We start from the raw sequence: 115,343 nt of genomic DNA on the forward strand, positions 1-115,343 counted from the left end.
CGTGCTCGTTTTCGGCCGTCTCGAACAAGGCGGCCCGCACCGGCACCGATGTGGTGACGTCGAATTCGGACGAGGCCATCGACAGCAGTCGCGTGGCGAGCTCGTTCTCGGTCACCGCGGCGGTAGCGAATCCGCCGCTGACCTCGGCCGCCGGGACAACCACTTGGTGCGGGCCGGCCTCGGATTCGGGGTAGATCGTCCGGAGGGTCTCGTGCCGGTCCACGACGTCTGCGATCGCTGCCAGCAGTGCGGCCGTGTCCAATGGTCCCGACAGGCGCACGGCGAATGGAATGTTGTAGACCGGTGAGTGTGGGTCGAACCGGTTGAGGAACCAGATGCGTTGCTGCGCATACGATAGCGGGATGTGTTCGGGTCGGGTCCGCGGAACCAGGGGTGTGTGTGCACCCGCAGCGGCCCGGGACTCGAGCCACGTCGACAGTGCCTGCACCGACGACGCCTCGAACAACACCCGCATCGGTACCCGCGCATCCATTGCTGCACCCAGCCGGGACACCACCTGCGTGGCAAGCAGCGAGTTGCCTCCCAGGGTGAAGAAGTCGTCGTCGAGCCCGACGCGCTCGCGATCGAGGACATCTGCGAACACGCCGGCAACGACCCCCTCCGCCACCGTCACCGGCGCCCGGTACTGCGGCACCGGAAACACCGGTGCCGGCAACGCCCGCCGATCCACCTTCCCACTGGCCGTCAACGGCAAACGATCCAACACCGTAATCGGTGAGGGCACCATGTAGTCGGGGAGGCGGTCCGCGACCAACGCGCGGACACGAGCCGGGTCGAGGCGGGCGCCGTCGCGGGGGACGACGTAGCCGACCAACCGGTCGCCGGTGTGGTGGTCGTGGTGGACTGTCACTGCGGCGTGGGTGATGTCGGGGTGGGTGGTGAGGGTTGCTTCGATTTCGCCGAGTTCGATGCGGTGGCCGCGGAGTTTGACTTGGAGGTCGCGGCGGCCGAGGTATTCGAGGGTGCCGTCGGGGTGCCAGCGCACGAGGTCGCCGGTGCGGTACATGCGTTCGCCGGGTGGGCCGTAGGGGTTGGCGACGAACCGTTCGGCGGTCAGTGCGGGCCGGTTGTGGTATCCGCGTGCCAGCTGGACCCCGGCCACATACAACTCGCCCACCACCGCCACCGGTACCGGATGCAAGCGGTGGTCCAGCACGTAGGCGTGGCAGTTGGTCTGCGGTGTGCCGATGGGTACCACCGACTCTTCGTGTTGGGTGCAGCGGTGGCAGATGACGCTGACGGTGGTTTCGGTGGGCCCGTACTGGTTCCACACCGTCGCAGGACCGAACTCCGCCAACCGCGCGACCGTGTTCCCGGACAGTGATTCACCGCCGAGGTAGACCACCCGCACGCCGCGGAGGACGTCGGGTGATCGGCTGGCCATCAGGGCGGTCAGTACCGTCGGCACCGACGACATGTGGGTAATCGCTTGGGTGCGGATGAGTTCGGCGAGGTAGTCGGGGTCGCGTTGGCCGTCGGGCCCTGCCAAGACCACGCATCCGCCGACCTGCAGCGGTGCGAAGAGATCGGGGGTCGATGCGTCGAAGGTCACCGCGTTGCTCTGCAGAAGACGGTCACCCAAGCCGTAGTCGAACGCAACCCACTGAGCCTCGTTGACGATCGCGCTGTGCGCCACGGTCACCCCCTTCGGCCGGCCGGTCGATCCCGAGGTGAACATCACGTAGGCCGTGTTCTGCGGGCGTAGTGGTGCATGCCGGTCCGCGTCGGTGACCGGCGCCGCGGACAGCGGTGACAGATCGATGGTGTCGAGGTGGAGGACCGGTACCGGGTCGGGCAGATCGACTTGCTCGTCGTGGGTGGTGGTCAGAATGCAGGTGGGTTGTGCCACTGCGAGTATGAAGTGTGCGCGCTCGGCCGGGTGGTGGGGGTCGATGGGCAGATAAGCTGCACCGGCGGTGAGGGTCGCGTAGACGCCGACGACGAAGTCGAGGGAGCGGCGCATCCGCAGGGCCACGATGGTTTCCGGGCCCACTCCCTGGGTGATCAGGTGTCGGGCGAGGCGATTGACGCGTGCATCGAACTCGGCGTAGGACAGTGTTCGGTTTCCGTCCACCACCGCGGGCGCGTCGGGTGTGCGCGCGACCTGCGCACCGAAGATCGACACCAGTGTGTCGGTGGTTGTCGCATGATCGGTGTGGTTCCAGTCCTCGAGGATCAGCTGTTTTTCGGTGGGGTCGAGGATGTCGATGTCGCCGACCGGGCTGCCCGCATCGGCAATGATGGCTCCGAGAAGGCGCAGGTATCGGTGCAGCAGGGCCTGGACGTATGGTTCGTCGAACAGGTCGTGGAGGTATGTCAGGCTTAGTCGGATTTGGGTGTCGACGGTGATTTTCAGGGCGAGGGGGTAGTGGGTGTTGTCGTTGGCGTTGACACCGGCGAGGGTGATGCCGTCGAGTGCGTCGGCCTGTTCGGTCAGTGTGGCCTGCTCGACGGGATACGACTCGAACACCGTCAGCGTGTCGAAGAGGGTGTCGGTTGTTCCGGCGGATTGCTGAATCTCGGTGAGCCCGAGGTAGAGGTGGTCGAGCAGGTCGGCCTGTTCACGGTGCATCCGCGTCAGCAGTTGGGTGATCGTCTCGTCCGGATCCGCCCGCACCCGGACCGGCACCGTGTTGATGAACAGCCCGATCATCGATTCCACGCCTGTGAGCTGGGGTGGCCGTCCTGACACGGTGCTGCCGAAGACCGTGTCGTCGCGGCCGGTCATCCGCATCATCAGAATTCCCCAGGCCGCCTGCATCACCGTGTTGACGGTGACATCGAGCCGGGCGGCCAACTCGGACAGGGCACGTGTCCTTTGCTCGCCGAGATCGGCGGCTACTTCACCCGCCCGCGAGGAGATCTCTCGGCCCGGGTCGGCCGGGGCGAGCAGAGTCGGGCCGTCGACACCCTCGAGCGCCGCCGCCCACGCCCGCCGCGACGCCGCCTCGTCCTGTTCGGCGCGCCACTCCAGATAACTGCGATACGGACGGGCGGGAGGCAACGCCGACGCCTCGTCGCCGGCGGCATAGAGCGCGAGCAAGTCCGTCATCAGCAGTGGCATCGACCATCCGTCGAGCAGGATGTGGTGGTTGGCGACGACCAGTTCGTACCGGTCCTCAGCTGCCGTGACCAGTGTGAACCGGATCAACGGCGGTGCGGTCATGTCGAAATGCCTGGCCTGGTCCGCGGCCAGCAGTCGCGTCAACGCGTCCGGGCGAGCGGCGTCGTCGACGTCGCGTAGATCGACCTCGCGCCACGGCACCGGCAACTTGTCGAGCACCAGTTGCACGGGTATGCCGTCGGCTCCCCCGACGAACGCCACCCGCAGATTCGGGTGCCGATCCAGTACCGCCTGCGCCGCCGCATGCAACCGTGTGGCGTCCACCCGGCCCGTCAGGGTGAACACGACCTGCATCGAGTACACGTCGACCGACGACGCGGCCAACAGCGCATGGAACAGCAGACCCGACTGCAGCGGCGTCAGGGGCCACACGTCCGTCACCGCCGGATACGCCGCTTCCCAGCGGTCGATGTCCGATTGACGTGTGGTGACCAACGGCAGGTCCGACGGTGTCAGCCCGCCGGCGTCGGGGGTCTGCGCATGGGTGGCGAGCGCGGCGAGCGCAGCGCACCATTCTCCCGCCAAGTCCTGCACCTCGGTCCGCCCGATTGCACCCGTCGGGAACGTGAACGTGGCGCCCAGCACCGGACCCTCGCTGCCGTCGGTGACGATCGCATTGATGTCGACGACGCCGTTCGCCGGCATGTCGGCATCTCCCGGAGCGGCGATGTCGCCGAGATGGCCGCACGGTGCCCACTCGGCCCCCGGCACCTCGTTCGGTGAACCACCGCCAGACACCCGGCCCAGGTAGTTGAAGCTGATCTGGCCGACCGGCAGCGACCGCAACTGCTCGGCTGTCTCGTGATTGAGGTAGCGCAGGAGCCCGTAGCCGATTCCCCTGTCCGGTATGGACCTCAGCTGCTCCTTGATCGACTTGACCACCACACCGGCCGCGGCGCCACCGGCGAAGGCCTCGTCGAGGTCGGCGGCCCCGATATCCAGACGCACCGGAAACACAGTGGTGAACCATCCCACCGTCCGAGACAGATCCGCTCCCGCGGCAATCTGCTCCTGACGGCCGTGTCCCTCGAGTTGGATCAGCGTCGAGGATTCGGAGACCTGTCGTGCGCGCCGCCACCGGCAGACGGCCAATGCCAATGCCGCCAGCAGTCCATCCTCGACGCCGCCGTGGAACAGTGTCGGCAAGGTCGTCAGGAGTGATGCCACCGCCGGCGCCGGTACGCTCACCTCGACCCGGTCGAGGGTGGATCCCACATCGATAGCCGCGTTGAACGGGCGGAGGCCCAATACCGGGTCGGGCGCCTGCAGCAGCGCCTGCCACATCGGCAACTCCGCCAGCCGCGCCGGGGCCGACGACTCCTCGACCAACGCGTGCGACCACCGACGCATCGACGTTCCGGCGGGATCCAACACCGGAGTGTGCCCAGCGGACACCTGCGCCCACGCGGAGGCCAAGTCCGGCAGGATTATCCGCCACGACACCCCGTCGATCACCAGGTGGTGCGCGACGATCAGCAACCGGCCCGGCCGCTGTGCGGTGCTGCATTCCGACCGGAAATCGAGCCACACGAACTGCACCATCACACCCGTCGTCGGCGCCAACCGCCCCAACGCCGCATCCAATTGCGCCGACGCCAACGCCGCCGCGGCTTCCTCGTCGAGATCGGCGGTGACCTCCACCCGACGAACAAGGCCGTCCACATCGATGGCATCCGACCCACCGACTTCGAGACCCCACCCACGCTCGTCGCCGACGAGTCGTGAGCGGAAAATGTCGTGGTGATCGAGCACGGCCTCGATCGTCGCCACCAACTCACCGCGCTCAATTCCGGGCGGCAACTCCACCAACATGTGTTGCGAGAATCGACCGAAGCCACCGCCCCGCTCGATCAGCGCCCGCGCGACCGGGGTCAGCGGCATCCACCCGATACCGCCGCCCGGCAACTCCTCGAGGGCCACCGGTAGTCCCGAGTCCTCGGGACGCTGCGCGACTTCAGCCAAGCCGCTAACAGTCCTGCGCTCGAAAACATCGCGTGAGGAGAACACCACGCCCCGGGCTTTCGCGCGCGACACCAACTGAATCGCGACGATGCTGTCGCCACCTAGAGCGAAGAACGACTCGTCAACCCCGACGCGGTCGAGCTCGAGGACGTCGGTGAAGACGTCGGCGATGGTCTGTTCGGTGGGGGTGACCGGTGGTCGGAACTGTCGGTTCAACGGTGCTGGTGCGGGGAGTGCTCGCCGGTCGATCTTGCCGTTGGGGGTCAGCGGTAGTCGGTCGAGGACGGTGATGGGGTCGGGCAGCATGTAGTCGGGGAGGCGGTCGGCGGCGAAGGCGCGGACCCGAGCGGGGTCGATTTGGGCGCCCGGGGTCGGCACCACGTAGGCCACCAGTTGTTCGGTGACTGGGCCCTTGTGGACTGTCACTGCGGCGTGGGTGATGTCGGGGTGGGTGGTGAGGGTTGCTTCGATTTCGGCGAGTTCGATGCGGTGGCCGCGGAGTTTGATTTGGAGGTCGCGGCGGCCGAGGAATTCGAGGGTGCCGTCGGGGTGCCAGCGCACGAGGTCGCCGGTGCGGTACATGCGTTCGCCGGGTGGGCCGTAGGGGTTGGCGACGAACCGTTCGGCGGTCAGTGCGGGTCGGTTGTGGTATCCGCGGGCGAGTTGGATCCCGGCGAGGTGTAGTTCTGCGGTCACGCCGGTGGGGACGGGGCGGAGTCGGTCGTCGAGGACGTAGGCGTGGGTGCCGCGGATCGGGCCGCCGATGGTGATGGGGCCGCCGGGGGGCAGTGGTCCGCTGCAGTTGCTCATCACGGTGGTTTCGGTGGGGCCGTAGCCGTTGAAGAAGCGGCGGGGGGTGTGGGTGGGGGAGGTGTCGGTGTGTGTGGTCCAGCGGGTGAGCAGGTCGGGGGTGCAGGCTTCGCCGGCCGAGAGGACGGTGTGCAGGGTGTGGAGGTGGGTGGGGTCGATGGTGGCCAGTGCGGCGGGTGTGATCACGGCGTGGGTGATGTGGTTGGTGTGGAGGAGGTGGGTGAGTTCGTCGCCGCCGAAGACGGTGGGTGGGGCGATGACCATGGTGGCGCCGGTTCCGGCGGCGAGGAGCAGTTCGAAGACCGAGGCGTCGAAGCTCGGTGATGCCACGGCCAGGGTGCGGGAGTGGGGGGTGGTGGTGAATCGTTCGTGTTGTTCGGCGGCGAGGTTGGCCAGCCCCTGGTGGGTGACGACGACGCCTTTGGGGGTGCCGGTGGAGCCGGAGGTGTAGAGCAGGTAGGCGGTGTTGGTGGTGTGCAGGGGTCGGAGTCGGTCGGCGTCGGTGATGGGTCCTGGATCGATGGTGTTGCAGCGGGTTTGGATGTCGGGGGTGTCGATGACGAGCCACGGCAGTGGTCCGGGCAGGGTGGTGGCGTGCTCGGTGGTGGTTAGCCCGAGTGCGGCTCGGGAGTCCGAGAGCATGTGGGTGATGCGGTCTTTCGGGTAGTTCGGGTCGATGGGGAGGAATGCGGCGCCGGTTTTGGTGGTCGCCCAGACTGCGAGGATCGCGTCGGGGGAGCGGGGGAGTGCGATGGCGACGGTGTTTTCGGTGCCGATGCCTTCGGCGATCAGGATCCGTGCGAGTTGGGAGGATGCGGTGTCGAGTTGTTCGTAGGACAGGTGGTGGTCTCGGTATATCACCGCCGGTGCGGTGCGGTCGTGTGCTGCGGCGGTGGTGAGCAGTTGTGGCAGCGTCGTTGCGGGGTGTTCGGGGCCGCCGGTGCGGTCGAGCAGGTTCCGTCGTTCGTCGGGGTCGAGGATGTCGATGTCGCCGACCGGGCTGCCCGCATCGGCAATGATGGCTCCGAGAAGGCGCAGGTATCGGTGCAGCAGGGCCTGGACGTATGGTTCGTCGAACAGGTCGTGGAGGTATGTCAGGCTTAGTCGGATTTGGGTGTCGACGGTGATTTTCAGGGCGAGGGGGTAGTGGGTGTTGTCGTTGGCGTTGACACCGGCGAGGGTGATGCCGTCGAGTGCGTCGGCCTGTTCGGTCAGTGTGGCCTGCTCGACGGGATACGACTCGAACACCGTCAGCGTGTCGAAGAGGGTGTCGGTTGTTCCGGCGGATTGCTGAATCTCGGTGAGCCCGAGGTAGAGGTGGTCGAGCAGGTCGGCCTGTTCACGGTGCATCCGCGTCAGCAGTTGGGTGATCGTCTCGTCCGGATCCGCCCGCACCCGGACCGGCACCGTGTTGATGAACAGCCCGATCATCGATTCCACGCCTGTGAGCTGGGGTGGCCGTCCTGACACGGTGCTGCCGAAGACCGTGTCGTCGCGGCCGGTCATCCGCATCATCAGAATTCCCCAGGCCGCCTGCATCACCGTGTTGACGGTGACATCGAGCCGGGCGGCCAACTCGGACAGGGCACGTGTCCTTTGCTCGCCGAGATCGGCGGCTACTTCACCCGCCCGCGAGGAGATCTCTCGGCCCGGGTCGGCCGGGGCGAGCAGAGTCGGGCCGTCGACACCCTCGAGCGCCGCCGCCCACGCCCGCCGCGACGCCGCCTCGTCCTGTTCGGCGCGCCACTCCAGATAACTGCGATACGGACGGGCGGGAGGCAACGCCGACGCCTCGTCGCCGGCGGCATAGAGCGCGAGCAAGTCCGTCATCAGCAGTGGCATCGACCATCCGTCGAGCAGGATGTGGTGGTTGGCGACGACCAGTTCGTACCGGTCCTCAGCTGCCGTGACCAGTGTGAACCGGATCAACGGCGGTGCGGTCATGTCGAAATGCCTGGCCTGGTCCGCGGCCAGCAGTCGCGTCAACGCGTCCGGGCGAGCGGCGTCGTCGACGTCGCGTAGATCGACCTCGCGCCACGGCACCGGCAACTTGTCGAGCACCAGTTGCACGGGTATGCCGTCGGCTCCCCCGACGAACGCCACCCGCAGATTCGGGTGCCGATCCAGTACCGCCTGCGCCGCCGCATGCAACCGTGTGGCGTCCACCCGGCCCGTCAGGGTGAACACGACCTGCATCGAGTACACGTCGACCGACGACGCGGCCAACAGCGCATGGAACAGCAGACCCGACTGCAGCGGCGTCAGGGGCCACACGTCCGTCACCGCCGGATACGCCGCTTCCCAGCGGTCGATGTCCGATTGACGTGTGGTGACCAACGGCAGGTCCGACGGTGTCAGCCCGCCGGCGTCGGGGGTCTGCGCATGGGTGGCGAGCGCGGCGAGCGCAGCGCACCATTCTCCCGCCAAGTCCTGCACCTCGGTCCGCCCGATTGCACCCGTCGGGAACGTGAACGTGGCGCCCAGCACCGGACCCTCGCTGCCGTCGGTGACGATCGCATTGATGTCGACGACGCCGTTCGCCGGCATGTCGGCATCTCCCGGAGCGGCGATGTCGCCGAGATGGCCGCACGGTGCCCACTCGGCCCCCGGCACCTCGTTCGGTGAACCACCGCCAGACACCCGGCCCAGGTAGTTGAAGCTGATCTGGCCGACCGGCAGCGACCGCAACTGCTCGGCTGTCTCGTGATTGAGGTAGCGCAGGAGCCCGTAGCCGATTCCCCTGTCCGGTATGGACCTCAGCTGCTCCTTGATCGACTTGACCACCACACCGGCCGCGGCGCCACCGGCGAAGGCCTCGTCGAGGTCGGCGGCCCCGATATCCAGACGCACCGGAAACACAGTGGTGAACCATCCCACCGTCCGAGACAGATCCGCTCCCGCGGCAATCTGCTCCTGACGGCCGTGTCCCTCGAGTTGGATCAGCGTCGAGGATTCGGAGACCTGTCGTGCGCGCCGCCACCGGCAGACGGCCAATGCCAATGCCGCCAGCAGTCCATCCTCGACGCCGCCGTGGAACAGTGTCGGCAAGGTCGTCAGGAGTGATGCCACCGCCGGCGCCGGTACGCTCACCTCGACCCGGTCGAGGGTGGATCCCACATCGATAGCCGCGTTGAACGGGCGGAGGCCCAATACCGGGTCGGGCGCCTGCAGCAGCGCCTGCCACATCGGCAACTCCGCCAGCCGCGCCGGGGCCGACGACTCCTCGACCAACGCGTGCGACCACCGACGCATCGACGTTCCGGCGGGATCCAACACCGGAGTGTGCCCAGCGGACACCTGCGCCCACGCGGAGGCCAAGTCCGGCAGGATTATCCGCCACGACACCCCGTCGATCACCAGGTGGTGCGCGACGATCAGCAACCGGCCCGGCCGCTGTGCGGTGCTGCATTCCGACCGGAAATCGAGCCACACGAACTGCACCATCACACCCGTCGTCGGCGCCAACCGCCCCAACGCCGCATCCAATTGCGCCGACGCCAACGCCGCCGCGGCTTCCTCGTCGAGATCGGCGGTGACCTCCACCCGACGAACAAGGCCGTCCACATCGATGGCATCCGACCCACCGACTTCGAGACCCCACCCACGCTCGTCGCCGACGAGTCGTGAGCGGAAAATGTCGTGGTGATCGAGCACGGCCTCGATCGTCGCCACCAACTCACCGCGCTCAATTCCGGGCGGCAACTCCACCAACATGTGTTGCGAGAATCGACCGAAGCCACCGCCCCGCTCGATCAGCGCCCGCGCGACCGGGGTCAGCGGCATCCACCCGATACCGCCGCCCGGCAACTCCTCGAGGGCCACCGGTAGTCCCGAGTCCTCGGGACGCTGCGCGACTTCAGCCAAGCCGCTAACAGTCCTGCGCTCGAAAACATCGCGTGAGGAGAACACCACGCCCCGGGCTTTCGCGCGCGACACCAACTGAATCGCGACGATGCTGTCGCCACCTAGAGCGAAGAACGACTCGTCAACCCCGACGCGGTCGAGCTCGAGGACGTCGGTGAAGACGTCGGCGATGGTCTGTTCGGTGGGGGTGACCGGTGGTCGGAACTGGGGCTTCAACGGTGCTGGTGCGGGGAGTGCTCGCCGGTCGATCTTGCCGTTGGGGGTCAGCGGTAGTCGGTCGAGGACGGTGATGGGGTCGGGCAGCATGTAGTCGGGGAGGCGGTCGGCGGCGAAGGCGCGGACCCGAGCGGGGTCGATTTGGGCGCCCGGGGTCGGCACCACGTAGGCCACCAGTTGTTCGGTGACTGGGCCCTTGTGGACTGTCACTGCGGCGTGGGTGATGTCGGGGTGGGTGGTGAGGGTTGCTTCGATTTCGGCGAGTTCGATGCGGTGGCCGCGGAGTTTGATTTGGAGGTCGCGGCGGCCGAGGAATTCGAGGGTGCCGTCGGGGTGCCAGCGCACGAGGTCGCCGGTGCGGTACATGCGTTCGCCGGGTGGGCCGTAGGGGTTGGCGACGAACCGTTCGGCGGTCAGTGCGGGTCGGTTGTGGTATCCGCGGGCGAGTTGGATCCCGGCGAGGTGTAGTTCTGCGGTCACGCCGGTGGGGACGGGGCGGAGTCGGTCGTCGAGGACGTAGGCGTGGGTGCCGCGGATCGGGCCGCCGATGGTGATGGGGCCGCCGGGGGGCAGTGGTCCGCTGCAGTTGCTCATCACGGTGGTTTCGGTGGGGCCGTAGCCGTTGAAGAAGCGGCGGGGGGTGTGGGTGGGGGAGGTGTCGGTGTGTGTGGTCCAGCGGGTGAGCAGGTCGGGGGTGCAGGCTTCGCCGGCCGAGAGGACGGTGTGCAGGGTGTGGAGGTGGGTGGGGTCGATGGTGGCCAGTGCGGCGGGTGTGATCACGGCGTGGGTGATGTGGTTGGTGTGGAGGAGGTGGGTGAGTTCGTCGCCGCCGAAGACGGTGGGTGGGGCGATGACCATGGTGGCGCCGGTTCCGGCGGCGAGGAGCAGTTCGAAGACCGAGGCGTCGAAGCTCGGTGATGCCACGGCCAGGGTGCGGGAGTGGGGGGTGGTGGTGAATCGTTCGTGTTGTTCGGCGGCGAGGTTGGCCAGCCCCTGGTGGGTGACGACGACGCCTTTGGGGGTGCCGGTGGAGCCGGAGGTGTAGAGCAGGTAGGCGGTGTTGGTGGTGTGCAGGGGTCGGAGTCGGTCGGTGTCGGTGATGGGTCCTGGATCGATGGTGTTGCAGCGGGTTTGGATGTCGGGGGTGTCGATGACGAGCCACGGCAGTGGTCCGGGCAGGGTGGTGGCGTGCTCGGTGGTGGTTAGCCCGAGTGCGGCTCGGGAGTCCGAGAGCATGTGGGTGATGCGGTCTTTCGGGTAGTTCGGGTCGATGGGGAGGAATGCGGCGCCGGTTTTGGTGGTCGCCCAGACTGCGAGGATCGCGTCGGGGGAGCGGGGGAGTGCGATGGCGACGGTGTTTTCGGTGCCGATGCCTTCGGCGATCAGGATCCGTGCGAGTTGGGAGGATGCGGTGTCGAGTTGTTCGTAGGACAGGTGGTGGTCTCGGTATATCACCGCCGGTGCGGTGCGGTCGTGTGCTGCGGCGGTGGTGAGCAGTTGTGGCAGCGTCGTTGCGGGGTGTTCGGGGCCGCCGGTGCGGTCGAGCAGGTTCCGTCGTTCGTCGGCGTCGAGGATGTCGAGGTCACCGACCCGACTCCCCGCATCGGCAGAAAGGAAGCGGTCGAGAAATAGGAACAAGCGGTGGTGATGACGATCGAGAACGTCGTCGTCGTACAGGCTCGGGTTGGCCTGGAAGTCGATGTGTGTGGTGGTGCCCCCCACGCTCGGGTAGATGTTGACGAAAAGATCGTCGACGAGCCCGGAGGTCAACACGTGCAGTCGGCCGAGGTGCGGGCCCAGCCGGATCTCTCGGTCGGCCGGCATGATGTTGAGAGTCGGGCCAAACGAGCGATTGCGGCTGATGTCCCTGCCGAGATCACGGCAGATGTCCTCACGGCGGTACCGCTGCCTCCGCAGCGCCCCAGTCAACTCGAGCTGTGCGGACTTGATCAGGGCTCCGATCGTCACGTCCGCGCCCACCTCGAGTTGCAACGGCACGACATTGGCCACCATGCCGCCTGACCGCCGCAGCGGTGCGGTCGTTCGGGCCGACACCGGCAGACTGAGTACGATGTCCGATCTGCCTGTCATCCGGCACAGGAAGCCGGCAAGCGCAGCGACCAGGACCGGTGCCGCACTCGAATTGTGCTTCGAGACGACCGAATCGAGCATTGAGGCTACGTCGGGTGACAAGGCCGCGCTGGCCACTCGCGGATGCGCCTCGACGGGTGCCGACCGCCCGGCCAGGCTCGCAGGCTCCGGCAGTCCCGAGGTCCGTTCCGCCCAATACCGCCGATCCGCTTCGAAGCGATCCGAGTTCCGGTAGGCAGCATCGATTTCAACGATCTGCGCGAGGTCCAGCACGTGGAGCGGCGGGGCCTCGACACCGGCACCTGCGGCCGTATACAACTCGGCAATACGCTGCATCAGCGTCATGGCGCCGTAGCCGTCGAGGGCGATGTGGTGAATGCGTGAGTACCAGTAGTAGTGCCGGTCACCGACCCGGAGTATCGCCGAGACGGCGAGCGCATCGTGGAGGAGGTCTATCGGGGTGCTGAACTCGCGGCGCATCCACTGCTGCGCGGCGACGCTCGGGTCGTCCTCCGCGCGAAAGTCGATTCGCCGGATCCCGCTGTCGGAAGAATCGTCGACCAGTTGATACAGCTCACCGTCGTGATCGACCAGGCGTAAGAACCCGGAACCGAACTCCCTCGCCGCCACGCGGCTGGTCGCCTCGAGCAAATCGATATCCAACTCGCCGAAGACCTCGACGTACTGCGCGATCGTGATCGGGAGCTCGCCGGCCAGTTGCTGGGCGAACCAGATTCCCTTTTGCGCAGCAGATAAACGGCACGCCCCCGACGGAAGGCAGGTCCCCGAGCGCATTTCAACTCCTGGAATCCGTGGCGGGACGGCATCCACGACTCTTCTCCGATCTTCTCCTTGCGTCAGGAGGTGTGCAAGGGTTGGACTCGGACCCGACCTCGGTGTGCTGGGGCCGCATGGAGGTCCGCGCGCATGTGGTGTAGGCCGCTTCTCCCGCCTGGTCGAAATGTGTTGCCACGTTGCCGAATAACTTGTTCCCTTCGAGTAGTGCGAGCACTGTCGTGTAGCGGTCGGGACGATGCTCGACGACGAGGCTGCCGCCCGCGTGCAGGAGCCGGGCCGCCGCAACAATCGTTTGCCGGGCGAGCTTCAGCCCATCTGTGCCACTGACCAAAGCCCGTCGGCAGTACTCGCCGCACTGAGAGGGAAGGTCTTCGTCGTCGGGAATGCACGGTGGACGGGCGAGGACAAGATCGGCCGTTCCGTCGAGGCCGGACAGTAGATTGGGCGTGGTGACGGCGGTTTCGTGAAGCACGATCGGGCTCTCGCCGAGGCGGATCTGACGTTCGATGTTGCGTCGAGCCACGTTCAGGGCCGTCGGATCCGCATCCACGGCGTGTACACCGGCATCGGCTCGGGCATGCGCGATTGCCAGGGCGATTGCTCCCGAACCGGTGCACAGATCCACGACCACTGGAGTCGTGACATGTGAAATATCGGCGAGGGCCTCGGCAAGTACAAGTTCGGTGTTGGCCCTGGGTGCCGGCACACCGGGGCAGACCCACACCTCTACACCGCCCAGTTCGGCCCGCGAGAGTCGTCGCCCAGCCCGATCGATGGTGTCACTCGAGGTCTGCGGACCAACGCTGTGGGCGAGGGCGGGGGACCTGCCGGCGCTGATCGTGAGGGCCCTGCGCATGGCGGCTGCCTTGACCAGGGTCTCGGTGAACTCTTCGTCGGGGTCGGATAATGCGACGATGGCGCCCCCGATCCCGAAGCTCACTGTCCCGTGCCGGGACACCATGGTTCGGATGACGATGCTGAGGTCGGCGGTGCCGTTGATGGACAGCCAGCCGAGGGCGCCCGAGTACACGCCTCGCGGCCCCTCCTCCAGCCGATCGATGATTTCCATGGTGCGTATCTTCGGTGCTCCGGTCATCGAGCCACCCGGGAAGCAGGCGCGCACACACCCGACCGCAGTCGCGTCACCGCGTAACGTCCCCCGCACCGTTGACACGAGTTGGTGGACCGGTGCGTAGGTTTCGACGTCGAACAATCGTGGTACGTGCACCGAACCGGGAGTGCAGACCCGTGAGAGATCGTTGCGCACGAGGTCGACGATCATGAGGTTCTCGGCCCGGTCTTTTTCGCTCGTCAGCAGGTCCTGGCGGAGCGCGTCGTCCGCCGCAGCGGTTGCACCCCGCGGCCGGGTGCCCTTGATCGGTTTGGACTCCACTACCCGGTCGGCGTCCACGCGCAGAAACCTCTCGGGGGAGGCGCTGAGTATGTCCGCTGCCTCGAACCTCAGGAGTGCTGCGTAGGGCACTGGAGTGATGGATCGGAGGTAGGCGAAAGTTTCGACGGGGTCTATCTCGACATCGATCTGGGCGTGGTTCGTCAAGCACACTTCGTACGTTTCGCCGACCCGAATGTTCTCCAAACAGGTACGGATCTTGTTGAGGTAGGTTTCACGGTTGTGGCGCAGCGTCATGCGCGGGTCTGCCGCCGACCGGATGAGCGGCCGCGCGGGAAGCGCATCGTCGGTCGTGACGGGCAACCGGTTGATCACCTGGGCCGTACGGCGCATCCAGTCGCGGGTTCCGGGTTCGTGGGCCTGCTCGCTGAGCGCCAGCAGGTAGCAGCTGCCGTCGACGTGGTCGATTACGACGGCGCGGTCGGCGAAGACCAGGGCCGCGTCCGGTGTGTCCGCGGAGTGTTGCGCATTGCCGTCGGCTTCGGCCTTCAACTCGTAGCCCAGGTAGCCCACGTAGCCGAGATTGAACGAGAACGGCAGGTCCGGCGATGGCGGCACAGCGCGGGTCCGCAACTGTTCGTCGAGATAGTCGAAGAATCGCACGCGTCGTTTGTCGGCCGGAACGCCGGAACGGTGCACCAGGACGGTGCCGTCCGCAACGTCGTACGTGACGTACTCGGCGCGTGGGCCAGATGCGTCGCCCATGATGGTGAAGCGGGCGTCCGACTCCACTGTGGAGCTGCCATCGAGCCAAAAACTGTTGGGGCCGTCTGCGAACAGGCGCTCATACACCGTCTGTGGGTCGACTCGCCGATCTATCCGTCGTGTTTCCACCACGTATGGCGATAAGGTCCGCGGCCGACGTCGAGGCTTCGGGGCGGATCCCTTCCGGCGAGTCGGGGTGAGGTCACGGAAGTTGGCGAGGAGTTCGTGTCCACGATCGGTGCAGACCGACTCCGGATGAAATTGCACCCCCCACAGCGGGCGCAGGCGGTGCCGTACCCCCATTAGGATCCCGTCGGATGTCCACGCAGTCGGCTCCAGCTCGTCTGGGAGATCTTCGACGGCGAGAGAGTGGTAGCGGACGACCGACAGGGGCGAGGGGAGGCCCGCGAACAATTCTCTTCCGTCGTGGAATACCTCTGAGTTGCGACCGTGCCTCGGCTCTGGTGCCAAGACGACATGTGCACCGAACAGTTGGCATAAACCCTGATAGCCGAGGCACACTCCTAGTGTCGGAAGCCCACCCTGCAGAATGGCCCGCGAGCTGATGCCGAAGTCGCGTTCGCTTGCTGGACGACCGGGCCCCGGAGAGATCACGATATTGTCGAACTCGGTCAGTTCGATCGCACGCCAGTCGACGTCGTTGCGTACCACCGTTGGCGGGCACCCGTTGACCTCGCTGAGGAAGCTGTAGAGGTTGTATGTGAAGGAGTCGTAGTTGTCGATCAACAACGTCTTGGTAAACATCGTTTGCCCGGTTCTCGGCGTGTGAGGGATGCGACACTGCGTTCTCTCTCTCTCTCGCCGGTGCATCGACTTGATGAGGTCCCTCGAACTTGTTGCAGGAGCTTTCGTCTGAGCGCGCACCACCCGTGGCACCCTCCTCCAGGACGGGGAGCTCGTGTGATTCATTGACTGGGCGCGAAACGGCCGACGTTGTGCGAATGAGGCGCCAAGCCATGAAGTCCGCCCGTGCCAGCGATGGTGCGGATGGTTTTCACCAAGACCTCTCGACGTGTCGGCCCCGTCGAGAGGCTCCGCCGACCTGAGGAAACTGACTAGCTGCGCCTGAGTGCCGGCGATGCCCGCTGGTGCATTCTTGGTGACGAGCCGGCCGAGGGGCAACTGGTTACTTGGACCGTCGATCCGGTGGGCCTGGTGGACATGATCAATCCTTAGAAGGGCTATTTAGCCTGTCTATCAGCGCAACCCGCCCAGACCCCGACACGCCGCGCGATGCGCGCACTCCACCTTAAGTCACGAAAGTCTGTGGAAACAAGGTCACCCCGTCGGCAGTGGTCCACAGAGCAGGTGGTCGGTTTATACATCGATACGTCACTTTCGCTAAATAATCACCGTCGCGGAATAGCCGTCGACAGCAGCCGCTTCTGTGCTGCCCGCGCTTCTTCGGGCTGCGCCGGAGTGGTGTCCAGCCGACGAAATAGGGGATCGAGGTGGAACCGGGCAGTGGGCGTTCTCGGGTGTCTGAGCGGGGATCTCGAGGTGTCGTCGGAGGGCCTCACGCTGCGCTGACCGTGTCCTGCCCCGCCCGCAGATATTCACAGAACGGCTCCCGCGCTTGCCGCCCGATCGGCGGCCGACCCTTGAACACCGTCCACAACACCATTCCTCCAGGAATGTTGAGTCGACCGACTGAATACGCCGTCGGGAAGACGGTCATGCTCAACGCGGCGGAGGCTCGGGCCCGCAGCCGTGATTGGCTCGTCGTGTCCGAGACCGCCACGCCCGGTCTGGGCGACCGGCTCACAGGAGAACACCTCCCGCGGTTGCTGCTCGAGCACGGCGGCAGCGGGGCGCAAAGCGCCGTCGGTCCGGGATCACTGCCGGCGGGGTAGGCGGTACCAACTGGACCACGACCGACACACCGTCTCCCTCGGCGGGGTGGCACAGGCCATCCGTGAGCCGATCGAGGGGACCGGACGCTCGATCGGCGATCAGGACTGCCAGACTGCTGCGATGCCACGAGTGGGCGCCTATTTCAGGGATGTTGTCCGCCGGGTCCAGTTGCCGTATCCGCCGGAAGATTCATTGCCAGTTTCTACCAGGGGGAATTGGACAAATCGGCAAGGGAGCGCGGGTGGCGCTCAGGTGACCCCGAACGGCGGCGCCAGGTTGACTCCCTCAGCTCACCCGCAGTGCTGACGAGCCGCTTATCGAGGACCGGCGCCGCCCGTGGTGGCGTCGCCGTCCGGACCTGCCCGTCAATCTGCTGACTCGCGGAAAGCGGCCAGCGCTTGCCGACGCGGGTGGTTCGCTGAGTTCCATGCCTTCCACCTATTGCGTCCGTCGGAGCCTGGTGCGCAGACCGTGGGTGTCCCCGTGCTGGTGACGCTGGTGCCGCCGCTGGCGGCGGGCGTGATGCACGGTGCATCACGCCTGGGCGCTGATGCTGACGATCCGTATGCGCCCTGGTGTACATCCGCTCACTTTCGATTGCAGAGATCCCTGGTCAGGCATCATTCCTACTCGAACATGCTTTCGGGAAGCCAGTCTGCGTCGAACAGTCGCGCGAGCTTCCCGAACGCCCCGAGATCGCCATCGACACTGGCTGATGTCACCATGAGCCGATTGATCATGATCCGAGCCGCGTGCTCCTCCACCGTCCCGGCGGCGAACAGGAGTGACCATGAGCAAACCTGCCCGTCGCGGTGCGCACGACCCATCGTTTGGCGTGCGGCAATTCCGGAGTAGCGAGGCTGGTGGAAGAAGCCGATGCGACGTGCCGATGAGGCGCGGGAACCGTCGACCATCAACTCGGACGCCTGCAGATTGATCGCAGATGCGGTGTTGAACACCACCACCGGGTTGTGGCCGCGCTGAAATCTCATGCGTTCCGTCTCGAGATCGCCCCCGCCGAAGATGCGTGAGACGCCAATGCCGTGCTCCTCCAGGAGGTTGGCTACCGGGTCGGCGGCCGTGGTGACCAATTCGACGGCGACGAGTACCTGGTAGCCGCGTTCGACGTGTGCGGCTACCAACTCGGCGGTCTGCGGGGCTCTCAGCATGCCTGCCTTCTGCCGGAACCGCATCAGAGCGGCACGGCCGCGGGCGGTGTCGTTCCCCTGGCGGGCGATCCTCATCGCGCTCCGGAACTCACTCCAGTCCTGGTGGTACGCAGCCCATTGGGTGGCGGTGAAGTCGAGTGGCAGGCCGTCGATCGGTGGCGGCCCCCAGGGCGCGTCGCGATGCACCATGACGGGCGGGTCGCAGTCGGTCATCCACTTCCGGACGCGGGTGACGGCCTGACGCTGCAGCCTCTGAGAATCTTTTGCTTGGTCGTTCCAGTCCCATTTCCCCTTGTCCCACCCGGGAGCCAGGGGAAGTCCATGCTCGACCAGCTTCTTACCGAGATCGGCCCACTCGCCCGGCGGGTCATCGTGCAGTTGCGCGAAAAGCGAAGACAAGTAGGTGTATTCGCCTGGGTGATGACCCGGCGTCGCCGTCACGGTGATCACGAACGGCGCCTTCTCCGGTGATGCGGAGAGGCGGTTGATACGCCGTTGGTACTGGGTGCGCTGGGCCGTGAGGTGCCTGAATTGCTGTGCCTCGTCATTGATGATGAGGGAAAAGGAGTACTTCGGTTGGCCGTTGCGTCCGAGCAACTTCTTCAGCTGGTCCGGGGAGATGATCAGCCACCGATAGCCCCCGTCGCCGAACGCAGCGAGGGCGTCGCGCCACGCGGCGATGGTGATCTGGGCCGGCCGGTCCACGGTGATGAGTACGGTGTCACCGCCCCCTGATTTCAGCGCAGCCTTCGCGCCGATGATCGCGCTGCCGGTCTTGCCTACACCGGGCTCGTCGGCCAACAAGAATCCGCGCTTGCCGTGGTGACAGGCCGTCGCGATCACCTTCGCGGCGTCCACCTGTTCTGGCCGCGGTGTCTTGTGGAAACCAGTGGCGCCCGGTTGCCGCACGCCGTTGAGGTCCTCTTCGACCCAGCGAGCGTACGAGTACGGTTTCGATGCGTAGACGGCGAGTTCGTCAGGCAATTGAGTGCCGATGTAGGCATACGCTTTGAGCGCTTTGTAGTACTTGGCGCCGGGCGCGGATGCCCGGTAAGGGACATCGAGGATCCAGATCTGCTCCCCGTGCCCCGGGGTGGGTGTCAGCGGCGCGGCGCTGGCTCGTCTGGGACTGGAGCGTCGCTGGGTGGTCTTCCGTGCAGCCATGAGCGTCGGCTATTCCCAGGGCGAATCGACTGCGGCCGGTGTGGCGGCGACGGCTGGCGCCGACGAAACGCGGGCTGTCGCAGGGGGCGCGGGGGCCGATGCAACGGCAGGTCGATGATCTACGTCGATAGTCTCCACAACCTCAGGTTCGGCCGATGGTTCCAGTTCTGTCGACTCTATATTGGTTTGCGGCGCATCCACGAAGTCTGGCGGGTCGATCTCGATCAGCAGTTTCGATGACAATCCGAGGATCATCGCCCGGTCGTAGCACAGCGCGACCGCGAACATCGCATCGAAAGACCGCCCACGCTGCGCGGGGACCCGCGGCCGCTGCCTTCATCGCGTCCGCGACGGCACACAGCGTATCCCGAGCCGGCTACCGCGTGCGCGCATCGTTGGGGTCGGTCAGGCCACACCGCGGGAGCTGCGCTCCCGCATGGGGAAATCGCGGCCGCCCGGGCCGGCACGGCCGTCACGGGCTGACGGGGTTCCGGACATCGTGGGCCGTGTCGCTGAGCATCGCTGCCGATGTGCGGCAACGGGATGATCGACGGCATATCACCGCGGTGGTGCCACAGGAGTGCCGGCGAGATTCGCGTCGAGTGTTGTTTGCTCTCGGACGGGAATCGGATCAGTCCTTGTTTGTTATGTGGGTCGGCTACCGTGGGGGTTTGTGACAGCAGGTATTCCGGTGCCGTCGGACAAGATGACGCCCAGCCCCGAGGTTGCGCTCGACTTCGCCCGGGAATGGGTGGAGTTCCTCGATCCCGACAACGCCGAGCACCTCATCGCCGCGGACATGACGTGGCTGCTCTCGCACTGGACTTGCGTGTTCGGCACCCCGGCCTGCCAGGGCATCATCGCGGGCCGTCCCGACGACGGCTGCTGCTCGCACGGCGCGTTCTTCTCCGACGAGGAGGATGTCGAGAGGTTGCACGAGTCGGTGAAGCTGCTCAGACCTGAGGACTGGCAGTTCATGAAGCAGGGTCTCGGGAAGAAGGGGTACATCGAGGAGGACGAGCTCGAGGGCGAGCCCGCGCTGCGTACCCGCCGCTACAAGGGCGCGTGCATCTTCCTCAATCGTCCCGGATTCGAGGGTGGCATCGGGTGCGCGCTGCACTCGATGGCGCTCGAGCGCGGCATCGAGCCGCTCGAGGTGAAGCCGGACGTGTGCTGGCAGCTGCCGATCCGGCGCACCCAGGAATGGGTGGAGCGACCCGACGGTGAGCAGATCCTGAAGACGACGATCACCGAGTACGACCGCCGCGGCTGGGGTGAGGGCGGCGCGGACCTGGACTGGTACTGCTCCGGCTCGCCGGACGCGCACGTCGGCGCCAAGGCGGTGTGGCAGTCGTATGCGCCGGAGCTCACGGAGTTGCTCGGTGAGGCCGCGTATCGGGAGCTGGCGCGGCTGTGTAAGCGACGCCAAGGTCTCGGCCTGGTCGCCGTGCACCCGGCGACCGCGGTCGCCGAGAAGAAGTCCCGGTAACGATGGGGCGGTCCCGGACGACGTCGACACCGGTCACTGGCCGAACCCCCCATCCGATGTGAGGGTCGGGCCTGTCGCGACGGGCGGGGGTCAGCGCGATCTGTCGGGAACGGTGCTGTGATCCGGGGCGGCCCGGACGGCGCCCCACTCCTGAAGTCGGGCGTGTGCCAGGCGCACACCCTGCTCGGTACCTGAGTACTGAATGCGTCAAAGCCGACGAGATTGAATACCGCAGCCACGGTAAGCAGTTGGGGCAGGCCTGTCCGCCGTTGCATGTGGTGTACTGCAGCGCATTCCTCGGTGTGATCCTTCTTCGGCGCGACAACACGAGTAGTGAAGTGGCAAAGTACGGTTGGCGCTTCTCGTTACCCTGAACCGCGCTCTATCTCGATTGAGAAGGCGAGGATCACGGATTGTTTGGAACGAGAAGGGCTGCGGATATCGAAGACATTGCGGGCTTGGATCCGGTTGGTGCATGCAGTACAGGAACACGACCCCCTCCGGCGGGAGGCGGTCGTGTCGTTGGGGTCAGGGTTAGGTGGTCGTGTCAGAAGGTTCCGGTTCCGGCTCTTCGATTGCGAGATTGCCGCCGTCCTCGTTGACGAAGTAGAGGACGGCCGCGCCGATGATCGGTCCGACGGCCAGAGCGGTGAACGCTGCCAGGAACGAGCCGGTGGCAGAGAAGACTGCGCCGATCGCGAGGGGAACGAGGGTGCTTGCGATCTGCCAGAAGGCGTTGGAGGCGCCGGCGGCGGTACCGGTGACCTCGCTCGAGACCAGGCGGGGAATCATCGCAACGATCAACGGCAGGTATCCGTATCCGACCAGGCCGAGGATGGGTGCCGCGATGAGGAGTGCAGGGACGTTGTCCAGTGTGCCGAAGAAGATCAGGATGACGGCGAATAGCGCGAGGTTGACGATTGCGGGCTTTCGGGCGCTGCCTACCCGGTCGCCGAGCATTCCGATGAGGGGTTTGCTGACGACCGCCACGCCCGCGAAGATGGCCACGATGTCCGGCGGTGGTGCCGGAGACTCCGTGTCCTTTGATGAGGAGGGCGTTAGACCAGGTGACGAATCCGTAGGTGCCCCAGAAGCCGCCGAACCCCGCGAGTGAGAGCAACATCAGGTCACGGTTGGTGGTCAGTGTCTTCCATGCGGAGGGGCGCTTGCCGGCGCCGGACTGGACTCGCTCACCGTGCTCGGCCATCACGTCGTCGGGACCGTCGTGTCGGTGGGGGAGACCCAGTCGACCGCGTGGGACGTGCGGCCCGGCGACCGGGTCGCGTTGGAGGAATACCTGCCGTGTCTGCGGGAGGCCTGCCCGGCGTGCCGCATGGGGGACTACCGCATGTGCCCACACACCGATCTGTTCGCGGGAAAACGGAGAGTGGGCCTTCTCTCGGCGGACGACGGGGCCGGCCTGCACGGAGGCAACGCCGAATACATGCAGCTCAGCGCCAACAGTCTCGTGTATCGCCTACCGGCGGTTCTCGGCGCGGATCTCGCGGCGTGGACGCAGCCCTTCGCCAGCGCACTCGACTGGACGGTTGACGCCGGCGGAGCCACGGAAGGCTCCACAGTCGTCGTCATCGGCCCCGGCTACCACGGCATCGCCGCGATAGCCGCTCGCAGGATAAGCTCGGGGAGGCTGTGGTTGTTGTTGATCACCGATACCGCACCGAGTGATTCGGCGATCTCGAGTCGGCCGACCGAGTCCGGCACGCCGATCACGACGATGCGGGCGGCGCCGACGGCTCGGACTCGGGGGAGAGGCCGTTGCCGCCGCCCCCCGCGTGCTGCGCAAGCGGGGCCGGCTCGTCATCGGCGGACTGGGCTCGACCCCGGTCTGCGAACTCGATCTCAAATCCCTGGTACGCGGCGCCAACACGATCGTCGGTGTTCGCGGCCGCTCCCCCGATGCGGTCACACGCAGCATCGAACTCCTCGCCGACGGGCGATCAGGCTTGGAAATCGTGCCCTCCGTCGACGTGGACCTGGACCAGGTCGACAACATGCTGGGACGGATGGCCACCGGGCAGCGGCCGGTGAGTCCGCACGTCGTCATCCGCCCGCAGCTGCGCCGTCCGACCGATCAGAAACGAGGATCATTGTCATGAGCGAGATGACACCACGCCGACTGTCCTATATGGCACGAATTATACTGGTGCCCTTAGGTGAATCGGGTCACAGACTCGTCGACCAGATGGCTGCGGCGGGGCTGACCGAGGTGCAGGTAGTCACCGAGCGCGCGCCGAATGAGGTAGCCGTGCGCGACATCAACGCCGACACCACCACCACGCGCCGTATCGACGAGTTGGCTACCGAATCGGACATGGTCATTCTCATCGGCTCGGTACTGCCCCAAGTCCCCGTCGGTTTCGCCACCACGATGGCCGAATCAGCCCGCCAGTCGGGCAACCTGCTCGCCGGCGTACTGGTCGATCAGCAGGACTGGGACAGCCAGCAAGGCGCCGAAGCGGTGGCAGTACTGAGGATGGAACTCGACATGCTGGTGTCCCTCACCCAGGTCGATCTCGCCACGGCCTTCGTCGATGTTCTCAAGGGGGGATTCCGCACCGCGGGTGCACACGCGCCAGTTCTCACGACCCCGCGGATCTGAAAATGACACAACAGACCAACCACCTCCTGGTCCGGCAACAACGACTCGAATCCGATGGCGTGTTGTCGCTGACCCTGGAACGACCGGACGGCGCCGCCCTCGGCGAATGGGAGCCCGGAGCACACATCGACATCGTGCTGCCCTCCGGGACCGTTCGGCAGTACAGCCTCTGCGGTGACCCCACCGACAAGACCGCCTACCGGATCGCCGTCCTGAGAGAAGACGAGGGACGCGGTGGGTCGAAGGAAATCCACGACAGTGTCCGGGTGGGGGATCTCCTGGCGGTGCGTGGCCCCCGCAACCACCTCGCCCTCGAGCCCGCACCCCACTACCTCCTGATCGCCGGTGGAATCGGGGTCACTCCCATTCTTTCGATGGCACGGCAACTGTCGCGGGAGAACGCCAGCTGGTCCGCACTCTACGGTGGCCGCAGCCGCGCCACGATGGCATTCGTGGAGGAGTTTTGCGGTCTCGGCGAGGTGAACGTCACTCCCTCAGACGAATCCGGAAACCTCGACCTGGCAGCCGCCCTGGCCAACGTTCCGTCCGGCACCGCCGTGTACTGCTGCGGCCCCGAAGGCCCACTGCAAGAGGTGAAGTCGGTGTGCGGTCCGGTGCTCGGTGACGAGGTGATTCATTTCGAACGGTTCGGCGCTCCCGTCGTGGGGGCGGACCCTGCCGCGGCAGCCGGAGTCTCGGACAGGCAGTCGCCCAACGAATTCGACGTCGAACTGCGCCGTACCGGCTGCACGTTGAAGGTGCCCGCCGACCGCACCCTGCTCGAAGTCGTCCTCGAAGCGAACCCGGACATCCTGTACTCCTGCGAGGACGGCTTCTGCGGGTCCTGCGAAACCCGCGTTCTCGACGGCATTCCCGAACATCACGATTCGATCCTCTCTCAGGCAGATCGTGAGAAGGGCGAGACGATGATGATCTGCGTCGGACGTTCCCGCACACCCACACTGGTACTCGACGCTTGACGTCGAAGGAACCGCGGCGAGGTGAGGGCCGTGGAGTGTGGCGGTGGTGTGGGTGACGGTGAGGGCGGTCAGGGGGCGGAGGCGGGCACGATCCGGGCGTTGGTGGGTCCAAGGGGAGGTCCCGGCAGATGGATTCGGCGAGCGCCCCGTCGGGGCTGTCGGCGAACTCGAAGCCGTCCCCGACACTCTGATCGACTACCTTCGGGGCCCGGGATCGCCCGGCGCTACGTGCTGATCGGCTGGGACGCCCCCGGGAACTGGTGTGCTCGACAGCTGGGCCGCACCCCCCGAGCGACACAGTCTGCTCACCCCCGCCGGTGCCAACGTGGTCGAGTCGCGGCCAACAGGGCTGACGGCACAGGTTCCCTCACTTCGTCACCGAACCACACCGTGACCACCCCGCACGCCTTCCCCCTGGAGCCCACACCGATCCATGTCCGGCAAGGTCCTCGATGGCCTGCGCGTCCGTCTCACACTGACCCGTCCGCCGCTGGAAGAGGGGAATGGGGACTGGTCTTACGGTCTTACCCGAGCCTGTTGATTCTCACCCACGGCTGGCGGTGGACGTTCTGGCACTGGTCGATGGTGATCGACCCGCTCACCGACCCGACCGTGTTCGGTGGTGACCTCGCCCGCTCGATGAACGTGGGACAACAAACTCCGCAGCAGATCAGGGCTGACGTCGGTGAGGCGATCGATCAGGATTTGGTGCAAGTGGATAGTGTGGACATCGGCCATCGCGTGGTCCTTCCTCGAGTGACTTTGGTAGGTCTTACGAGGAGCTACGCGATGCTGCCTTCATTGGGTTACGACACGATGGTCAGATCCGACTCCGTTTCCTACACCATCTTCATGGAGCAACCAGTGTTGCGAAATGGGACACGAGTCACCTCATCCGTACTTCTACCCTTCTCAGGTGCGCACTCCATGTGCATAGTCGGAGCCGTTTCATGTCCCATCCCCCCGCTTGAGGAGTAACCATGGCCTTGTTCGCAGTGATCTGGTCGTATACCACCGAAGCCTCGGTCAAAGAGGCCGCGCATGCCGAACACCTGATTTTCGTCAAGGATGCCGCTGCCCGAGGCGTGCTGCAGGAGGCCGGCGCCTGGGCCGACGGCGCCGGAGCCCTACTGGTGTTCCAAGCGGTCAGCGAAGACGCCTTGCGTTCCCTGCTTGCGGAGGATCCTTACGTCAAGCAGGGCGTCGTCGTAGAGCAGCACATTTACCAATGGAATCCAGTCATCGGCCCTCTCGTCGGCATCTAACGACACTGCGGCACGCTCAGTCCCTGGTGGCTCGTGGTTGAAGTATCTTTACGCTCTGCCATGGTAAGAACTTGGTTGGCGGTGTTGGTTCAGACGAACGGCGCACAGCGGGCGTTCCATCCGTTGATGGCGCGGATCTTGGTGGTCAGGCCCCTTCACGGAGCCGAAGGACCGCGGTGGATGGCCTGCTGTTCGAATCTTCTGAACCACACTGCCAACCCCGTAGCCGTCTCGCTCAACAAATGACGTCGGGACCGGGGCGACGGTCAGGTCGTGAGTGGAGCTCGGGTGTGCCGGCGAGATCGCTCGTCTATGCCGTGGAGCCCGATTCGGCCATTCACCGGAATCAGTGTGGAACTCTGTGACCGCTCAATTTATTTGTATTGTTGGACAGGTCTATTCGGCGCCGGTCAAAGCCGCCGACTCCAAAATCGGGCGGCGAGATCGACCATCTATGCTGCCCACCTCCTCGATCTCGCCAGGTTTCGTCGCGGCTCTACTTCGCTCGGCAAAAGAGTGTTGAGTGCAGGTTGTTTGGGGACAAGTGACCGATTGCCCAAGTTACTTTGACTACCGTCGCTCTACTGCACTGAGCACGGAAAGTCCGACATCGGCCCGCCCGCGGTGAAACTACAGACTACAGAGTAGTCGAGAAGATTTTCGTACTGGCACGCCTGCCGCGTTGCGCGGACGGGTGATTCGGCAATTCTAGTCCGCGCCGGGTGGTGAACTTCCAACCATTTCTGCGCCTACACAGATCGGGGAACAAAGATGTCCATAAACGTGGACCACCCAGCGTTGCCGTCAATCGCTGACGGGAGAACGTTGTACGTCGCAGGTCGATGGAGTACCACCACCGACACTTTCGAGCGTGTAGATCCCTCCGATCTCCGCCGCGTGACGGGAATCTACACTTCGGCGACTCCCGGCAATGTCGAGAGTGCGTATGCGGCCGCCGGCCGTGCTCAACCAGCGTGGTCCGAGACGACAGCGATTGAGCGGTCGGACTTTCTTCGTTCTGCCGCTGACCTCTTGGAAAGCCGCGTTCACGACGCTGCCCTGACGATCACCGCGGACATGGGGAAGGCGATCCGCGACGCACGCGCCGAGGTTCTGCGAAGTGTCGCCATTCTCCGCTACTACGCCGGTGAGATCCTGCAGCCCAGTGGAGAGACGTACCCCAGTGCTGATCCACACACGATGCTGATGACGGTAGAGGAGCCGCTCGGCGTCGTCTGTGCAATCACACCGTGGAACTTTCCCTTCGCGCTTCCGGCATGGAAAATCGCGGCGGCAATAGGTTTCGGGAACGCAGTTGTCTGGAAGCCTGCAGAACCGGCCTGCGGATCCGCAGTGTTTCTGACGCGGATCCTCGCAGAAGCCGGGTTGCCCGCGGGGGTCCTCAATCTGGTGACGGGCAGCGGTAGAAAGCTTTCGGCGGCACTCACCGGGAACGCGCGACTCGCAGCCTTGACATTCACCGGTTCGGGTGCAGTCGGGTCGCGACTACGTCAGGCTGTCGCCGATCGTAATGTCAAGGTCCAGCTCGAGCTGGGTGGCAAGAACCCGTCCATTGTTCTCGCCGACGCCGATGTCGAGGATGCAGCGCTACAGATCGTGAAGAGCGCGATGCTCCACACGGGACAACGCTGCACAGCGACGAGCCGGGTGTACGTGGACCGCGCCGTCGCTCCCAGACTACGAGAACTGCTGGTGAAGTACGCTGACGCGCTCGTCGTCGGAGATCCGTACGACGAAGCCACCGACATCGGGCCCCTTGCCTCGGTGGAGCAACGTGACACGGTGGCCGGATACCTGCGACTCGCCCGCGAAGAGAACGCCGAGTTCCTTACGGGTAGGGAGTTCGATTCCGACACTTGCTATATCGCACCAACAGTCCTGGCCGGGGTGTCGGAGACGAGCAGGCTCGTCAGGGAGGAGGTCTTCGGGCCAGTCGTGACCGTGCAGGAGGTCGATGGATTCGACGGTGCGCTGAAGGCCGCGAACGACACGGACTACGGCCTGTCCTCTGGAGTGTTCACTAGAGACATCGCGACGGCGATGACCTTCATCCGGCGCACACAATCGGGGTTGGTGCATGTCAATCGGGAGACGAGCAGTGTCGAGCCACATGTGCCGTTCGGTGGCCTCAAAGGCTCGAGCAGCATGAGCAGAGAACAGGGCAAGGCCGCACGTACTTTCTTCACAACCACCAAGACTGCGTATGTCCGCTGGACCTAGAAGCTGCACCGGACGAGCTTTCCCGCAATCAGCTCTTCACTTTCTGCGGCACAGAGCGCAATCGACAAACCCCGAAGTAGCCCTTGGCATCAAGAGGAGGCCAACATGAGCACTGCCGCACCAGCAGTGACCGAAGTACTCGACGTTCTCGTTGTAGGAGCCGGATTCGCCGGGCTGTACCAGCTCGAAAATCTTCGGAGTCGAGGCTATTCGGTGAAAGTAGTCGAGGCAGGTGAGGGTCTGGGCGGAATCTGGCACTGGAACCGCTACCCGGGTGCCCGAGTGGACAGCGAAGGTCCCATCTACCAGTTCACGCGCCCCGACCTATGGGATGAATTCGCGTTCTCCGAGCTCTATCCCGGAGGTGACGAACTGCGCCGCTACTTCAAGTACGTCGACGCGAAGCTCGATCTGAGCAAGGACATCTACTACAACACCCGAATCATTTCCGCCGAGTTCGACGATACGGCGAACACTTGGACCGTGACCGCAGAGAACGGAAGCAGTTTCGTCTGCAAGTACTTCGTTCTGTGCACCGGATTCGCGGCAAAGCCGATCTTCCCGAAGCTCCCGGGAATGGACAGCTTCACAGGGATCAACCACCACACCGGTCTGTGGCCCGAAGGCGGAATCGAATTCGCAGGAAAGCGAATCGCCATCATCGGTACCGGCGCCAGCGGTGTGCAGGTCGCTCAGGAGGCGTCGAAGAAGGCCGCACAGCTGACCGTCTTCCAGCGCACCCCCGTTCAGGCGCTCCCGATGCGACAGCGCCAGCTCACCGACGAGGACAACGCGAAGATCAAGTTCGATCTGGCGGACAGATTCAGTCGTCGTTCGGCGTCATTCTCCGGCTTCGACTTCGACTTCATACCCAAGTCAGCCCTCGGGGTGAGCGATGAGGAGCGAATCACCACTTATGAGCGACTGTGGGAGTGCGGTTTCGAGTTCTGGCTCGGAACCTACCAAGACGTCTTCGTCGATGATGACGCAAACGACACGGCCTACGAGTTCTGGCGTGACCGGACGCGTGCCCGGATCAAGGACCCGGTCATCGCCGAGAAGCTGGCGCCGACGAAGAAGGCGTACCCCTTCGGCGTGAAGCGTCCCTCGCTGGAGCAGACGTACTACGACATCTTCAACCAGGACAACGTGCGCGTCGTCGATCTGCACGAGGACCCGATCGAGACGATCACGCCCACCGGGCTGAAGACCACATCGGAACAGCACGAGTTCGACATCATCGTCTATGCAACGGGATTCGACGCCGTCACCGGTGGCCTGACCGCCATGGACATTCGCGGCACCGACGGTACATTGCTCCGGGACAAGTGGTCGAATGGTGTGCGGGCAAACCTCGGGGTCGCAACGGCAGGATTCCCCAACCTGCTGTTCCTCTACGGACCACTGAGCCCGTCGGGCTTCTGCAACGGGCCCAGCTGCGCCGAGATCCAAGGTGACCTCATCGTCAATACCATCGACTACATGCGGGACAACGGATTGAACCGTATCGAGTCCGAGGCGGACGCGGATGCTGCCTGGTCCGATCACGTCGCCGAGCTGACGGCCGAGGCGCTCTACGACAAAGCCGACTCCTGGTACATGGGTGCCAACGTCCCGGGTAAGCCGCGGCAGTTGCTGAACTACCCCGGTGGTCTTCCCCTCTACCTGGCCAAGTGGGACGAGACCGTGTGTGCGGGATACAAGGGCTTCACGCTTTCCTGAGCAGTCAATTTGCCTCCCTCGAGTGGTGATGAAAGTGAACAACACATGTCCGTGAGCAAAGAATCCCTGTTCCTCAACGACCTGTACGCTTCGTGGCTTACCCGGTCCGAAGGAATGGACCTCGCCAGTCAGCGAGATATGTTCGAAGAGTGGCATCTTCCGACCATCGAACCCATCGACGTCACCTATGAGGAAGTGACAGCCAACGGTGTGCCGGCAACGTGGGCGAAGCCTTTGGGGGCCGCCGAGGACCGCGTGATCGTCTTCACCCACGGTGGCGGGTTCGTGACAGGTTCACGGTTCTCACACCGCAAGCTCGCGGCACACCTCGCCAAACTGGCGGGTGTTCACGCCCTGATCGTGGACTATCGGCTCGCGCCGGAGCACAAGCACCCGGCCCAACTCGAAGACTGCATGGCCGTCCACAAGTGGCTCCGCACGCAAGGTTACAAGGCGGAGTACACGGCGACTGTCGGCGACTCGGCGGGTGCCAACCTCGCGATCTCGACAGCGTTCGAACTCGCGAGCTCGGAACTTCCCACTCCTGCTGCCGTCGTCACGCTTTCGCCGTGGCTGGATATGGAGATCAAGGGGTTGACGGTCGAATCGAACGACGCGGTCGACGTATTGGCCAAGAGGGCGGTTCTGGAAATGATGCGGGAGATGTTTCTCTCAGAACCCGCAGATGCAACGGACCCGCGGGCGAACCCACTGCTCAACGACTTCACCGATTTCCCTCCGGTGTACGTATCGGTCGGAGGCTATGAGACGCTGTTGGACGACTCACGTCGCTTGGCCGAATTGATCGAGAAGGTGAGTGGCGAGGTCGTGCTCGACGTGGTCGATGAGCAACAGCATGTATTTCACTTCAACGCGGGGCGGGCACCCGAGGCGGATCAAGCGTTGAGCCGGATTGCCCAATGGCTGCGACTCAAGTTGGGCCTTGCCTGAAGTCCGCCCGCGCCGTGTGCGTATGAACGCGAAGGTTCTCGGCGGCAAGAGGTGAAGGTGTTCGTCGGCGGCGGTCTACACGGGTCTGGACCGCCGCCGACGAGTTCGTTCGCGTGCCGGTCGGGTACCAGTCGAACGATCGATCCGCAGTGAAGTTAGAGGAGATACACCCATGGATAGTCCAGTCCTCGTCCAACGCGACGGGTTCATCGAGACATGGACGATTAATCGACCGGCGCAGAGCAATCCTATTTCCGGGATGGAGGTGGTCGACGCATTGGTCGCCTGCGTCGAGGCGGTCAATGCCGACTACGGTGTGCGAGCTGTCATCGTCACCGGTGCCGGTTCGACGTTTTCCGCCGGCGGCAACGTCAAGGACATGGCGAATCGTCGCGGATTGTTCGGGGGGAAGCCTCACGAACAGCGGGATGGCTACAGAGCTGGGATACAAAGGATTCCGCGGATCATGTACAACTGCGACGTACCTCTCATCGCAGCAGTGAACGGTCCTGCAATCGGTGCCGGATGCGACCTCGCCCTCATGTGCGACCTTCGCATTGCCAGCAGTAAGGCCTTCTTTGCAGAGAGCTTCGTCAAGCTGGGAATCATCCCGGGTGACGGTGGCGCGTGGCTGCTGCCCAAGGCCGTCGGGATGGCGCGGGCGGCAGAGATGATCTTGACGGGCGACCGCGTCGACGCGGTCAAGGCACTCGAGTGGGGATTGGTCTCCAGTGTCGTTGCGCCGGACAAGCTGCTCGACGAAGCTCGCGCGCTCGCCGGCCGGGTGGCCGCCAATCCGCCACACTCGGTACGGATGGCCAAGAGGCTCCTCCGCGAGGGACAGCACCAAAGCCTGGACAGTCTCCTCGAATTATCCGCTGCCATGCAGGCGCTGGTTCAGCAGACGACCGATCACACGGAGGCAGTCAACGCCTTCATGGAGAAGAGAACTGCCGCCTTCACCGGCGAGTGACGTGCCCGAGAAACCGAAGAACTCCGTGGATGCGAATTGGATGCTTCCACGGAGTTCTTTTTTCTTGTCTGCTCGCGAAACTGGTGCCCCTTCTGGTGGCGCCTGGGCACTTCAGCGGGTGATGAGGCCCCAGATATTCTCGCAACCTGCTTCGAGAGCGGCGGTAGTCAAGGTGTCGTCCCAGTAGTGGACGGATCCGAATTCCGAGCGCCACGCCAGGGCGGGATTGGTGAATTCGTGCAGCCTGTGCTCGCGGGTGGTGCCGATCGCACCGTGCACCTGGTGGGCGTTACGGACGACGACCGATGCCGCGTGTCCAGCACACGACCGGGCGACGGCAATGAGGAGTTCGAGGTTCTCACTCGACCACTGCGTGCGGACCGCTTCCGTCAATGCAGCTTCGGTCACTGTTCGGGCGAGGGAAGCTTCCGCTGCCATGTCAGCCACCAGGTTCTGCACGGCTTGAAATCTGGCCAGTGGGCGTCCGAATTGCACTCGCTCGGTGGTGTGGGCGACGGAGAGATGGAGGATGCGGTCGAGGGCGGCACACACCTGCAGCGCTCGGATGAGGGCGCCCCGCAGAAAAAGTTGTCGGATCACCGAGTCCGACACTGGGGTCCCCGACAATGCGGTCGTGTCGGCGGAAACGATGGCGCGGGGTTCGTCGGCGAGGTTGGGGCGGGAGGTGATGTCGAAAAGTGTTGTCTCGAGGCCGGCGACGACGTACGTGTCGTTCTTCCGCCAGACCGTGACGATCTTGTCTGCCTGGGACGCCCACGGCACGCCGCGGGCGACGCCTTTCTCGTCTAGTACGCATGCGGTGAGGCGTGCATTGTCGATCGGTAGGCCGGCTTCCTCGAGGAGCCAACCGGCGAGCAGGTCGTGTTCGGCGAGAGGAATCCGGACCCCGTGCGACACCGCGGCGCGCAAGAGTTCCGCGGCCTCGTACCAGCCTGCGCCGCTGCCGCCGGTCTCTTCGCGGCCGGTCAGCCGGACAAGACCCAGTTCGTCGAGTTGTGCCCAGAGGGAGGGATCGCACGTGGCCATCCCGTTCTCGGGCCCGTTTCGTTCCCGGTGAGCGGAAAAGACCGCGGACATCATGTCGGTGAGGTCCGCGTCGACCGTGGTTGGTGCGTGCATCAGCGCATTCCCAATCCCCGCGCGATCACGCCGCGCAGAACTTCGTTGGTGCCGCCCCGCAGAGTAAATCCCGGGCGTTGGACGATGGCGTCCTCGAGCATCGAGGTGTAATGAGTAGCCGAAGATTCATCGGTGAGGAGGTCGGCAAAGTCGGCTATGTCGCCTTCGGTGGACGTCCCGAGGACCTTGACCACGGCTGCGGCGGTGTCGGCGGGCTCGTGGCGCTCGAGTGCGCCCGCCACTGCGGTCGACATCTGGTGCAGACCGGCGATCCGTCCGAAATACCGGCCCAGATTCGAATGCCGCGGCAAGGTTCCCTGCTTCATCTGTTCGGCGGTCTTCGCGAGCAGGACGAACGTCGACAGGAATCGCTCCGGGCCGCTGCGTTCGAAGCTGAGTTCCGAGGTGACCTGCTGCCACCCGTTGTCGATGGTGCCGAAGACCATCTCGTCCTCGACGAGGACCTCGTCGAGGAGGACCTCGTTGAAGTGGTGCTGCCCGTTCATCGACACGATCGGCCGGATGTCGACTCCGGGGGCGTGCAGATCGACGATGAACTGGCTGAGGCCATCGTGTCGATGTGCCGGATCGAGTTGGGCGGTGCGAGCAAGGCAGATGAACGCGTCAGCGCGATGAGCACCTGAGGTCCAGACCTTGGCTCCGGTAATAGACCACCCTCCGTCCACTCGGGTGGCCTTTGTGCGCACACTGGCCAAGTCGGATCCGGAATCCGGCTCGCTCATACCGATACCGAAATAGCATTCTCCGCGCGTGATCGCCGGCAAGAACTTGTGCTTCTGGACCTCGGTGCCGTACTTCAGCAGCGACGGGACGATCTGCCGGTCGGCGATCCAGTGGGCGGCGACGGGGGCGCCAGCGGCGAGCAGCTCTTCGGTGACGACGAACCGTTCGAGGTGGCGGCGATCGTGGCCGCCGTACTCGGCCGGCACGGTCATGCCCAGCCATCCGCGGGCGGCCAATGCACGTGTGAAGTCTTCGTCCCAGCCAGTCAACCACGAGTCGATCTGTCGGCCGATCTTGCCTTCGCTGAGCTGCTCGGCAAGAAACTCACGGACTTCGGTCCGCAAGTCGTCCATGGCGTGTGGGTCACTGGAGACCGGGGGCACCAATCTGAGGTTGGTCATGATGTTTCTTCCATTCAGGAGGAGGTGGCCTGAGGCGACGTCGCCGTCACGACGGATGTATCGGCCAGCGCATGGACGCGGTCGGCGGAGTAACCGAGATCTTCGAGGATCGTGAAGGTGTCCTCTCCAAGCAAGGGAGCGTGTCGGCTGAACGAAATCGGTGTGCGCGACATCGCGAACGGAGTGCGGGTGGCGTAATACTTGCCTTCGGTAGGATGTTCACGCTTGGTGATCAATCCCTGGTCGAGGACGTAGGCGTTCTCGTGTGCGTGTGCGTGTGCGTGGGCGAGATCGAGTAGGTCGGACGCGGGAATTCCCTGTGTCTGACACAAGTCCAACCATTCCCGCGTGGTCCGGCTCGGGACGGCCTCACGGATCGCCGAGAGAAGTTCGCCCATGTGGGTGTGGCGGTCGTTCACCGAGGCGTAGCGGGGGTTGTTCACCAGATCGGCGCGGCCGGCGATGATGAAGAAGTCGTTCCAGTTCTTCGCCGAGTTCGGCATGATGCAGATCCAGCCGTCCGCCGTCTGGTGCGGGACTCGTTCCGGTGTCAGCACGCGCGCCCATCCGAAGTTCACCGAAGTGCTCGACGAGATTGAAGCCGATCATCGCGTCGACCATCGGCACGTCGACCTCCCGGCCGAGGCCGGTGTGATTCTTCTCCATCGCGGCGGCGAGGACGGCGATGACGATGTAGAGCCCGACGACCTTGTCGGCGATGACGTATGGGGCATAACGAGGGTCTCCGAGAGTCGCTCGTAGGTGATGCCCAACTTCTGCCGGGAGCGCGGCCGTAGATTCGTCACCAACACATCCGCGTTGCGCACCAGGTCGTCGAGGATCTCACGGCCCTCCGCGGCGGCGAGGTCGATCGCGTTGCTGCGCTTGTTGCGCTGAAGGTTGAGTGTCAGAGCGCTCATACCTTCATGGCGGCGGGCACCTATATCTCGGCTCATGTCACTTTCGAGGCTCTCGACCTTGATGACGTCTGCGCCCATGTCGGCGAGGGTTGCGGTGGCGAAGGGGCCCATGATCACGGTCGTCAGATCGATGACGCGCAGACCATGAAGAGCGCCGGGTGTGAGTTCCACTGAAACCTCTTTCACTGCGACAGGAAGCACTTCAAGGACTATGTCAGCCTGAGCGGTTTTCCGCAATAAAGGAGTATTTTCCAGATATAAGTAAGATAGAGTAGGTGGTGACCACTCGGATGGAGCAGTGCCCGTAGGGAGAATGTGCCGTGATGCAATCAGATGACGCCCTGAATGTTCGAGGCCGCAGTCGCCATCGAACCGTGGACCGCATTGCTGCGATTCTCGAGCTCGTAGCCCGATCCCGCACCGGACTCACCTTGAGTGGGATGGCCAAAGAGCTTGACGCGCCGATCAGCTCGACGCAAGGTCTCGTCAACGGCCTCGTTGCGACGGGTTATCTCGAGGAGCACGAGCGACGGTACTCGCTCGGCAGTGCCCCGTATCTACTCAACCGCCTCGCAGGGCGGCAGCCCGTCTCGACGGTCACGCACGCCGACCTCGAAGACGTCCACGCGAGTTCCGGCTTGACGACCGTGCTGTCGATCGCCGTCGGTCCGAACATCTTCTACGTCGACTACTGCTCTTCCGACCCACGGTTCGCGTACCTCGCCGAGAATTACGTGAGGCGATCGCTCATCCGTACCTCCGGCGGCTGGATACTGCTTGCCGGGATGGAGAAGCGTGACCTCTGGGCGTACATCCAAACTCTGCCCGACGAGGATCGCGACACTGTCGAGCGGTTCTTCGCTGCCCTACCGGAGATCGAACAGACCGGAATCTGCGCCTCCCCCAACGAGTCGACCGACGGCGACGGTGTCTCGATCGCGGTTCGTGAGAACGGCAAGACCGTCGCCGCCGTCGGTGTCATCGCACCACACACCGTGATCACGAAGGAGCGCGACAGGCTGGTCGCCCTCTTGGAGCAAGGTGCCCGGAGTTGGTCCGATCGCAGCGTACGACCGTAATGCAGCCGACCCGGGACACCGTGGTCAGCCGGCGAACTGCTTGCCGAGGAATTCGACGACGGCACCGTGCAGTTCAGCGCTGCGCGGAATGGCGCCGGTCATCCAGTACACGGCATGGACAAGGCCTTCGTACAGTTCGACCTGCACGGGGACGTCCTGGTCGGCCAGCCTCCGGCCGTAGTCCACGCCCTCGTCCCGAGTGACCTCGTATTCGTTGAGCAACAGCAGGGTGGAGGGAAGCCCCGCCAAATCCGCGGCCTTGGCCGGGGAGGCGTAGGGATTCTCGGCGTCTTCCGGGGTGGCCAGATACTGCTCCCAGAACCAGTCGATGGCTGCCGTGGTGACCAAGTACCCCTCGGCGTTCTCCTCGCGCGACGGGAATCGTGCCGTGCCGTCGATGACCGGATAGATCAATACCTGAGCGCGCAGTGCCGGGGCGCCGGTGTCGCGTGCCCGGAGGGCTGTGACCGCGGCCAGGTTGCCTCCGGCGCTGTCACCCATGACGGCTACGCGCGTGCCGTCGCCACCGAAGTCGGCTGCGTGCTCGACCACCCAGTTCAGTGCCGCGAACGCATCTTCGGGTGCGGCAGGAAACTTGTGTTCGGGAGCCAGCCGGTAACTCACTGCAGCCACGATGACTTTCGCATCGGCGGCGAGCGCGCGACATGGCTGCTCGGTGACGTCGAGGCTGCCGGCGACCCAGCCACCGCCGTGGATGTACACCACGATCGGCAGAGGTGTTTCGGACTCCGGGATGTATAGACGCACTGCCTGGTCGCCACCGGGGCCGGGGTAGACCGTGTCGACGACACGAGCGACGTCCGCCTTCGGTGCCTGGAGGCCGCTGAAGGACTCGACGACCCCACGGACTTCAGCAATGCTCATCTGCTCGAACGACTTCAGTCCCTGCTCGTTCAAAGTGTCTATCAAATTCTTGACCGCAGGATCGAGTGCCATGGTGTTCTCCTTCATGTCATGAGCAAGTCTGTTCAGCCGACAGGTGGAGCCACCCTACGGGTGCGTTCGGCGCGGGGAGTGTCCGAAAATCACACACGCATCCGCGCGTGTGTTTCACAATCGGACACGCCGACGCCCTGCGGTTCTAGTTTGATTCGGAGTGATCAACAGACGGCTGGAATATCAGCGTCGCCGACAGAGAGGAACGGCAGTGAATGCGATTGCAGCGATCGAAGGAAGCGGTGACCATCGGATCCTGGTGTTGCACGGCTGGGCGCTGGACAGCAGCGTATGGCTCACCGCCCGCGCCCGGACGGATCAGTCCCGCTTCACCTACGCGTACCTCGACTTTCCGGGATACGGGGTCAACCGGCCCGAAGCACCGGCCGACGGAATCGACGGGATGGCCGCGGTCGCACTCGACGCCGCCGATCAGCTCGGATGGTCGACCTTTTCCGTTCTCGGACATTCGATGGGGGGCACCACAGCGCTTCGGGTGGCGACCCTCGCACCAGAACGCGTGACCTCGGTCGTCGCACTGACGCCCGTCTCCCCGGCAGGTACCCCTCTCGACGAAGCGACCTACGGTTCCTTCGCCGGGGCCTGGGCAGACCCGGGTGCGGCCATCCGTGGCGCACTGGCACCACACATCGACGAGACAGATCTGAAGAACCTCGTCGACCGCAACCGCTCGACGATGGACCAGGCAACCTGGGAGTCCTACCTGAAGAACTGGACCAGTCCCGACTTCCTCGACCGGATGGGCACCTACGAAGGGCCTACCACCCTGATCGTGGGTGAGAGCGACCCGTTCGTCACCGCCGAGTACCTCGGGGACACGTTGGCGGCCTTGAAGAACGGGAACCTGAAGACCATTCAGGGCAAAGCCGGGCACTACCCCATGGTGGAGAACGCTCCGGAGACGGTGGCGTTGTCGGAGCAATCTCTGTAGTGATCTGACCGGGAACGCAATCCGGGTTCCGACCATGCCACGTTCGAATCGCGAATCCAGGGAGGATTCTCACCATGTTGAATCACGTTGTGACATTCAAATGGAAGCAGGACATCAGTGACGAGCACATCGAGTCCTTTCACGAAGCTCTGAGCGCAGTCTCGGAGAAGATTCCGGAGGTCGTGGAATACCGTTACGGAAGGGATCTGGCCCTCAAGCCCGGCAGCGGCGATTACGCAATCTCCGCGACCTTCGAAGACGTTCCCGACTTTCGCACATACCTGGCACATCCCGATCATGTGCGCCTCGTCCAGGAATTCATCTCGGTGATGGCCGAATCGTATTCGTCCGTTCAGATCGAATTCGCCTCGCGATAGACGCGACCGGACCGTCGTTCGTCGAACGACGGTCCGGTCGACAGTATCGCTCGTTTCCGAAAGTTGTGATCCAGTGGTGAGTGTCGAACACACCGGGCAGACCCCGTCACGTGGTGCCCTGAGCCGTCCCGTCTCGGTACGTGACGACGCGGCTGCGTGGGTGGAGGCGTGGCCGGATGCCCGAATACTTCGCGTGAACGGTCGCGGTCAGGTCCGGCTTGTCGACAGACAACTGATGCTGGAACCGGCCGCCGACCTCTACTCCGAGCCTCCCGCGCGCGCCGTGCTGCTCGGCGTCTGTGGCACGGTTCACGAGTGGGCGGTGCGGGACGAGTTCCTCGCTGACAATTCCTCTGCGGGAACCGAGGTCGAGCTCGGTGACCTGCGCTCACACGGAGCACTCCTCGATGCTGCTGACGCCGACCGGTATGTCACAGCGTTGGCATTGCTGACGTGGCAGGACGACGCCCATTTCTGCGCGAGGGATGGGGCGCCGACAACGATCACCTCGGGTGGTTGGATGCGCGTGTGCACGACGTGCGGCCGGGAGGAATATCCGCGTACCGATCCGGCGATCATTTGTCTGGTGCACGACGGGGCGGACCGAGTACTGCTGGCGCGTCAGGCGAACTGGCCGGCACGGAACTTCTCGACGCTGGCGGGCTTCGTCGAGGCGGGTGAGTCTCTGGAAAGCTGTGTGGCGCGGGAAGTTGCGGAGGAGGTTGGTCTCGTCGTCTCCGACGTGGTCTACGTCGGAAGTCAGCCCTGGCCCTTCCCACGCTCCCTCATGCTCGGATTCCATGCCACGGCCGATCCTCGAGACGAGCTCGTCTTCATGGATGGCGAGATCGGCGAAGCTCTCTGGTGCACCCGCGCGGAGGTACGGGAGGCTCTGGCTGCAGGGGATTGGACGAGCTCGGCGGATGCGCACGTGTTGTTGCCCGGCGCAGTCTCGATTGCGAGGCGCATGCTCGAGGCCTGGGCGCGAGCCCGTGATTGACGCTCTGTCTCGATCGGCACGGTCCCGTCATCGACTGGCACTACTGCGGAAGGAACCGGCTTCCGTCGATTCCCAGGGCGCGCATCTTGCGGTAGAGGGTGGAGCGAGCTACCCCCAGGCGTTGCGCAGCCAGTAGTTTGTTGCCGTCGGTCTCGACGAGTGCCCTGAGCAACGCGTCACGCTCCGCCAATTCGAGTGAGGTCGAGGCATTTCGGCGGCGTAGATCACCGTCGCGGTATCCGTCGGGCAGATGCTGCACTCCGATGTCGGAGCCCATCGACCGCAGGAGCGAGGACGCCAGAACCGATTCGAGCTCTCTGACGTTTCCCGGCCAGTCCCGCGCGACCAGCAGTTGCAGAGCAGTGGGTTGCAGTCGCAGGCCGTTGCGGTCCGGGGAGTGCTTACGTAGTAAGGCGACACTGATGTCGGCGATATCTTCGGACCGAAGTCGCAGTGGATCGATCTCGATGCGGCGCATGAAGTGATCGCACAGTCGTCCGGCGGGGCCTTGACGGACCCCCTCGCCGGCGGTGGCAATGATGTGAGCGCGATTGTCGACGGCCTCGCTGAGGATCGCGCAGACGTTGGAGACCAGTTGTTCCGGCAGGAGATCGAGATGCCGGATGATGAGGGCTCCGGCGACCTTGTTCCAATTGACCAGTCCGGCAATCCACGCGTCGGGGTCGACGGAGGCGGTACCAGCGTCGAACACGGTGAAATGGCCGTCGGCATCCTGCATCCGGTGGAGGGCGCTCGCGGCAAAGAACTTGCCGGCGCCGGGTTCTCCGGTGACGAGCACAGGTGCGTCGATCGCGGCGAGTCGCTCGAGTTCGGTCTGCAGTCGCTTCGTCGACAAACTGCGGCCGGGAATCTTGACAGTCTCCGTGCGCCTTTCGACCGGGGAGGCCGACACCAATTGACGGGCGGGCGACTTCTTCGTATCGCGGGGATGTGGCCTCATCTCGATGACGATGCCCGCCGGCGTTCGGGAGTCTCCGACTCTACGTGCAGTTGCGGAAACCGCGACGTTGTCGGCGAGCCTGACTTCCCCGATGAACTCGTCGCGGCCGGCCAGCATTCGGCATGCCCAATCCCACAGGAGCGCCTGGTCGGACGTGTCGACGATCTGTGCGGCCATCGGAGTTGTCATGATGACATCTTGATTCAAGGACACCACTGCAGAGGAGCCACGTCGAGAGGCCTGCAGGAAGGACTTGAGAAGCAGTTGCTCGCGATCGGAGGACTCGGCGTAGAGGCGCGACTGAATTTCGCGAACGGCTGATTGCGCCAGGGCACCCATCAGCGCGTTGGAGTCCGACAGGTTGGAGGTGATGTCGAGGATCCCCTCCACGGTGCGGGTGATCGGATGGATGATAGGAACACCGACGCACGCCAGGCTCTGCAGCGCCTCACGGAAGTGCTCACCACCGCTGACTTGGAACGGTCGTCGCTCCTCCAACGCGGTGCCGATCCCGTTGGTGCCGGTATCCTCCTCGGCATAGCGGAAACCGGGTGCCACGTAGGCGCGGTCCAAACGCGCTCGCAACCCTGCGTCGCCCGCCCTGCGGTCGACGATCTGAGCGGCGGAATCGGCCAGCAGGATGGTCGCGGGTGCGTCCTGCAGGTGCAGGACGAGGTTGTCGATCACCGGATCGGCGGCTCTCCTCAACCGGCTGTCACGATCCACGTCCGGCGTATAGGGAAGGTCGCCATCGCCGGCCGAGACGCCGATAACTTCACACCGCCGCCATGACGCCTCGATCTCGGGTCGGAGGGTGCTCAACTCCTGGCTCTCTCGTGATGGCACTGATGTCCAGAATCGTTCACGTTCATTCAATGGCTCGCGGCCCGCCTTGTCGATACTCATAGCCACCTTACATCACTGGTCAGGGGATTTTCCGAGCTGACCCTCCTTGCAATGTAACCTGGCTCACATCTTTGTGTGTGTCCCGTTTTGCTACAGTCCGCTCGTTGTATCGGACCTGGTGGGGATGACTGCAACGTTGTGGTCGCGACCATCGGAGACTGTGCTCGCCTGGTCTGTCGATGTGGGCTGACCTGTGTTTTCCCGATGCTGTCGTCTGATGTCGGCTTTGTCGATCTTGCCCATTGCAGTCTTGGGGATCTCATCGACTCTCACGAAACGATCGGGCAGCCAGAATCGGGGGAGTGTTGTCGCCAGGAACGTCCGGAGCTCCTCGTCGGTCACGTCGGCGTCCAGCCGGAGCCACGCGAGGGGGCGTTCCTGCCATGTGTCGTCCGGTATGGCGATGACGGCGGCCTCCGAGACAGCAGGATGAATCATGAGCGCATTCTCGAGGTCTACCGAGGAGATCCACTCCCCACCGCTCTTGACGAGGTCCTTTTCGCGGTCCTTGATCTGCAGGCGGGCATCTGGGTGAACGGTCGCCACATCGCCGGTGCGCAGCCAGCCGTCTCGAAAGCTGTCCGCCGTTCGTGGATCGTCCAGGTATTCCCGGGCGACCCACGGCGAACGTACTTCCAGTTCGCCGACGGTCTGACCATCCCAGTGTTGCGGTGAGCCGGATTCGTCCACGACGCGGAGCTCGAACAACGGCAGTGGCCTGCCCTGCATCGAGCCGCCGGGGGAGAAGGTGCCCATCGGAGATGTCTCGGTCATTCCCCATCCATTTACGACGCGGGCGCCTTGCTCAGCCCACCACCGCGCCAGAGCGACCGGCGGCACCTGCCCTCCGAGCCACATCGTCTTCAGCTCCGAGAGATCGTAGCCACAGTTTCGGCGAAGGTGCTCGTCGCGCATGAGGGCGGCGACCGTTGGCGAGCCGACGAAGGTGTCGGGCCGTTCGCCATGGATCAAGTCCAGGAACCGCTCGGGTGTGGGGTGCGGTCCGGGCAGCACCAGACGTGCGCCCTGGAGCGCCGCCGCGTAGGGGACACCCCAGCCGTTGACGTGCGACATCTGGGTGGCGAGCAGGTAGGCCCGCTCCGCGTCGATCTCGACTCCGCCCTTGGTGCTGATCGCCATGGCGTGGAGCACGATGCTCCGGTGGCTGTAGACCACGCCCTTGGGCGACCCGGTCGTGCCCGAAGTGAAGCAGATCGACGCCGCAGTGTTTTCGTCGACCTCCTGGAAGGTCCCGTGGGTGGATGCACCCGAAACGAACTGATCATAGGGAATGACCTGGTCGAAGTCATCGATCGCACCGGGTTCGCCCACAACGATGAGGTGGCGAACCGTGGGAATCCGGCCACGCATCGCCTCTACCGACGGGAGGAGATCCTCGTCGACGATCAGAACCTCATCTGAAACATGGTTGATCGTATAGGCCATGTGTTCGACCGGCATGCGGTGATTTACCGTGTGCAGGACGGCCCCGAGCGCTGGAACCGCGAAGTATGCCGCCAGGTGCTGACGGGTATTCCACGCCATGGTTGCGACTCGGGACCCACGTTTCACGCCGATCGATGCGAGCGCACCGGCCAGATCCCTCACGTCGGAGACCAGGTCCCGGTACGTGAAACTGCGAACCCCGTCCGAAGTCCAGGCCGTGTTGATCCGAGCGCCGTTCACGTTCTCGGCGCGCCACAGCAGCCTCGCCACCGACAATTGACTACTCATCATGAGCCCATCCACCGGTCCTACCGCCTTTCATCAGATTGCTCCAAGTCGGGTCCTCGATGGATGCCAACTCTGCGACGACGTAATTGGCCGATCCTGTACCCCGCGTCGGGCACAAGGTGTCCTATAACGAGTCATCGCTCGCCCCAACGTGGTGTTGCATTTTCGGACATTCGTTTGATCACTCAGCGGACAACAGTGGTAGAAACGCGGGATTGAAATGCCGAGCCCGAAACGAATCCAAATCTAAAGGGGCACAACCATGACCGAATACACGCTGCGAACCATTGTCGACGGTTACTCGTACCTCGAGGGCCCCCGCTGGCATGACGGACGTCTCTGGTTTGCGGACTTCTACACCCACACCGTGAATGCCGTGAACGCCGACGGCAGCATCGAACTTGTCGCGACGGTCCCGCACCAACCCTCTGGGCTCGGCTGGCTACCGGACGGGCGGCTGCTGATCGTGTCGATGAAGGACCGCAAGGTGCTGCGTCAAGAGTCGGACGGCACATTCGTCGAGCATGCCGACATCCACGACCTATGCGGTGGCCACGCCAACGACATGGTCGTGGACGCCCAGGGTAGGGCCTACGTGGGCAACTTCGGATTCGACCTCATGGGTGGGGCGCCACACGAGCACACAACTGTCGTCCTCGTCGACACCGACGGAAGCGCCTCGATCGTCGCCGACGGACTGTCATTCCCCAACGGCATGGTCATCACTCCCGATGGTTCAACCCTGCTGGTCAACGAATTGTTCGGCAATCGGATCTCGGCATTCGACATCCACCCGGACGGCACGCTCGGCGAGCGAATCGAATGGGCCGGCTACGGAGACCTCGGTGCCGAGCCCGACGTCGGCACACGACTCGAGGCCGCCACGATCGTGCCCGACGGTCTGACCCTCGACGCCGAAGGCGCCGTGTGGATTGCCGATGCCGCGAACAACCGAGCGGTGCGGATCGCCAAGGGCGGCGAAATCCTCGACGAGGTCAGCACCGCACCCGACGGGGTGTTCGCCGTCGCGCTCGGCGGCGACGACGGACGCACCCTGTTCTTGTGCGTCGCACCGAATTTCGACGAGACCGAACGCACCGCAACCCGTCTGGGGCGCATGCTCGCCACCGAAGTGGACGTACCACACGCCGGCCGCCCCTGACCCTCCGGATCCCGCTGTGGAACCCTCTCCCGCAGCGGGTCCGGCGTTGATCTCACATTTCAACTGACCAAGGAGCCCCGGGGTGTTCACTACCTCCTTCACACGGATCTTCGACGTGGAGCATCCCGTCGTCTGTGGCGGCATGACTGCGGTCGGCACTGCCGACCTCATCGCCGCCGTCGCAAACGCGGGTGCTCTCGGATTCCTCTCCGCTCTCTCCCAGCCGACACCCGAAGCCTTGGCCGAGGAGATCGCAAGGTGTCGGTCCATGACCGACCGACCCTTCGGTGTCAACCTGACGATCCTGCCAACCCTCAAACCTGTTCCCTACGAGGACTACCGCGCTGCCATCATCGACTCCGGCGTGGGCGTCGTCGAAACGGCAGGTAGCAACCCCGCTCCCCATCTGCACGCCTTCGCCGCCGCCGGCATCAAGGTAATCCACAAGGCCGTCTCCGTGCGCCACGCGCTGAAGGCCGAGAAGCTTGGAGTCGACGCGGTAAGCGTCGACGGGTTCGAATGTGCCGGCCATCCCGGCAACGACGACGTCCCCGGTCTCGTCCTGATCCCTGCCGCCACCCGCAAACTGTCGATCCCCGTCATCGCCAGCGGCGGATTCGCCGATGGTGCCGGCCTGGCGGCGGCTCTGGCATTGGGGGCCAGCGCTATCAACATGGGAACCAGATTCGTCGCCAGCACAGAGGCGACGGTCCACGAGAACGTCAAACGCCAGATCACCGTCAACGACGAACGATCCACGCAACTGGTGTTTCGAGAGTTCAACAACACCGCCCGCGTCGCCCGCAACGCCATCTCGGAGAGAATTTCCGAGATCTCCGCGCTTCCGAACGCAACATTCGACGACGTCGCCGATCTGGCCTCCGGGGTGCGCGGTCGCCAGAAGGTTCTGGCCGGCGGTGACGTGGATGCCGGCTTGTGGTGGGCCGGGCAATCACAGGGACTGATCGACGAGATCCTCACCTGCGAGGAGATCGTGACCAGCACGGTCAATCAAGCCCATGATCTGATCGTGAACAGACTTCCCCAACTTGCGGGTGCCGTCCGATGATCCGCACCGTGGATGTCGAGTACGAGACGATCGCCCTCGAACTGCGCGACGGCGTGCTCATCGTGACGCTGAATCGACCGGAGTCGCTCAACGCCTTCACCATCTCCATGGCTGATGAGCTCGAGCACCTCTTCCGGGCCGTCAATGACGACGACGACGTCAATGCCGTGGTGGTGACCGGCTCGGGCCGTGCGTTTTGCGCCGGTATGGATCTCACGACCGACGGCAACGTGTTCGGCCTCGACGAGACATTGGAGCCGACCCTCCACGATATGGGTGACTTGCAGGACCCGGTCGTTGCCCGCGGCGTCCGCGACACCGGTGGTCGGGTCACACTTGCGGTGTTCGACTGCCTCAAACCCGTGATCGCCGCCGTAAACGGCTCCGCCGTGGGCATCGGAGCCACCCTGACATTGTCCATGGACGCCCGACTCGCCTCCACAGCAGCACGATTCGGGTTTGTCTTCGGCCGCCTCGGGATCACACCCGAAGCAGCCTCGACCTGGTTCCTGACGAGGATCGTCGGACTCGATACCGCACTCGACCTCGTGTACTCCGCCGACATCCTCGACGCGGCCGACGCGGCCGAGATCGGCCTGGTTCGCTCGGTCCACTCGCCGGACGAACTTCTCGATGCCGCGCTTGCACTGGCACATCGCTTCACTCGCGATCGGTCGCGTGTCGCGACCGCCCTGACCCGGCAGATGATGTACCGCAACGCGCTTCTCGATCACCCCGCCGAGGCTCACCGCATCGATTCACTCGCCATGTTCTACACCAGTATCGGAGATGGAAGAGAAGGTGTCCAAGCATTCCGAGAGAAGAGGAAGCCCCAGTTCAAGGGACGCGTATCAACCGACCTTCCTGACTTCTACACCGACTGGATAGAGCGGCAGCGTCGCTGAGGCATAGCTGTGATGTCCCTCGCGGAATACGGGTAGCACCTTTCATCGTCACTGCCTACCGGCCAATGAAATCCCATCAGTGTCGACGAGCCCACGGTTGGCCGATCAGTTTGATCAGGGCAGTTTCACAGTCCGATGGCCGCGTGAACCCGGCGTTTCTCTCTTGCGGTCGAGGGTGCTGGTTCGGGGGTGCCCGCCGAGATCATCGCCACACCTGCGCGGCCGGCCAACTGAGCGACGGCTGCGCAGGTGGAAGAAAGTGCACCGGCACCTTCCTCTAGATGCGATGCGACGCACCTCTCAGTTCTGGGGTGGGGGACCTCAGCCACGAGTTATTCGCGCAGAGGAATTTCGCGATGACCGGGCCATGAGACCGCTGGCCACGGCCCTCCCCGTGTTGCGGGTCCCAGATCTTGGTGACGCGAGCATCACGCCAAGCGCGGGCCAACCGGTACTCGTTCATTTAGCCCTGCCGCCTTGGACTTGGACGCAGTGGGCGATCACGTCGTTCTGCACCTGCGAGGACAACCATTTGGCATTGGCAGCGTCAATCGGCGTCAACTCAGCCTCCACGTGGGCAATCGCGTACTGATCGATGACTGCTCGGGCGACTTCGATCGAGTAACGAGATCGGCGAGGGGCAACCCATTGTGCTGAAACTGACCGATCGAATGACCAAAAGCTTTGTGGTTCTTGCTTTACACCACGGTCTCGTCGAGGATCTGCGCTGCGCTGGCGAGGTTGCTGATCGCGCACTCGAGCCGCTCCTGTTGCGAGTATGTAACAGGTGGAAGAAGCGGTAGTCGAGCTCACCGATAATGTTATCCGAGGGAACCTGGACGTTCTCGAACAACAGGTCCGCAGCAACTGACGCGTCTGGACCGACCTGGTCAGGCTTGCGACCGCGGAAGTAGCCCTTCACATCGGGTTCGATCGCAGCGAGCACCTCGCCACTCCATAACCTGGCGGGAGCCAGCGCTGTTCTGCTCCTCACTGTGCGTAGGACAGGGGTACGGTGCCACGCCGTCGGCGTGGATGCCGACACCGGAGCCGGGCGCCATGCTCAACGTGCAGAGTTATGCAGGAGTGCCCGGACTCCTGCAGGCCGTTCTTCCGGCCAAAAATGTTGCTGCAGTTGAATGGTGGATGCCGGTGATGAACTGACCGTTCGCCACGCGAGGCATGCGTGCACGTGTGCCCGGTGCCCGCCGCGTGTCCGGTGGATCGATATCGGACAGTCCCGGGTTCTCGAACGGCCCTAGCGTATGTGATGTCGGTCATACGAACGGGCCGGCTTGGCACACATCGATCTGCTCCTCGGCGCGGGTCCCAGGCATTTCACTCAAGGAGGCAGCATGACCACGGCATCGATCGATACGAGGGAGCTCGACGAGGCGAACGGCGTCTTGGACGTTCTCGTCGTCGGAGGCGGCTTCGCGGGTCTGTATCAACTCGATCAACTTCGTTCACGCGGATTTTCGGTGAAGGTCGTCGAAGCCGGTGACTCGCTTGGGGGCATCTGGTACTGGAATTGCTACCCGGGTGCTCGAACCGACAGCACCGGGCAGATCTATCAGTACTCACGCGAGGACCTGTGGAAGGACTGGAGTTACGATGAGCTCTACCCGTCATGGTCCGGTGTGCGCGACTATTTTGCCTATGTCGACCGCAAGCTCGATCTGTCTCGAGACATCATCTTCAGTACGCGGGTGACGTCTGCGGACTTCGACGGCGAGCGAAACCAATGGACAGTGCGCACCGACACGGGCCGGATGCTGCGTGCCAGGTCTGTAGTGATCTGCACTGGATTCGGCGCCAAGCCGCACATTCCCAGCATCAACGGGCTCAACAGCTTTGCAGGCGAATCTCACCACACCGCATTGTGGCCCCAAGAAGGTCTGGACATGGCCGGCAAACGCGTGGGGATCATCGGCACCGGGTCGAGCGGCGTTCAGGTCACCCAGGAGGCCGCCGCGGACGCCGAACAGATCACCATCTTCCAGCGGACACCCAACCTTGCGCTTCCGATGCGGCAGCAACAGTTGACAGGCCAGCTCAAAGAGAAGCTGAAGGAAAACCTTCCCGAGCGATTTGCCCAGCGCCGGAGGTCGTTTGCCGGGTTCGACATGGACTTCATCCCGAAGAGCGTGTTCGAAGTCTCGGACGAGGAGCGAGCTGACACCTACGAACGGATGTGGGCTACCGGCGGTTTCGAGCTGTGGCTCGCCAATTATCAAGACATCTTGCTCGATGAACGCGCGAACCGCATCATGTACGACTTCTGGCGCGACAAGGTCCGTCAGCGCGTCACCGATCCGGTCAAGGCTGAGAAGCTTGCCCCGATGGATCCGCCCCATCCGTTCGGGACGAAGCGACCCTCGCTGGAGCAGAACTTCTATGATGTGGTGAACCAGGAGAACGTCGACATCGTCGATGTGAACGAGGATCCGATCGAGCGGATTACCCCGGCGGGTGTCCAGACCAAGTCCGGTCTGCACGAGTTCGACATCCTGGTGTTCGCGACAGGTTTCGACGCGAACCGCGGTGGCATCACGTCGATCGACATCCGAGGAACCAATGATCAACTGTTGAGCCACAAGTGGTCCGAGCGGCTCGATACCTTCATGGGACTCACCACTGCGGGATTCCCCAACCTGATGTTCGTGTACGGCCCGCAGAGCCCAGCCGGATTCTGCAACGGGCCCACTTGCGCGGAGGTACAGGGTGAGATCGTTGTCGACTTCCTGACCCACGTTCGCGACGGCGGATACCAGCGGTTCGAGACCAGCGAGGACGCTGAGCAATCATGGACGGCGCACGTGGAGGAAGTCTTCCATATGTCGCTCTTTCCGCGGGCCAAGTCTTGGTATCACGGGGCAAACATTCCCGGTAAACCGAGCCAGATGCTCAACTACTCCGGCGGCCTTCCTTCCTACTTCGACCACTGGGAGGAAAACGTCGCGGCCGGGTACAAGGCCTTCACACTGTCCTGATGACGTGCGCGAACGGCGGACAGGTCGACCTACAGCGGATCGCGCGGAAATCGTCAGGCGCAGGGCCCGGCGGCCCTCACATCCTGCCAACGAGTTCCGATGACGGCGGTCGTCGCGGCATCCGACCTGTTCGCCCTCGACGCGCGCGAGCCGCCGGCCCGACGACCGTCCGGCGGCCGCTCGTCGACACTGGCCCAAACCGGCGCAACTGCTGCTAGAGCTTGTGTCAATGGTGAGTGGCGGGGTATCGCGAAGGCGCCGACCGAGGATGCGATGAAGCCTCGCCGCAGGAGAACATCCTGCAGAGCCGGGTAGGCGTCCCGTGGAGTGGTGGGGCTTGGGGCCGAGCGGCGCGGCTCCGACGTAGAGTCTGACCTGTCCGAGCTACTCGACGCATTCCGTATCGCATTTCGCACGAAACCTGTTGGCGCACGTCCACAAGTCGCACGCCAACATGGTCGCCGCCGTGTTCCACACGTTCTTCGCCCAGCCCGATCCCGCCACCGCGCCTCCACGTGGGACGAGGCCCGATACCCCTTTGGCAGTTCCGGCACGCCAAGAATTCGGCCCGGTTCACGGTGTTCGACCACCACGCCCCCGAAAGGACCCCTCAACGGTGACCGAAGCGTCCCGAACGAGCAAGGGCAGACAGCGCGGCGGCCGCTGATGCCCGATCATCTATGGAAATCTCCACCGCGATCACCCGGTGTGGTGGGCGACAACCGGTAATACGTGACTCCGGACGAATTTCTCGCGTCCCGGCACCCTCTGGTTTGCCGGGACGTAGGGTCCCGGGGTCAGAGCAGTAGGTGGAAGATGTCGAAGGCGACATTCCATTCGGCGGTCCCGGGGTTCTTGCGGTCCGGCTCGACCGTGACGAAGGTATGCGCCAGCGCCACGCTCAAGCCTCCGGCGATCAGCGGCAGTCGCTGCTCGGTCTCCTCGGAGAGGGCCACGTCCAAGGGCGGCCGGGCCGTCAGTTGATCGAGCAGAGGCTGTAGTTCGATCTCCTCGTCCAGTTTCTCGAACCGGTGGATGCTCTCCTGCAGCCCCTTGGTGATCGGCAGGTCCCACGGTTCGATCACGTCCCGCAGGTTTGCCTTGGCCGAGGCTTTGCCGATGAGGATCACGTCGTAGATCTTGTCGTCGATGAAATCCGTATAGCGCTTGAGGTCGTTTCGGTCGACCTGCAGTCCAGCCGCTGCCCGGAAGAACCGCTGGAATTTCACGGTGCCCATCACTGGCATGTCGTCAGCTCCTTTCGAAGTATTCATGGATTTGGCGTACCGCCATCGCTCCTTCACCGACCGCGGATGCGACTCGTTTCACCGAGCCGCGGCGGACGTCGCCCGCCGCGAATAGGCCGGGCCGGCTGGTTTCGAGCGTCCTGGACAGCCCGGCGCTGATCGGCCGGTTGCCGTCTCCTCGGGCGTGGACCGCGTCCATGCCCGTGAGGACGAAGCCGTGGTCGTCGAGTGCGATCGCGTCGGCCAGCCACCCGGTGTGCGGCGTCGCCCCGATGAAGACGAACAGGGCGTGCACCCGGATCGTGTCCTGGTCGCCCGTGCGATTGTCCTCGACCACGATTTCGTCGAGGTATTTCTCGCCGTGGACCATACGAATCTCGGTGTTCCGGTGCACGGTAACGCGCGGGTGGTGCTCGATCTGGTCGACCAGGTATCGGGACATGCTCTTTCCGAGGTCATCGCCGCGGATGAGCAGGTGGACGTGGGAGACATGGCCGGCGAGGAAGACGGTGGCCTGGCCGGCGGAGTTTCCGCCGCCGACGATGGCCACCGGATCGGTGCCGCACATCCGCGCTTCCTGATAGGTCGCGGCGTAGTACACGCTCGTTCCCTCCAGTGCCTCGATTCCCGGGACTGCCAACTTGCGGTATCGCGCCCCGGTGGCGAGCACGACGGCCCGGCCGCGGACCGCGCCGCCGTCCGCCAGCCGGAGCACATGGTTCCCGGCCTCGGATCCCAAACCGGTCACCTCCGCCGACACCAGGATGCGGGCGCCGAACTTTCCGGCCTGGATCACGGCCCGCTCGGCCAATTCGGAGCCGGAGATCCCTGCCGGGAAGCCCAGGTAGTTCTCGATCCGGGAGGAGGTACTGGCTTGGCCGCCCGCGGCGATCGACTCCAGTGTCACCGTGTTCAACCCGTCCGAGGCACCGTACACGGACGCGGCCAGACCGGCCGGTCCGGCACCCACGACCACGAGGTTGCACACGTCCTGGGCTGCGTCCGCGACCGAGTCCGGGACCGGAAGCCCGACGATGCGGGCGAGTTCCGCATTCGTCGGATTGCGCAGCACCTTGTCGCCGTGCCAGATCACGACGGGAGTGTCCTCGGGGGCGACGTCCAGGCTGCGCAGCAGCTGCTCCGCCCGTTCGTCCCGCTCCAGATCGATCCACCGGTGGGGCAACCGGTTTCGGATGGCGAACTCGCGAAGCCGCAGCGTATCCGGGGAATAGCAGGAGCCGATGATCCGGAACCCCGAGCCGAGCCCGATCAGCAGGTGCCGGCGCACCAGGTAGGCGCGCAGGATCAGATCGCTGAGCACGGGATCGTGGGCAACCAGCCCGCGCACCCGCTCGGCGGGGAGGACGAGCATCTCGCCATCCTCGATCGCTTCGGCGGTGAAGAACGCCACCTGGCCTTCCAGCAGTCCGAGCTCGCCCAGGAAGCGGCCGGGACCGTGCACGCGCAGTATCCGGCGTTCGCCGTCCCCGTCGCCCTCGTCGAGGACCGCGACCTTGCCGGAAAGGATGACGAAGAAGTCGTTGCTGGGCGCGCCCTCTCGGATCAGCACCTCGCCGGCGCGAACCGATCGACGCGTGCCACCGACCTCGAGCGTCGCGACCTGGTCGTCCGTCAGCCGCGGGAAAGCACCTTCCTCGTCCGGAGTCTCGTCGACCGGCTGATTGACGCCGACGGGTGTGGCGTCCTCAGACGAAGTTCTGGTCGACATAACACCACCGCCAATCTTCACCTGGCTCCATCGACTGGACGATCGGATGGCCGATGGCGTGAGCGTGCGCGCTCGCGTGCTTGCCCGGCGAAGAGTCGCAGCAACCGACGTGTCCGCACGTCAGGCACAGCCTCAGATGCACCCACGGGGTGCCGAGGCGAAGACATTCCTCGCAACCCTGCGGGGTCCGGGGCACCACGGCCCGGATCGCGGCCACGTGTGGGTCCGCATGGACATAAGTCATGACTTCGCTTCCTTGCCTGCATTTTCCGAGAGCGCCTGATCGAGCCACGTGCGCAGCTGGGGTACCGGAGCTGCGCCCGCCTGACGAGCGAGGACCTCACCCCGGTCCATCACCAGCAGAGTTGGTACGGCGCGGACGGTGAACCGTTCGGCCGTCTGGGGAGCAGCATCCACGTCGACCTTGACCAGCTTGATCTGACCTGCGCGTTCTCTGGCGAGCTGCTCGAGCGCCGGGCTGACCATGCGGCACGGGCCGCACCAGGTCGCCCAGAGATCGACCAGCACAGGCACCGAGGACTTGTCGGCGACCTCCGCGAAGTCGTCGTCCCCTGCCGCGGCGATCCACGGCAGCGGCTCGTGGCAGTTCCCGCAGCGGGGTTTTCCGTCCCCGGCCGCCGGCACCTTGTTGACCTTGCCGCAGTGCGGACACTTCACCTTGTCGGATCCCATGACGACACCTCTCCTCAGGCCGCCGCGACGGCGGGTTCCGCATACGCGACGGCGAGCTCGCCGCCGTCCACCGTGACACTGATGGTGCCACCCGGTTCGATTTCGCCCCGCAACAGCGCACGACCGATCTTGGTCTCTACCTCGTGGGCGATGTACCGTCGCAGCGGCCGCGCACCGTAGACCGGGTCGAAACCGTGTTCGGCGATGAGCCGGCGTGCTTCCGGCGTGATATCCAGGTGTATCTGGCGCTCCGACAACCTGTTCCGAAGATCGGTGAGCTACAGCTCGACGATGTGCTCGATCTGGGGCAGCGTGAGCGGGGTGAACAACACGATGTCGTCGACCCGGTTGAGGAACTCGGGACGGAAGTGCCCGCGCAGTTCCGCCAGCACCCAGTCCCGGGCGTCCGGCTTGATCTCGCCGTCGGCTGTGACTCCCTCGAGGAGATGCTGGGATCCGATGTTGGAGGTCATGATGATCACGGTGTTCCGGAAATCGACTTGCCGGCCTTGAGAATCGGTGATCCGGCCGTCATCGAGCACCTGTAGCAGGGTGTTGAAGACGTCGGCGTGGGCCTTCTCGATCTCGTCGAAGAGCACCACGGAATACGGCTTGCGGCGCACCGCCTCGGTGAGCTGGCCACCCTCGTCGTACCCGACGTACCCGGGGGGCGCACCGATGAGCCTGCTCACCGTGTGCCGCTCCTGGTACTCGCTCATGTCCAGGCGCACCATGTTGTCTTCGCTGTCGAAGAGGGCACTGGCCAGCGTCTTTGCGAGCTCGGTCTTTCCCACGCCCGTCGGGCCCAGGAAGATGAACGAACCGATCGGCCGGCGCGGATCACGGATACCGGACCTCGCCCGGATCACCGCGTCTGCGACCAGTTGCACCGCCTCGTCCTGACCGACGACCCTCTCGTGCAGAATCTCGTCGAGCTTCAACAGCTTCTCCCGCTCGCCTTCCTGCAGCCGGGCGACCGGGATACCCGTCCATGCGGCCACGATCTCTGCGATCTCGTCTTCGGTGACCACTTCACGCAGCAACGGGTTCCGGCCCTGCCTGGTGGCCAGCTGTTCCTCCGCCGCCTCGAGCCTGCGTTCCAGCGCGGTGATCTCGCCGTATCGCAACTCTGCGGCCCGATTGAGGTCGTAGTTGCGCTCCGCCTCCTCGGCCTCGTGGCGCAATCGTTCCAGCTCTCCCCGCAGCTCCTGCACCCGCCTGATCGCCTGCCGCTCCGCCTCCCACTGAGCGTGCCGGGCGTCGGCCTCGGCCCGCAGGTCGGCCAGCTCCTTACGCAGCTCTTCGAGGCGCGCCTTGCTGGCCGCGTCCGTTTCCTTGGACAGCGCGGCCTCTTCGATCTCCAGCCGGGTCACCTTCCGGGTGAGCTCGTCGAGTTCGGCGGGCATCGAATCGATTTCGGTGCGTAGCCGGGCGCACGCCTCGTCTACCAGATCGATCGCCTTGTCCGGAAGGAAGCGGTCGGTGATGTACCGGTGCGAGAGGGTCACGGCGGCCACCAGTGCGCCGTCTTGAATCTTCACGCCGTGAAACACCTCGAGGCGTTCTCGAAGTCCGCGCAGGATCGAGATCGCATCCTCGGCGCTGGGCTCGTCGACGAGAACGGTCTGGAAGCGTCGCTCCAGTGCTGCGTCGGATTCGATGTGCTTGCGATACTCGTCGAGAGTGGTGGCACCGATCATGTGCAGTTCGCCGCGAGCGAGCATCGGCTTGAGCATGTTGCCGGCGTCGAGAGACCCTTCGCCGCCGACTGATCCCGCACCGACCACTGTATGTAACTCGTCGACGAACAACAGGATCCGCCCCTCGGCCGCCTTCACCTCGGACAGCACCGCCTGCAGTCGCTCCTCGAACTCGCCGCGGTACTTCGCACCGGCCACCAGGGAACCCATGTCGAGCGAAAAGATCGTCTTGTCGCGCAGGCCCTCGGGCACGTCGCCGCGGACGATCCGCTGGGCGAGGCCCTCGACGATCGCGGTCTTCCCGACGCCGGGGTCGCCGATCAGCACCGGATTGTTCTTCGTCTTCCGGCTCAGGATCTGCGTTACCCTGCGGATCTCGGTATCCCGGCCGATGACCGGATCGAGTTTGCCTGCCCGCCCTTCGGAGACGAGGTCGCGCCCGTACTTCTCCAGCGCCTCGTACGCCCCTTCCGGGGTGGCCGAGGTGACGCGCTGATTGCCGCGCACTTTCGTCAGCGCCGTGAGGAAGGCGTCTCGTGTGACCCCATGACTGGCGAGGACCCGCCCGGCCGCACTGGCCGACCCCTCCTCGGAGAGGGCCATCACGAGATGCTCCACCGACACGTAGGAATCCTTGAGTCGCTTCGCCTCCCGTTCCGCGGCGTCGAGCAGCTTGGCCAGGCGCTGGGTAATCGTCACCTGACCGGGCGTCGCGCCGGGGCCGCTGACCTTCGGCCTACGCGACAGTTCACGTTCCAGATCGGATCGCAGGGCATCGACGTTCGCGCCGGCCTGCTCGAGCAGTCGGGGTACCAACCCTTCCTGCTGATCGACCAACGCGAGCAGCAGGTGCTCTCCGTCGACCTCGGTGTGACCCATTCTGGTCGCTACGTTCTGGGCTTCCTGCAGGGCTTCTCGTGACTTCTCAGTCAGGCTGCCGGTGTCCATGGGGGTGTCCTCCTTCTGCGGGAAGCTGCTTCGAGTTTCTCGATTCGATCCAGCAGATCGAGCACGAGCCCGATTGCCGAGTAGTTCAGGCCCAGACCGGTCCGCAGCCGTTGGATGCGGGCGGCGTGGGCCACTTCGGATGGTTCGAACGACATCTCGCCGCCGGTGTCGCGGTGGGCGTCGAGCAGGCCGAGAGCCACAAGCTTGCGTGCCAGGTCCGGGTGCAGCCCGGTACGTTCGGCGAAGGCATCTGGTGACAGTCCGGTACGGCGAACCAATACGTAGTGGGTGACCGGGGTCGGAGTGCTCATGTCTCTTTCCTCGGATCGAAGTTCGATTCGGCGGCCAACTGCTCGAACAGCTCGCGTTCGCGTGCTGTCGGTTTCGACGGCACCATCACCTTGATTTCGGCGTAGAGGTTGCCGTTGGCGCCACGCGAATTGGGCATTCCTTCTCCGCGCAGGCGCAGCTTCCTTCCCGTCGACGAGCCCGGAGCCACTTTGACTTTCGCCTCGCCACCCGGGGTGGGAACGACGACGGTCGACCCGAGGACCGCCTCCCATGGCGATACGGGCAGGTCGACGTAGATGTCCCGGCCCTGTACCCGGAACCGGGAATGCGGCTTGATCCGCACCACGAGGTACAGATCCCCGGGCGGCGCGTCACCGTTGCCCCGGCCGCCTTGCCCGGCCAGCCGGATTCGCTGGCCGTCCAGGACACCGGCCGGAATGTCGACGTCGTACTGCCGTCCGTCCAGTCTGAGAGTGCGTTTGCCGCCCCGATACGCCTCTTCCAGGGTCAGTTCCAGTTCCGCTTCCTGATCGGCGCCGGGAATCGGCCCGTACCCGCCACCGCCGCCGAACATCTGCCCGAAGAGGTCCTCGAAGTCGACGCCGCCTTCGCCACCGACACCGTGACCGAAGTGCACCCTTCTGCCCCCGCCCCCACCGCCGTACCCGCCGCCGCCGTATCCACCGGCGCTTGCCCGGACCCGTTCGTCGTAGTCCTCGGGCACACGCCGGAAGTCGGCACCGAATCGGTCGTAGCGTTTCCGGGTGTCCGGGTCGGACAACACCTGGTAGGCCTCGTTGGCCTCCTTGAACTTGTCCTCCGCAGTGGGGTCCTTGTTCACATCGGGGTGGTACTTGCGGGCCAGCTTGCGGTAGGCCTGCTGGATTTCGTCGGCGGCGGCGCCCCGCGGGACCCCGAGCGCTTCGTAGTAGTCACGCGCCATCGGTGCTCACCCCTCGGGGCGGCTGACGACCACCGCGGCGGGACGCAGCTGCCGCCCGTCCTCCCCGTAGCCCGGGCGCAAGACCTCGATCACGGTCCCGGAGGGAAGGTCGGGTTGGGCCACCACACTGACCACTTCGTGGAGCTCCGGGGAGAACGGCACACCGACCTCGTCGTGACGCTCGAAGCCGAACCGCGACAGCACCTGCACCGCCTGATCCCGGATCGCCTTCACACCCTCGACGACGGTCTGAGGATCGCTGCCCGCATGCGCCAGCGCAAGCTCTAAATTGTCCAGAACCGGCAGCCATGCCGCGGAAACCTTCGCCACCTCCGCGGCGCGTTCACGGTCCAGATCCTTGGCATACCGCTTGCGCAGGTTGTCCAGATCTGCGAGGGCCCTGCGCCAGCGGTCCTCGAGTTGAGCCAACTCGGCCCCCGTGTCGGTGCGATCAGGCGCCGTCTCGGTCTGATCCCTGTCGGTACCGTCGGTAGCCGGCTCGGTCGTCGAATGATCTGCAGACCTTTCCATCGTGTGCCTCAGCTTCGATCGAATTCGGCGTCGATCACGTCGTCGTCATCCGACGACGCAGCCTCTGCGCCTCCAGCCTGATGTCCGTCGCCGCCGTCCTGGACCGGCGTTAGCCCGTAGAGCAGCTGCTGCAGCTCCGAGGTGAGTGGCTCTACCTCCGCGGGTGAAGCACCGTCTTTCACGGCCTTCCTGGCGTCGGCGATCAGCATCTCGGCCCGCGCCTTGTCGTGCGGTGGCGCACTGTCACCGAGTTCGGCGAGTCGCCGTTCCACTTGATATGCAACCGAATCGAGCGCGTTGCGTGCGTCGACCGCTTTGCGCAGCTCCTCGTCCTCACCCCGGTTCCGTTCGGCCTCTGCCAGCATGCGCTCGACCTCACTGGTGTCCAGGTTGCCCTGCTCACTGATCGTGATGCTCTGCTCCTTGCCGGTGTCCTTGTCGCGGGCGGTGACGTTGAGGATGCCGTTGGCGTCGATATCGAAAGTGACTTCGACTTGGGCCTCGCCACGCGGCGCGGGGCGGATGTCTTCCAGCCGGAACCGGCCGAGCACCCGGTTGTCGGCGGCTCGTTCGCGTTCGCCCTGCAGCACCACGACGTCGACGGCGGACTGATTGTCCTCCGCCGTGGAGAACACTTCGCTGCGCCGGGCCGGGATCGTCGTGTTGCGCTCGATGATCTTGGTCATCACCCCGCCCTGCGTCTCGACGCCGAGGGACAGCGGGGTGACATCGAGCAACAGCACATCGGAGACCTCGCCCTTGAGCACGCCCGCCTGGACTGCGGCACCGAGCGCCACGACCTCGTCCGGGTTGACGCCCATGTGGGGGTCCTTACCGCCGGTGAGCCGGCGAACCAGCGCCTGCACCGCCGGAATACGTGTCGAACCACCGACCAGGATCACCTCGTCGATGTCGTTGGCGGTGACCTTGGCGTCACTCATCGCCTGCTTCACCGGGTCGAGGCAGCGTTCCACCAGATCCGCCGTCAGATCCTCGAACTTCGACCGCATGATCGTGGTGGTGAGGTGCTTGGGACCGTTCGCGTCAGCGGTGACGAAGGGCAAGTTGACCTGGGCCTGTGTCACCGAGGACAACTCGACCTTGGCTTTCTCCGCGGCCTCGAAGAGGCGCTGCAACGCCTGCGCATCCTTGCGCAGATCGATATTCTCCGCACGCTGGAATTCGTCGGCGAGGTAGTCCACCAGGCGTCGGTCGAAGTCGTCGCCGCCGAGGTGGGAGTCGCCGGCCGTGGAACGAACCTCGACTACTCCCTCGCCGACGTCGAGCAGGCTCACATCGAAGGTGCCGCCACCGAGGTCGAAGACCAGTACGGTTTCGTGGGTCTGCTTGTCCATGCCGTACGCCAGTGCCGCAGCGGTCGGCTCGTTGATGATCCGCAAAACCTCGAGGCCTGCGATCCGGCCGGCGTCCTTGGTGGCGTTGCGCTGCGCGTCGTTGAAGTAGGCCGGAACGGTGATGACCGCTTCCTTGACCTTTTCACCGAGGAACTTGCTCGCGTCGTCGACGAGCTTGCGCAGCACGAGGGCACTGATCTCCTCCGGCGCGTACTTCTTTCCCCGCACGTCGAATCGGGCCTCACCGTTGTCACCCGGCACGACGTCGAAGCTGACCGCTTTGGCCTCCTCGGAGATCTCGTCGTAATGGCGTCCGATGAAGCGTTTCGCCGAGTAGATCGTGCCCTTCGGATTCAAGATCGCCTGCCGTCGGGCAAGCTGACCCACTAGGCGTTCACCGCTCTCGGTGAACGCCACCACCGACGGCGTCGTCCGCGCTCCCTCGACATTGGAGATCACCACCGGCTCGCCGCCTTGCCAGCTTGCGATAACCGAGTTGGTGGTGCCTAGGTCTATTCCCACAGCGGTCGCCATGACTCATTCCTTTCGATCGGTTCGGCCGGTGAGCAAGCGGACGGCTTCGTCCGCAACCTCGACATCGGCGAGGACTTCGTAGTGACGTGGTTGTAATGACTGGATCGAGGTGAAGTCGCGCCGGCCGCCCTGCAGCGCATACATGAGCAGGCCGAGCAGAGCGCCGACAACAGCACCGAACACCAACCCGTAGAAGGCGAGCGCGAGGCCCGTGAGCAGCGGCTGGACCCAATCGAGTAACCCGAAGATCCAGCCGAACAGCGCACCCGTCAGCGCGCCCGCGGCGGCGCCGCGCAGAGCGGCCCAGCCGTAGTTCAAGCGGCCGACGATCTGCTCGACCAGCTCGATATCGCGACCGACGATGGCCAGTTTGTCTACCGTGAAATGCTGGTCGGAGAGATAGTCGACGGCGCTTTCAGCGTCGGCGTAGTTGTCGAACGTTGCTACCACCTGGCGGGCAGGTCGGTTCGGACGGACCGCGGAGGTCCCGCCACTGGACTCTGACATCACGCCCCCTAGGCGTTAATGACTCGGGATTCGCCGAGCCCTCGCGTACCAGTTCGGCGTTCGGTCGATCAGTCAATCGTTTGAGCTCACGGAGGCCCAACCGCCTGAGAGTTCCTCATCCGCCTCTGGGCGTCACCAAGATTCGCATCATGGGCGTCCACACAACGGGGACAGTGGCGTCCACACCCCACCCAGGGCATAAATTTCCGCCGGAACCCGCTCGAGGCGGCCGGTACTACGGGCATCAGCCACTACTCGGGGAATCCATGAGTACAACTCCCGATAGCAAATTTTCGCAGCCGAAGGAAGTGAGTGACTAGTACTGCAACGGCACTTGCTTGACAGGTAGACGATACTGGTTGTGTGGTCCTCGATCTGGTTGCTGCCGAGTTGGAAGCGTTGCATGAGCGGATCTCCGGTCGGTTCGCCCGGTCGGAGCCGCGGTCCCGGGTCCGTGAATATGTGACGGGTTTGGTTGCGGGTCTGGAACGCAAGAACGGGTGGACCCTCGCCGAGCGGGCCGGCGAAATGAGCCCGGACGGGATGCAACGGCTGCTGCGGCGGGCGGACTGGGACGTCGACGGGGTCCGCGACGACGTCCGTGACTACGTGGTCGAACGCCTCGGCGATCCGGCCGGTGTGTTGATCGTCGATGACACCGGATTCTTGAAGAAGGGCACCCGCTCGGCCGGGGTGCAACGCCAGTACTCGGGCACCGCCGGGCGGGTGGAAAATTGTCAGATCGGGGTGTTCCTCGCCTACGCGAGCACGGCCGGGCACGCGCTCATCGACCGGGAGCTGTACCTGCCCGAGTCGTGGACCTCCGACCGGGACCGGTGCCGCGCCGCCGGGATCGGTGACGAGGTGGAGTTCGCGACCAAACCGAGACTGGCGCAACACATGATCGAACGCGCCCGGGGCGCCCGGGTCCCGTTCTCCTGGGTCACCGCCGACGAGGCCTACGGGCAGGTGAAGTACCTGCGGGTCTGGCTCGAGGAACGCGATGTTTCGTATGTGTTGGCTACCCGGTGCAACGACGATGTGTTCACCCCGCACGGCCGCTCCGGCCGCGCCGACGAGATGATCGCCGCGGTCCCGGCGAAGCAGTGGCGCCGGATCTCCGTCGGCGACGGCGCACACGGGCCGCGCGAATACTCCTGGGTGCGGATCCCGATCCGGATCGCCTGGGCACCCGGGCGAGGGCACTGGCTGCTCGCCCGCCGATCCCTCACCGATCCGACCGAGATCGCGTACTACATCTGCGCCGGACCCCGCCGCACCACGCTCACCGAACTCGCCACCATCGCCGGCTCCCGGTGGCGGGTCGAGGAATGCTTCCAACAGGCCAAGAACGAGGCCGGCCTCGACCAGTACCAGGTACGCACCTACCGGGCCTGGTACGCCCACATCACCTTGTCGATGCTCGCCCTCGCCTGGCTCGCCGGAACGAAAACCGAAGCGGTAAAGGGGGAATCGGGATCGAAGATCAGGGCATGATCGCGTACACGCTACCCGAGATCCGCCGCCTGCTCGTGCAACTGATCCTGCGACACGCCCACCCGGACGAGCACATCTGGTCCTGGTCGAACTGGCGACGGCGCCGACAACACCAGGCCCGCACCTCCCACTACCGACGTCGCGGACACCTCCCATAAGTGCCGTTGCAGTACTAGGGCCCGGCAAGCCGAAAGCAGGAAGCCGATTCCACCCTGACAGTACAGTCGCGGGAGCACTGGGAATAACAGCTGCTTCATCCTCACGTAGAGGATCAGGCCCCCGACGGTGGACTCTAATTACTTGGCGCAGAATCGAACAGCGGCGAAATCCACTTCTCAGCTGTTGGATCAGCCCATTCGGTGGAGTCGCTGAACTCTGATTTCTTTGTACGGCAACCGAATCGGGCCTAAACGGGGGAGCTGGTTTGAAGGTGAAAGTAGTACAACAATATACGACTCGTCGCCGTAGTAGTTGAGAAACGCCACTGTAATCGTCGATGTAGATTTCAATTGGGTATGTGAGGCGGGTCGGGAGTCGCCGACCACGGGAGCAGGCAGGGGTATGTTGATCGGGTGGGCCCGCTCGCGGCAGGTGTATGTAGGAGACCGATTCCTCACGGAGGGCGGTCGCTGATGCGCGTGCCGTCGACCGTACGTTCCTCGATCTGGGCGCCGCTGGTCGCGATCGTGGTCCTCCTCCTCGCGGGATGCGGCGCCTCGGCTCCCACCACCTCGACGCCCTCAGCGGGGCCTGCCGTAGACCTGCCGGCACTGGTCCGGCAGGTGGAGGCCTCGGTCGTGACAGTGCTCACCGGGTCCGGCGTGGGCAGCGGCATCGTCTACAAGACTGACGGCACCATCGTCACCAACGCCCACGTGGTCGAGGGTGCCCGGGAGGTGAGTGTGGCATTCGCGGACGGGCAACAGGTGTCCGCGAACGTGCGGGCCGTCGATCGCGTGACCGACGTCGCGGTCCTTCAAGCGGACCGCACGGATCTGACTGCGGCGACGTTCGAGACAGCGCTGCCGGAGGTCGGTGCGCTCGCCGTAGTCGTGGGCAGTCCACTGGGGTTCGAGGCCACAGTCACCTCGGGCATCATCTCAGGATTGCACCGTCAGATCCCCGGGTCGGCCTCCACCGGGGCCCCGCTGGTGGACCTGATTCAGACCGACGCCGCGATCTCGCCGGGTAACTCCGGGGGTGCGCTGATCGACGGACAAGGGCGGGTCGTGGGGATGAGTCAGGCCTACATTCCTCCGTCGGAGGGTGCGGTGGCTCTGGGCTTCGCCATCCCCGCGGCGAATGTCGTCGATGTCGCGGACCAGCTGCTGGCCTCGGGAACCGCCCAGCATGCGTACGTCGGCATTCAACCCGGCACGTTGACCCCGCAGATCGCCGAACAACTGGCAGTCGACCGCACCAACGGTGTCGTCGTCCTCGAGGTCGTCCCGCTCGGTCCGGCTGCGACCGCGGGTATCCGGCCCGGCGATGTCATCACCGCGGTCAACGGCCACGACACCGAGTCGGCAGAGGACTTCATCGCGGCGCTCCGTGCCGTCGACCCGGGCGATCGAGTCGAACTGACCGTGCTCCGCGGCGGCGAGACCCAGCAGATCTCGGTTACCGTGACAGACCGCCCCGCCAGCTGAACGACGATTCCAAGAGCGACCGAAACGCGCGTGGACGGAATCGGTGCTGCGGCCCTGCACGTTGCGTTGGCTAGCCGATTGTAGTCGTGTCGACGGTGCATCCTCGGCCGCTCATGGTGTCTACGGGACAGAGGCGGCGGAGATCCGCGGCGGCGCTGTGGTGGACTCGCACGCACTGGCTGGAGTTTGGGGGCAGACCGAGCGGGTACGCGAAGGCGGTGGAGGCGAATGAGCACCTGCGGGGAGGGCAATCCGGTGCCGCGGGTGAGCAGGTCTCGGTGCTGTTCATCGCGGATCCGGGCACGCCTGCGGCTCTCGCGGAACGCGTCGCGGAGCACCTGCCGCAACGCATGCGAAGCCGTGACCGCCTCGAGCGCTGGTGGACGACGTGCGTGCGCAGCAAGCCCTACCTCTCAGACGAGCAAGCGGATTTCGCAGACGTGATCGACGCGGTCGATCCGTCCTCCGAAGGCGAGGACATCGTCGTGTACCTCACCGACCTACCGCGCCGCGAAGGCACCCTGCCGGTGGTGGCCGACGTCAGCGCCGACCACCTCTTCGCGCTCATCTCCGTCGCCGCGGTGGGCGGCGTCCACATCGAGCGCCGCATCCGCACCGTCACCGAACTCGCGATCGCCCACATCCTCGGGGAACCGGAACTCATGCCCCCCGGCGCGGCGCGACGGTTCCCGTGTGTGCAGATCGAGGACGGCATCCGGTACTTCGCGCCCTCGGGACTGCGGCGACTGCGACTGCTGTCGGGGATGGTGCGGGCGAACCGGCCGTGGCGGCTGGTCACCGGACTGTCGAAGGTGCTCGTCGGCGCGTTCGCCACGGGTGCGATCGCACTGGCCACCGACACGATCTGGTTGTTCGCCGACACGATGGGCCCATGGCGTATGAGTGCGGCGACGATCCTGTCGATCGTGGCGATGATTCTCTGGCTGATCCTCGATCACGAACTGTGGGAGCGGCCGAAGTCGCCGGAGGAGCGCGATCGATCTGTGTTGTACAACACCGCGACCGTCGCCACCTTGGTCATCGGTGTGATCGTCCTCCACGTGGCCCTGTTCTGCCTGCTCCTGTTCACCGCGTGTCTCGCTCTTCCCCCGGAACTGCTGTCCCGCATTCTCGGGCGCGGGGTGAACTTCTCCGACTACCTCACGCTCACCTGGCTGCTGGCGTCCATCGCCACCATCGGTGGGGCGCTCGGGTCAGGTCTCGAGGACGACGCCGCCGTCAAGGAGGCGGCGTACGGGGTCCGGCAGCGCCAGCGCATTGAGGAGACGCGGAGGCGGTCGAACGAGGCGGGATGATCGACGAGGTGTGCAATGACTGTCTGCCGAGCGTCCATCAGGATACGGGCGACCGGGCGCGCTCACCCTGCTTTCGTGCGACGGTCGAAGGATCCTTTTCCGGTGGCGATGTGTGTGACCATTGGGGAGCATGAGTACTCGTGGCGTGGTCCGGTAATGGAACGGCCACGACCTCCTCGGCGAGGGTCGACTCGCCGGAAACCCCGGGCGGTTGCTGGGTGACTGGCCCACGGTTGCCGGTCTTGTGCCGATGAGGACGGAAGAGGCTGTGACGGCGCCCGGGGGGCGTGCGAACGGACGGGCAGCAGTAACAGCGCATCCGGAGGTCGCGAAGTTGATCTTGTTGGAGCGCTGGGGAGGGAGGGAGCCGACGCGGGAATCGAACCCGCGTATTCAGCTGGGGAAGCTGATGTTCTGCCAATGAACTACATCGGCGCGCACGATATTGGGCGCCCGTAGGCAGGCCCAACACCCTGCGATGGAAGCATTTGTCGCCCACTGACGCGCAAGGATCGCGAAGAGGATCCAGCGGATCAACGCCCGCACCGCGGGACGCCAACTCGCCCGCAGCATTGTTACCGGGTTGCCGAATCCTGCTGTCACGCCGCCGAAACGCCGCTTTGAGGAGTGCGCGGACAGCGGGAGAGAGGCACCGGCGGCGACTAGCGGTACGCGCACCTCGCGGTGCGCAACGGCTGTCCGACACGGCAGGGACGCTCATCAAGAGGAGGACACTCGTCGAAATCGCCTGTGTCTACCGGTGGTTGGCCGATGAGCCCGCCGCCAGTACCCCGAAACACATCCATCCGCGTCGGCACTGATTGGGACGGGGCGGCGCTAGTTAGAATCGGGCGATGGACAGGACCGACCGCGCCAGCCGGACGATCGCGGCACCACCGGCGACTGTGTACGGCGCTCTCCTCGACCGGGAGTCCCTCGAGGCTTGGTTGCCGCCGGACGGCATGCGCGGACGGGTCGAGCGGTGGGATCCCCGGCCTGGTGGCGGGTTCCGGATGGTCCTGACCTACCTCGACCCCGCCGACGGCCCCGGAAAGACGTCAGATGCGACGGATGTCGTCAATGTCGGATTCGCCGACCTGTTGCCACCGGAATGCGTGGTGCAGCGGGCGGTGTTCGAAGCCGACGACCCCTCGTACGCGGGCACCATGACGATGACCTGGCACCTCGCCGCCGCCGGTGACGGAACCGAGGTGACCGTCACCGCCACGGACGTGCCACCCGGCATAGACCAAGCGGCACACGAGGCCGGGATCGCCTCCTCGCTGGCAAACCTGGCGTCGTACGTCGAAGGGTCCGGCTGACTCGAGTCGGCTGCGACCTGCTTGCCGCCGATCCGGCGCCGCGCCCATGGTGCCGGGTGCCGTGCCAGTCCAGAGTTTGCACTCACGACTTGGGGTGCACGTGATGCACGGCGCATCACGCTGGGCTTGTTTGCACACGATCGTTGTGCGGGCTCGGGTGCCCGCATGGTGGACTCCCGCCCGTGGGTGCACGTCCTGCTGCGATCAATCGAGGATCGTGTCGCTTTGGCCGGGCTTGGCACAGGCATGGCGGATCTGTGCGAGTGCGGATTCCCGCTGTTCGTGGACGGTGTGCCGGGAGCGGGACGCCGGCGATGGGACCGGGGATATGTGAGCAGCTTGCCGCTACTGTCGTGAACGTCTGACTCGGTTCGGGTGTCATCGCGCCTCGGTCTCGCAGATTCACTGGGGGTGACGGGTGGTCAGGATGCGTGACTTTATTTCCGGGATGGTGGTGCAGACCATGCTGAAGGCGGCTTCCCGGACCATTCTCTCGGTGGGTTCGCCGCGTTGGACGGATAGGCTTCCTGCGGCGGGGGCGATGTAGTTGCCCGCGGTGACGGCGAATTGGCGGGCGCGGGCGTCGTAGATGTCTCCGTCGCCGGTGGCCGCGTTGTGAGGGCCCTCGCGGATGGTGGTGTGTGTTTCCCACAGTTGTAGAATCGCCCGGTCCGCGATGCTGAGTCCGCCTTGACGTGCCGTTCGGACGTGGATGGCTGCGGTGTGTGACTGACATGTTCATGCTCGGTGCGGTGTTGGCCGGCGGTGCAGGGGTTCTGGGGTTGGCGGTCGCACTGTTCGGGGGAGCGGAGCCACGGTGCCTGTGCGCGTTCGACGGCGACACCGAAGCCCGCGACGCTCCCCGGCCGTGATCGAGAGTCGGTCGGGTCTCGACCTGCGTTTGCGGGATCGAGCCGGAGCGGTGCGGATTCGGAGGAATCGCCCGGTTGCGGCGGCGGGCAATGTGCAGGACTGTACCGAAGTGCCGCCGGATGCGGCGTTCGGGCCGCTCGGCAACTCGACGACGAATCTCGCTGTACAGCTGTTCCCGTTGCCATTTCGCCCTGGCGATGTGGCCGGAGAAGGTGTCGAGAAGGTCGAGGTAGCCGTCCACGTCGTAGCTGACTTCCCAGTCGAAGTGACGCACCACGACGCTGTCGAAGAGCCCGCTCTGCTCGATTTCGGCCTGATGATCGGCCAGCTCACCCGGGCGCGCCCACGTCGCGGTATCCGGGAGACCTTCGCCGATCTCCTCGTAGACGGGCTGGATCTCTCGAAAGATCGGGTCCCCACCTTCCGGGAACACGTGTTGTGCACTCCACAACGCAGATGCCCTCCGGGGCGAATGAGACTGGCCGCCTTGATGTATCGCGTTGCGGGGTCGATCCAGTGCCAGGAGGTTGCCGCGAATACGAGGTCGTAGGTCATGCCTGGCGCCGGCTCCCAGTGCTCGAAATCGGCGCAGACCACCTCGGCGTTGGGGAACGGCGCCACATTCGCACGCGCGATCGCTGCCAATTCATGCCCGAGTTCGACCGACGTGATGGTGAAGCCCCGCCGCGCGAGTTCGACGGTGGCCTTGCCCGAGCCTCCTCCGATCTCCAGTAGCGAGTCACCTGGGCGCAGTCCGCTCGTGAGGACGAGTTCGTCATAGAGCGCCGACGGATAGCTGGGCCGAGCGGGGTGGTACTTCTCGGCGGCCAACTCGAATGTGTTTCGAAGCGTACGGCGATCCGATGTCATGGTTCGATCATCTCTGCTCCTCGGCGGATCGATCCAGCACCGGTTTCGCCGGCGTTTCGTGGGCTTGTCTACTCCGCTACCAGCGTTTTGATGCGCTAACCATCAGTGACAGCGACCCCGCGCAGAGGGGAAAATCAAACAGACCGGTCTCCAGTCTTCTGGCCCTACATCGCCTGAGGGGCGTGACGAGGCAGGTCGACTCCGATCCAGCCATCACCAGAAGGATGATCACCATGCCGGTTGTCGAGCAGTCCGTCGTCATCGCCCGTCCTGCGTCGGAAGTGTGGAGTTTTGTCACCGTCGCGGAGAACTGGCCGTCGTGGGAGGCGTCCACCGTTGAATGCGAGCAGCTCACCGACGGGGAACTCGGGGTGGGCACCCGGTGGCGCGGGGTAACCCGCATTCTGGGTAGGCGCCTCGACTGGGTGACCGAATTCGTCGAGTACGAGCCGTTGGAGGTGGCCACGTCCAAGTCGGTGGAGAGCAAGGTCGGCTTCACCGCGACGACGAGGCTCGAGGAAGTCGACGGCGGCACCCTGTTCACCTATCGGACCGACAGCGAAAGTGGCCTCGGAGGAATCTTCGGTAAGCTGGCTGACCCGATAGTCGCGAAGGCGTACTCACGGACGGTGCGGGCGAGCCTGGACAACCTCGCAGACCTGCTCACCATCGACGGCTGACCATGTGGGTCGGCTCTCATTCGGTCGTTCCCCGAGCAGCGATGAGATTCCGTGTCGCGACGAGTCTTACCGTGCATACGATGTGGCCGACCGAAGGAGCGAGCTGTGGAAGATGGCTGGTCGATGGTGCACGCGGAGCGTGTGGCGCTGGTCGACGACCGCGGGAGTCTCGACGCGGCGCGGTGGGACGAGCCGTCGCTCGGCGGCGAGTGGACGGTGCACGACGTGGTCGCCCACCTGGTCGACACGGCTCGGACGACGCGCCTCGGTTTCATGGTCGGTCTCGCCCGGGCGCGGTTCGACTTCGACCGCCAGAATGCCCGCGGTGTCGAACGCGAGCGCGGTGCCTCACCGCAGGAGACGTTGGCTCGGCTTCGTCGGGTGGCGTCGCGGACGTCGACGCCTCCGGCCCCCCTCGACAGCCGGCTCGTCGAGGAGATCGTCCACGGTGAGGACATCCGTCGGCCCTTGGGACTCACCCGCTCCTACCCGGCGGAGGCCGTCGACAGATCGCTCCGCCTGCAGACGCGCACCCCGGCGTCCTTCGGCGGTGCCAGAGAACTCGTGGCCCGCGTCCGGCTGACCGCAGCGGACACCGAGGTGTCGATCGGAGAGGGCCCCGAGGTGAGCGGCACCGCCCTGTCGCTTCTCCTGGCCGTCTCCGGTCGGAGGGTGGCGCTGGACGACCTCGACGGACCGGGAGTCGAGGTCCCCGCGGCGGCGATCTGACGAACCGCGGTCCGGGGCCCGGGCGACGGTCGCGGGTCGTCATCTGAAGGACACGTCGGTTCCCCTCATGGTCGGGGCGCCCACGAGTGTCGTCCAGCTCGGCACGTTTTCCGGCGCCATGCCCCCGGCCTCGCCGTAGACGACGTCCAGCGTGTCCTGCTCCATCTTCGAACCCGCGTAACTTGCGGGCATGATCTGGGATCCGTACCCCGGGACCTGTTCGGGGACGCCGGCGGGCGCCGGGAAGTATTCGATGGTCGACGGGCCGGGATTTCGCGACGGAACCTGGTACGAGCCGTCGTTGAACGATCCGCCCGGGTACTGCGGGAAGTTCCCGCCCGGTGCGGTGACGTTGTCGTAGCAAGCCGGTCCGCGGTCGTCGAGCAGGCGCGGCTCGTCCTGGTTGGGCAGGTAGCGACCTTTCGGGTTGATGAACTGAACAGAACCACGACCGCCGGGATAGGGATCGTCCAGGGCGAGCAGTTCTCGGGCTATCGGTTCGGCCTTCACGAAGTCCGCCAGAGTGCAACCGAAGCTCGGCGAGTAGCGGCCGAGGAGCTGCAGCGCCTCACGCGAATCGGCGGCGATGCTGACGATCGATTCGGCGTTGGTCTGCAGGAGATCCGCGGTGGACGAACTCGTTCCGGTCAGCGACGCCAGCAACGTGGAGATCTCGCCCTGCTTCTCCACCACGGTGTTTCCGGTGGTACGCAGGTTGTCGAGGGCGTCGACCAGGTCGGGTGCCGCCTCGGAATACGTCTGCGAGAAGTCCGCCAGACCGCGCAGATCCTCCTGGATGGCAGGAAGTTCGGTGTTCAGCCCGCCGAAGATCTCCTCGAGACGGTCGAGTGTCAGGCCGAGTTCGGCGCCGCGGCCGCTCAGTCCCTGGGACAGCGCGCCGAGCGTGTTCGCCAGGTCCTGCGGCGGAATCGCCTGCAGCAGCGGCAGCAGACCGTCCAGAACCTGACCGACCTCGACGGCGCTGCCACTCTTGTCCTGACGCAGCGTGTCGCCGGCCTGGATCGGCGGAGCAGTGTCGCCCTCGGGAACGATCAGCGACACATACCGCTCACCGAACAGCGTCTTGGGCAGCAACCGCGCCCTCGCGTCGGACGGAATCAGCGGCGCCTTGTCCGGCTGGATCGCGAGAGCCAGGGTGACCTCGTCCTCCTGGGAGGACGCGGAGCGCACCTCGCCGACGATGAGGCCTCGGACCTTCACGTCTGCATCTGGAGGCAGGGCATTTCCGGCGGTATCGGTGACGAGGTCGACCTTGACGACCCTGGTGAACCGCTTGTCGAACATCCCGACGGAGAGTGCCAGGTACAACGCGAGGACGAGGAAGAACACCAGCCCCAGCACCCGTCGACCCACGACAGATGTCGTGTTGCTCATACGACCACCCTCACGATCACCGCCGGTGGTTGCCGCTGAGACCGTGTCAGCGGCGCCGACCTCCCGATCTATCGTGCCTCGCGAAGGGTGCGTCTCGTGCTGCATCGCGCAGGTACCGGCAAATACTCGACGATTCCCGGATTCGGCTGGGCAGTCCCTACCGCCGAGGCCGATCCCCGCTTTTGCCGCCCATGCGCTCGTAGCGGAGCGATACCCTTGATCGGGGGATTCGGCGGAAGGACACAATGTGGGTCGACAACGACACAAGGCCGCACCGGGCGTAGTCGCCGTGTGATCGCACGGGGCCGCACTCCGAGTTACCGATGTACGAGCGGACCGATCTGGTCGAATCAGCCGAACGAACCCGCACAGCGCTTGCCACCGTCGTGGCACGGTTTTCCGAGGCTTGGGGGTCCGGGTCCCCGCCTGACCTGTCCGCGTTCCTACCCCGCGAACCGGCGGAGCGGCGTTCGATACTGATCGAACTGATCAAGATCGACCTCGAATACCGCTGGGTTCGTCACTGCTTCCCCAAACGACTGACCGAATACCGTGCGGAGTTCGCGGAGTTGCAGGAGGGTCCGCTTCCTGCCGACCTGGTCTACGAGGAATTCCACGCCCTGCGCCGAAGTGCGCACGGAGTCGATACGGCAACCATGGCCGCCGAGGCGGCGACCATGGCGGGTGGCCCCGACCTCGACGAGCTCACGAGTGACTACTGCAGCACGATGATTGCCCGTCCATTGGCGCAAGTTGTTCTGGGCAACATCGATGTCGGCGACCGTGTCGACGATTTCGACCTTCTGATGAGGATCGGGTCCGGCGCCTTCGCCCAGGTATATCTGGCTCGGCAACAATCGATGCAACGCCTGGTCGCGGTCAAGATTTCCCATAACCACGGCATCGAGCCGCAGACACTCGCCCAACTGGACCACGAATACATCGTGCGGATCTTCGACCAGCGACTGATCGCCGACGGCGAACTGAAGCTGCTCTACATGCAGTACCTACCGGGGGGAACGCTGCTCGACGTGGTGCACCTACTGCGCTCGACGCCTCCGGAACACCGCAGTGGTCAACTACTGCTCGATGCCGTCGACGGGGTCCTTGCCGCCAAGGGTGAGGTTCGGCCCAGCGAATCCGCCGTTCGCGCACGGGCCTCCGCACTGACGTGGCCGGAGACTGTGGCTTGGCTGGGCTGCCGACTCGCGGACGCGCTTCAGCACGCATCCGAGCGGGGAGTGTTGCATCGAGACATCAAACCCGCGAACGTGCTGCTGAGCGCCGAGGGAATTCCGAAGTTGGCCGATTTCAACGTCAGCGCCAGCAATCGCATCAAGGGCACGAGTCCGCTGGCCTACTTCGGCGGGTCGCTGGCGTACATGTCGCCCGAACAGCTCGAAGCCTGCCATCCGGGCTCGCCGGCGACCGCCGCCGACCTCGACACGCGAAGCGACATCTTCGCGCTCGCTGTCATGCTGTGGGAGTTGCTCACGGGACGCCGTCCCTTCGCGGACGAAACCTCCGCCGGCGAGTCGGAGACGTCGCTGGCCCGCATGCTCGAGCTGCGGCGCAGCCCCGTCGAGGCGAAATTCCTGTCGGAGCTTCCGCCGGATTGCCCGATGGCGTTGCGCCGCGTGCTTCTGAAGTGCCTGTCGCCCGACCGCGACGATCGCTACCCGTCCGGTTCGGAACTGGCCCAGCAGCTCGACCTGTGCCTCGAGGAGCGGTCCCGCGACCTGGTCTATCCGCCCCCGAACAGCTGGCGGGCGCGACTGTCCCGATCGCCCACCCCCATTCTGTGGTCGTCCTCGCTGGTCGGCATCGGCCTGGCCACCATCTACCTCGCCGTGCACCTCCAGGAACTGCTCAACGAGCGCCTGTCCGATGCCACGTACGCGAAGCTCTACACGAGCACGATCGTTTTCAACCTCTGTGCCTGGCCGCTGGCGGTTCTCATCTACGCCTATATGTCGCGTGATCTGCTCGCGGTTCCTCGCGGCTTACGCAAGGGCAGACGCTACGACGAGGCCGTCCTCGCGCGGGTGCGGTCGCGAACACTGGTCTGGGGCGATATGTGTGCCCTGAACACGTTCGTGTTTGCGGTCTGCGCATCCGTGGCGGGGGTGATGTTCCTTCGCTGGTTCACGGACCTTCCGGCCCGGCTGATGGTCCATGCGGCGACGACTGTTCTGGTGGCGGGCACCATCTCCGTTGCGTACACGTTCTTTCTGTCGACGTTCTACGTCGTTCGCTGCGTCTATCCCATCTATCTGCGCCACGGCCTCACGACTGCGCACGACACCGTCGTTCTTCGCGGGCTGCGCCGAAGAACGACGGTCTACCTGGCGGTGACGGCGTCCGTGCCACTGGTCGGGGTGCTGGCCGGATTCAGCACCCTCGAACCCGCGGAGCTTCCTCTCGTGCGCGACTCGGTCCTGGGGTTGTGCGCGGCCTCCGGGCTCGCATTCGTCGCCGTGTATTGGTTGTACCGGAAACTCGATGCCGACGTGCGCGCGCTGGAGCGAGTGGTCTAGCGCAACCGTTCGATCCCGATGTGCGACAGGCCGTCACACGCCACGCACTGTAGGTCTGACCGTGCAGTCGTTCACCCTCCCTGACGGGCGGCTGTCAGGGGTGCGCTTCGGACCGTCCGCGCGCAGACTGGAACCAGGAGGTCAGGAGGTTGTCATGCGACTACTACGGGGCCTGCTCGACGTGGTGCTGGGGATCCTCCCGGCCGTACTCGGCACGGTGCTGGGCATTGTCGCGGCGGTGGTATGGATCGTCGGTGGGGTGCTCTGCGTGACGGTCATCCTGCTTCCTCTGGGCTTGCCCGTGGTGAGGCTCGCCCGCCGTCTCTTCGCCCTCGCCAGGAAGCTGATGCACTTTCCCTGACGCGCAGGGTGAAGAAGATGAACGGTGCCTCACGGCTGAGCCGATCGAAGTGCTCGGGGGAGCGATCGCGCACCGCCGCACCGGGTCGCGGCTCCGAAACGCGTTCGACGGTGAATCCTGCTGCGCTGAATGCGTCGAACATGGCGTGCAACGGCCTGTGCCAGAACTTCATGTGGAAGGTCTCGCCGGACTTCACCCATTCCTCGGTGAACTCGTACGTTCCGAGATAGTCGCCCTCCCCGGCAAGCCTGAAGTCGACGAACGGGTGATGGGTCGAGATGACGACGCACCCGCCGGGCACGAGTACCCGGCGAAACTCGGTCAACGGTCTCGACCAATCGTGGACGTAGTGCATGACCAACGAGGCGACGACGACATCGAAGGTCGATGACCGGATGGGCAACTGCTGGTTGAGGTCCGCCCGGATCAACGGCACATCGGGACCGAGGCGCGTCCGGGCGATCGCGAGCAGACCCGTGCTGAGATCGACGCCGGTGACGGCAGCACCGGCGGCGACGAGTGCGCGTGAGAGCGCACCGCTGCCGCAGCCCGCATCCAGTACTTTGCTGCCTGCGACGTCGCCGACCAGCGCCAGCGTCGCGGGTCGCTCGTACAGCGCGTTGTACACGTTGTTCTCGGTATCGGCGTCATACGCCGACGCGTACGCGTCGTAGTCGTTGAAGGTTGCCACGATCTGATCATGTCCGATCGGAGCTTCCGTCGGACCCCCAACCGTCGCGGCACCCGGGTGGGGGTGGACTGAAGCTGAGTCGGGTCCGGAACGCGCGGATGTAGTACGTGGGGTCGTTCCGGAAATCGCTGGAACAGTGTTGTATTGAAAACCTGCGCGTTCTACCCTTGGGGTATGGCGACGGTCGACTACGACTCGGCGGATCCGGGCGGATCCGGGACCCGCCGTTACCGCTCTCCGCTGCGTCGGATGCAGGCAGCTCAGACGCGGGCGGTCGTGCTGGAGGCCGCCACCCGGCTGTTCGCCGAGCACGGCTGGGTCGGCACCGGCATGAGGGATGTCGCACAGGCCTCGGCGGTCTCCGTCGAAACCGTCTACACGACGTTCGGATCCAAGGCCCACCTGTTGAAGGCGGCGCTGGAGGTCGCCATCGTCGGCGACGACGCACAGGTGCCATTGGCCGACCGGCCCGTCTACATGGCGATCGGTACGGGGCGCACGACCGGCGACCGCATCGAGACGGGTGCGCGCATGATCGCCAGGATCAACGAGCGCATCTACCGCCTGGCCGTGGCGATCCGTCAGGGTGCGACGGCGGATGCCACGCTCGCAGCGGTGGCCGCCGACCTGGAGGGCCAGCGCAGGCGTTCGGTCGCCGACGTCGCACACCTCATCACGGGCCATCACGCCGATGCCGGTCAGGTCGACGAACTGTGGGTCCAGACCGGCGACCAGGTCTACGCCCTGCTCGTGGACGAATGCGGTTGGAGTCGCGACCGTTACGAGTCATGGTTGATCGACCGCATCGAAGAAATCCTCGACCGCCCGGTGTGACATACGGGCGCTTTTGTCTGGAGTAGGTCATGACAACCGACACTCGGCCTCCCGCCGACACTCGTATCATGCGCATCGTCCACAGCGCACTGCGCCGTGATATCGCCCGCGCCGTTCAGGTGCTGCGCACACCACCTCCGCCCGCGCGGACCCAGCGGGTCGCACTCGCCGATCACCTCGTGTGGATGATGCATTTCCTGCACCTGCACCACAGCGGCGAGGACCGTGGGCTGTGGCCGCTGGTCCGCGAGTTGAACCCGGCCGCCGGAGCACTGCTCGACGTGATGGACGCCGACCATGCGCGAATCGGCCCCGAGTTGGAGCGGGTCGCCGCCGCGGCGGTCGAATACCGTGCGCATCCGGCTGCCCGAGAAGACCTTTCGCGTTCCCTCACGGCTCTCGAACAGGTTCTGCTGCCGCATCTGCAGCGCGAAGAGGACGAGATGATGCCGGTCGTCGCCCGCACCCTGACCCGTCGTCAGTGGGACGACGTGGAGCAGCAGGTGTTCATCGCTTCGAAGACCAAGCGGGAGCTGGGGATCGAAGCTCACTGGATCGTCGACGGTGTCGACCGGGAAGACTACGACGTCACCGTCCGCAAGGTCGATCCGGCCACCCGGTTCATGCTGATCCATGCGTTCAAGCGACCATATCGGCGGGCGTGCGCCGCCCGGTGGGGTGCCGACCTCGACGTGAGCCCCCGGCTCCACCAGCCACCCCGCACCCAGGGCTCGGCAGAACTGTGGATCGACGTCCCGGCACGGCAGCTGTACGACGCGGTCGCCGACGTCACCCGAATCAGCGAACGCAGCCCCGAGTGCCGCGGCTGCGCGTGGCTACCGGGACGGCCGCCGGGGACCGTGGGCGCCCGATTCCGGGGGCACAACCGTGCACATCACATGCGCTGGTCCCGGGTCTGCGAGGTGACCGCCGCCGATCCGGGCAGGACGTTCGCATTCCACACGGTGTCGGATCGGCGCAACCCGCTGTACCACGACTCGACCACCTGGTCATACACCTTCCGAGCGGACGGCGACGGGACCCGGGTGACGCACTCGTATCGGATCGACGTCTTGCCGTACCGCCCGCTGCTCCCGCTCTACACACGCCTGCAGCCGCAGCACCGGGACATGCGGCCGCAGATGCGGCAGAATCTGGAGGCGCTGCGGCAGCAGGCGCACGCCGGTGCGCGTACAGGGCCGCCCCTGCCCCGAACGGCGTAATGCCCTGTCACGTTGGAACGCTCGCCATTAGAATCAGCGTCGATGTCAGGTGACCGCAGGAAGCGCTGCATTCGTGGGTAGGGCCCGCACACTCGCTCAGGTGTACCGACACTTCGGTGAGATCGACGCCGAAACGTCGCCGCTGTACGGGCGCGTCGCCGTCGCCCTGAGTGAGTCCGACGAGGCGCTGCGCGCCATCGAGGCGGCGCCCGCGCGCAAGCGACACCCGAAAGTGATCCTCGCCGCGCTGCACGACCTCGCCCTCGCCGGTCGCGCTCCCGCGCTTGCCTCGGCCTATGCCGATACGGACGGCGACGCTGCCGCCGGCGCGGCGGTCGACACGCTGCTGCGGATGACCGACTCGGTCGTGGCTCTCGCCGTGCGCCGGAAGACGCGGCCCGACGAGACCGGACGCAGCACCGTGCTGTATCCGGCCATTGCCGAGGCGGCGCGCCGGGTCGGCGCGAATGCGGTGGGGCTGATCGACGTGGGCTGTTCGGCTGGGCTCAACCTCAATGTCGACCGTGTGGGCATCACTTACGGCAACGGACAGTCGCTTGGCGACCTGTCCTCTCCCGTGCAGCTGTCGGCTTCGATCGTGGGAGACCGGCCCGTCCCGGCGCGGGTGATGCCCGAGGTCGTCGCCCGGATCGGCGTCGACCTCGATCCGGTCGACGTGACCGACGCGGACGAGGCCCGATGGTTGCGCGCCTGCCTGTGGCCGGATCAGCCGGAGCGGATCGCGAGGCTCGACGCGGAGATGGCGTTGGCGGCGTCGGCCCCTCCGCTGCTGCTGCACGGCGACGCCGTCGAGGTGATGCCCGACGCCGTCGCCCGGGTGCCCGCGGACGCCCTGCCTGTCGTCACCACGACGTGGGCGCTGTCGCGTTTCCCGGTCGAGAGTCGCCTGCGCTTCCTGGACCGCCTACACGAAGCGGCAGCCGGCCGGCCGGTGGCGTGGGTGTCAGTGGAGGGAGTCGGAGTCGCACCGACGATACCCACGCTCGGCGATCGCCACGCCTCTGGGCACAGCCTCATCGGCCTGGCCGTGTTCGACCGGTCGGCTCGGCCTGCCGAGGCTATCGGCCGCTGCTGGTCGCGGGGCCGCGTGCTGGCGTGGCTGGCAGACTCCTGACGGACCGGGCATCCCGTGAAACCGAATGATGTTGCCGCTGTGCGGGACTGTCGGGTGTGGGTCGTCGTCTCCCGAGGCCGGCGAATTCACTCGCTGTGATCTGCAGGTGGGGTGTCAGTTGCGTCAGTGTTGCGGTGAGTCAGGCTGTGGTCGGCCAGGGTCGGGCGGGTGTCGGAGGATGCGGATTTTCTCGCTTCGCCGCTGTCGCAGCTGCGCGCTTCGCCGGAGACTTGTTGCTCCCAGTACGCATCCGATCGTGCCCGTGATGCCCACGGAACTCCCATGCGATGTCCTCTCTGTGCGGGTGGCCGGAGGAGATCGCTCTTCCTGTCACATAGATCGCGCGGATGGCGGCTTGTCTCACCACTGCCCGGCCTCACGGGTGTATTTCCTTTGTACGCCTCGGCAGTGAGGTCTGTCGTACCCGGCGGACCGGGTCGGTGACCCGCGCAGCTCGGGTATCGGGCGAGTGGGAAGCGTCTGCCGGCGGGCTCTGGCTCACGTTCGTTGCCTTATCCGGATATGCGGGGTAGACCTGAGGTACGGATCCACGGCAGACCAAGGTCGGACCGGAAGAGAAGATTCCACCTCTCGGTCGTGGCGCCCAGCACGAGTTGTAGGCACCCACGCACAAGTACAGCCCACTAACTGGGCTCAGCGCGGTGGGCTTGCGTCAGGCGGGGGGATGTCTGACGCCGAGGCCACATTCCACCCCGCGCAACCATGCAGCTTGGTAACCCGACGTTCGTGCTCGCGGGCGGCGCCCCCTCATCAGGGACGCCGCCCGACGTGTGTGTGGAACGACCTGTTCGCGCGGGCGATCGGGATGCAGCGGAATCCTGGACGAGGTGATTCGATGGTGGTCGATTCCCGGAGAAGGAGAGCACATGCTGGTGGCATTCAGCGTCAGCCCGATGGGCGGGGACTCCGACAGCGTCGGTGCCGCGGTCGCAGCGGCCGTGCGGGTGGTCCGCGAATCCGGACTGTCCAACGAGACCACGTCGATGTTCACCACCGTCGAGGGCGAGTGGGACGAGGTGATGGCCGTCGTGAAGCGTGCAACGGACGTTCTGCTGGAACAGTTTCCGCGGGTCAGTCTGGTTCTCAAAGCGGATATCCGGCCGGGTCGAAGCGATCAGCTGCGAGCGAAGGTCGAGACGGTCGAGCGCTACCTGACCGACTGAGCTCGGTCATCCGGCCTCACCGTGTTCGCCGGCATAGTGGTGGGCGAGTTCCGTGCCGATCCGGGCCAGCTCGGCCCGGACCGATCGCGGTTCGAGTACCTCGACCATCGAACCCCAGCCGGCGAGGTTCCGGGCGATGTCCAACGGGGTCGGTGCGGCGAGACGGACCCGCGCGCGACCGTCGTCGTCCTCACCCTCGGGGTGGCAGTGCCGCCCGAAGTGATCGCGCAGGATCGGCACGAACCTGGCGTCGATGAGCACGGTCGCCCAGGTCGTCGAGCGCCGCTGTTCCACCTCGCCGACCACTTCTTCCCACGCTGCGGCGAGTGTGAAGTCGTCGGGGCGCTCGCCGGGCTGCTCCGTCGATTCGGCGTGGACGATCCGGTCGACCCGGAAGGTCCGCTGCCCCCGTTCGGTCCCGGCCAGGAGATACCAGATGTCGTCCTTGTCGACGAGACCCCACGGGTCGACGAGCCGCTCGGACCGTTGCCGGGCGCTGTTCGTGTAGATCAGGCGGACTTTCCGGCGCCGGATCACGGCGGCCTGCAGCAGGTCGACCATCTCGGGCCTGCGGCGATCGCGTTCGCCCCACCGGGTGGGATCGATCATGGTGGCAGTGGCGGCGGCCTCGGCGTCGGCCCGGAAGGTCTGCGGCAGTGCCCGCACGAGTTTGCGCAGCGCGGCCTTGGCCTCGCCCGAGACGGCGGCCGCGGGGCCGACCAGCAGGAACAGTGCCTGCGCCTCGGTCGCGGACAACCCGCTGAGGTCAGTGCGAGCGCCGCCCACGAGCGACCACCCACCGCCGCGCCCGGACTGCGGGTACACCGGGATCCCCGCAGCGGACAACGCCTCCAGGTCGCGGCGAGCGGTCGCGACGGACACGTCCAGTTCGTCCGCCACCTCGGCGGCGGTCACTCGACCCCGGGCCTGCATCAGCAGGAGGGTGGCGACGAGTCGGTCAGCGCGCATGTCCTCAGCTTCCCGCAGAAAGTGCTCAATTGGTGAGCACTTTGAGTTGGAGGATGAATGTTGTCACCGACCGAGGAAGGGAATCACCCATGTTGCGAGGACTCACCACCGTCAACTTCTACGCCGACGACCTCACGGCCGCCCAGGCCTGGTACACCGAACTGCTCGGAGTCGAGCCGTATTTCGTGCGCGCGCTGGAGGGGGCACCCGCCTACATCGAGTTCCGGCTCGGCGACTACCAGCACGAACTCGGCATCATCGACAGCAGATTCGCAACGCCCGACCGGTCACGCGGTGCCGAGAACACGATGACCTACTGGCACGTCGACGATCTGGACGCGAGCGTCGAGCGGCTGCTGTCGCTGGGTGCCACCCTGCACGGCAAGCCGGTCGAACACGGGCCCGGATTCGTCACCGCATCCGTGGCCGACCCGTTCGGGAACATCCTCGGCGTGATGTTCAACCAGCACTACCTGGACATTCTGGCTGCGAAGGCAGGCGCGTGATGGACACCCACGACGTGAACACCGTCGTCGCTCGCACGCCCGCGCAGTGGCGTGCCTGGCTTTCGGAGAACTGCCGGTCCGAGACGGAGGTCTGGCTGATCATCCACCACAAGGACAGCGGAACGCCGAGCGTGCGCTACCACGAGGCGATCGAGCAGGCCCTGTGCTTCGGGTGGATCGACGGCCTGCGCCGCAGACGTGACGCCGACAGTTCTCGACTGCGTTTCACGCCGCGCACCCCGCGCAGCACCTGGAGCCGGGTGAACCGGCAGCGCGCGGCGGAGATGATCGAGCAGGGACTGATGACCGAGCACGGTTACGCCGCTATCGATCTGGCCAAGGCCAAGGGGACCTGGGAGAACACGGCGACCGGGGACAGCGCGACCATCCCTGGCGATCTGCAGGAAGCGTTTGCGCGACACGACGCCGCACGCGCGAACTTCGACAGGTTTCCGCCGTCGTCGACACGGTTGATCCTGGAGTGGATAGCGTCAGCCAGGAAGCCGGACACGAGGCAGCGGCGGATCGAGCGGACGGTCACGCTGGCGGCGATGAACCTCCGGGCCAATCATCCGGGGGTCCGGGCCCCGGACGGTGTGCGGTAGCCGTCGCGAGACCGGTGTCCCGATCGGAGACAGGGAGAGGGAGAGGGGAGACACGACATGGACTGGCCGCACGAACTCGCCGATCAGCTCGGCTGGCACTGGGAGCAGCAGTTGCGTCCCCGGCTGGAGGGGCTGACCGACGAGGAGTATTTCTGGGAACCCGCGCCGGACGGCTGGAGTGTGCGCCCGCGCGGGCAGTCGCAGGCGCCGGTCCGGGCCGGAAGTGGCGCGTTCACCATCGACTTCGCCTTTCCCGAACCGGACCCGCCACCGGTCACCACCATCGCGTGGCGGCTCGGGCATCTCGTCGTCGGCGTCTTCGGGATGCGGATCGCCAGTCACTTCGGCGGGCCGCCCGTCGACTATCAGACGTTCGAGTACGCCGGCACCGCGGCCGAGGCGCTCGCGCAACTCGACGAGAACTATGCGGCCTGGTCTGCAGGTGTCCGGAGCCTCGGGGTCGAGGGGTTCGCCCGGCCGTGCGGCGCCGGCGAGGGAGCGTTCGCGGACTATCCCATGGCGGCGTTGGTGTTGCACATCAACCGGGAGGTCATCCATCACGGCGCCGAGGTGGCGCTGTTGCGCGATCTCTATCTGCGCCGGCCGATTTCCTGACCGGAATCCGGGCCGGCTCCACGGGTTTCACTCCCTGGGCCGAACGGATCTGCCAAGCTCGGGTATGCCACCGACTCGGCGGATTCTCCTGTTGACGTGCGTCCTCGCTCTCCTGGCCGCGTGCACGTCGAACACCTCGTCCCCCGATTCTTCCTCCGCGGACGCGAGCAGCGGTTCTGCCGTCTCGTCGGCCGATCCGGCGCAGGCCGACGCGGTGATGAAGATCGTGCGCGACACCATGGCGGAGAGTCACCTGAAGGCGGTGATCGTGCGTGTCACCGTCGACGGCAAGGAGATCGTCACCCAGGCTCTCGGCGAGTCGATGACCGGAGTGCCCGCCACCACCGACATGCACTTCCGCAACGGCGCGGTCGCCATCTCCTACGTGTCCACGCTGCTGCTCCAGCTCGTCGACGAGAAGAAGGTGAGTCTCGACGATACGGTGTCGAAGTGGCTGCCCGACATTCCGCACGCCGACCGCGTGACCCTCCGCCAGCTCGCCCAGATGACTTCGGGCTACGTCGACTACGTCATCGGCAACACCGAATTCGACAGCGCCCTCTACGCGGCACCGTTCCGCAACTGGACGCCTGAGGAACTCCTGGCATTCGCCACGTCCGAGCCCCTGCTCTACGAACCTGGGACGAACTGGAACTACGCCCACACCAACTACGTCATCCTCGGGTTGGTTCTCGAGAAGATCACCGGTCAGCCGATGACGGAACTCATGCAGGACGAGGTGCTGGGTCCGCTCGGCCTCGACGACACCACGGATCCGGGGACGGCGGCGATCCCCGAACCCGTCCTGCACGCGTTCTCGTCCGAGCGGCGCGAGGCCCTGCAGATCCCGCCCGGTGCACCGTTCTACGAGGAATCCACGTATTGGAATCCGTCCTGGACCATCACCCACGGCGCCATCCAGATCACGAACATCTACGACCTCCACGACACGGCCGTCGCCATCGGCACGGGTGAACTACTGTCGCCCGAGTCCTACGAGGCCATGGTGTCGACGGACCTGCGTGGCAAGACGACCGCGCTGCCCGGCTGCACCACCTGCTTCCCGCAGTCGGAGGACTACACCTACGGGCTCGGACTACCGATCGTGGGGACCTGGCTCATGCAGAACCCGCTGTTCAGCGGATCGTCGGCGGTCGAGGCCTATCTGCCCTCGCAGAAGATCGCCGTCGCCATCGCCGTCACGTACGAGCCGGCCGCCTTCGACGACACGGGGGCGTACAAGAACGAGGCCGACAGGCTGTTCCGGAAGATCGGCGCACACCTCGCTCCGACCGAAGCGCCGCCGGTGGCGGTCGGCTAGCGTTCACCCGCGACGCGGGCGAGGCGACGGACGAGAGTCCGCACCACCGGGCCGTAGGTGACCGCGAGTACGGAGTCGAGGGGTCCGGGAGCGGACATCGTCATCGTGATCCGCGAGCCGGCACCGTAGGGTTCGACGACGTGATCGAGCGTCGTCGGTCCCACGCGCCAGGTCCAGGAACGGCCCGGTGTCTTGGCCGAGATCGACGCGGGAACAGGCACGACCCAGAGCAGTCGCGCCGCTCCACGCCGGCCGGCCTGAACCTCGGGGGACCCGAGACCCCACGCTCCGCGGACGTGCGGCGCCCACTCGGGCCAGCGCGAGGGCCGGGAGACGAGCGCCCACGCGACGTCCACCGAGGCGTCGGAATCAGCTGAGAACGAATGCGGCACGGGGGAGGAATACCCGGTTTCGACCCCGGCAGACACCGCAGATGCGGCTCGCGGAGTGGTCGGAGGTGAACACCGGGTGAATTGGCCCGTGTCGAGTTGCATGTAACTCGAGGTACTGGCCACGCTTGGAGGGAACGGCGAGGGAGGGAGCCGATCATGCTCGTTCGTCTGCCCGGGGTGTATCGCCCCCAGCGTGACACCTGGCTGCTCGCCGAGGTGCTGGCGGCCCGAGATCTCGGACCGGGCACCCGCGTGCTCGATCTCTGCTGTGGCACAGGCGTGTTGAGCGTCGAGGCGTGCGCGGCGGGCGCGGGGTGGGTGACGGCGGTCGACGTGTCGCGCCGGGCCGCGATCAGTACCTGGCTCAACGCCAAACTGCGCCGCCGGACGATCCGCGTCGTGCGGGGGCTGGAGGCGCGGGAGATGATCCGGCCGGGCCAGCGCACCGAGCGCATCGCGGTGCTGGCCGCGACCGACCTCCGGTACGGCGAGGCTCCACGCTGACCTGGGCTCTGACTCCGGCGTCCAACTGTTCTCGCCACGGCACAGGTGAGTGGTTCACGTGGTTCGTCGCAACCCGGGACACAACGCAGAGGATCGTGTTGTTCGCGCTGTGGCCGTCCTCAGGAAAAGCGAGCTGATCGGGCTCGCAACCACATCGCCGACGCTGGTGACCGACGGCCACGTGCCGCGTGTAAAGTTTGCCGTTCGACGACGCCCAGCTTTCGAGGACTGCTGAACCACTACATGGCCAAGATCGATCGCAGCCGCACTGCCGCACTGACCCAAGCGCCGACCCTCCACGAGCCGGATGCCGGCGTCCGGCGCACCGTGCTCCCCGGCGGGCTTCGGGTGGTCACCGAATACGTTCCCGGTGTCCGATCCGCATCCGTGGGCGTCTGGGTGGGTGTCGGATCCCGTGACGAGCAGCCCACCGTCGCCGGGGCCGCGCACTTCCTCGAGCACCTCCTGTTCAAGGCCACGCCGTCGCGCAGCGCCCTCGACATCGCGCAGGTGATGGACGGCGTCGGCGGCGAGCTCAACGCGTTCACGTCCAAGGAACACACCTGCTTCTACGCGCACGTGCTCGACGACGACCTGCCCCTCGCCATCGACCTCGTCAGTGACGTCGTCCTTCGGGGCCGCTGCCGGTCCGCCGACGTCGACGTGGAACGCCAGGTGGTCCTCGAAGAGATCTCGATGCGCGACGACGACCCGGAAGACCTCCTCGGCGACGCGTTCCTGACCGCGCTCTACGGCGACCATCCCGTCGGCAGGCCGGTCATCGGCAGCGTCGAATCCATCGAATCGATGACCCGCACCCAACTCCACTCCTTCCACGTGCGGCGCTACACGCCACCGCGCATGGTGGTGGCCGTCGCCGGCAACGTGGAGCACGAACCGACGGTCGAGCTGGTCCGGCGCGCCTTCGCCGGGCACCTCGACTCGGCGTCCGAACCCGCCCCGCGACGCGCAGGCACCCTGCGCCTGCGGGCCGAGCCGACCCTCAGCCTGACCAACAGGGACAGCGAACAGGTCCACCTCTCCCTCGGGGTGCGCGCGTTCGGGCGGCACGAGTCGCACCGCTGGGCGCTGTCGGTGCTCAACGCCGCGGTCGGTGGCGGACTCAGTTCCCGGCTCTTCCAGGAAGTGCGCGAGATCCGCGGCCTGGCGTATTCCGTGTACTCGGGCATCGACACGTTCTCCGACACGGGTGCGTTCTCGATCTACGCCGGGTGCCAGCCGGAGAACCTCGGCGAGGTCACCACAGTGATCCGGGAGGTGCTGTCGAACGTGGCAGCCGACGGCATCACCGACGCCGAGTGCGCCCGCGCCAAGGGATCGCTGCGGGGCGGACTGGTTCTGGGACTGGAGGATTCGGGCTCCCGGATGCACCGCATCGGCCGCAGTGAGCTCAACTACGGCAATCACCGCAGCATCACCGAAACCCTGAGCAAGATCGACGCGGTCACCACCGACGAGGTGCGCGACGTCGCGCGAGTGCTGCTGCAGCGCCCGTTCGGCGCCGCCGTCGTCGGACCGTATCGTCGCAAGCGTGACCTGCCGGCCTCGGTGCGCGGCATCGTCCGGTAACGAGGATTCGCCGAAACCAGAGGAGAAGCCCGAGATGAAGATCCGTGGAGCGGTACTCGAGGAGATCGGGAGAACCCGCCCGTTCGCCGAGTCGGCGCCGATCTCGATCTCCGAACTCGACCTCGACGAGCCCGGCGAGGGCGAGATCCTCGTCCGGATCGAGGCGGCGGGCCTGTGCCATTCCGACCTGTCCGTCGTCGACGGCAACCGGGTGCGCCCGGTCCCGATGCTGCTCGGGCACGAGGCCGCGGGGCGGATCACCCAACTCGGAGCCGGAGTCGACGACGTCACGGTCGGACAGCGCGTCGTTATGACGTTCCTCCCTCGCTGCGGGGAGTGTGAGGGCTGCGCCACCGACGGCCGGATGCCGTGCGTGCCCGGCACCGGTGCCAACAACGACGGAACCCTGCTCGACGGGGGAGTGCGACTGCACCGCGGCGGCGACACCGTGCACCACCACCTCGGGGTGTCCGGATTCGCGACGCACGCGGTCGTCAACCGCCGCTCGGTCGTCCCCGTCGGCGACGACGTCCCCGCCGATGTGGCGGCCGTCCTCGGATGCGCCGTCCTCACCGGCGGCGGTGCCGTCCTCAACGCGGGCGATCCGCAACCCGGCCAGGCCGTGATGGTCGTCGGGCTCGGTGGAGTGGGGATGGCCGCGATCCTGACGGCGGTCTCCAGGGGCGCCGGCGAGGTCATCGGCGTCGATGCCGTTCCCGAGAAGCTGCAGACCGCACGCGAACTCGGCGCAACGGCCGTCTACACCCCGGCGGAGCTCGAGGAAGCCGGTGTCCGGGCACCCATCGTCATCGAGGCGGCCGGCAACGCGCGCGCATTCGAGTCGGCTGTTCGCGCGACCGCTCCCGGTGGCAAGACGATCACCGTCGGTTTGCCGTCGCCCGACGCGCGGTCGTCGATCTCCCCGCTCACTCTGGTGGCCGAGGCCCGCACCATCATCGGCAGCTACCTCGGGTCGGCGGTGCCGTCGCGGGACATCCCGATCTACGAGGACCTGTGGCGCGCCGGGAAGCTCCCCGTGGAGAAGCTCATCTCCTCCCGCATCACGCTCGACGACATCAACCGCGGCATGGACGAACTCGCCGACGGCAAGGCGATCCGGCAGATCATCGTGTTCGACTGACCCGGCGGGCCGGTCGCGGGCAGAATTCTGCCCTTGAGGTTTCGCACCACCATCGAGCTGGGCGGCAAGACCGCGACCGGTTTCCGGATCCCCGAGGACGTCGTCGCGGAACTGGGGTCGGGTAAGCGCCCCGCGGTCCGGGTCACGATCGGTGGTCACACCTACCGCACCACGGTCGCGCTGATGGGTGGCGCGTTCATGATTCCGCTCAGCGCCGAGAACAGGGCAGGTGCGGGCGTGGCGGCAGGTGACGAGGTGGACGTCGCCGTCGAACTCGACACCGAACCCAGGGTCGTCACGGTTCCGCCCGACTTCGCCGAGGCGCTCGACCGGCAACCGGACGCGAGAAGGGCGTTCGACGCACTGTCGTACAGCAACCAGCGCCGGCACGTGCTCTCGATCGAGGGTGCCAAGACGGACGAGACCCGGCAACGCCGGATCGGCAAGGCCGTGGACGCGCTGCTGCAGGGCTGAGGCCAACCGGCAGCAATTCCGTCAGGCGGAGTCGCCCGGGCACCCGGTGACGTCGTCGACCGGCAGTGCCGACAGCGCGATCAGCGCGGACACGAATCCCTCGCGGTCGCGCTCCGGCAACCTGGCCAGGAGCCGCTCCTCGCCCCGCCGGATCGCCGCCTGTGCCGAGGCGCGCACGTCGTGCCCGTCCGGGGTCAGCGACAGCAGGCGGGCCCGGCGGTCCGCGGGATCGCGCTGACGGTCGATCAGGCCACTGTCCTGCAGGTCGTCGAGCACGCCGATGATCCTGGTCTTGTCGGCTCCGATTGCTTCCGCGAGCGCGGCCTGGGTTCGCAGCGGGTGCTCGTCGAGTGCCAGGAGCACGACGTATCCCCACATGGTGAGTCCGTGCTCCGCGAGCACGGGGAGTTCCGCCGCCACCAGCGAACGGTTCAGAGCGGTCGTCATCGCCGCGAGGTCGGGACGAGTGCGTTCGTGCTGTCCGTTGGTCGGGTCGAGGCTGGGCATATCGCAGAAAATACACCTTGACCGATCATATGCAGAGGTAGATGATAAGCGAACGCATATAAATTCGAGTCGAGGACGAGGTGTCGACGATGGATGTGGACGAGGTCCGGCGCTGGGATGTCCGCGCCGTGCAATCGAGTGTGGAGTTCGTGTCGCAGGTGACCCGCGACGATCTGCAGCGCGCGACCCCGTGTGCGCAGTGGACTCTCGGGGAACTGCTCGCCCACATGACCGTGCAGCACCTGGGGTTCGCCGCAGCGGCCGCGGGCGGCGGTCCCGACCTGTCGAAGTGGCGGCCGCACGTGGCGGCGGATCCCGTTGCCGCGTACCGCTCGGCGGCCCACACCGTCATCGAGGCCTTCGCCCGGGACGGCATCGGGGAGCAGCAGTTCTGGTTGCCGGAGATCAGCACCGAGTTCCGGTTTCCCGCACCCACGGCCGTCGGGTTCCACTTCCTCGACTACATCGTCCATTCGTGGGACGTCGCCCGGTCACTCGGGTTCGACTTCGCGCCCGAATCCGGCATGGTGGCCGCGGTTCTCCCGATCGCACGACTCGTCCCGGACGGGGCGGACCGGATGCGCGAGGGGGCCGCGTTCGCTTCCGGCCTGCCGACCGACCCCGACTCCGCCGATTTCGACACCGTGCTGTCGCTGCTCGGCCGATCACCGCACTGGCACCCCGAGTACGAGGCCGGCCGCGTCTGACGGCGAGACGCAGGTCTCCCGCCCCGCCCCTGCGCACCGGTCGGCACCCGGCGATTGCGTAGGCTTTCGGGCGAATCGTTGTGACTGGACGGAGCGTGGAGAAGTGAGCGCAGCAGCACCCATCAGGGTCGGGGTTCTCGGGGCCAAGGGCAAGGTCGGCCGAGCGATCTGCGAGGCGGTGGAGCAGGCACCGGACCTCGAACTCGTCGCGGAGGTCGATCACGGCGACCGACTGGAGACGTTCGTCGAGGCCGGCACGCAGGTCGTCGTCGACTTCACCCACCCCGACGTGGTGATGGACAACCTGAAGTTCCTCGTGTCCAACGGTATTCATGCTGTCGTGGGCACGACGGGATTCGACGACGCCCGGCTCGACACGGTGCGGTCGTGGGTGTCGGAGCGGCCCGAGGTGGGTGTCCTGATCGCCCCGAACTTCGCGATCGGTGCCGTTCTCTCCATGCGCTTCGCCGAGGCGGCGGCACGGTTCTTCGATTCCGTCGAGGTCATCGAGTTGCACCACCCTAACAAGGCGGACGCGCCGTCCGGCACCGCCTACCGCACCGCCGCGCTCATCTCGGCGGCACGCCGCACGGCGGGCGTGGGACCGAGCCCCGACGCCACGACCACCGAACTGGAGGGTGCGCGCGGCGCCGACGTGGACGGCGTGCGGGTGCATTCCGTGCGGCTGGCAGGTCTCGTCGCCCATCAGGAGGTCATCCTCGGCACGCAGGGCGAGACGCTGACCATCCGGCACGATTCGATCGATCGCAATTCCTTCGCCCCCGGCGTCCTGCTCGGGGTACGGGAGATCGGCTCCCGTCCCGGCCTGACCGTCGGTATCGACCCCCTTCTCGACCTGTGAAGGACGGCTCGGCCAAGACCGTCGTCACGATCGGACTGCTGGTCGCGGCGCTGGCGTTCTACTTCGTCCTTCTCGGCCAACGCGGGATCGAGCTGATCCAGGACGGCGGAGCAGCCGCGATCGGCCTGGGTGTCGGCGTCCTGATCCTTCCGTTCCTGGGCGCCTGGATCGTCTACGCCACGCTGCGTGCCGGATTCCAGCATCAGCATCTGTCCCGCCGCATAGCCGACGAGGGGCTCGAACTGGATGTCAGCGATCTGCCGAAGCGCCCCTCGGGCCGCATCGACCGGGATGCCGCCGACGCACTGTTCCATCAGGTCAAATCCGAATGGGAAGCAGACCCGGACAACTGGCGGAACTCCTACCGCCTCGCCCGCGCCTACGACTACGCCGGCGACCGCGGCAGGGCCCGGGAGACGATGAAACGGGCCGTGGAACTCGAACGCGTCGAACGGGAAGGCGAGCCCGGCCGGTAGGAAACGGGCCCGGTCGTACGCTGACGACTGTGAAGTCACTACTCGTCGTCCACCACACGCCGTCGCCGGTGACCCGTGAGTGCCTCGAAGCCGTGCTGAAAGGCGCGCGCGATCCCGACATCGACGGCGTCGAGGTGAAGTCGATCCCCGCTCTCGGCGCAACCGTGCCCGACGTCCTGGCAGCCGACGGGTTCCTGTTCGGAACGTCCGCCAACTTCGGCTACATGTCCGGTGCGCTGAAGCATTTCTTCGACACCGTCTACTACCCGTGCCTCGACGCGGTCGCCGGCCGCCCCTACGGGCTCTGGGTGCACGGCAACAACGACACCGCCGGGGCCGTGACATCGGTGCAGAAGATCGTGACCGGGTTGGCACTCACGCAGGTGGCCGAGATCCTGGAACTGACCGGATCGCTCGACGCGAGCGCACGGGAGCGGTGCTACGAACTCGGTGCGACGGTCGCGGTGACGCTGGCCGAGGACGCCTGACGGTCGCGGCCGGGAGTTGTGTCGGTGGTTGATGGCAGGCTGCGGGCATGCGTGAGATGACCGCAGCCGCGGCCCGGAGATCGGCGCTCTGGGCGCAGGGGTTCGCCGACCGGAAACCGGCCGGGGCGCCGACGCGCAGGCACGTCCGTTCGGTCCTCGACCGGGTGCGGCTGTTCCAGATCGACTCGGTGTCGGTGGCGGTGCGCGCCCACTACGTCCCGCTGTTCAGCCGTCTCGGTGTCTACGACCGCGGGCTGGTCGATTCGGCGGCGTGGTCGCATTCCGCCCGCGCACCCCGGATGCTGGCGGAGTACTGGGCCCATGAGGCGGCGTTCATCCCCGTCGAGGACTGGCCGCTGATGCGCTGGCGGATGCACCGGTACCGGCACGGTCGCTGGTCCGGTGAATCCCGCGTACTCGACCGCAGTCCCACGCTCGCCGCCGACGTGCTCGACGTGATCGGCGCCGTCGGTGCGTGCAGCGCGAGCGACGTGGAGAAACACCTCGAGGTCGACCGGCCGGACCGCAAGGGGCCGTGGTGGGATCGCAGCGACACCAAAGTGGTGTGCGAGCAACTGTTCGCGTCCGGTGCGCTGGCGGTGGACAAGCGGGTCGCCTTCACCCGTCACTACGACCTGAGTGAACGGGTGCTGCCGAAAGCGATACTCGCCGAGGAAGTCTCGGAGGAGGACGCCGTCCGCGGCCTCGTGCAGCGGTCCGCGCGGGCCCTCGGTGTGGCCACCGAACCCGATCTCCGTGACTACTACCGACTGTCGCCGGCGCAGACCGCCTCGGCCATCGGGGAACTCGTCGAGGACGGGGTGCTGGAACGGGTGGGAGTCCGCGGCTGGGATGCGCCGGCATTCGTTCACCGCGACGTCCGGGTTCCCCGGAAGGTGGAGGGGTCGGCGCTGTTGTGCCCGTTCGATCCGCTGGTCTTCTGCCGTCCCCGGACCGAGCGGATATTCGACTTCCGGTACCGCCTCGAGATCTATACCCCCGCGCACAAACGTGTCCACGGGTACTACGTCTATCCGTTCCTGCTGAACGGTGAACTGGTCGCGAGGGTCGATCTCAAGGCCGACCGTGCGTCGGGAACGCTCGCGGTGCGATCTGCGTTCGTGGAACCCGACCGGAATCCGGGGCGTGTGGTGGAGGCGCTGCTCCCGGAACTGCGAAGAATGGCAACGTGGTTGGGTCTGGACGACATCCGGGTGGACGATCGCGGCAACCTCGGTGCTCTCCTCGCGGCCGCGGCGGCGCGGCCGCGAGGAGAGTGAGGAACTACAGGCTCTCGACGAACTTCGTCAGGCCCTTGCTCGCGGTCTCGAGCGCCGTCTTCTGCGCCTTCTTCACGAGGAACCCGGGCAGCGGGATCTTCGGGTCGACCGTCAACTCGAACGTGACCTTGGTGCCTGCGCCGGACTCGGTGAGGACGTACGAGCCGTCCTGGGCGTTCTGCTGGCCGCTCTCGACGAGATGCCACGACACGGTGTCGTCGCCCTCGAACGTGTAGTCGACGACCTGCTCGTCGCTGATCCCGAGGATGGAGACGCTCATCCGGACTCGATGGGGGCGGCCGTCGTCGTGTGTGCTCTCGATGGTGACCGACTTGTGGGCCGAGGACCACTCGGGCAGGCGATCCACCGCAGCGATCGCGGCCATCACCGTGGCCGGATCGGCCTTGATCTCGAATTCCTTGACGCCGGAAACGGCCATGTTCTTCGCTCCTTCGAGCCCGTGGCGACTCTCACCGTGTGGCTGATGCGACGTAATTACATCACCGCCGCCGACGGGCGTGTGGAGTGAGTATGCCGGTGCTCAGAAATTGTCTCTGCCGCTGCGGCGCATCTGGTCCTTGAGTGCGCCCTGGACCGCCTGCGACACCCAGGAATTGAGCGACACCCCGTTCTGCGAGGCGGCCTCCTCGGCCTTCGACTTGATCTGATCCATCAGGCGCAGAGTGACGCGGCTGATGTCACCGGTGACGTCATCGAAGGCGGCACCGATGTCCTCGGCTGTGGTCGTTCCGTCCCCGTCCGGCCCGGGCGCGGTGGGGGTGCGATGCACGTCGACCGCGACCTCGCTGCCGTTCAGACGCACACCGACGGTGCGATTACCCAGCTCGGACGACACTTCACCCGCGAAATCGGTGAGCGCCGAGAGCAGGAGGAGCCGGGCGGCGGGTTCGACCGCGGCGGCGAGCGCCGACGCGGTCGCCCGCGTCTGCTCGTCGCCGAGTGCGGCTGCCGCATTCAGGTCGTCTTGCAGCCGGGAGACGTAGTTGCCGAGGTCCATGACGCCAGCATGGCGTCATAAGTGACGTCAGTCAAGCAGTCGTGACTTCAGCTGGGCGATGTCTCCCTCGGACAACTTCAACCCCTCCGACACGTAGGCGTCGAAGCTGCCGTAGGTGGCGACGGCCGTGTCGAACGCGATGTCGAGCCACGCCTGGTCGACGCCGTCCAGTCCGGGATGCTCCGGATCGGCGCCGCGGTAGGTGTTGCTGAGCAGATAGTCCGCTCTCACCGTGTCCCGCGGAACCCCGAGGACGGTGAGCAGCACGGCCGTCGTCCAGCCGGTGCGGTCCTTGCCTGCGCTGCAGTGGTAGATCACGGCGCCGTCGGCCGCTGCGATGTCGTGCAGAACCGCCGAGAACGCCTCGTTCGCACCCGGTCCCGTCACGAAGGCGCGGTAGGCGGCGGGCATGTCGACCAGAGTGGTGATCGGTGACTGCCCGAGCACGTCGTACCAGTTCCCGGCTGCTCCGGCCGGAAGCCGGTCCGGCGCGAGCGCCCGCTCGAACGTCGTGCGGAGGTCGTCGACGATCGTCACATTCGACGCGTCGAGTTGCGCGAGGTCGCGCGGGGTCAGCCTGTCCAGCGCGTCCGTGCGGAACACCAGACCGGAGCGGACGACGGCACCGTCTGCCGTCGGGTATCCACCGATGTCACGGGCGTTTCGGGCACCCTCGAGCCCGAGTGAGCGCTGCGCCGTCACGGGCTGTGCCGGACTACCGGCGACCGACGGTCCCGTCGCGGGCGGTCCGGCGAACGCCGGGGGAGCGGCCCCGAGAACCGCTGTCCCGAGAACTGCGATCACGACGGCGTGCGCGGCCGGTCCGGTACTGCACAGGAAGTCTCCCTCGCGAATCTGCGGCGCCACCGAAAGTGTGGGCGAGTCGAGACTGACACGCGCGGGTGAACGCACGGGAACCGGGCCGTTGCCGGAACGGGGCACGCCGAGACCCCGATCACCGCTGCGACTAGGGTCGATGCATTCAGGAGGGACTCCCCACCAGGGAGTTCGGTAGGAGGAACAGCGCAGTGCCGCAGACCGTGCCGCTCAGGGTGCAACTCGTCGCGAAGACGGAGTTCTTTCCGCCGGCGGACATTCCGTGGGAGACCGACGCCGACGGCGGCGAAGCGCTGGCGGAGTTCGCGGGCCGGGCGTGCTACCAGAGCTGGTCCAAACCCAACCCCCGCACCGCGACGAACGCCGGATATCTGCGCCATCTGCTTGAGGTCGGGCACGAGTCGGTCCTCGAACACGGCACGGTCAGCTTCTACATCACCGGCATCTCCCGGTCCTGCACCCACGAGTTGATCCGGCACCGCCACTTCTCCTACTCGCAGCTGTCGCAGCGCTTCGTGCGCGAGAACGACGGCAACGTCGTCGTCCCCCCCGCGATCGCGGGCGACCCGGAACTCGAGGAGCTGTTCGCGAAGGCCACCGACGCGAGCCGGGCGGCGTACGGCGAACTCCTCGAGGCACTCGAAACGAAACTGGCGGACACCTCCAGCGTGCCGCTGCGCAACAAGCAGGCGAGGCAGGCGGCGAGGGCCGTCCTGCCCAACGCCACGGAGACCCGCGTGGTGGTCACCGGCAATTACCGGGCGTGGCGGCACTTCGTCTCGATGCGCGCCACCGAGCACGCCGACGTGGAGATTCGCCGCGTCGCGGTCGAGTGCCTGAGGCAGCTGCAGGCGGCAGCGCCGAATGTCTTCGGCGACTTCGAGGTACTGGTCTGGGGTGACGGCACGGAGGTGGCGCGGAGCACGTTTTCCGCCGACGCGTGACTGGTGTGCAAAAGTACCTGGGTCACCGGGTAGCCTTCTGACCATGACCTACGGTGATTCCGCTTCTCCCGTCGAGCGCCCGTTCGGCACCGTGTCCACAGCGATGGTGACGCCGTTCACCTCGGACGGAAAGCTGGACGTCGACGCCGGTGTCCGCCTCGCGGCGTACCTCGTCGACAACGGGTGCGACTCCCTCGTCCTCGCCGGTACGACCGGTGAGTCGCCGACGACCACCGAGAATGAGAAGCTCGAGCTGCTCCGGGCAGTGATCGACGCGGTGGGCAACCGCGCGAAGATCATCGCCGGCGCGGGCAGCAACGACACCGCGCACAGTGTCGAACTCGCCCGTGACGCCGCCCGCGCGGGCGCGCAGGGCCTCCTCGTCGTCACCCCCTACTACTCGCGTCCGCCGCAGGCCGGATTGTTCGCCCATTTCACCGCCGTCGCCAACGCCACCGACCTTCCGGTCATGCTCTACGACATTCCACCCCGCTCCGTGGTCCCCATCGAGACCGAGACCATCCGGCGCCTCGCCGAGAACCCGCGCATCGTCGCGGTCAAGGACGCCAAGGGCGACCTCAACGCAGGCGCCGAGTTGATCGGCACGACGGACCTCCAGTTCTACTCGGGTGACGATCCACTCAACCTGCCGTGGTTGTCGGTGGGCGCAACGGGATTCGTCAGCGTCATCGGGCACCTCGTGCCCGGCCGGTTGCGCGAACTGCACACGGCGTTTGCGGCCGGAGACATCGCCCGCGCCCGCGCGATCAACCTCAGCCTGATCCCGGTCATCCGCTCGGTGGCGCGTCTCGGCGGCGTCAGCGCGTCGAAGGCGGGTCTGCGCCTGATCGGCCTGGACGTCGGCGAACCCCGGTTGCCGCAGGTGGCACCCACCCACGATCAGCTCGACCTGTTGGCCGCCGATCTGCACGCTGCGGGGGTGCTCGCGTGACCCGACCGCCTCGTCGTCGCAGTGCCAGCCGTCAGGCCGGTCCCCCTTCCCCCACCGCAAGCGAGCCGCCGAAGTCGGCGCCCCCGGCCATCGTGCCGCCGGTTGTCGCCGAGCCGCCGAAGTCGGCGCCCGTCGTCGCCGACCAGCCGTCGGCTCCGAAGTCGGAGCAGGCCAAGTCTGCGCCCGTGAAGACCTCCTCCACGAAGGGCGGCGCCGCCAACAAGTCGTCGTCCCGCTCCGGCAGGCGCGGAGGCGGCAACAAGCGTCAGGACACGCGGCCGGCGTCGGTCGATCCGACAGCCCGGCTCGGTGCCCCGCCGAAGGCTCCGTTCAAGGGTCTGCGGGTGGTGGCTCTCGGCGGCATCGGCGAGATCGGTCGCAACATGACCGTCTTCGAGCACCAGGGCAAGCTGCTCATCGTCGACTGCGGTGTGCTGTTCCCAGAAGACCAGCAGCCGGGTGTCGACCTGATCCTCCCGGACTTCCGGCACATCGAGGACCGGATGGCCGACGTCGAGGCAGTGGTCCTCACGCACGGCCACGAGGACCACATCGGTGCCATCCCGTTCCTGCTGCGCCTGCGGCCGGATCTGCCCGTGGTGGGTTCGCGGTTCACGCTCGCGCTCGTCGCTGCCAAGTGCCGTGAGCACCGCCAGCGCCCCAACCTCGTCGAGGTCGTCGAGGGGCAGCGCACCGATCACGGTCCGTTCCAGTGCGAGTACTTCGCCGTCAACCACTCGATCCCCGACGCCATCGCCGTCGCGATCCGGACCGACGCCGGCGTCGTGCTGCACACCGGTGACATCAAGCTCGACCAGCTCCCGCTCGACGGCAGGCTCACCGACCTCGCCGGCTTCTCCCGTCTCGGCGACGAGGGCGTCGACCTGTTCCTCGTCGACTCCACCAATGCGGAGGTGCCGGGATTCGTCACCCCCGAGCGTGAGATCGGGGGAGTGCTCGACAACGTCATCGGCAAGGCCAAACAGCGCGTGATCGTGGCCTCCTTCGCCAGCCACGTACACCGCATCCAGCAGGTGGTCGACGTCGCCCACCGGTACAACCGGCGGGTCGCGTTCGTGGGCCGGTCGATGGTCCGCAACATGCAGATCGCACAGGATCTCGGATACCTGACCGTGCCGGACGGCCTGGTGGTCGACATCGACACCGCGGCCAACCTGCCCGACGACCGGCTCGTCCTCATCTCCACGGGGTCGCAGGGTGAACCGCTGTCGGCGTTGTCGCGGATGGCCCGCGGTGAGCACCGGCAGATCAACATCCGGGCCAACGACCTCGTCGTGCTGGCGTCCTCGCTGATCCCGGGCAACGAGAACTCCGTGTTCGCCGTCGTCAACGGACTCGCCAAGCGCGGTGCCACCGTCGTCACCCAGCAGAGCGCGAAGGTGCACGTCTCCGGTCACGCGTCGGCGGGCGAGCTCCTGTACCTGTACAACGCGGTCCGGCCCACCAACGCCATGCCGGTCCACGGCGAATGGCGTCACCTGCGTGCCAACGCCGCTCTCGCGAAGGCCACCGGCGTGCCGGAGGACCGGATCGTGCTCGCCGAGGACGGCGTGGTGGTCGACATGGTCGACGGTCTCGCCGAGATCGTCGGGCAGGTTCCCGTCGGGCACGTCTACGTCGACGGACTGTCCGTCGGCGATGTCGGCGACTCCACGCTGTCGGACCGGCTGGTCCTGGGTGAGGGCGGGTTCATCGCCATCAACGTCGTCATCGACGACCACACCGGTCGTGCGGTCAGCACCCCCGAGGTGTCCGGACGCGGATTCTCCGACGACCCCACGGCCCTCAAGGATGCGGCTCAGCTGGTCGAGGCGGAACTCCTGCGACTGGCCACCGAGGGCATCAACGACGCTCACCGCATCGCCCAGGCGATCCGGCGCGTCGTCGGCAAATGGGTGGCGGACAAGTACCGTCGCCGGCCGATGATCGTCCCGACCGTCATCGCGGTGCCGTCGGCCGAGGGCAAGTAGTTCTCCGGCAGGTAGATTCGGTCGGGTGACCTTCGCCCGAGATGAACGCCTCGCCCTCGTCGACTCGATGGCCGAATTCGGTCCCGACGCCCCGACCCTCTGCGGGACGTGGACCAACCGGGACCTGGCCGCCCACCTGATCGTGCGCGAACGACGCCTCGACGCTGCCCCCGGCATCGTCGTGGGTCGGCTCGCCGGCTACACGGAACACGTCCAGAACGAGACGGCGAAACGTCCGTGGAGCCGCCTGCTGGACGAGGTCCGGTCGGGTCCGCCGATGTGGTCGCCGATGTACTGGGTGGACGCACAGGTGAACCTGGGGGAGATGTTCGTCCATCACGAGGACGTGCGCCGCGCCCACGACGGATGGGAACCGCGGGTCCTGCCCGGCAAACGCCAGGATGCGCTGTGGGGACTCGCACGCAAGGTCGGAAAGCTCGGCTACCGGCACTCCCCGGTGACGGTGGTGCTCGAGCGGCCGTCCGGAGAGCAGGCCACCGTGCGCAAGGCAGGCACCGGCCGGGTGATCCTGCGTGGTGAACCGTCGGAACTCGCCCTGCACGCGTTCGGCCGGGACCAGGTACGGATCGAGACCGATGGTGAGACCGCCGACATCGAGGCCGTGACCTCCCTCGACCGAGGGTTCTGAGGGCATTTCGCCGCAGGTCTCCCCGTGTTACGGGTGTTGCGGATGGTCCGGAAGGTGCCGTAGCGACTAATCTGAGAGCCATGGCAGGTAAGGCGAGCGCCCGCGGTTCGAGCACGACGACGTCCACGGCGAGGACGGGCGTGCGAGGCGGCTCGACCCCGTCCAAGCCGAAGTCCCGTACGACCCGGACGGTCAGCACTCCGCGTAAGTCCACCTCAAAGAAATCGTCTACATCCGGCCCCCTCAAGTCGGTGGGCAGGGGAATCGGTGCCGGCTGGTCGCTGATGGCCAAGGGCGTCGGGGTCACCACCCGCACCGTGGGCAAGGCAGCCGAGATCGAACAGGGCCACCGACGCGACGGCATCGCGCTCGGGCTGATCGCGATCAGCGTCGTGGTCGCCTGCGGAATCTGGTTCTCCGCGGGCGGTCCGGTGGGCGAGTGGCTTGAGACCGGAGTCCGTGCCGTGTTCGGTGGCGCGTCCGGCGTCCTGCCCCTGATCGGCGTCGCCGTCGCGGTGATCCTGATAAGGACCGAGCCGAAACCCGAGATCCGGCCGAGGCTGGTCCTGGGGTCGCTGCTGGTCGGTCTGCCCGCTCTCGGGCTCTGGCACATCGCGACCGGTTCGCCCACCGACGCCGAGGGCAGGACCCGCGGCGCCGGATTCGTCGGGTACGCGGCGGGAGGTCCGCTGACGGACGGCCTGACCGTATGGCTCGCCGCGCCGCTGCTGCTTATGGCGGCACTGTTCGGTGTGCTGTTGCTGACCGGAACCACGGTCCGGGAGGTGCCCGGCAAGCTGCAGTCGTACTTCGGGACGTCGTTCGGCCGCGACCACTACGCCGACTACGACAGCGAGTACTACGAGGACGGCGAATACGACCCCACGCTGTTCGACGCCGACGGCTACCCGGTCGACGACTACACGACCGGGGGCCGGGGTGTTCCGGCCGACAACTATCCCACTGACGAGTACGACGTCAGCGATACCGCGAAGACGGAGGTGCTCGGGCTGTGGGAGACCGAGCCCGCGACGGATCCCGTGCCGGCGCCTGCGCCGAAACCGGCGCGTGCCAAGGCCAAGCCGGTCGTCGCCCCCAAGCCGGAGCCCGAACCGGAACCGCTGCCCGACGTCGACAAGTTCGTGACCGACCGGGTGGTCGAGGGTGATTACACGCTGCCCCCGACGTCGCTGCTCATCGAGGGCGATCCGCCGAAGAAGCGCAGTTCCGCAAACGACGCGATGATCGAGGCCATCACCGAGGTCCTCGAGCAGTTCAAGATCGATGCGGCCGTCACCGGATTCACCCGCGGCCCGACCGTCACCCGCTACGAGGTGGAGCTCGGACCGGGTGTGAAGGTCGAGAAGATCACTGCGCTCGCCCGCAACATCGCCTACGCCGTCGCCACCGACAACGTGCGCCTGCTCGCGCCGATCCCTGGCAAGTCCGCGGTCGGCATCGAGGTCCCCAACTCCGACCGCGAGATGGTGCGCCTCGCCGACGTGCTCACCGCCCCGAGCACCCGCAAGGACCACCACCCGCTGGTGATCGGTCTCGGCAAGGACATCGAGGGCGACTTCGTCAGCGCCAACCTCGCGAAGATGCCGCACCTGCTCGTGGCCGGTTCCACCGGTTCCGGTAAGTCGAGCTTCGTGAACTCGATGCTGGTGTCGCTGCTGTCCCGTGCGACACCCGACGAAGTGCGGATGATCCTCATCGACCCCAAGATGGTGGAGTTGACGCCCTACGAGGGCATTCCGCACCTCATCACGCCCATCATCACCCAGCCGAAGAAGGCCGCGGCCGCGCTGGCCTGGCTGGTGGAGGAGATGGAACAGCGGTATCAGGACATGCAGGCCAACCGGGTGCGTCACATCGACGACTTCAACTCCAAGGTGAAGTCGGGTGAGATTACCGCGCCGCTCGGCAGCGAACGGGTCTACCGGCCGTATCCGTACATCCTCGCCATCGTCGACGAGCTCGCGGACCTCATGATGACCGCGCCGCGCGACGTCGAGGACGCGATCGTGCGGATCACCCAGAAGGCGCGCGCCGCCGGTATCCACCTGGTGCTGGCCACACAGAGGCCGTCGGTGGATGTCGTGACGGGTCTGATCAAGACCAATGTGCCGTCACGGCTCGCCTTCGCGACGTCGTCCCTGACCGACTCCCGGGTCATCCTGGACCAGCCCGGCGCCGAGAAGCTGATCGGTATGGGTGACGGGCTGTTCCTGCCGATGGGCGCAGGCAAGCCGACCCGCCTGCAGGGCGCGTTCATCACCGACGAAGAGATCTCCGCGGTCGTCGATTTCAGCAAGAATCAGGCGGAGCCGGAGTACACCGAGGGCGTCACCGCCGCCAAGGTCGGGGAGAAGAAGGACGTCGATCCCGACATCGGCGACGACATGGACGTGCTGCTGCAGGCGGTGGAACTCGTCGTCTCCAGCCAGTTCGGGTCCACGTCGATGCTGCAGCGCAAGCTGCGTGTCGGTTTCGCCAAGGCCGGCCGCCTGATGGACCTGATGGAGACCAGGGGAGTGGTGGGCCCCAGTGAGGGCTCGAAAGCCCGCGACGTGCTCATCAAGCCCGAGGAACTCGACGGTCTGCTGTGGTCGATCCGGGGCGGCGACCCGAGCGAGGCGCCGCCCGACCAGGAGTAGGGCGCGGTGCGCGTGTCCGAAATGGGCGATTCTCGCGCAGTGTGATTGAATGGTCACCGAATTGGAGGGGAGTATCCCCACCTCTGTGACAGCATCGTCAACACGATCGGCACCATTGCCGATCCGGGGCTGTCGGTCGCTCGGACACAGGGTTCCGGCGCGGCGGGAGAGACCTCCGGTACCCGCTAGGTCTACCGGAGGTCTGTGTTCATGCATGTGTCACCGCTGGTCTGGGTCATCACCTGTGTGGTGATTCTCGGACTGTTCGTCTTCGACTTCTTCGCGCACGTGCGCACACCGCACGCCCCCACGTTCCGTGAGTCGGCGTTCTGGTCGTCGGTCTACATCGGTATCGCGATCCTGTTCGGCCTGGTCGTGATGTGGTTGTGGGGAAGTCAGTACGGCGGCGAGTATTTCGCCGGTTACGTCACCGAGAAGGCGTTGTCCGTCGACAACCTCTTCGTATTCGTCATCATCATGGGAACATTCGCGGTGCCGCGGGAATACCAGCAGAAGGTACTGCTGATCGGCATCGTGATGGCGCTCGTGATGCGCGGAATCTTCATCGGCGTCGGGGCCGCGGCGATCAACGCCTACAGCTGGGTGTTCTACCTGTTCGGCGCGTTCCTCATCTACACCGCGTACACGTTGGTACGTGATCACGGGCACGAGAAAGAGGTGGAGGAGGAACGCGACAGCAAGATCGTCGCCGTCGCGAAGAAGATTCTCCCCACCACGGACACCTACGACGGCGACAAGCTCGTCACGCGGATCAACGGCAAGCGTGTCGTGACGCCGCTGCTGCTCGCGCTGGTCGCCATCGGATTCACCGACGTGCTGTTCGCACTCGACTCGATTCCCGCGATCTACGGACTCACCCAGGAGCCGTACCTGGTCTTCACGGCCAACGCGTTCGCGCTGATGGGTCTGCGTCAGCTGTACTTCCTCATCGGCGGCCTGCTGGACCGCCTGGTGTACCTGTCGTACGGCCTGTCGATCATTCTCGCGTTCATCGGCGTCAAGCTCGTGCTGCACGCCCTGCACGAGAACACGCTGGGCTTCGTCAACGGCGGCGAGCACGTGGCCGTGCCGGAGGTGTCGACGGTGTTCTCCCTCGCCGTCATCCTCGGTGTGCTGGCAGTGACCACCGTCGCCAGCCTTCTCAAGACGCGGAACACGACGCCGGCGCAGTAGTTCCGCCGGGCGTCGTGCTCGGGGTGTCCGGTGCTCGGCGAGTCAGGAACTGAATTCGCCGAGCACCGGAACCCATTCGACGATCCGCGAGGCGGCCACGAGTCCGTTGCGGGCGAACGGGTCGTGGGTGAAGAGCAGTTCCACGGTCTCCGCATCGGCGGCGTCGACGATGATGAATGCGCCGCTGCCGTCGGCGAAGGGGCCCGATGACACAACGGTCTTCCGCTCGGCGAGCTCACCGAGCCACGCGCGGTGGGCGGGGCGATGCTCGTCGCGTCCGGCGACGGTATCGGCCGAATACGTGTACTCCACTACGAACAGGGACATGTTCTCGCTCTCTCGGGACGGGTTCGTCGAACAAAAATGGGATCAGGGCACTTCTGTCTCACCCACTGAGACTTCAGAGGGTGAGAAGCATTCGGGTATTGCCGAGGGTGTTCGGCTTGACGTAGCTCAGATCGAGGAATTCGGCGACACCGGTGTCGTACGAGCGGCACATCTCGGCGTAGACCTCGGCGGTCACCGGTGTGCCGTCGATCTCGACGAATCCGTGCTTGCCGAAGAAGTCGACCTCGAACGTGAGAACGAAGAGACGCTCGAGTTCGAGTTCCCGCGCGACCTCGATCAACTTGGCCACCACGTGGTGTCCCGCACCCTGGCCCTTGGCCGACGGATCGACGGCGATCGTGCGCACCTCGCCGAGGTCGGCCCACAGCACGTGCATTGCGCCACAACCGATCACGTTGCCGTCGCGTTCGGCCACCCAGAACTCCTGGACGGATTCGTACAGGGTCACGAGGTTCTTCTCGAGCAGGATCTTGCCGGAGTAGATGTCGATCAGGCGCTTGATCTCGGGTACGTCGGAGGTTCGTGCTCGCCGCACGATCAGCTGATTGTCGGCGGTGTCCGGCGTCCGAGAAGTCATGTCGTGAACATTAGCCAACGGCCGTACCGATATTCTTAGGCACGTGCCGGTACGACCTACGAATCCTCCCCACTCCCCGCTGCGTCCCGGGGTGCAGTTCGACGCTGCGGTGCTGCGATGAGCACGCAGCGCGAGGATTGGACGGCCGCCGACCAACCGGCGGCCCCGGATCCATCGGTGGAACCCGCGAGTGAGACGGCCGTACCACTTCTGAACATCGCGAACATCCTGACGATTCTCCGGATCCTGCTGGTCCCGGTCTTCCTGGTCGTGCTGTTCGTCGGCGACGGACACTCGACGATGTGGCGCCTGATCGCCACCGGTGTGTTCGCGGTCGCGGCTATCACCGACCGGATCGACGGGCAACTCGCCCGCAAGTACGGCCTCGTCACCGATTTCGGCAAGCTCGCCGATCCCATCGCGGACAAGGCGCTGATCGGAGCGGCCCTCGTGGGCCTGTCGATTCTCGGAGACCTGCCCTGGTGGGTGACGGCGGTGATCGCGGTCCGGGAACTGGGCATCACGCTGCTCCGGTTCGCGGTCCTGCGCCACGCCGTCATCCCGGCAGGCAGGGGCGGCAAGCTCAAGACTCTCGTGCAGACGATCGCGATCGGCTATTATCTGCTGCCGCTGCCCGACGGGTTCGAGGTCGCCGGCTGGATTCTCATGGGTGCCGCCGTGCTGCTGACGGTGGTGACCGGGCTGGACTACGTCGTGCAGGCCGTCCGTCTACGGGCCGGGGTGCACAAGGTCGAGGCGAACGCGAGCACCGGGGCGTGACCGACCCGCTGGTGGACGGCACGCGGGCCGGTGACCTCGTCGCCGTGCTCACCGCCCGCGGCGAGACGGTGGCCACCGCGGAATCGCTCACCGCGGGACTGCTCACCGCGACGATCGCCGGAGTGCCCGGCGCCAGCAACGTGCTCCGCGGCGGGCTCGTCGTCTACGCCACCGACCTGAAGGCCACCCTCGCCGGGGTCGATCCCACGCGACTGGCGGCGGACGGGCCCGTCGCCGCGTCCACGGCGCGCGCACTCGCGGAGGGGGCCCGCGCCCGCTGCGGCGCCGACTGGGGCGTCGGCCTGACCGGTGTCGCCGGCCCCGACATGCAGGACGGACACCCGGTCGGCACCGTGTTCCTGAGCATTTCCGGGGCGTCCGGCACGACCGTCCGCGAGCTCGGATTGACCGGTGACCGGTGGCAGATCCGTAAATCTGCGGTTTCCGCCGCCGTGTCGGGACTCCTCGATCGTGTGCAGGAAACATCCGCAGGCTAAGGTCGGGAACCAATCGGTCCTGTTCGCGCGTTGAGATAGGCGAGACAGGTGACGGATGAAGGAGGAGCGAGATGGCGCTGCTATTGCGTGAGGCAATCGGTGACAGTCTTCGGCGTACGCGCGTTTCGCAGAGCCGGACCCTGCGTGAGGTCTCCAATAGTGCTCGTGTGAGCCTCGGGTACTTGTCCGAGGTCGAACGAGGGCGCAAGGAAGCCTCGAGTGAGCTCCTGGCGGCGATCTGCGACGCGTTGGAGGTCCCACTCTCCGATGTGCTCGTCGACGTCAGCGAATCGCTGTCCGACGGTTCTTCGGCCAAGCGTGCGGGCACCGAGCGGCATGCGGTCGAATCCGCGCCCGCCGAGGCTCCCGCCGCGAGCGCACGACCGGGTTCGACGACCATTGCCCGCGACACCCGGGTGGTCATCCCTGCACCTGCGCAGGCGCTGGCCGCCGCGTAGCAACGCCCGTGCCGAACCGATAGATTTCAGTTGACCGCCGATCTCGTGGGCGGTTGGTCAGACAGGCAGTCGGGGCGCAGCCCTTGTTCCGGTGCGTGACGGTCGCGTATCGGGTCGCGCATCGCGCGGCGCAACAGATGGAGGCAGGATCAAACCCATGGCTAATCCTTTCGTCAAGGGATGGAAGTACCTGATGGCGCTCTTCAATTCCAAGATCGATGAGAAGGCTGACCCCAAGGTTCAGATTCAGCAGGCGATCGAGGATGCGCAGCGCCAGCACCAGGCCCTGTCGCAGCAGGCCGCGTCTGTCATCGGCAACCAGCGCCAGCTCGAGATGAAGCTCAGCCGCCAGCTCGACGAGGTGGAGAAGCTCAACGCCAACGCCCGTCAGGCCGTCAACCTGGCCGACCAGGCCCAGGCCGCGGGCGACACCGAGAAGGCCATCCAGTACACCAACGCCGCCGAGGCATTCGCCGCCCAGCTCGTCACCGCCGAGCAGGGGGTCGAGGATCTGAAGGCGCTGCACGACCAGTCCCTGCAGGCCGCCGCGCAGGCGAAGAAGGCCGTGGAGCAGAACGCGATGGCTCTGCAGGCCAAGGTCGCGGAGCGCACCAAGCTGCTCAGCCAGCTGGAGCAGGCCAAGATGCAGGAACGCGTCAGCGAGTCGCTGCGCTCGATGGACAGCACCCTCTCGGCTCCCGGCAACACGCCCAGTCTCGACGCCGTGCGCGACAAGATCGAGCGCCGCTACGCCGACGCCCTCGGTTCCGCGGAGCTGGCACAGAACTCGGTGTCGGGCCGCATGATGGAGGTCCAGCAGGCGAGCATCCAGATGGCCGGGCACAGCAGGCTCGAGCAGATCCGGGCCTCGATGAAGGGCGACGCCCTGCCGTCCGGCGGTGCCGTCAACGCTCCGGCGACCCCCGCCAGCCCGAACCTCGACAAGCAGCCGCCGGCCGCGGGCCAGACCGGCGCCGCGCAGTAGCCGAACAGTATTCGCATGAGTTCCACCCGAGGTGGCCGACCTGGACGCGCAGTCCGGTCGGCCACTGTCGTGTCCGGGCTCGCGGGGATTCAGGGCGCGCTGCGCGACGCCGGCGAGTCCGTCGCGGACGCGGCGCAGCGGTGGCGTGACCCCCGGGAACGGCTGCTGCGGAAGAAGCGGCGCGCCCGGCGCCGCGCCAAGCGCTACGGCATCGTGTCCGGATCCTCGGCCACCGGCGCCGCGGGTCTCGCCCTGATGGCCGCACCGGAGTGGTCGCTGCTGATGGCCGGTGGCGGCGCAGTCGTGTTCGCGGTCCCCGCGGTGCTGGCGGTCAGCCGGTTCCGCAAGCTCGACGCCGTGACGTTGCCACTGGGCCTGCCTGCCCGTCGGGTGCTTCCGGGGCCGTCCTCGGCCGCCCGGGAGCCGATGGAGCGACTCGTGCACAGCGAACGGGCACTGCACGGCATCCTCGGTGTGCTGTCCCGGTCCGGGAGCATCAGCGGCGAGGACATCGAGGACACCCATTCCACTGCCCGCTCCGCGGGGGCAGCCCTCCAGGCGGTCGCCCTCGACATCACGTCCATGGAGGACGCCGCCCGGGGGAGCCGGGCCGCGGCCGCATCGCTCCACCGGGCGATCGCCTCCGCCGCCGCGCAGCTCGACGACGGCGTCGACCAGTTCGAAGAACTGGTGGCCGCGGCCGCCGAGGTCGCCGTTCCCGGAACGACGAGTGCCGTCGGCGAACTGGCGTACGAGCGTGCTGAACTGGTGTCGGCGACGGAAAAGCTCACCGGCCTCGCGGTGGCTCTCGGCGAGATCGACGACATCGTGCGCCGCTACCGCTGATGTCGTCCGAACCGTCCGGCGACTTCCGGTACATCGTGTGGGGGAGAACCCTGATCTTTCCCTGATCTTTACGCTGACCTGGTGATTTACTCGCTCCGCCGTGCCACGCTGGTGTGCGTACCCGATAAGTGGGGTCGACCAGATGTCGGGCGCAGAAATCGATCGGGGAGACGTCAGTGGAGGAAATCATGTTCTGGAAGATTGTTCTGGCGGTCGCGGCGATCTGGATCGCATTGGCGGTCGTCGGTGCCCTCGTCAAGGGTCTGTTCTGGATTCTCGTGGTCAGCGCCGTGGTGTTCGGCGTGTACCTGTTAATCAAGGCGATGTCCGGATCCGGCGAGAAATCGGACATCACCCGGAGCTGACAGGCATGCTCTACCCATGGAACCGGTACCCGAGGACTGGCATCGTGGGCTCGTCGTCGTCGCGCACCCCGACGACATCGAATACGGCGCAGCGGCTGCCGTAGCGCGCTGGACCGAGCAGGGCAAGGACATCCGCTACGTGCTCGCCACGCGCGGGGAGGCGGGGATCGCGGGCCTGCACCCTACCGAGTCGGGCCCGCTGCGGGAGGCGGAGGAGCGACGTTCCGCGGCCGTGGTGGGAGTGACCGACGTCGAGTTCCTCGGGTACCCCGACGGCACTCTCGTGGAGAGTCTCGCACTCCGCCGCGACCTCGCGACGGCGATCCGTCGTCATCGCCCGGATCTCGTGGTGACGGCCAACTTCGCGGACACGTGGGGACCCGGCCAGCTGAACAGTGCGGACCACCGCGCACTCGGCCGTTCCGTTCTCGACGCCACCGCGGATGCCGCGAACGAATGGATCTTTCCCGAGCTGGGGGAGTCGGGGCTGCCGCCGTGGCGCGGTGTCCGCTGGGTCGCCGTCAACACGATGACACCCACTCACGCGGTGGATGTCACCCACACGGTGGATCGGGCAGTGCTCTCGCTGGCCGAGCACGTCCGCTACCTCGAGGCGCTGAGCGACGTACCGGTGGGGCAGCAGGCGAGGGCGCAGGTCGAGATGGTGACCGGACCGCAACCGGGATTCGACGCCGAACGCGCGGTGGGATTCGAGCTCTATTACTTCGGCTGAGGCCGCGAGCGAGCACGATCGTGCCGGTCCTCCGGCCTACCTGACTAGAATCGGACTCGGACGGAATACCGAAGTTACCCGAATTAGCGAGGGGTCACCTCAACGTTCATCCGACGTGTCGGCCCTTCCTGTCGCCTCGCCGTCCAGTCGTACCTCCGTCGCACAATTCCCCAACGTCGGGGACGGGCGGGCCGTGGCGGCCCGGGTGATGTGATTCGAGTGCCGGTTCGGTGCCGGCGGGGGATTCATGCGTTACGGTGTTACACACAATGTCTATCCGTAATTCTGCGTCGCGTGACGACACCTCAGCGAGCGTCGAGGACTCCATTCTCGACGCCGCACGCTCGTGCATTCTCGATTTCGGACTGCGCCGAACCACACTGGCGGAGGTCGCCCGGCGCGCCGGCGTCAGCAGGCCGACCGTCTACCGCCGCTGGTCGGACACCAGGGCCGTGGTCGCCGATCTCATGACCCGTGAGATCGCAGCCGTGATGCCCGAATTCTCCGTCGAGGAATCGGTCCACCGCCAGCTGGTCGACGCCGTCGTCCACGTGTCCACCGAGGTGCGTGACCATCCACTGTTCGTGAAGATCCTGCGTTCGGATCAGGAACTGTTCACCACCTACATCCTCGAGCGGCTCGGTACGAGCCAGCGGGCGATCATCGACCAGGTCGCGTTCGCGGTCTCGACGGGTCAGGACCAGGGCTCGATCCGCGCGGGGGACAGCCGTCACATCGCTACGATGGTGCTGCTCATCGCACAGTCCGCGGTCCAGTCGGCCGTGATGGTGGCCGAGGAACTTCCCGGCGACGCCCTCACGGAGCAACTCCGGCACGCTGTCGGCGCCTATCTGGCGCCGGACGTCGCCGTCACCCACCCGACAGATCGAGGAGACCGGTGAACCACCCGAACACGCCGCCCGTGAGCCGCTCGTCGGCTCTGAACGCGGCGCGAAGAGCGCGCGAACTCGACCAGCTGTCGGACGGTGCCGTCGTCGACGTCCTGGTGATCGGCGGCGGAGTGACCGGCGTCGGTGTCGCACTCGACGCGGCGTCACGCGGCCTCGACGTCGTGCTCGTGGAGAAGCGGGATCTCGCGTTCGGGACCAGCCGGTGGAGTTCGAAACTCGCCCACGGCGGGCTGCGGTACCTGGCATCGGGCAACGTCGGCATCGCCCGCGAGAGCGCGGTCGAACGCGGAATCCTCATGACCCGCACCGCCCCCCACCTCGTCCGGGCTCTCCCACAGCTCGTGCCCGTCCTCGATTCGATGACGCTGTTCGGCAAGTCCCTCGTCCGCACGGGATTCCTGGCAGGCGACCTGCTACGTGCAAGCGCTCGCACACCGTCGTCGGTCCTGCCGCGGTCACGGACGGTCCGGGCCGACCGGGTGGTCGAACTCGCCCCCGCGGTCCGGCGGGAAGGCCTGCGCGGCGGCCTGATGGCATTCGACGGCCAGCTCATCGACGACGCCCGACTCGTGGTGTCCCTCGCACGCACTGCCGCGCTCCACGGCGCGAAGGTGCTCACCCGGACGGGCGCGTACGACGTCACCGGGACGTCCGCGAACCTGCGCGACGAGCTGACCGGCTCGGAACTGCCGATCAGGGTGCGCGCCGTGGTCAACGCGGCGGGCGTGTGGTCGGGTGAGATCGATCCCGGGATCACGTTGCGGCCCAGTCGCGGCACGCATCTGGTGCTCCCGGCCGAGCGGCTCGGGAACCCGACCGCGGCGCTCACGGTTCCGATCCCCGGTGAGACCAATCGCTTCGTCTTCGCGCTGCCCGCACAGCTCGGCCGCGTGTACCTCGGCTTGACCGACGAGGCCGCGCCGGGACCCGTTCCGGACGTTCCGGTGGCGTCGGAGCAGGAGATCGACTTCCTTCTCGACACGGTCAACACCGCGCTCGAGGTTCCGTTGCAGCGCTCGGACGTCCTCGGCACCTTCGCCGGGCTGCGACCTCTCCTCGACACCGGGGACGGATCCACCGCGGACCTCTCGCGCAACCACGCCATCCTGCGCTCGGACACGGGTCTCGTCAGTGTGGTCGGCGGCAAACTGACCACCTACCGCAAGATGGCCGAAGACGCCGTCGACGCCGCGGTCGAGGTGGCAGGACTGGACGCGGGCCCGTGCCGGACGCGGGCCCTGCCGCTCGTCGGTGCCGCGACACCCGAGGCGCTGCGGAAGGTCTCGGCCCCGCCGGCGCTGCTCGCCCGCTACGGAACGGAGGCGGCGCTGATCGCCGCCGCCGACGCCGAACTGCTGGCGCCGATCGCCGAGGGCGTGGACGTGAGCCGCGCCGAGTTCGAGTTCGCGGTGACCCATGAGGGGGCGCTCGACGTCGACGACCTGCTCGACCGGCGCACCCGGATAGGACTCGTCCCCGCCGACCGTGCCCGGGCTCACGGTGCCGCCGAAGCAGTGTTCGAGAAACGGTGACGCCGACCGTGTGACACCCTGTGGTTCGTGCGAGTCGCCGTGGTCGCCGGGCCTGATCCCGGACATGCCTTTCCCGCCCTTGCGTTGTGCCTCGCCTTCATCGAGGCCGGAGACGATCCAGTCCTGTTCACCGGCACACGGTGGGTCGAGCCTGCACGGGCGGCCGGCGTGCCTGCCGAGTTGCTGAAAGGCCTTGCGCCCCGCCCGACGGACGACGACCTCGATGCGGGAGCGCGCATTCACGCCCGCGCCGCGCACATCTCCACCGAGTTGCTCCCCGACCTGCGCGCGTGGGGACCCGACCTCGTGGTCTCGGACATCCTGACCGCGGGCGGGGGCATGGCCGCGGAGCGGCTGGGGATCCCGTGGGTCGAGCTGTCCCCGCATCCGCTGTACGCCGCGTCCAAGGGGTTGCCGCCCATCGGAAGCGGATTGGCTCCGGGCGTGGGAATTCGGGGCAGGTTCCGCGACACGCTCATGCGCGCCGCGACGGCGCGGTCGATCCGGCAGGGTGAGCGGCAACGCTCCGAGGCCCGGGTCGGCGTCGGACTGCCTGCGAAGGACCCGGGACCGGTGCGCCGGCTGATCGCGACGCTCCCCGCGCTCGAGGTGCCGAGGCCGGACTGGCCCGCCGAGGCGCACGTGGTCGGGCCGCTGCTGTGGGAACCGACGAACGAGGTGCTCGCGGCGCCGGACGGCACGGACCCTCTGATCATGGTGGCTCCGTCGACCGCGTTCACCGGCGCGGAGGGCATGCTCGAGACGACGCTGGCGGGGCTCGACGGGGCCGGTGTCCGTGTGATCGCGTCGATACTGGACGGATCGCCGGCCCCGGTTCCGCCCTGGGCGAGGGCAGGTCTCGGCCGTCAGGACGCGATGCTGCGCGAGGCGTCGGCCGTCGTCTGCGGCGGCGGACACGGGATGCTGGCGAAGGCTCTGCTCGCAGGGGTCCCGGTGGTGGTGGTTCCCGGCGGCGGCGATCAGTGGGAGCTCGCGAACCGGGCCGCGCGGCAGGGGAGCGCCGTCGTGGTGCGTCCCCCGAGCGCGGAAGCACTCCGCGCGGCGGTCGAACAGGTGCTCTCGAACGGTGCCCATGCGGACGCCGCGCAGCGGGCCGCGCGGAGCATCGTGGACGTCGCCGATCCGGTGGCGGTGTGCCGCGACGCGCTGCGGTGAGAGCCCGGCACGAGGTTCGGCTAGCGTGGATGTGTGCGACTGACCGAATTTCACCAACTCGTCCGCGAAGAGTTCGGGCAGATGCGCGGCGACGCACTACTCGTCGACCACGTGCTGCTCAGTCTCGGGGGCAAGACCGCCGCCGAAGCCATCGAGGACGGCCGGGAGCCCCGCGAGGTGTGGCGCGAACTCTGCGTGGAGTTCGACGTCCCGCCGCAGCGCCGGTAGAAAACCGGCGTGTCGAACGGACCGACCGCGCATATCGAACACACGTTCCCCTATGCTGGAGATGTTCGGTGGTCACGGTTCTTGTCGGTACCCGGATCTAACCTGACCGCAGATCACTGATGAGACTCGAGGAATGGGGACGACGATGGCACCACAGGCACACGATCGAGACAAGGCGCTCGACCTCGCGCTGGCGCAGATCGACAAGAACTTCGGCAAGGGCTCGGTGATGCGCCTGGGCGAAGGTGTCCGTCAGCCCATCGCCGTCATCCCGACCGGCTCCATCGCGCTGGACGTCGCCCTCGGCATCGGCGGGCTGCCCCGCGGCCGTGTCGTCGAGATCTACGGCCCGGAGTCCTCGGGTAAGACCACCGTGGCTCTGCACGCTGTCGCCAACGCCCAGGCGGCAGGCGGTATCGCCGCGTTCATCGACGCCGAGCACGCGCTCGACCCCGACTACGCCCAGAAGCTCGGCGTCGACACCGACGCGCTGCTGGTGTCGCAGCCCGACACCGGTGAGCAGGCGCTGGAAATCGCAGACATGCTGATCCGCTCCGGCGCCCTCGACATCCTCGTGGTCGACTCCGTGGCCGCTCTGGTCCCGCGCGCCGAGATCGAGGGTGAGATGGGCGACAGCCACGTCGGTCTGCAGGCCCGTCTGATGAGCCAGGCGCTCCGTAAGATGACCGGTGCGCTCAGCAATTCCGGCACCACCGCGATCTTCATCAACCAGCTGCGCGAAAAGATCGGCGTCATGTTCGGTTCCCCCGAAACCACCACCGGTGGTAAGGCATTGAAGTTCTACTCGTCGGTGCGCCTCGACGTGCGGCGGATCGAGACCCTGAAGGACGGCACCGACGCGGTGGGTAACCGTACCCGCGTCAAGGTGGTCAAGAACAAGGTCGCGCCGCCGTTCAAGCAGGCCGAGTTCGACATCCTCTACGGCCTGGGAATCAGCAAGGAAGGCTCGCTGATCGACATGGGTGTCGAACACGGGTTCATCCGCAAGTCGGGCTCCTGGTACACCTACGAAGGCGACCAGCTGGGACAGGGCAAGGAGAACGCCCGCAAGTTCCTGTTGGAGAACACCGACATCCGGGACGAGATCGAGAAGAAGATCAAGGAAAAGCTCGGAATCGGCGCCGACGTCACTGCTGCTACGGATGACGCCGCCCCGGTCGAATTCTAAGGCGCCGCCGTGCGTCCGACGGGCGAAGGTGGAACGGAGACGCAGGCCAAGGATTTGTGCCTGCGTCTTCTGACTGACCGTGCCCGGAGTCGAGCGGAGTTGTCCGAGCGTCTGGCGAAGAAGGGCTACTCGGCCGAGATCGCTGAGCGTGTGCTGGATCGCCTCACCGAGGTCGGACTCGTCAACGACGCCGACTTCGCCCAGCAGTGGGTGCATTCGCGGCACACGTACTCCGGCAAGGGAAAACGTGCGCTCGCACTGGAACTGCGCCGCAAGGGCATCGGTCAGGAGGAGGCCACCGAAGCCCTCGCTCAGATCGACAGCGAAGACGAACGAGCCCGAGCCACCGAACTGGTCGCGAAGAAACTGCGGACGGTGTCCACGGACGATCGGGACCGGGCGGTCCGCCGGCTGGTGTCGATGCTCGCGCGCCGCGGCTTCCCCCAGGGCATGGCGTTCGAGGTGGTCAAGGAACAACTCGATCGCGCCGGTGCGGAAACCGACGGCCTGTTCGACGAGACCTGACCACGAGACGACAACAACACTGACGAGACGCGACACTGCGGTCGGACGGAACAGAGTTTCCGTCCGACCGCAGTGTCATGTCACACCCGCGTCAGATCACAACCGTTTGTCGGTGATGTCCATACCCGGAACCGACACCGCCGGAAGCTCGGGAACGGCCCCCCCGGGGCCTCCGCCCTTCTTGCTGGCCCGTAGCCGCTTCTCCACCTTGGTCGCCACCACGGTGAGCGTGTAGTTGAGGATGATCATGATGATCGCCACCACGATCAGGGCGGGCAGGTAGTTGCCGTAGAACGCACCGAGCTGCTGGCCGGACCGCACCACTTCGACATAGCCGATGAGGTAACCGAGCGCGGAGTCCTTCAACGCCACCACCATCTGCGAGATGATCGCGGGCAGCATCGCCGTGACGGCCTGCGGAAGCAGGATGGTCCGCATGACCTGGCCCTTGCGCATACCCAGCGCCATGGCGGCCTCGCTCTGCCCCTTGGGGAGCGAGTTGATGCCTGCCCTGACGATCTCGGCGATCACCGAGCCGTTGTACAGCGTGAGGCCCACGATGACCGCGGCGAGCGCAAGGTATTTCGACTTGAAGACCTCGTACTCGGCGAACAGCTGGTACGAGAAGATCATCAGGATCAGCACGGGGATGGCGCGGAACAATTCGACGATCCCGCCGGCCACCCATCGCACCGGCCGGTGGTCCGAGAGGCGTCCGATGCCGAGGATCGCGCCGAGGATCAGTGCCAACAGGATCGATACGGCGGCCGCCACGAGGGTGCCGCGGATGCCGGGGATCAGATACGTCGTCCACGACGTCGATTCGAGGAACGGATCCCATTTCGCCGCGGTCAGCTGACCTTTGTCGTCGAGCGCGGCGTAGACGAGGTAGCCGATTCCCAGTAGTGCGACAGCGACCACGACCGAGATCAGGCGATAGATGTTCTTCGCCTTCGGGCCCGGTGCGTCGTAGAGGACGGTGGCGGAATTGCTCATCGTGCAACCTCGTATCGCTTGCTCAGGTATCCGAAGAGAAGCCCCATCGGCAGGGTCAGGATCACGAATCCGAGCGCGAAGATGCCACCGACGACGAAGATGGCGGCCTCGTTCTCGATCATTTCCTTCATCAGCAGCGACGCCTCCGCCACGCCGATCACCGAGGCGATCGTCGTGTTCTTGGTCAACGCGATCAGCACACTGCCGAGCGGGGCGGTGACCGCGCGGAATGCCTGCGGCAACACGATCAACCGCAGATTCTGCGAGAACGTGAGGCCGAGCGACCGGCCCGCCTCCGCCTGGCCGACGTGCACCGTGTTGATACCGGACCGCAACGACTCGCAGACGAAGGCCGCGGTATAGACGCTGAGGCCGAGCACGGCGAGCCGGAAGTTGTTCTCCTCGAAGAACGTCGGCGACTGCTCGGGGGCGAGCTTGACACCCATCGTCTGGAAGAGCCCGAAGGAGCAGAAGATGATGATGAGCGTCAGGGGAGTGTTGCGGAAGATCGTCACGTACGCCGTGCCGACGCCACGTGCGACCGGGATCGGTGACACCCGCATCGCCGCAAGGATGGTGCCGAGTATCAGAGCACCGACAGCCGAGAACGCGGTGAGTTGCACCGTCGTCCAGAACGCGTCGATCAGCTGATCGCTGTATTTGCTCAGTAGGTCCACTTACCGTCTCCCCAGGTCACCGGTGGTTGGTGTCGAACCGGGCCGGACGACTCCACGAATGGGAAGTCGTCCGACCCGGATGAGTGAGTTGCTCAGTACCGATCGACGGTCGGCGGGGCGGGGATCGGGTAACCCGACGCGCCGACTGTCTCGTTGAACGCGCGCGCCCATGAGCCATCCGCGATCATGGCGTCGATGGCGTCGTTGATCTTGGCGCGGGTCTCGTCGTCACCCTTGGCCAGGCCGATGCCGTAGCGCTCTTCGGTGAACGGCTCGCCGACCACCTTCAGCTCGCCCGGGTACTGCGCCGCATAGCCGGCGAGGATGATGTCGTCGGTGGTGACGGCGTCGACCGCACCGTTACGCAGCGCCTCGACGCAGGCGGAGTACGTGTCGAACTCCTGCAGCTGCACGTCCTGCGCGTACGTGTCCTTGACCTTCTGCGCCGGGGTCGACCCGGTGACCGAGCACAGCTTCTTTCCGCCGTTGAGCGAATCGGGGCCGGTGATGTCGGTGTTGTCGGACTTCACCAGGAGCGACTGTCCGGCGATGAAGTACGGCCCGGCGAAGTCGACCTTCTCCTTGCGGGCGTCGGTGATCGAGTAGGTGGCGACGATGTAGTCGACCTCACCGTTCTCGATCAGCGTCTCGCGCTGAGCCGACGGGGACTCCTTGAACTCGACGTTCTCGGGCGCGACACCCAGCTTGCCGGCCACGTATTCGGCCACCTCGACGTCGAAGCCGCTGAAGGACCCGTCGGGGTTGCGCAATCCGAGGCCGGGCTGGTCGTACTTGATTCCGACCGTCAGCTTGCCCTCCGACGCGCTCTGGGAGGCGCTCTTCTCTTCACCTCCGCCGCAGGCAGATGCGACGACGGCGAGCGCCATGACGCCGATTCCCACGCGAATCGAGCGATTGATCCTCATCGAGTTCCTCCAATTGAAATGACGGGTGTTGCGTGTCGAGCACGGTCGACCGAGAGAGCACCGCAGCGGCGCCCCTTCGAGTCAGTGGCTGAGAATCTTGCCGAGAAAGTCCTTCGCGCGCTCGGATTTGGGAGCGGTGAAGAACGTGGCGGGCTCGGCGTCCTCGACGATCTGGCCGTCGGCCATGAAGAGAACCCGGTGGCCGACCTTGCGGGCGAAGCCCATCTCGTGGGTCACCACGAGCATGGTCATGCCTTCCTTGGCGAGCGAGGTCATGACGTCCAGGACCTCGTTGACCATTTCCGGGTCGAGTGCGGACGTCGGCTCGTCGAACAGCATGACCTTGGGGTTCATGGCGAGTGCGCGTGCGATCGCGACTCGCTGCTGCTGACCGCCCGACAACTGCGCCGGGTACTTGTCCGCCTGGTTGGCGATGCCGACCCGCTCGAGAAGCTCGTAGGCCTTCGCCTTCGCGTCGGCGCTGCTCTTCTTCCGCACCTTGACCGGTGCGAGCATCACGTTGTCGAGGATCGTCTTGTGGGCGAACAGGTTGAACGACTGGAACACCATGCCCACGTCGGCGCGCAGCGCCGCCAGAGCCTTGCCCTCGGCCGGCAGTACCTTGCCGTCCACCGCGATCTCACCGGAGTCGATGGGCTCGAGGCGATTGATGGTGCGGCACAGCGTCGACTTACCCGAGCCGGACGGTCCGAGGACGATCACCACCTGTCCGCGAGGGACTTCGAGGTCGATCTCCTGGAGGACGTGGAGGGCGCCGAAGTGTTTGTTCACCGATTTCATCGAGATCATGGACGGGGCCGCGCCCGTGGAGGGTGTCGGCGTCGCGTCGTCGGCTTGCGTCATAGTCGATGACCCTATGTGTTGGGAGCGGGAGCACCTGCCATTTGCTCCGAGAATCCTCGGGATCTCACGGAAACTTTACTGTCCGGCTTCGGGCGTGTGTCCGGGCGCACACCGGCCGCGACGAGGCGATTTGGCGCGGGCCGTACCCTGGCATACGTGGACACGATCGACCAGACCCCTCACCGCAGCTACGAGGTGCGCACGTACGGCTGCCAGATGAACGTGCACGACTCCGAGCGGCTGTCGGGGCTCCTCGAGGACGCCGGCTACACGAAGGCGGCCGCGGGGCAGGCACCCGACCTCGTCGTCTTCAACACCTGCGCGGTGCGGGAGAACGCCGACAACAAGTTGTACGGCAACCTGAGCCACCTCGCGCCGGCGAAGGAACGGAACCCCGACATGCAGATCGCGGTCGGCGGGTGCCTGGCGCAGAAGGACCGCGACGTCGTCGTGAAGAAGGCGCCGTGGGTGGACGTCGTGTTCGGCACCCACAACATCGGTTCGCTCCCCGCGTTGCTGGACC

General features: G+C 66.0%; 99 protein-coding genes, 1 tRNA gene and 4 pseudogenes (2 of these 104 cut by a window edge). 66 read left to right on the forward strand and 38 right to left on the reverse strand.

Going from position 1 to position 115,343, the window contains the following annotated elements; genetic code table 11:
• Positions 1-12,883, reverse strand: the 5' portion of a protein-coding gene (locus RHA1_RS32580) for a non-ribosomal peptide synthetase (protein ID WP_011598488.1). The gene continues 3,608 nt to the left of window position 1, outside the view; only the first 12,883 of its 16,491 coding nucleotides appear in the window; it begins with the start codon at positions 12,881-12,883; its stop codon lies beyond the left edge, outside the window.
• Position 12,884: 1 nt separating this feature from the next.
• On the reverse strand, positions 12,885-15,767 hold the full coding sequence (pabB, locus tag RHA1_RS32585) for an aminodeoxychorismate synthase component I (protein WP_011598489.1): 2,883 nt from the start codon (positions 15,765-15,767) through the stop codon (positions 12,885-12,887).
• 890 nt (positions 15,768-16,657) lie between these two features.
• On the opposite strand from pabB, the gene RHA1_RS32590 reads away from it, so the two are divergent.
• Complete coding sequence (locus tag RHA1_RS32590; protein ID WP_016885015.1) at positions 16,658-16,876, forward strand: hypothetical protein; 219 nt, start codon at positions 16,658-16,660, stop codon at positions 16,874-16,876.
• A gap of 627 nt (positions 16,877-17,503) precedes the next feature.
• Here RHA1_RS32590 and RHA1_RS32595 read toward each other — a convergent pair.
• The gene (locus RHA1_RS32595) at positions 17,504-19,210 is read right to left on the reverse strand and encodes a DEAD/DEAH box helicase (protein WP_011598492.1); all 1,707 of its coding nucleotides are present in this window, start codon (positions 19,208-19,210) and stop codon (positions 17,504-17,506) included.
• 9 nt (positions 19,211-19,219) lie between these two features.
• Positions 19,220-19,498, reverse strand: coding sequence for a hypothetical protein (locus RHA1_RS32600; protein WP_011598493.1), 279 nt, complete (start codon positions 19,496-19,498; stop codon positions 19,220-19,222).
• Positions 19,499-19,916: 418 nt separating this feature from the next.
• Here RHA1_RS32600 and RHA1_RS32605 point away from each other — a divergent pair, with 418 nt between their 5' ends.
• A complete protein-coding gene (locus RHA1_RS32605) occupies positions 19,917-20,699 on the forward strand; it encodes a DUF3109 family protein (RefSeq protein ID WP_041812515.1) in 783 nt (260 codons plus the stop codon).
• A gap of 534 nt (positions 20,700-21,233) precedes the next feature.
• Here RHA1_RS32605 and RHA1_RS32610 read toward each other — a convergent pair.
• Positions 21,234-21,707: an MFS transporter gene (locus tag RHA1_RS32610; RefSeq protein WP_011598495.1), complete on the reverse strand. Its 474-nt coding sequence runs from the start codon at positions 21,705-21,707 to the stop codon at positions 21,234-21,236.
• Between the two features lie 223 nt (positions 21,708-21,930).
• On the opposite strand from RHA1_RS32610, the pseudogene RHA1_RS52125 reads away from it, so the two are divergent.
• The 9 genes and pseudogenes from RHA1_RS52125 to RHA1_RS32660 all read left to right on the forward strand — a co-directional run.
• Positions 21,931-22,110: pseudogene (locus RHA1_RS52125) on the forward strand (zinc-dependent alcohol dehydrogenase); the annotation flags it as partial.
• A 382-nt stretch (positions 22,111-22,492) separates the two neighbouring features.
• The gene (locus tag RHA1_RS52130) at positions 22,493-22,816 is read left to right on the forward strand and encodes a hypothetical protein (protein ID WP_041812229.1); all 324 of its coding nucleotides are present in this window, start codon (positions 22,493-22,495) and stop codon (positions 22,814-22,816) included.
• A complete protein-coding gene (locus RHA1_RS32625) occupies positions 22,813-23,319 on the forward strand; it encodes a type 2 periplasmic-binding domain-containing protein (RefSeq protein ID WP_050787541.1) in 507 nt (168 codons plus the stop codon). The genes RHA1_RS52130 and RHA1_RS32625 overlap by 4 nt, the downstream gene beginning before the upstream one ends.
• Positions 23,320-23,321: 2 nt before the next feature.
• A complete protein-coding gene (locus tag RHA1_RS32630) occupies positions 23,322-24,299 on the forward strand; it encodes a PDR/VanB family oxidoreductase (protein WP_011598498.1) in 978 nt (325 codons plus the stop codon).
• 980 nt (positions 24,300-25,279) lie between these two features.
• Complete coding sequence (locus tag RHA1_RS32640; RefSeq protein WP_011598500.1) at positions 25,280-25,564, forward strand: YciI family protein; 285 nt, start codon at positions 25,280-25,282, stop codon at positions 25,562-25,564.
• Between the two features lie 771 nt (positions 25,565-26,335).
• Positions 26,336-27,805: an aldehyde dehydrogenase family protein gene (locus RHA1_RS32645; RefSeq protein ID WP_011598502.1), complete on the forward strand. Its 1,470-nt coding sequence runs from the start codon at positions 26,336-26,338 to the stop codon at positions 27,803-27,805.
• Positions 27,806-27,910: 105 nt separating this feature from the next.
• Positions 27,911-29,527 (forward strand): flavin-containing monooxygenase, encoded by a 1,617-nt coding sequence (locus tag RHA1_RS32650; RefSeq protein WP_011598503.1) that lies wholly within the window; start codon positions 27,911-27,913, stop codon positions 29,525-29,527.
• 45 nt (positions 29,528-29,572) lie between these two features.
• A complete protein-coding gene (locus tag RHA1_RS32655; protein WP_011598504.1) occupies positions 29,573-30,478 on the forward strand; it encodes an alpha/beta hydrolase in 906 nt (301 codons plus the stop codon).
• Positions 30,479-30,650: 172 nt separating this feature from the next.
• Positions 30,651-31,451 (forward strand): crotonase/enoyl-CoA hydratase family protein, encoded by an 801-nt coding sequence (locus tag RHA1_RS32660; protein ID WP_011598505.1) that lies wholly within the window; start codon positions 30,651-30,653, stop codon positions 31,449-31,451.
• A 111-nt stretch (positions 31,452-31,562) separates the two neighbouring features.
• On the opposite strand, the gene RHA1_RS32665 is transcribed toward RHA1_RS32660, so the two are convergent.
• From RHA1_RS32665 to RHA1_RS53675, 4 genes and pseudogenes are all read right to left on the reverse strand, one after another.
• Positions 31,563-32,591, reverse strand: a complete 1,029-nt coding sequence (locus tag RHA1_RS32665; RefSeq protein WP_011598506.1) for an acyl-CoA dehydrogenase family protein — start codon at positions 32,589-32,591, stop codon at positions 31,563-31,565.
• Positions 32,591-33,736, reverse strand: a complete 1,146-nt coding sequence (locus RHA1_RS32670) for an acyl-CoA dehydrogenase family protein (RefSeq protein WP_009479902.1) — start codon at positions 33,734-33,736, stop codon at positions 32,591-32,593. The genes RHA1_RS32665 and RHA1_RS32670 overlap by 1 nt, the downstream gene beginning before the upstream one ends.
• A 14-nt stretch (positions 33,737-33,750) precedes the next feature.
• Positions 33,751-34,239, reverse strand: coding sequence for a CoA transferase (locus RHA1_RS32675; protein ID WP_237727030.1), 489 nt, complete (start codon positions 34,237-34,239; stop codon positions 33,751-33,753).
• Positions 34,240-34,393: 154 nt separating this feature from the next.
• Positions 34,394-34,767: pseudogene (locus RHA1_RS53675) on the reverse strand (CoA transferase); the annotation flags it as partial.
• Positions 34,768-34,979: 212 nt separating this feature from the next.
• On the opposite strand from RHA1_RS53675, the gene RHA1_RS32685 reads away from it, so the two are divergent.
• Positions 34,980-35,735 carry an IclR family transcriptional regulator gene (locus RHA1_RS32685; RefSeq protein WP_011598510.1) on the forward strand — a complete coding sequence of 252 codons (756 nt, stop codon included), beginning with the start codon at positions 34,980-34,982 and terminating at the stop codon, positions 35,733-35,735.
• Positions 35,736-35,759: 24 nt separating this feature from the next.
• Here the strand turns inward: RHA1_RS32685 and lipP1 are convergent, their stop codons facing one another.
• Positions 35,760-36,692 carry a LipP1 family hormone-sensitive lipase gene (gene lipP1 / locus RHA1_RS32690; protein ID WP_009479906.1) on the reverse strand — a complete coding sequence of 311 codons (933 nt, stop codon included), beginning with the start codon at positions 36,690-36,692 and terminating at the stop codon, positions 35,760-35,762.
• A gap of 211 nt (positions 36,693-36,903) precedes the next feature.
• Here lipP1 and RHA1_RS32695 point away from each other — a divergent pair, with 211 nt between their 5' ends.
• From RHA1_RS32695 to nudC, 3 genes are all read left to right on the forward strand, one after another.
• Positions 36,904-37,644, forward strand: a complete 741-nt coding sequence (locus tag RHA1_RS32695; protein WP_011598511.1) for an alpha/beta fold hydrolase — start codon at positions 36,904-36,906, stop codon at positions 37,642-37,644.
• A 74-nt stretch (positions 37,645-37,718) separates the two neighbouring features.
• The gene (locus tag RHA1_RS32700; RefSeq protein ID WP_005568216.1) at positions 37,719-38,021 is read left to right on the forward strand and encodes a Dabb family protein; all 303 of its coding nucleotides are present in this window, start codon (positions 37,719-37,721) and stop codon (positions 38,019-38,021) included.
• 73 nt (positions 38,022-38,094) lie between these two features.
• Positions 38,095-39,021, forward strand: coding sequence for an NAD(+) diphosphatase (gene nudC / locus RHA1_RS32705; RefSeq protein ID WP_011598512.1), 927 nt, complete (start codon positions 38,095-38,097; stop codon positions 39,019-39,021).
• Between the two features lie 40 nt (positions 39,022-39,061).
• Here nudC and RHA1_RS32710 read toward each other — a convergent pair whose 3' ends face one another.
• Positions 39,062-40,888 carry a sigma-54-dependent Fis family transcriptional regulator gene (locus RHA1_RS32710; RefSeq protein ID WP_011598513.1) on the reverse strand — a complete coding sequence of 609 codons (1,827 nt, stop codon included), beginning with the start codon at positions 40,886-40,888 and terminating at the stop codon, positions 39,062-39,064.
• A gap of 90 nt (positions 40,889-40,978) precedes the next feature.
• A complete protein-coding gene (locus RHA1_RS32715) occupies positions 40,979-42,625 on the reverse strand; it encodes a long-chain fatty acid--CoA ligase (protein WP_011598514.1) in 1,647 nt (548 codons plus the stop codon).
• A 259-nt stretch (positions 42,626-42,884) separates the two neighbouring features.
• Between RHA1_RS32715 and RHA1_RS32720 the strand changes: the two genes are divergently transcribed.
• From RHA1_RS32720 to RHA1_RS32740, 4 genes are all read left to right on the forward strand, one after another.
• Positions 42,885-43,784 carry an SMP-30/gluconolactonase/LRE family protein gene (locus tag RHA1_RS32720; RefSeq protein WP_011598515.1) on the forward strand — a complete coding sequence of 300 codons (900 nt, stop codon included), beginning with the start codon at positions 42,885-42,887 and terminating at the stop codon, positions 43,782-43,784.
• 82 nt (positions 43,785-43,866) lie between these two features.
• Complete coding sequence (locus tag RHA1_RS32725) at positions 43,867-44,853, forward strand: NAD(P)H-dependent flavin oxidoreductase (protein WP_011598516.1); 987 nt, start codon at positions 43,867-43,869, stop codon at positions 44,851-44,853.
• Positions 44,850-45,758 (forward strand): crotonase/enoyl-CoA hydratase family protein, encoded by a 909-nt coding sequence (locus tag RHA1_RS32730; RefSeq protein WP_011598517.1) that lies wholly within the window; start codon positions 44,850-44,852, stop codon positions 45,756-45,758. The genes RHA1_RS32725 and RHA1_RS32730 overlap by 4 nt, the downstream gene beginning before the upstream one ends.
• A gap of 1,355 nt (positions 45,759-47,113) precedes the next feature.
• Positions 47,114-48,751, forward strand: coding sequence for a flavin-containing monooxygenase (locus RHA1_RS32740; RefSeq protein ID WP_009479916.1), 1,638 nt, complete (start codon positions 47,114-47,116; stop codon positions 48,749-48,751).
• Positions 48,752-49,548: 797 nt separating this feature from the next.
• Here the strand turns inward: RHA1_RS32740 and RHA1_RS32745 are convergent.
• The 10 genes and pseudogenes from RHA1_RS32745 to RHA1_RS32785 all read right to left on the reverse strand — a co-directional run bounded on the left by RHA1_RS32745 (position 49,549) and on the right by RHA1_RS32785 (position 59,229).
• Positions 49,549-49,989: a DUF1931 family protein gene (locus RHA1_RS32745; RefSeq protein WP_016885041.1), complete on the reverse strand. Its 441-nt coding sequence runs from the start codon at positions 49,987-49,989 to the stop codon at positions 49,549-49,551.
• A gap of 13 nt (positions 49,990-50,002) precedes the next feature.
• Positions 50,003-51,727: an FAD-dependent oxidoreductase gene (locus RHA1_RS44730; protein WP_050787434.1), complete on the reverse strand. Its 1,725-nt coding sequence runs from the start codon at positions 51,725-51,727 to the stop codon at positions 50,003-50,005.
• Positions 51,705-51,971 (reverse strand): ubiquitin carboxyl-terminal hydrolase 14, encoded by a 267-nt coding sequence (locus tag RHA1_RS46575; RefSeq protein WP_011598522.1) that lies wholly within the window; start codon positions 51,969-51,971, stop codon positions 51,705-51,707. Before RHA1_RS46575 ends, RHA1_RS44730 begins: the two co-directional genes overlap by 23 nt.
• On the reverse strand, positions 51,968-52,420 hold the full coding sequence (trxA, locus tag RHA1_RS32755; RefSeq protein WP_007297768.1) for a thioredoxin: 453 nt from the start codon (positions 52,418-52,420) through the stop codon (positions 51,968-51,970). Before trxA ends, RHA1_RS46575 begins: the two co-directional genes overlap by 4 nt.
• A gap of 14 nt (positions 52,421-52,434) precedes the next feature.
• Positions 52,435-55,068: pseudogene (clpB, locus tag RHA1_RS44735) on the reverse strand (ATP-dependent chaperone ClpB).
• Positions 55,050-55,379, reverse strand: coding sequence for a chaperone modulator CbpM (locus RHA1_RS32765; protein WP_009479959.1), 330 nt, complete (start codon positions 55,377-55,379; stop codon positions 55,050-55,052). Before RHA1_RS32765 ends, clpB begins: the two are co-directional and overlap by 19 nt.
• Positions 55,376-56,302 (reverse strand): DnaJ C-terminal domain-containing protein, encoded by a 927-nt coding sequence (locus tag RHA1_RS32770; RefSeq protein ID WP_011598525.1) that lies wholly within the window; start codon positions 56,300-56,302, stop codon positions 55,376-55,378. Before RHA1_RS32770 ends, RHA1_RS32765 begins: the two co-directional genes overlap by 4 nt.
• Before the next feature lie 6 nt (positions 56,303-56,308).
• Positions 56,309-56,833 carry a nucleotide exchange factor GrpE gene (locus RHA1_RS32775; protein ID WP_005571964.1) on the reverse strand — a complete coding sequence of 175 codons (525 nt, stop codon included), beginning with the start codon at positions 56,831-56,833 and terminating at the stop codon, positions 56,309-56,311.
• 8 nt (positions 56,834-56,841) lie between these two features.
• Positions 56,842-58,722: a molecular chaperone DnaK gene (dnaK, locus tag RHA1_RS32780; protein ID WP_009479962.1), complete on the reverse strand. Its 1,881-nt coding sequence runs from the start codon at positions 58,720-58,722 to the stop codon at positions 56,842-56,844.
• A gap of 3 nt (positions 58,723-58,725) precedes the next feature.
• Positions 58,726-59,229 (reverse strand): YflT domain-containing protein, encoded by a 504-nt coding sequence (locus RHA1_RS32785; RefSeq protein WP_011598526.1) that lies wholly within the window; start codon positions 59,227-59,229, stop codon positions 58,726-58,728.
• Between the two features lie 363 nt (positions 59,230-59,592).
• Between RHA1_RS32785 and RHA1_RS32790 the strand changes: the two genes are divergently transcribed.
• The 4 genes from RHA1_RS32790 (at position 59,593) to RHA1_RS32800 (ending at position 63,691) form a co-directional block, all read left to right on the forward strand.
• On the forward strand, positions 59,593-60,726 hold the full coding sequence (locus tag RHA1_RS32790; RefSeq protein ID WP_011598527.1) for an IS701-like element ISRhosp4 family transposase: 1,134 nt from the start codon (positions 59,593-59,595) through the stop codon (positions 60,724-60,726).
• Positions 60,723-60,884, forward strand: coding sequence for a hypothetical protein (locus RHA1_RS50695; protein ID WP_005569480.1), 162 nt, complete (start codon positions 60,723-60,725; stop codon positions 60,882-60,884). Before RHA1_RS32790 ends, RHA1_RS50695 begins: the two co-directional genes overlap by 4 nt.
• A 474-nt stretch (positions 60,885-61,358) precedes the next feature.
• Positions 61,359-62,375, forward strand: coding sequence for a S1C family serine protease (locus RHA1_RS32795; RefSeq protein ID WP_011598528.1), 1,017 nt, complete (start codon positions 61,359-61,361; stop codon positions 62,373-62,375).
• A gap of 218 nt (positions 62,376-62,593) precedes the next feature.
• Complete coding sequence (locus tag RHA1_RS32800) at positions 62,594-63,691, forward strand: hypothetical protein (RefSeq protein ID WP_050787435.1); 1,098 nt, start codon at positions 62,594-62,596, stop codon at positions 63,689-63,691.
• Positions 63,692-64,056: 365 nt separating this feature from the next.
• Here the strand turns inward: RHA1_RS32800 and RHA1_RS32805 are convergent.
• Positions 64,057-64,126: transfer RNA gene (locus tag RHA1_RS32805), tRNA-Gly, on the reverse strand.
• A gap of 419 nt (positions 64,127-64,545) precedes the next feature.
• Here RHA1_RS32805 and RHA1_RS32810 point away from each other — a divergent pair.
• Both RHA1_RS32810 and RHA1_RS50700 read left to right on the forward strand, forming a co-directional pair.
• Entirely contained in the window at positions 64,546-65,013 is a 468-nt protein-coding gene (locus tag RHA1_RS32810; RefSeq protein ID WP_011598530.1) for an SRPBCC family protein, read from the forward strand.
• A gap of 725 nt (positions 65,014-65,738) precedes the next feature.
• Positions 65,739-65,885: a hypothetical protein gene (locus RHA1_RS50700; protein WP_167540962.1), complete on the forward strand. Its 147-nt coding sequence runs from the start codon at positions 65,739-65,741 to the stop codon at positions 65,883-65,885.
• 493 nt (positions 65,886-66,378) lie between these two features.
• Here RHA1_RS50700 and RHA1_RS52145 read toward each other — a convergent pair.
• Positions 66,379-66,756, reverse strand: a pseudogene (locus tag RHA1_RS52145) (class I SAM-dependent methyltransferase); the annotation flags it as partial.
• A 224-nt stretch (positions 66,757-66,980) separates the two neighbouring features.
• On the opposite strand from RHA1_RS52145, the gene RHA1_RS32820 reads away from it, so the two are divergent.
• Entirely contained in the window at positions 66,981-67,436 is a 456-nt protein-coding gene (locus tag RHA1_RS32820) for an SRPBCC family protein (RefSeq protein ID WP_081437495.1), read from the forward strand.
• A 105-nt stretch (positions 67,437-67,541) separates the two neighbouring features.
• Entirely contained in the window at positions 67,542-68,165 is a 624-nt protein-coding gene (locus RHA1_RS32825) for a maleylpyruvate isomerase family mycothiol-dependent enzyme (RefSeq protein WP_011598533.1), read from the forward strand.
• Positions 68,166-68,204: 39 nt separating this feature from the next.
• On the opposite strand, the gene RHA1_RS32830 is transcribed toward RHA1_RS32825, so the two are convergent.
• Positions 68,205-69,560: an MCE family protein gene (locus tag RHA1_RS32830; RefSeq protein ID WP_011598534.1), complete on the reverse strand. Its 1,356-nt coding sequence runs from the start codon at positions 69,558-69,560 to the stop codon at positions 68,205-68,207.
• 323 nt (positions 69,561-69,883) lie between these two features.
• Here RHA1_RS32830 and RHA1_RS32835 point away from each other — a divergent pair, with 323 nt between their 5' ends.
• On the forward strand, positions 69,884-72,097 hold the full coding sequence (locus RHA1_RS32835) for a serine/threonine-protein kinase (protein WP_011598535.1): 2,214 nt from the start codon (positions 69,884-69,886) through the stop codon (positions 72,095-72,097).
• A 154-nt stretch (positions 72,098-72,251) separates the two neighbouring features.
• Complete coding sequence (locus RHA1_RS52150) at positions 72,252-72,458, forward strand: hypothetical protein (protein ID WP_041812233.1); 207 nt, start codon at positions 72,252-72,254, stop codon at positions 72,456-72,458.
• On the opposite strand, the gene RHA1_RS32845 is transcribed toward RHA1_RS52150, so the two are convergent.
• Entirely contained in the window at positions 72,373-73,149 is a 777-nt protein-coding gene (locus RHA1_RS32845; protein ID WP_011598536.1) for a class I SAM-dependent methyltransferase, read from the reverse strand. The two genes, RHA1_RS52150 and RHA1_RS32845, sit on opposite strands and share 86 nt — an antisense overlap.
• 174 nt (positions 73,150-73,323) lie before the next feature.
• Between RHA1_RS32845 and RHA1_RS32850 the strand changes: the two genes are divergently transcribed.
• The 4 genes from RHA1_RS32850 (at position 73,324) to RHA1_RS32865 (ending at position 77,525) form a co-directional block, all read left to right on the forward strand.
• Positions 73,324-73,983, forward strand: a complete 660-nt coding sequence (locus RHA1_RS32850) for a TetR/AcrR family transcriptional regulator (RefSeq protein ID WP_011598537.1) — start codon at positions 73,324-73,326, stop codon at positions 73,981-73,983.
• A gap of 29 nt (positions 73,984-74,012) precedes the next feature.
• Positions 74,013-75,206: a hemerythrin domain-containing protein gene (locus RHA1_RS32855; protein WP_011598538.1), complete on the forward strand. Its 1,194-nt coding sequence runs from the start codon at positions 74,013-74,015 to the stop codon at positions 75,204-75,206.
• 100 nt (positions 75,207-75,306) lie between these two features.
• A complete protein-coding gene (locus tag RHA1_RS32860) occupies positions 75,307-76,341 on the forward strand; it encodes a DUF2332 domain-containing protein (RefSeq protein WP_237723753.1) in 1,035 nt (344 codons plus the stop codon).
• 887 nt (positions 76,342-77,228) lie between these two features.
• Complete coding sequence (locus tag RHA1_RS32865; RefSeq protein ID WP_009479982.1) at positions 77,229-77,525, forward strand: MTH1187 family thiamine-binding protein; 297 nt, start codon at positions 77,229-77,231, stop codon at positions 77,523-77,525.
• Between the two features lie 6 nt (positions 77,526-77,531).
• Here RHA1_RS32865 and RHA1_RS32870 read toward each other — a convergent pair whose 3' ends face one another.
• Positions 77,532-78,494 (reverse strand): helix-turn-helix transcriptional regulator, encoded by a 963-nt coding sequence (locus RHA1_RS32870; RefSeq protein WP_011598541.1) that lies wholly within the window; start codon positions 78,492-78,494, stop codon positions 77,532-77,534.
• An 89-nt stretch (positions 78,495-78,583) separates the two neighbouring features.
• Here RHA1_RS32870 and RHA1_RS32875 point away from each other — a divergent pair, with 89 nt between their 5' ends.
• The 4 genes from RHA1_RS32875 (at position 78,584) to RHA1_RS32890 (ending at position 81,541) form a co-directional block, all read left to right on the forward strand.
• Positions 78,584-79,000, forward strand: coding sequence for a VOC family protein (locus RHA1_RS32875; protein ID WP_009479984.1), 417 nt, complete (start codon positions 78,584-78,586; stop codon positions 78,998-79,000).
• Positions 79,000-79,605, forward strand: coding sequence for a YdeI/OmpD-associated family protein (locus RHA1_RS32880; protein WP_009479985.1), 606 nt, complete (start codon positions 79,000-79,002; stop codon positions 79,603-79,605). Before RHA1_RS32875 ends, RHA1_RS32880 begins: the two co-directional genes overlap by 1 nt.
• Before the next feature lie 57 nt (positions 79,606-79,662).
• Positions 79,663-80,220: a DinB family protein gene (locus RHA1_RS32885; RefSeq protein WP_011598543.1), complete on the forward strand. Its 558-nt coding sequence runs from the start codon at positions 79,663-79,665 to the stop codon at positions 80,218-80,220.
• A 64-nt stretch (positions 80,221-80,284) separates the two neighbouring features.
• Positions 80,285-81,541 (forward strand): serine hydrolase domain-containing protein, encoded by a 1,257-nt coding sequence (locus RHA1_RS32890; RefSeq protein WP_011598544.1) that lies wholly within the window; start codon positions 80,285-80,287, stop codon positions 81,539-81,541.
• On the opposite strand, the gene RHA1_RS32895 is transcribed toward RHA1_RS32890, so the two are convergent.
• Positions 81,538-81,933 (reverse strand): SRPBCC family protein, encoded by a 396-nt coding sequence (locus RHA1_RS32895; protein ID WP_011598545.1) that lies wholly within the window; start codon positions 81,931-81,933, stop codon positions 81,538-81,540. The two genes, RHA1_RS32890 and RHA1_RS32895, sit on opposite strands and share 4 nt — an antisense overlap.
• 156 nt (positions 81,934-82,089) lie before the next feature.
• On the opposite strand from RHA1_RS32895, the gene RHA1_RS32900 reads away from it, so the two are divergent.
• From RHA1_RS32900 to RHA1_RS32915, 4 genes are all read left to right on the forward strand, one after another.
• Complete coding sequence (locus RHA1_RS32900; protein ID WP_011598546.1) at positions 82,090-82,437, forward strand: RsmD family RNA methyltransferase; 348 nt, start codon at positions 82,090-82,092, stop codon at positions 82,435-82,437.
• A 243-nt stretch (positions 82,438-82,680) separates the two neighbouring features.
• A complete protein-coding gene (locus RHA1_RS32905) occupies positions 82,681-84,027 on the forward strand; it encodes a M16 family metallopeptidase (RefSeq protein WP_029537472.1) in 1,347 nt (448 codons plus the stop codon).
• A 34-nt stretch (positions 84,028-84,061) separates the two neighbouring features.
• On the forward strand, positions 84,062-85,168 hold the full coding sequence (locus tag RHA1_RS32910; RefSeq protein ID WP_009479992.1) for a zinc-binding dehydrogenase: 1,107 nt from the start codon (positions 84,062-84,064) through the stop codon (positions 85,166-85,168).
• Positions 85,169-85,201: 33 nt separating this feature from the next.
• The gene (locus tag RHA1_RS32915; protein ID WP_011598548.1) at positions 85,202-85,642 is read left to right on the forward strand and encodes a YdeI/OmpD-associated family protein; all 441 of its coding nucleotides are present in this window, start codon (positions 85,202-85,204) and stop codon (positions 85,640-85,642) included.
• 21 nt (positions 85,643-85,663) lie between these two features.
• Here RHA1_RS32915 and RHA1_RS32920 read toward each other — a convergent pair whose 3' ends face one another.
• Entirely contained in the window at positions 85,664-86,149 is a 486-nt protein-coding gene (locus RHA1_RS32920) for a MarR family winged helix-turn-helix transcriptional regulator (protein ID WP_009479994.1), read from the reverse strand.
• 89 nt (positions 86,150-86,238) lie between these two features.
• Between RHA1_RS32920 and RHA1_RS32925 the strand changes: the two genes are divergently transcribed.
• From RHA1_RS32925 to RHA1_RS32945, 5 genes are all read left to right on the forward strand, one after another.
• On the forward strand, positions 86,239-86,856 hold the full coding sequence (locus RHA1_RS32925) for a TIGR03086 family metal-binding protein (protein WP_011598549.1): 618 nt from the start codon (positions 86,239-86,241) through the stop codon (positions 86,854-86,856).
• Between the two features lie 103 nt (positions 86,857-86,959).
• Positions 86,960-87,718 (forward strand): 4-hydroxy-tetrahydrodipicolinate reductase, encoded by a 759-nt coding sequence (gene dapB / locus RHA1_RS32930; RefSeq protein ID WP_009479996.1) that lies wholly within the window; start codon positions 86,960-86,962, stop codon positions 87,716-87,718.
• A complete protein-coding gene (locus RHA1_RS32935; protein WP_011598550.1) occupies positions 87,715-88,194 on the forward strand; it encodes a hypothetical protein in 480 nt (159 codons plus the stop codon). The genes dapB and RHA1_RS32935 overlap by 4 nt, the downstream gene beginning before the upstream one ends.
• A 29-nt stretch (positions 88,195-88,223) precedes the next feature.
• Positions 88,224-88,682: a flavodoxin family protein gene (locus RHA1_RS32940; protein ID WP_009479998.1), complete on the forward strand. Its 459-nt coding sequence runs from the start codon at positions 88,224-88,226 to the stop codon at positions 88,680-88,682.
• A gap of 47 nt (positions 88,683-88,729) precedes the next feature.
• Positions 88,730-89,962: a winged helix-turn-helix domain-containing protein gene (locus tag RHA1_RS32945; RefSeq protein WP_011598551.1), complete on the forward strand. Its 1,233-nt coding sequence runs from the start codon at positions 88,730-88,732 to the stop codon at positions 89,960-89,962.
• Positions 89,963-89,966: 4 nt separating this feature from the next.
• Here the strand turns inward: RHA1_RS32945 and RHA1_RS32950 are convergent, their stop codons facing one another.
• From RHA1_RS32950 to RHA1_RS32960, 3 genes are all read right to left on the reverse strand, one after another.
• Positions 89,967-90,401: an SRPBCC family protein gene (locus RHA1_RS32950; RefSeq protein WP_005240727.1), complete on the reverse strand. Its 435-nt coding sequence runs from the start codon at positions 90,399-90,401 to the stop codon at positions 89,967-89,969.
• A 102-nt stretch (positions 90,402-90,503) separates the two neighbouring features.
• Complete coding sequence (locus RHA1_RS32955) at positions 90,504-90,980, reverse strand: toxin-antitoxin system HicB family antitoxin (RefSeq protein ID WP_011598552.1); 477 nt, start codon at positions 90,978-90,980, stop codon at positions 90,504-90,506.
• Positions 90,981-91,007: 27 nt separating this feature from the next.
• Positions 91,008-91,922, reverse strand: coding sequence for a tyrosine-protein phosphatase (locus tag RHA1_RS32960; RefSeq protein WP_011598553.1), 915 nt, complete (start codon positions 91,920-91,922; stop codon positions 91,008-91,010).
• Positions 91,923-92,008: 86 nt separating this feature from the next.
• On the opposite strand from RHA1_RS32960, the gene thyX reads away from it, so the two are divergent.
• From thyX to RHA1_RS32990, 6 genes are all read left to right on the forward strand, one after another.
• On the forward strand, positions 92,009-92,761 hold the full coding sequence (gene thyX, locus RHA1_RS32965; RefSeq protein WP_009480003.1) for an FAD-dependent thymidylate synthase: 753 nt from the start codon (positions 92,009-92,011) through the stop codon (positions 92,759-92,761).
• A 43-nt stretch (positions 92,762-92,804) separates the two neighbouring features.
• Entirely contained in the window at positions 92,805-93,713 is a 909-nt protein-coding gene (dapA, locus tag RHA1_RS32970; protein WP_005261164.1) for a 4-hydroxy-tetrahydrodipicolinate synthase, read from the forward strand.
• Positions 93,710-95,704 (forward strand): RNase J family beta-CASP ribonuclease, encoded by a 1,995-nt coding sequence (locus RHA1_RS32975; protein WP_011598554.1) that lies wholly within the window; start codon positions 93,710-93,712, stop codon positions 95,702-95,704. The genes dapA and RHA1_RS32975 overlap by 4 nt, the downstream gene beginning before the upstream one ends.
• Before the next feature lie 25 nt (positions 95,705-95,729).
• On the forward strand, positions 95,730-96,353 hold the full coding sequence (locus RHA1_RS32980) for a TIGR03085 family metal-binding protein (protein ID WP_011598555.1): 624 nt from the start codon (positions 95,730-95,732) through the stop codon (positions 96,351-96,353).
• Positions 96,354-96,433: 80 nt separating this feature from the next.
• A complete protein-coding gene (locus RHA1_RS32985) occupies positions 96,434-99,013 on the forward strand; it encodes a DNA translocase FtsK (protein ID WP_011598556.1) in 2,580 nt (859 codons plus the stop codon).
• Positions 99,014-99,223: 210 nt separating this feature from the next.
• The gene (locus tag RHA1_RS32990) at positions 99,224-100,207 is read left to right on the forward strand and encodes a TerC family protein (protein ID WP_009480008.1); all 984 of its coding nucleotides are present in this window, start codon (positions 99,224-99,226) and stop codon (positions 100,205-100,207) included.
• 42 nt (positions 100,208-100,249) lie between these two features.
• Here the strand turns inward: RHA1_RS32990 and RHA1_RS32995 are convergent, their stop codons facing one another.
• Positions 100,250-100,534, reverse strand: a complete 285-nt coding sequence (locus RHA1_RS32995; RefSeq protein WP_009480009.1) for a YciI family protein — start codon at positions 100,532-100,534, stop codon at positions 100,250-100,252.
• Positions 100,535-100,607: 73 nt separating this feature from the next.
• Positions 100,608-101,132, reverse strand: coding sequence for an amino-acid N-acetyltransferase (locus tag RHA1_RS33000; protein ID WP_005240737.1), 525 nt, complete (start codon positions 101,130-101,132; stop codon positions 100,608-100,610).
• Between the two features lie 117 nt (positions 101,133-101,249).
• Here RHA1_RS33000 and pgsA point away from each other — a divergent pair, with 117 nt between their 5' ends.
• From pgsA to recX, 13 genes are all read left to right on the forward strand, one after another.
• Complete coding sequence (pgsA, locus tag RHA1_RS33005) at positions 101,250-101,912, forward strand: CDP-diacylglycerol--glycerol-3-phosphate 3-phosphatidyltransferase (RefSeq protein WP_016880118.1); 663 nt, start codon at positions 101,250-101,252, stop codon at positions 101,910-101,912.
• Positions 101,909-102,409 carry a CinA family protein gene (locus tag RHA1_RS33010; protein ID WP_011598557.1) on the forward strand — a complete coding sequence of 167 codons (501 nt, stop codon included), beginning with the start codon at positions 101,909-101,911 and terminating at the stop codon, positions 102,407-102,409. The genes pgsA and RHA1_RS33010 overlap by 4 nt, the downstream gene beginning before the upstream one ends.
• A gap of 71 nt (positions 102,410-102,480) precedes the next feature.
• The gene (locus RHA1_RS33015) at positions 102,481-102,867 is read left to right on the forward strand and encodes a helix-turn-helix domain-containing protein (RefSeq protein WP_009480013.1); all 387 of its coding nucleotides are present in this window, start codon (positions 102,481-102,483) and stop codon (positions 102,865-102,867) included.
• Between the two features lie 157 nt (positions 102,868-103,024).
• Positions 103,025-103,852 (forward strand): PspA/IM30 family protein, encoded by an 828-nt coding sequence (locus RHA1_RS33020; RefSeq protein ID WP_011598558.1) that lies wholly within the window; start codon positions 103,025-103,027, stop codon positions 103,850-103,852.
• Between the two features lie 15 nt (positions 103,853-103,867).
• Positions 103,868-104,698, forward strand: coding sequence for a phage shock envelope stress response protein PspM (gene pspM / locus RHA1_RS33025; RefSeq protein ID WP_011598559.1), 831 nt, complete (start codon positions 103,868-103,870; stop codon positions 104,696-104,698).
• 188 nt (positions 104,699-104,886) lie between these two features.
• Positions 104,887-105,063: a hypothetical protein gene (locus RHA1_RS50705; RefSeq protein ID WP_007296377.1), complete on the forward strand. Its 177-nt coding sequence runs from the start codon at positions 104,887-104,889 to the stop codon at positions 105,061-105,063.
• Positions 105,064-105,079: 16 nt separating this feature from the next.
• Positions 105,080-105,796 carry a PIG-L deacetylase family protein gene (locus tag RHA1_RS33035; RefSeq protein ID WP_009480016.1) on the forward strand — a complete coding sequence of 239 codons (717 nt, stop codon included), beginning with the start codon at positions 105,080-105,082 and terminating at the stop codon, positions 105,794-105,796.
• A gap of 269 nt (positions 105,797-106,065) precedes the next feature.
• Positions 106,066-106,698: a TetR/AcrR family transcriptional regulator gene (locus RHA1_RS33040; RefSeq protein WP_011598560.1), complete on the forward strand. Its 633-nt coding sequence runs from the start codon at positions 106,066-106,068 to the stop codon at positions 106,696-106,698.
• On the forward strand, positions 106,695-108,239 hold the full coding sequence (locus tag RHA1_RS33045) for a glycerol-3-phosphate dehydrogenase/oxidase (protein ID WP_011598561.1): 1,545 nt from the start codon (positions 106,695-106,697) through the stop codon (positions 108,237-108,239). Before RHA1_RS33040 ends, RHA1_RS33045 begins: the two co-directional genes overlap by 4 nt.
• Positions 108,240-108,266: 27 nt before the next feature.
• Complete coding sequence (locus tag RHA1_RS33050) at positions 108,267-109,415, forward strand: glycosyltransferase (RefSeq protein ID WP_011598562.1); 1,149 nt, start codon at positions 108,267-108,269, stop codon at positions 109,413-109,415.
• 33 nt (positions 109,416-109,448) lie between these two features.
• Positions 109,449-109,643: a DUF3046 domain-containing protein gene (locus RHA1_RS33055; protein ID WP_005240748.1), complete on the forward strand. Its 195-nt coding sequence runs from the start codon at positions 109,449-109,451 to the stop codon at positions 109,641-109,643.
• Between the two features lie 145 nt (positions 109,644-109,788).
• Positions 109,789-110,832 carry a recombinase RecA gene (recA, locus tag RHA1_RS33060; protein WP_005240749.1) on the forward strand — a complete coding sequence of 348 codons (1,044 nt, stop codon included), beginning with the start codon at positions 109,789-109,791 and terminating at the stop codon, positions 110,830-110,832.
• A 9-nt stretch (positions 110,833-110,841) separates the two neighbouring features.
• Complete coding sequence (gene recX, locus RHA1_RS33065; RefSeq protein ID WP_009480021.1) at positions 110,842-111,357, forward strand: recombination regulator RecX; 516 nt, start codon at positions 110,842-110,844, stop codon at positions 111,355-111,357.
• 96 nt (positions 111,358-111,453) lie between these two features.
• Here recX and RHA1_RS33070 read toward each other — a convergent pair whose 3' ends face one another.
• The 4 genes from RHA1_RS33070 to RHA1_RS33085 form a co-directional block, all read right to left on the reverse strand.
• Complete coding sequence (locus tag RHA1_RS33070) at positions 111,454-112,353, reverse strand: amino acid ABC transporter permease (protein ID WP_009480022.1); 900 nt, start codon at positions 112,351-112,353, stop codon at positions 111,454-111,456.
• Positions 112,350-113,030, reverse strand: coding sequence for an amino acid ABC transporter permease (locus RHA1_RS33075; RefSeq protein ID WP_009480023.1), 681 nt, complete (start codon positions 113,028-113,030; stop codon positions 112,350-112,352). The genes RHA1_RS33070 and RHA1_RS33075 overlap by 4 nt, the downstream gene beginning before the upstream one ends.
• 92 nt (positions 113,031-113,122) lie before the next feature.
• The gene (locus RHA1_RS33080) at positions 113,123-113,956 is read right to left on the reverse strand and encodes a glutamate ABC transporter substrate-binding protein (RefSeq protein ID WP_011598563.1); all 834 of its coding nucleotides are present in this window, start codon (positions 113,954-113,956) and stop codon (positions 113,123-113,125) included.
• Between the two features lie 81 nt (positions 113,957-114,037).
• A complete protein-coding gene (locus RHA1_RS33085; protein ID WP_011598564.1) occupies positions 114,038-114,766 on the reverse strand; it encodes an amino acid ABC transporter ATP-binding protein in 729 nt (242 codons plus the stop codon).
• A 210-nt stretch (positions 114,767-114,976) separates the two neighbouring features.
• Between RHA1_RS33085 and miaB the strand changes: the two genes are divergently transcribed.
• On the forward strand, positions 114,977-115,343 hold the beginning of the coding sequence (miaB, locus tag RHA1_RS33090; protein ID WP_009480026.1) for a tRNA (N6-isopentenyl adenosine(37)-C2)-methylthiotransferase MiaB. 1,151 nt of this gene lie beyond the right edge of the window; the window shows 367 of its 1,518 coding nt (coding positions 1-367); the start codon lies at positions 114,977-114,979; its stop codon lies off the right edge, out of view.

It is taken from the genome of Rhodococcus jostii RHA1 (genome assembly GCF_000014565.1).
GTDB classification, from domain to species: Bacteria; Actinomycetota; Actinomycetes; order Mycobacteriales; family Mycobacteriaceae; genus Rhodococcus_F; species Rhodococcus_F jostii_A.

Coding starts and splice junctions, on each gene's coding strand:
- RHA1_RS32920 (WP_009479994.1), bottom strand. CDS start 86,149: ATGCCCAGCCTCGACCCGACCAACGGACAGCACGAACGCACTCGTCCC.
- lipP1 (WP_009479906.1), bottom strand. CDS start 36,692: ATGGCACTCGATCCTGCGGTCAAGAATTTGATAGACACTTTGAACGAG.
- RHA1_RS33015 (WP_009480013.1), top strand. CDS start 102,481: ATGGCGCTGCTATTGCGTGAGGCAATCGGTGACAGTCTTCGGCGTACG.
- RHA1_RS32660 (WP_011598505.1), top strand. CDS start 30,651: ATGGATAGTCCAGTCCTCGTCCAACGCGACGGGTTCATCGAGACATGG.
- RHA1_RS32810 (WP_011598530.1), top strand. CDS start 64,546: ATGGACAGGACCGACCGCGCCAGCCGGACGATCGCGGCACCACCGGCG.
- RHA1_RS32645 (WP_011598502.1), top strand. CDS start 26,336: ATGTCCATAAACGTGGACCACCCAGCGTTGCCGTCAATCGCTGACGGG.
- RHA1_RS32685 (WP_011598510.1), top strand. CDS start 34,980: ATGCAATCAGATGACGCCCTGAATGTTCGAGGCCGCAGTCGCCATCGA.
- recA (WP_005240749.1), top strand. CDS start 109,789: ATGGCACCACAGGCACACGATCGAGACAAGGCGCTCGACCTCGCGCTG.
- RHA1_RS33035 (WP_009480016.1), top strand. CDS start 105,080: ATGGAACCGGTACCCGAGGACTGGCATCGTGGGCTCGTCGTCGTCGCG.
- RHA1_RS50695 (WP_005569480.1), top strand. CDS start 60,723: ATGATCGCGTACACGCTACCCGAGATCCGCCGCCTGCTCGTGCAACTG.
- RHA1_RS32910 (WP_009479992.1), top strand. CDS start 84,062: ATGAAGATCCGTGGAGCGGTACTCGAGGAGATCGGGAGAACCCGCCCG.
- RHA1_RS32665 (WP_011598506.1), bottom strand. CDS start 32,591: ATGCACGCACCAACCACGGTCGACGCGGACCTCACCGACATGATGTCC.
- dnaK (WP_009479962.1), bottom strand. CDS start 58,722: ATGGCGACCGCTGTGGGAATAGACCTAGGCACCACCAACTCGGTTATC.
- RHA1_RS32855 (WP_011598538.1), top strand. CDS start 74,013: ATGACAACCGACACTCGGCCTCCCGCCGACACTCGTATCATGCGCATC.
- RHA1_RS32650 (WP_011598503.1), top strand. CDS start 27,911: ATGAGCACTGCCGCACCAGCAGTGACCGAAGTACTCGACGTTCTCGTT.
- RHA1_RS33000 (WP_005240737.1), bottom strand. CDS start 101,132: ATGACTTCTCGGACGCCGGACACCGCCGACAATCAGCTGATCGTGCGG.
- RHA1_RS32630 (WP_011598498.1), top strand. CDS start 23,322: ATGACACAACAGACCAACCACCTCCTGGTCCGGCAACAACGACTCGAA.
- RHA1_RS32655 (WP_011598504.1), top strand. CDS start 29,573: ATGTCCGTGAGCAAAGAATCCCTGTTCCTCAACGACCTGTACGCTTCG.
- RHA1_RS32625 (WP_050787541.1), top strand. CDS start 22,813: ATGAGCGAGATGACACCACGCCGACTGTCCTATATGGCACGAATTATA.
- RHA1_RS32720 (WP_011598515.1), top strand. CDS start 42,885: ATGACCGAATACACGCTGCGAACCATTGTCGACGGTTACTCGTACCTC.
- RHA1_RS32905 (WP_029537472.1), top strand. CDS start 82,681: ATGGCCAAGATCGATCGCAGCCGCACTGCCGCACTGACCCAAGCGCCG.
- RHA1_RS32925 (WP_011598549.1), top strand. CDS start 86,239: ATGGATGTGGACGAGGTCCGGCGCTGGGATGTCCGCGCCGTGCAATCG.
- RHA1_RS32700 (WP_005568216.1), top strand. CDS start 37,719: ATGTTGAATCACGTTGTGACATTCAAATGGAAGCAGGACATCAGTGAC.
- RHA1_RS32995 (WP_009480009.1), bottom strand. CDS start 100,534: ATGTCCCTGTTCGTAGTGGAGTACACGTATTCGGCCGATACCGTCGCC.
- RHA1_RS32715 (WP_011598514.1), bottom strand. CDS start 42,625: ATGATGAGTAGTCAATTGTCGGTGGCGAGGCTGCTGTGGCGCGCCGAG.
- RHA1_RS32730 (WP_011598517.1), top strand. CDS start 44,850: ATGATCCGCACCGTGGATGTCGAGTACGAGACGATCGCCCTCGAACTG.
- RHA1_RS33085 (WP_011598564.1), bottom strand. CDS start 114,766: ATGATCTCGATGAAATCGGTGAACAAACACTTCGGCGCCCTCCACGTC.
- RHA1_RS32675 (WP_237727030.1), bottom strand. CDS start 34,239: ATGCCGAACTCGGCGAAGAACTGGAACGACTTCTTCATCATCGCCGGC.
- RHA1_RS44730 (WP_050787434.1), bottom strand. CDS start 51,727: ATGTCGACCAGAACTTCGTCTGAGGACGCCACACCCGTCGGCGTCAAT.
- RHA1_RS33040 (WP_011598560.1), top strand. CDS start 106,066: ATGTCTATCCGTAATTCTGCGTCGCGTGACGACACCTCAGCGAGCGTC.
- RHA1_RS46575 (WP_011598522.1), bottom strand. CDS start 51,971: ATGACTTATGTCCATGCGGACCCACACGTGGCCGCGATCCGGGCCGTG.
- RHA1_RS32600 (WP_011598493.1), bottom strand. CDS start 19,498: ATGTTCGCGGTCGCGCTGTGCTACGACCGGGCGATGATCCTCGGATTG.
- RHA1_RS33070 (WP_009480022.1), bottom strand. CDS start 112,353: ATGAGCAATTCCGCCACCGTCCTCTACGACGCACCGGGCCCGAAGGCG.
- RHA1_RS32785 (WP_011598526.1), bottom strand. CDS start 59,229: ATGTCAGAGTCCAGTGGCGGGACCTCCGCGGTCCGTCCGAACCGACCT.
- RHA1_RS32740 (WP_009479916.1), top strand. CDS start 47,114: ATGACCACGGCATCGATCGATACGAGGGAGCTCGACGAGGCGAACGGC.
- RHA1_RS32770 (WP_011598525.1), bottom strand. CDS start 56,302: ATGGCGCGTGACTACTACGAAGCGCTCGGGGTCCCGCGGGGCGCCGCC.
- RHA1_RS32775 (WP_005571964.1), bottom strand. CDS start 56,833: ATGGAAAGGTCTGCAGATCATTCGACGACCGAGCCGGCTACCGACGGT.
- dapA (WP_005261164.1), top strand. CDS start 92,805: ATGACCTACGGTGATTCCGCTTCTCCCGTCGAGCGCCCGTTCGGCACC.
- RHA1_RS32765 (WP_009479959.1), bottom strand. CDS start 55,379: ATGAGCACTCCGACCCCGGTCACCCACTACGTATTGGTTCGCCGTACC.
- RHA1_RS32820 (WP_081437495.1), top strand. CDS start 66,981: ATGATCACCATGCCGGTTGTCGAGCAGTCCGTCGTCATCGCCCGTCCT.
- RHA1_RS32990 (WP_009480008.1), top strand. CDS start 99,224: ATGCATGTGTCACCGCTGGTCTGGGTCATCACCTGTGTGGTGATTCTC.
- RHA1_RS32870 (WP_011598541.1), bottom strand. CDS start 78,494: ATGCGCGCTGACCGACTCGTCGCCACCCTCCTGCTGATGCAGGCCCGG.
- RHA1_RS32835 (WP_011598535.1), top strand. CDS start 69,884: ATGTACGAGCGGACCGATCTGGTCGAATCAGCCGAACGAACCCGCACA.
- pgsA (WP_016880118.1), top strand. CDS start 101,250: ATGAGCACGCAGCGCGAGGATTGGACGGCCGCCGACCAACCGGCGGCC.
- pspM (WP_011598559.1), top strand. CDS start 103,868: ATGAGTTCCACCCGAGGTGGCCGACCTGGACGCGCAGTCCGGTCGGCC.
- trxA (WP_007297768.1), bottom strand. CDS start 52,420: ATGGGATCCGACAAGGTGAAGTGTCCGCACTGCGGCAAGGTCAACAAG.
- RHA1_RS32830 (WP_011598534.1), bottom strand. CDS start 69,560: ATGAGCAACACGACATCTGTCGTGGGTCGACGGGTGCTGGGGCTGGTG.
- RHA1_RS33080 (WP_011598563.1), bottom strand. CDS start 113,956: ATGAGGATCAATCGCTCGATTCGCGTGGGAATCGGCGTCATGGCGCTC.
- RHA1_RS32590 (WP_016885015.1), top strand. CDS start 16,658: ATGTTGAGTCGACCGACTGAATACGCCGTCGGGAAGACGGTCATGCTC.
- RHA1_RS32900 (WP_011598546.1), top strand. CDS start 82,090: ATGCTCGTTCGTCTGCCCGGGGTGTATCGCCCCCAGCGTGACACCTGG.
- RHA1_RS32745 (WP_016885041.1), bottom strand. CDS start 49,989: ATGGGCACCGTGAAATTCCAGCGGTTCTTCCGGGCAGCGGCTGGACTG.
- pabB (WP_011598489.1), bottom strand. CDS start 15,767: ATGTTTACCAAGACGTTGTTGATCGACAACTACGACTCCTTCACATAC.
- RHA1_RS32640 (WP_011598500.1), top strand. CDS start 25,280: ATGGCCTTGTTCGCAGTGATCTGGTCGTATACCACCGAAGCCTCGGTC.
- RHA1_RS32850 (WP_011598537.1), top strand. CDS start 73,324: ATGGCGACGGTCGACTACGACTCGGCGGATCCGGGCGGATCCGGGACC.
- RHA1_RS32950 (WP_005240727.1), bottom strand. CDS start 90,401: ATGGCCGTTTCCGGCGTCAAGGAATTCGAGATCAAGGCCGATCCGGCC.
- RHA1_RS32595 (WP_011598492.1), bottom strand. CDS start 19,210: ATGGCTGCACGGAAGACCACCCAGCGACGCTCCAGTCCCAGACGAGCC.
- RHA1_RS32955 (WP_011598552.1), bottom strand. CDS start 90,980: ATGGACCTCGGCAACTACGTCTCCCGGCTGCAAGACGACCTGAATGCG.
- RHA1_RS32710 (WP_011598513.1), bottom strand. CDS start 40,888: ATGAGTATCGACAAGGCGGGCCGCGAGCCATTGAATGAACGTGAACGA.
- RHA1_RS32875 (WP_009479984.1), top strand. CDS start 78,584: ATGTTGCGAGGACTCACCACCGTCAACTTCTACGCCGACGACCTCACG.
- RHA1_RS33020 (WP_011598558.1), top strand. CDS start 103,025: ATGGCTAATCCTTTCGTCAAGGGATGGAAGTACCTGATGGCGCTCTTC.
- RHA1_RS52150 (WP_041812233.1), top strand. CDS start 72,252: ATGCGACTACTACGGGGCCTGCTCGACGTGGTGCTGGGGATCCTCCCG.
- RHA1_RS32670 (WP_009479902.1), bottom strand. CDS start 33,736: ATGACCAACCTCAGATTGGTGCCCCCGGTCTCCAGTGACCCACACGCC.
- RHA1_RS32890 (WP_011598544.1), top strand. CDS start 80,285: ATGCCACCGACTCGGCGGATTCTCCTGTTGACGTGCGTCCTCGCTCTC.
- RHA1_RS32795 (WP_011598528.1), top strand. CDS start 61,359: ATGCGCGTGCCGTCGACCGTACGTTCCTCGATCTGGGCGCCGCTGGTC.
- RHA1_RS32865 (WP_009479982.1), top strand. CDS start 77,229: ATGCTGGTGGCATTCAGCGTCAGCCCGATGGGCGGGGACTCCGACAGC.
- RHA1_RS32885 (WP_011598543.1), top strand. CDS start 79,663: ATGGACTGGCCGCACGAACTCGCCGATCAGCTCGGCTGGCACTGGGAG.
- RHA1_RS32985 (WP_011598556.1), top strand. CDS start 96,434: ATGGCAGGTAAGGCGAGCGCCCGCGGTTCGAGCACGACGACGTCCACG.
- RHA1_RS32605 (WP_041812515.1), top strand. CDS start 19,917: ATGACGCCCAGCCCCGAGGTTGCGCTCGACTTCGCCCGGGAATGGGTG.
- RHA1_RS32945 (WP_011598551.1), top strand. CDS start 88,730: ATGCGTGAGATGACCGCAGCCGCGGCCCGGAGATCGGCGCTCTGGGCG.
- RHA1_RS50705 (WP_007296377.1), top strand. CDS start 104,887: ATGTTCTGGAAGATTGTTCTGGCGGTCGCGGCGATCTGGATCGCATTG.
- RHA1_RS32880 (WP_009479985.1), top strand. CDS start 79,000: ATGGACACCCACGACGTGAACACCGTCGTCGCTCGCACGCCCGCGCAG.